The sequence below is a fragment of the Streptococcus sp. 27098_8_99 genome, assembly GCF_041431935.1.
Taxonomy (GTDB): domain Bacteria; phylum Bacillota; class Bacilli; order Lactobacillales; family Streptococcaceae; genus Streptococcus; species Streptococcus parasanguinis_D.
In genome coordinates, this window is the sequence record NZ_JAPVYQ010000001.1 from 115,343 (window position 1) to 230,685 (window position 115,343).

Sequence of the window (115,343 nt, forward strand, 5' to 3'; positions counted from 1 at the left end):
AAGCTACTGTAATTTGAGCATGCTCCAATCCAAGTGTAACGGCTGCATTACGATACATATCTGCAGTGACCTTGGTGATGTTTTGAGGCGTCACGATATTCACTTCTAGTGGCTTATTTTTACCTAATTTTTGAATTTTAACAGAGGAATAAAGTTCCAAACTATCATCGTTGGCAACGTTCATAATCGAAGAATAAACCTCTGGTGTCATCGTTTTCCACTCTTCTTTATCTTTTGAACTATCGTAGTTCAAGAGACTCAATGTTTGTTCGATTTGACTTTGGTCCAGCGAATAGCCCAAAACATAGTCTGGCTTGACATAGGTTTCATCAATGACTTTCTGCACATTGCTATCTGCGGAAACTCGCGGGATAGCGGTAAACAAGGCCAAAGTCGTCGTTACAAACAATGCAATCTTCTTTAATTTCATCTTTTTCTTCTTTCTAACTCAAATCAACTCTGGGCATCTCTTATAACCTTTCTCACCTCACTAGAGATGAAAAAAGAAGTAAATAAAGAGTTTACCCACTTCGATTTTCATTATACAGTTGATTTCTTAAAACTAGCTTACAGTTCTTTTAAGAATGCATGACATTTTTATTATCCCTCAAAATCAGAGGCAGAACTGATCAGCTAAAAAAAAGAGCCAATCGGCTCTCTGAAAAATGATTAAAACCATGAAAATAACTTCATAATCGTCATATTGGTTTCTACCAAACGGGAATAATAAATATTGCCACCATTAATGTAGAGTTCCATCCCGTTTAAAAGAGAGATAGGGTGGAGGTAAAGATAAGTTTCACCAGTTACATTGCCAAGACTTGGCGCTACCACATCCCGCGAATAAGCGCGGGCCAACTCTAAGGAATTTGTTCCACCGTGTTTTGCGACGTAATCGATGTAGTCTTTCCCAAAATTATAGGCTTGAACCGCAGTCCAGCTATCAACGCCTTTTTTCTTGGCTTCTTTTAACTCATCTGAAAGAGTTTGAATTCCTTGGCGAATACTGGCCTTATTATCACTAATAGTATTGGTCTCACCACTTGCACTCTCACTCGCCTGCATGACATCGTCTTCTCTGCCTTTGGTCTCAGTATAGATCATAGCAAGAATGAGGTTTTCATTGGCTGTGGTGTCCTCCTCAGCAAGGACTTCTCTAACCAGGGAGCGGTACTGCATGACTTGTTTGACATCATGGTGGATCTGAATTCCCTTGTAGATTCCAAATATTAGTAAGATGAATAAGAAGATCTTCACTATACGTTTAATCATTATTTACTCTGTATATCCTCAATATTTTTGATCAGAATAGAATAGGTGCCGTTCTCGTTTAGAATAAATTCAACAGATTCTGCATCTTCATAGACATTATTCGGAACGATCAGTTCAATTCCATTTGACAATGACAATTTCTGATTTTCGAACTTCTTCAACTGGCGACTTGCATCAATCTCTTCAAAGGTGACAGGCTCTGGTACAGCTTCTTTAACTTGGTCAATAAAACTGAGGCGAGCTGTCAGATTATCATCGAAGAGGTCATCCGCTAATTTCTCAGGAGAGAGTTTATTTTCTTCCTCAATATGATTAAAAATAGCTGATTTAACCTTTGATTGAAATTGAAAATCATCAGTGTTAAAGCTTTCCGCAATCTTCTGGGCTGTTTTTTCTAGTGCCTTGATCGATTTTTTAGGAGAGATCTTGGGTTGCGCCTGCAACAGATTCTCAGAAAAATAGTTCAAGAAAGTCCCGTTGTACTTGATCCGTTTTTCAATCAAGTGGTATTTGCGACTTTGAAGATTGATGACCAAGGCCTCATCAGCACCAGTCCCAAAACCAGGTAGATTATTTTGCGTCAGCTTAATCGGATTATCCACTTCACCACCAAGATGCGTCAGGGTTTCCCGTAAGGCGATCCGAAGAAAGGCAAAATGGTCCACCCCTTCTTTTGAGAATTGAATGAACACCAAATCGTTGGTCTTTTGATTCTCAGAGACGACAAATTCTTCCTTCCAGCGATTCGCTACTGCGACCGAAGTTTCAAGTAGGTCATCTGAGATCATCTCAAGAAAAGGATTGTCCTCTTCGAAAATACCGGTCCTTGCTTCATCAGAATAAACCCGTTCAATCTTCTTACGCAAGTATTCCTCGATTTTAGGCGTGATATTGAGCAATTTATCTGCCAAATAGAGATCGGTATCGTCTGGGCTAAATTGATGAATGATGGCTTTTTTTACGTAAATATCCATAAGATGGTTTAGTCCTCGTAAAGTGGAAAGGCGTCTGTCAAGGCTTTGACTTGGCTACGCACTTCGTCTAATACTTCTTGATTATCCGCATTCTTCAGCGCTTTGATCATGAGTTCAGCAACGGTGCGACTTTCTTTTTCACCAAAACCACGAGCGGTGATGGCTGCTGCACCTATCCGAATCCCACTGGTCTTAAATGGAGACAAGGTTTCATAAGGAATAGAGTTCTTGTTGAGAGTGATATTAACTTCATCCAACAAGTTTTGCGCCACTTTCCCATTTTCAACGACTTTAGTGACGTCGACAAGGAAAAGGTGGTTCTCTGTTCCGCCTGAAATAACGCGGAAATCTGGATCTTGCAAGAAGACATCAGCCATGGCCTGACTGTTCTTAATCACGTTAGCTGCATACTCTTTAAAGGCAGGATCTAGTGCTTCTTTGAATGCGACAGCTTTGGCTGCAATGACATGCTCCAACGGTCCTCCTTGAATACCAGGGAAAATAGCAGAGTTTATTTTCTTAGCTAATTCCTCATCATTGGTCAAGATCAGACCTCCACGAGGTCCACGAAGGGTCTTGTGAGTGGTCGTAGTCGTGATATGGGCATAAGGAACCGGACTTGGATGAAGACCTGCTGCCACGAGACCAGCAATATGGGCCATGTCAACCATGAGTTTGGCTCCTACTGCATCTGCAATCTCACGGAATTTTGAGAAATCAATGATATGAGAGTAGGCTGAGGCACCAGCAACGATGAGTTTTGGCTTCACTTCTTGGGCTTGTTTTAGGATGGCATCAAAATCCAAGAGCTCTGTTTCAGGATCTACACTATAGGACACAAAGTTATAGGTTTGACCAGAGAAGCTCACAGAAGCTCCGTGCGTCAAATGCCCACCGGCAGCTAGATCCATCCCCATGACGGTATCACCAGGCTCAATCAAGGCCATATAGGCAGCACAGTTTGCCTGACTTCCTGAATGCGGTTGAACGTTAGCAAATTTAGCCCCAAAGATTTCTTTAGCCCGTTCGATCGCGAGACTTTCGACCACATCAACCACATCTGTCCCGCCATAGTAACGACGACCAGGATAGCCTTCGGCATATTTATTTGTCAGAATAGACCCTTGAGCAGCCATCACTGCCTTAGAGACAACATTTTCAGAAGCAATCAACTCAATATTGTTTTGTTGACGCTCTTCCTCTTTAGCGATCGCATTCCATAGGTCTGCATCATAAGCTTTGTAATCTTCTTTATCAAAAATCATCGGTCTACTCCTTTATAAAAAATTATTTATGTACATTATCACTGAGGAAGTTCATCTTCCTCAAAAGAAAGCTCCGGCACTTGTGCAAGCAAATCAGCTTTTGTAATAGAACCTTGCCGCAAAATCCTGGCTTTGGAACTAGAGATATCCAAAATAGTTGAATCTTGGCCTGTCAGAAAGTCATCATCCTCTATACCAGGAACCACTTGATCAAATTCGCTTACAATAGCCCTATACTTTGTTCCACTTGCATGACCTGAAAGATTGGCAGAGGGACCAACCAAAGGGCCGTATTTACGAATTAAATCCAATGTTTTTGGGTGAGCCGGTATACGGAAACCAACTGTATCCAATCCTGAATGAATCCAGTTAGGTACCTTTTCATTCGCTTGAAGAATAATAGTCAGAGGCCCTGGCAAAAATGAATGAATCAGTTTTGTTAAATAGCTGGGTTGATTTTTCGAATAAATTCGAATCGTTTTTTCGTCGGCTACATTTAAATTCAGAGCCTTGTCTCTCGGTCTACGTTTTAATTCGTAAATATAATCAACTGCCTCTTGGTCCAGAGCTTTAGCGAAAATACCATAGACTGTTTCAGTTGGCAGAATAACCGCACGGCCTGCTTCTAATTCTTTCTCAATGTTATCCATTGTCTACTACTACCATTCTTTCTTGTCCAAATTGGTCTTTCAGAACTCGAACTCGTTTGTCAGGAAACGCTTCTCGAAAGAGCTCTTTTACTTTGGCTCCTTGCTTATAGCCAATTTCTAGATAGATCTTTCCGTCTGGTGTTAAAACACTTGGTGCTTGCTGGGCAATCTTTTCGTAGATGGCATATCCATCACGGTCTGCAAAGAGAGCTAAGTGGGGTTCAGAGGCTAAAACATTGGCTCCAACCTCTTCTACATCATCCCGGGAGATATAGGGAGGGTTGGACACTATCAGGTCATAAGGACCTTCTAGTTCGTCCAGTACATCTGACGACTTGAATTCAAGGACAGCTTCTAATTGCTTGGCATTTTCTTGAGCTAGGGCTAAAGCCTCTTCTGAGACATCACTAGCTTGAACCTGCCAGGTAGGTCTAGCAAGGGCTAAGCTAATCGCAATGGCCCCACTTCCTGTACCAATATCCAGAACTCGTAAGGCTTTCTCATCGTTTTCTTCGAGAATGAGAGCCACCAACTCCTCTGTCTCTGGTCGTGGAATCAGCACGCGCTCATCAACTTTAAAAACATGGCCACAGAATTCTGCACTCCCAATAATATACTGGGCAGGGACGTGATGTTTCAACTGTTCAAAAATGGAATCAAGCAAGGCCTGATCCTCTACTTCCACTTCTTTTTGCAAAGCAAGGACAAAGTCTGTAAAGGTCCAGTTTTTTAAAGCACGATATGCGAAGGAGAGGCTTTCTGCTTCCTCTCCGACGGCTATTAATTCTTCTTCATACTGGGCTAATAATGATCCCAACAACATTATTTATTCAACTCTTCTAATTTTTGAGTTTGATCATACAAGACCAAAGCATCGACCACTTCATCTAATTTACCAGATAAGATGGTGTCCAATTTTTGAAGGGTCAAGCCAATCCGGTGATCAGTCACACGGTTTTGAGGGAAGTTGTAAGTCCGGATCCGCTCTGAACGATCACCAGTCCCGATAGTAGACTTCCGCTCAGCATCTTGCTCGTCTTGGGCAATCTGAGCAAAGTGGTCAGCCACACGCGCACGGATGATCTTCATGGCTTTTTCACGGTTCTTCTGTTGCGTCCGTTCTTCCTGCATCTCTACCTTGATATTGGTTGGCAAGTGGACGATTCGAACGGCTGTAGCGACCTTATTGACGTTCTGTCCACCCGCACCAGATGCGTGGTAGATGTCAATCCGAAGGTCTTTTGGATCAATGTCATACTCGACTTCTTCGATTTCTGGCATGACCAGAACTGTTGCTGTAGAGGTATGGACACGACCTTGGCTTTCAGTCACAGGAACGCGTTGTACTCGGTGGGCACCAGATTCATACTTGAGTTTTGAATAAACCGATTGACCAGAAACCATGGCTACGACTTCTTTGATCCCACCAACGCCATTGTAGGAAGCTTCCATGACTTCAAAGCGCCAACCTTGGCTTTCCGCGTATTTTTGGTACATTTGTAAGAGGTCACCAGCAAACAATTGTGCTTCGTCTCCTCCTGCTGCTCCACGGATTTCCAAGATAATGTTCTTGTCATCGTTTGGATCTTTTGGAAGAAGTAAAATCTTCAGTTTTTCTTCGTACTCTTCTTTTTCAGCCTTAGCATCTTTTAGCTCTTGCTTGGCCATTTCTTCCAAGTCCGCATCGCCGCCTGCTTCCTTAATCATTTCCTCAGCGTCAACAATGTTTTGAAGGACTTGCTTGTACTCACGATAAGCTGTCACCGTATCACGAGTGGAAGCCTCTTCTTTTGAAAGCTCCATAAAGCGTTTGGTATCAGAGACCACATCTGGGTCACTCAACAATTCTCCTAACTCTTCGTATCGGTCTTCTACAGCTTGTAGTTGATCATAGATATTCATGTTTGCTCCTTAATTCTTGATTGTTAGATCATAGATTGCTACAATTTCGTCTTCTATGACTTCGCCAGTTTCTTTAAATCCATAATGGAGATAGCAAGATCTCGCTTGCTTATTTTCCGGTTCATAAGATAACCAAAGACTTGTTGCTTTTCCAGCTGGCTCTGTTCGAACAAAGTCAATGACTGCATCCATAGTCGGTTTAAAATAGCCTAAACCTTGAAATCGTTTATCGATCATAAAACGAAATAACAAGTAATTTCCCTTGCTGATCCCAATTTTCTGGTCATAGGCAATCATAACAAAACCAACTAATACTTCCTTATCATAAACTGCTAAGGGAGCTATAAAATCACCATTTTTATCATATACATAGGCTTCAGCTAAACTAATGGAATTGGATGCAATAAAATTCCTTTGGTTTGGATGAACTTCTAGATTTAAAACGTCAAAATAATTCTCTATTGTAATATCTTTTAAACAAATAGACATTATTATCCTCTCTAAAACGTTCTAGACTCTTTCAGTTGGTATATCTGGATTAAAATAATGTTTGCGGCAAACGGAGATATAGGTCTCGTGTCCACCGATCTGGATCTGCTCTCCATCATAGACAGGTTTACCCGCTTGGGTACGCAAGACCATGGTTGCCTTGCGGGAACAGTATTGGCAGATGGTTTTGATCTCCTCGATCTTGTCGGCTAACAAGAGGAGATGTTTGGAACCTTCAAAGAGTTCATTTCGGAAATCATTTTTGAGGCCAAAAGCCATAACCGGCACATCCAGTTCATCCACGACTCTTGCCAAGTCATAGACATGGTGACGTTTCAAAAACTGAGCTTCATCGATCAAGACACAGTAGGGTTTGATTGCTTGGTTTTTAATAAAGCCAAAGATATCGGTTTCCTCTTCGATCGCAACGGCTTCGCGTTTCATACCGATCCGGCTAGAAACCACTCCTACTCCATCTCGTGTATCGATTGCTGAGGTCATGATGACGACGCTCTTGCCTTGCTCTTCATAATTATGGGCCACCTTCAAAATCTCAATGGTTTTCCCCGAGTTCATGGTCCCATATTTATAATATAATTGTGCCATTTTCCTTTTGTTCTCTCTAAAATGTGTTTCATTATCATTTTACCATAATTTTGCTAAGCTTTGTATCCCAAAATGTGATAAAATAGTCCTATAAAAAATTTAGGAGGTGGCCATATGCCATTTGTACGAATTGACCTATTTGAAGGACGCACCTTGGAACAAAAGAAAGCCTTGGCCAAGGAAGTAACCGAAGCTGTTGTCCGCAATACTGGCGCTCCTCAGTCAGCTGTTCACGTTATCATTAATGATATGCCTGAAGGAACCTACTTCCCTCAAGGTGAAATGCGCACCAAATAATGGTTTCACTAAAAAAGCCTTTCTTGCTTGTGATATCACATAGCAGGAAAGGTTTTTTCTTATTATGTGACTTTCAGTCCGTCTCGCTCCGTTAGGTGCGAGACAAAAAACCACCCGCTATGCGGGTGCGCATCGAAGGTTATACCAAAAAAACTCCAAACGCGATACAATTAAGGTGTTCAAGCCAATTGTAAAGCGAAAGGAGAAAAATATGGCTCAAAAAGCACATAGTTTATCACACACAAAATGGATGTGTAAATATCACATTGTGTTCACCCCTAAGTATAGACGAAAAGTGATCTATAATCAATATCGAAGTAGTTTGGGAGAAATATTCCATAGATTATGTAGTTATAAAGGTGTTGAGCTTATCGAAGGCCATTTAATGCCAGATCATGTTCATATGTTGGTAAGCATTCCACCTAGAATTAGTGTTGCAAGCTTCATGGGATATTTAAAAGGTAAAAGTGCTCTAATGATGTTCGATAAACACGCAAATCTGAAATATAAGTTTGGAAATCGACATTTTTGGGCAGAGGGATATTATGTAAGTACAGTTGGCCTCAATGAAGCCACAATAAAGAAATACATTCAGGAACAAGAGCGAAAAGATATTGCTTTAGATAAGTTGAGTGTAAAAGAATATGAAGATCCCTTTAGGGATAGTGGCAAGTAGTACGTATACCTCTTTGAGAGGTCTGTGACGAGTCAAATGCAATAAGGCTTGAACAAAGTGAAAGCCAGCGTCTTTAGGCGCTGGCTAGTTATCTGGGCTTATAGCCCTGGTACAAACCACCCGTTTGACGGGTGGTCATGATTTTTCTTGGGCTTGACGTTCTGCTTTCCGTTCTTCGAATTCTTCGTCACTCATCAAGGTTCCGCCGACATTGGCTGATTTGGCAAAGGCTGTATAGCGACGCAACCAACCGCTGGAGATTTTTGATTTGAAAGGTTTCAAATGTTTGCGACGTTCTGCAAGAGTGGCATCATCGACAAGTAGATCAAGGGTACGGTTTGGTAGGTCGATCACGATTTCATCCCCGTCTTCGATTAGGGCGATATTTCCACCTTCTGCTGCTTCTGGAGAAACGTGACCAATAGCAATCCCACGAGTAGCTCCTGAGAAACGACCATCCGTAATCAGTGCCACATCCTTACCAAGACCGCGTCCGACAATCTTAGAAGTTGGTGCCAACATTTCTGGCATACCAGGTCCACCCTGAGGACCTTCGTAACGAATGACAACGACATGTCCCTTCTTAACAGTTCCATTGTCAATCAACTCAAGGGCTTGATCTTGTGAATCGCAGCAGATGGCCTTTCCACGGAAAGTGGTCACAGATGGATCGACCCCACCGACCTTGATAACAGCCCCATCTTGAGCGATATTTCCGTAAAGGATCGACAAACCACCTACAGGTGAAATAGGATGCTCAATTGGATGGATAATTTCTTCATTTTTAATTTCGGCACCAGCTACGTTTTCTTTCAAGGTTTTACCAGTAACTGTAATACGATCACCCTTAATGGCACCTTTTTTGATCAACTGATTAATAATGGCTGGAACACCACCAGCTTCATGCACATCATGCATGGTGTAAACACTTGAAGGGGCAATTTTAGAAAGATAAGGTGTCTTCTTGGCAATTTCGTTGATATCTTTGAGATCATAGTCAATCCCTGCTTCACGCGCAATAGCGAGCGTATGAAGCACCGTATTGGTAGACCCCCCCATAGCCATATCGAGCGCAAAGGCATCATCAATGGCCTCTTTGGTCACGATATCCCGTGGACGGATATCCTTTTTAATATTCTCTACCAATTGTTTGGCCGCTTGGCGAACCAATTCCCGACGTTCATCTGAAACAGCTAGGATGGTACCATTTCCTGGAAGAGCAAGACCTAATACTTCCATCAAACAGTTCATGGAGTTGGCAGTAAACATACCAGAGCAAGAACCACAAGTTGGGCAGGCATTTTTTTCCAAGAAATCCAGCTCATCCATGCTCATATCACCAGCTTGATAAGTACCTACAGCTTCAAACAAACTTGAGAGCGTCGCCTGATGCCCTGTCATGTCAACGCCACCCTTCATGGGTCCACCAGAACAAAATACGGCTGGTACATTGGTCCGCATGGCTGCCAAAATCATACCTGGTGTAATCTTATCACAGTTGGGAATATAGAAAACACCGTCAAACCAGTGGGCGTTGATGACCGTTTCAGCAGCATCTGCGATCAACTCACGAGATGGCAAACTATAACGCATCCCGATATGCCCCATAGCGATTCCGTCATCGACACCGATGGTATTAAATTCAAAAGGAATCCCACCAGCCTCGTGAATAGCTTCCTTAGCAACATCCGCTAATTCACGCAGGTGAACATGCCCTGGAACGATATCAATATAGGAGTTACAAATGGCAATAAAGGGCTTTTGCATATCCTTTGCTGATTTTACTTGCCCTGTTGCATAGAGGAGACCACGCGCTGGCGCTCGGTCGATCCCCATTTTGATCATATCACTTCTCATCTTGTTCTCCTTCTAGTACTTCGTTTCTACCTTTTAATCTTACCACTTTGATATCAATTGTCAAGAACTTTCAGAAAATTTATAATATTCACGGTACACAAAAAGCCTGGTTTCCCAGACTTCATTTTAGTTTGTTTGCTTTTTTTCAATCTGCCAAAGCCGAAGTTGGTAACAAATTCCACTCACAACAAGGCTAGAAATAAGACCGATCCAATAAGCATAGGGACCCAAGTTGGTCACATGATCAAGGAAAATCCCTAGTGGGATAGAGATGCACCAATAACTAAAGACTCCTAATAAGAATGGAACGGTTGTATCCTTATAGCCCCGCAAAATCCCCTGAAGGGGTGCTGCAAAAGTATCAGCCACTTGGAAAAAGAGGCTATAGGTCATGAAAATCGCTGTTTGTTGCACAAAGACTGGATCCTTGCCATACAGCCCTGCTAGTTGGAAGCGGAATGTATAGAGAAAGACGAGAGTGACAATGGCAAAACCAAAGGCTGTCAGTCGTCCCAAACGGCAATATTGTTTGACCACTTCTGGTCTTCCTGCTCCCAGTTCGTAAGATACGATAATAGCCATGGTGCTTGAGATACTAACCGGGAAAGCATACATCAGGGTCGAAAAATTCATGGCCGATTGGTGGCTAGCAATGGTTAGTGATGGGAATTTTGCCATTAACAGACCAACCAGCGAGAAGATGATGACTTCTGCAAAAACAATTCCACCGATTGGAAGCCCAAGCCGCAATACTTCTTTCATCCCTTTAAAATCATAAGGCTGTGGCTTCCACAATTGGAAAGGTGCTACCTTGGGATGCTTGCACAAAATCAAAACCGCAATGGCCAACAAGACCCAGTAGGCCAGAGAGGTTCCAAGACCTGCTCCTGCTCCCCCCATCTCAGGAAAACCAAAAGCCCCATAGATCAGGATATAGTTAAAACAAGCATTGAGAGGCAAAAGCAAGAGCATCAAGTACATCGATAGACGCGTCATTCCCAAGGTATCAAGGAAGGTCCGCACGATACTAAAGAGCAACAAGGGTAAGATTCCCAGAGAAAGAAAATATAAATAGCGAATGGCTATTTGGGCAACAACATTTTCTAAACCGATCTGCTTGAGAATCATGGGTGCAATGCCCCAAACAAAGCCTATTAAGAGAATAGCCATACCAAATGACATATAGAGGAATTGGTAAAAATCGCCAGCAATCCGTTCTTTATTTCCCTTGCCTAAATGATGCCCAACAATCGGCGTCAGTGCAGAGACAATCCCGGTCAGGAAAGTAAAAAATGGATTCCACAGACTGGTAGCTGTAGAAACACCAGCCAAATCAAGGGTCCGGTACTGACCGGTCATGGCTGTATCGACAAAGCTGGCTGAATAATTGGCCAATTGGTAGATCAAAATCGGCAAAAATAGACTCAAAAACAAGCGCAAGCGCTCTTTAAAGTGATAGGTTAAATACATAATTCTAACTCTCTTCTCTTCAAATAAGATTTTCTCCTCTTCCACTCTACTATATGTTTCCTTAAAAGTCAAAAAAACCGAAGATCCAAGGACCTCCGGTTCATGTGAGATTAGTTTTTGTTGCGGTTTAAAATAGCATTGAGAACGATCGCCAAGACACTGGCAACGACAATTCCGTTAGCAAAGAACATTTGGAATCCTGTTGGAAGGCCATTAAAGAGGGTGCTGTTGTTCAAACCAACCCCTGCAGCAATCGATACAGCAGCGATCAAGAAATTGTGCTCATTGTGTTCAAAATCAACACGCGCAAGAATCTGCATCCCTTGAATCGATACAAAACCAAACATCACTAGCATCGCTCCCCCAAGAACTGGACTTGGAATGATTTGTGCTAAAGCTCCAAACTTAGGAAGGAGACCAAGAAGAACAAGGAAACCAGCCGCATAGTAGATCGGAAGACGAGTCTTGATGCCAGACAATTTCACCAAGCCTACGTTTTGTGAGAATCCAGTGTAAGGGAAGGTGTTGAAGATACCACCGAGGAGAACAGCCAACCCTTCAGCGCGGTAACCATTGCGAAGGCGCGTGCTATTAATTGGATCTTTAGTAATATCAGAAAGTGCAAGATAAACACCTGTTGATTCAACCATAGAAACTGTCGCGATGATACACATCATGACGATTGAGGTGATTTCAAACTTAGGAGCTCCAAAGAAGAAAGGCGTTGGAACGTGAACGACTGGTGCTTGAGCCACAGGTGTGAAGTCTACCAAGCCCATAGAAGCCGCAATGGCAGTCCCTGCGATCAAACCAATCAAAATTGAAATGGATTTAATAAAACCAGTCGTATAGATATTAACAACCAGAATAATGAGAATAGTCACCACAGCCAAAATCAAGCTTTGAACGGTTGGTTTTGGCGCATTATTTCCCATATTTCCAATCGCTACTGGAATCAAGGTCAAACCAATGGTTGTAATAACGGATCCCGTTACAATTGATGGGAAGAGATTGGCAATCTTAGAGAAGAAACCAGAGACAAGGATGACATAAATCCCTGAGACAATCAAGGCACCAAACATGGCCCCACTACCATGGCTAGCCCCGATCATGCTGAGAGGTGCCACAGACTGGAAAGCAACCCCAAGGACTACCGGAAGACCGATCCCAAAGTATTTATTGAGCTGCACTTGAAGGAAAGTTGCAACCCCACACATGAAGATATCTGTAGAGATGAGATAGGTTAGTTGATGAGCGTTATAGCCCAAAGCTCCTGCGATCATAATCGGCACCAAAATAGATCCCGAATACATGGCCAAAAGGTGTTGCAAGCCTAGAATGGCCGCCTGTGAATGGCTTTCTTGTTTTTGCATTAGATGTCTGCCTCCTTAAATACAACCTGACCATTTTCAAAACGGTCCAAACGTGCGAGGGATACAACTGGATATCCCAATTCTTCTAACAATCCCCGTCCATCTTGGAAGGATTTTTCAATCACGATCCCAATCGCTTCGACTTGAGCACCAGCTTGTTCGATGATTTGAATCAAGCCTTTGGCTGCTTGGCCATTTGCGAGGAAATCGTCAATGATCAAAACCTTATCTGATGGATCCAAGAATTTACCCGCAATCGAAACGGTGCTGGTGACTTGCTTGGTAAAGGAATAAACCTCAGCCGTCAAAATCCCTTCATTCATGGTGATGTTTTTCGCTTTCTTCGCAAAAATCATAGGGACATCTAGTGCTTCCGCTACATAAAGGGCTGGTGCAATTCCAGACGCTTCAATGGTCACGACTTTGGTCACACCAGCATCTTTGAACCGGTCCGCAAAATTCTGACCAATTTCTTTCATCAATTTGAAATCCACTTGGTGGGTCAAAAAGGAATCCACCTTGAGGATATTCTCACCTAAAACATTGCCATCTTTTAAGATGCGCTCTTCAAGTAATTTCATACTTCCTCCTACTTTTTTAAAAAATCCTCTACTTCATTCACAAAACACAAAAAGGCCTGCTAAGCAAGCCTTGAAATCTCTCTAGAAAGAGAAATAATCCCGACTTACTTATTGTTAGGTGTTCCGGCACCTTGTAGAAACATCACGCCTATTCGTGAAATAAATAAGTAATTCAATTAGTGTGCATCGCCATTCCAGATAGAATTCTTAACGATCACATAATCAACGTGTTTCAAATCTGCTAATTTTCGGCCTCCTGCATAAGAGATCGAACTTTGCAAATCTTGTTCCATTTCTGTCAAGGTGTCTTGCAAATGACCCTTGGCAGGCAATAAAATCTTCTTACCTTCGACGTTCTTATAAGCTCCTTTTTGGTACTCGGAAGCAGATCCATAGTATTCTTTGAAAGACTCTCCATCAATCTCTACTGTTTTACCAGGGCTTTCGATATGGCCTGCAAAGAGAGAACCGATCATGACCATAGACGCCCCGAAACGAATCGATTTGGCAATATCACCATGGGTCCGAATACCACCGTCTGCAATGATTGGCTTACGCGCTGCTTTTGAGCACCAGCGAAGAGCAGCCAATTGCCAACCACCTGTACCAAATCCAGTCTTAACTTTGGTGATACAAACCTTACCAGGACCGATTCCGACCTTAGTCGCATCAGCTCCCGCATTTTCTAATTCACGAACAGCTTCAGGTGTTCCAACATTTCCGGCAATGACAAAGGTATCAGGTAATTCTTTCTTGATGTGTTGAATCATCCGAATGACACTATCCGCATGACCGTGTGCGATATCAATAGTGATATACTCAGGAGCATCTGCCTTTAATTGACTCACAAAGTCGTATTCGTATTCCTTAACACCAACCGAAATGGAAGCGATCAAACCTTGATCATGCATGCGTTTGACAAAAGGAATCCGACCCGCTTCATCAAAACGGTGCATGATGTAGAAGTAACCACCACGCGCCAACTGCTCTGCTACATTCTCATCCAAGATTGTCTGCATATTGGCAGGAACGACTGGAAGCTTGAAGGTATGCTTTCCAAATTGGACGGTTGTATCTGCTTCTGACCGGCTATTGATGATACATTTGTTGGGAATCAACTGAATATCTTCATAGTCGAAAATAGGAAATTCATTTAACATAGATTGAAAAATCTCTTTTCTAAAAACTGACCTACCTATGCGCAAGCGCATCGCTACGTCTCTTGACGTTTCCTTGATAGATTATACCAAAGATACGGACCCAATGCAACGGGAATGATTTTATAGGAAATAACGTTCGGAAATTACAAGGCAAAAACCCGTTTCAAAAAGAGAAACAGGTTTTATTTATGAACATTTTGGAGCCAATTGTTCACTTCTCTAGCTACAATTTCAGGCGTCTCTGTATACAGTTCGTGCCCCAAACCTTCTAGCAAGACTTGCTTGATCTGGGGATCTAGTTGCTTCAGAGAATCTTTTCTCCATTCAGGTTCTTCTTGGTATCGAGGGCCGATAAAGAGGACAGGCAGGTCTGCCAGTGGAATCTGGTAAGTCTTGATCTGACGCCGTAGACGCAATAAAGCCATGACCTTTTCGAGATCCAGATTTAATTCATATTGTTCACTCGCTGGATTCCAACGATAGCTAGCCTCTACCGCTTTTCGCGCTATAGGAGTAGGATCTGCTCCATCACCAAGTTCGGATAACACAGCTTCTTCTAAAGTCGCAAAAACTTGCTGCTTCATGAAAGACGCCGTTCCTTCTAGTTCTTCTTCAAGAGGCAGGATCTTTTCCATATCCAGATAGCCACCATCCAAGAGAATCAGAGCTCGAATCTGAGGAAATTCACTTGACAGATAACGAGCCAAATCTCCACCCAAGGAATGCCCCAATAAACAGATCTCTTCCGCCTGGCCGATCTGACCTTGAAACCAAGCACGAAGATCGTTTTCTGTCTGAATCATTTCCCTATAGGGATCTAGAAAGGTCACAGGAAAGCCTAGATTTTCAATAAGTGGAGCCAGATGGTAGCGATTGCTACCTAGGCCACCGATAAAATAATGCTTCATTGTTTCTTACCTTTTTTAATTTTATTATTAGTTACTTCATTGGTTAGCGCCAGTCTTTTCAATCCAATATTGTTGCTCTTTAGGGATCAACTGATCAAAACATCCTGAAAAAACTTTCCATCCGTTCGGAACATATCTTTCGTAGTTTTTCATCCCCAGATGGTTTGAATAAAACTCCTCTTTATCAAAATCGATTAAAAGATCCGGGAGTAAACCTTTTCCTTCAAAAATAATCTCTGAATGTAAGTCCTCACAATCTATTGAGCGTTTGATCATTTCGATCAATTCTTCAACCGTCACCTTCAGCCAATCATCTTTATACATTTCTAAGTAGCTCTCAAGATTGCTTTTTGTAATCACATGAAGATTCTGTTGAATCTCAGGTAAATAGGAGAAATCAACATTCAGACCTGCTTCCTGGTATGCCTGAATATATTTATCGATATCCATTGTCCACATATCGTTTGAACAAATATACCAGTTAAACTGATGATTTGCAATAACCCCAACAATATTTATTTCTGGTTTCTCTATCAATTGGTCTTTATCCACTAGTTTTTCTCCTCTTCTCCTATCTACTTGTTCCGAACTGACAATAGGGCTACTTACCAAGCATTATATATCTATGATACCGAATTATACTTTGACAAGCAAGTTAGTGACCGAGTCGCTAGCAAAAAAAGACAGCTAAAAGGGTTTAGCTGACTGATGTCATATCTAATAAAAATTTTTCTCTGCTAGATCATCTAGCAGAGAAAGCAAGTATTCCACATTCATAAATAGATCTAACTTACCTAGGCACTCTATCAATTTTTGACATTTTTCATCGATCAATTCTCTATTCACCAATTGTTGTCCCCATTTATCTGGAATACCTTCCAGTTTATAGAGAGCTCCAGCAAAGCTTCCTGTGATGCCACCAATCGTATCGGTGTCATTTCCGAGATTGACCGCTTTTAAAGCAGCTCCTTCAAAAGTCTCTGTTGTCCCTAGACACCAGAGACTAGCTTTCAGACTATCAACCACATAGCCTGTAGACATTATTTCTTCTCGTTGTTTTTGATAAAAATCCTTGTCAAATAGCTCTCTGAACTGATCTTGGTATTCTTTCCAGTATTCTGAATTAGCTCTCAAATAATCCTCTAACAGAGGTTGAAGGTCTTCTTGGCATTCTGTCAATATTTTGGACACATTTTGGGAGAAAAATTTGAAGGATAGCGCCCTCAGGTTGCTGGACCCCTTCTACGAGATTGTAAAATGAATTTTATAATCTCGTAGAAGGAGTGCTATTAACTAAGCAATTTGTTTTTCAAATTCATTCGGACTAAAAACTCTTTCTTCTTCAAGCTTATCCTCTACTACTGTTTTCTCTTGACCATTCCGGGTTACTATAATAGCGTACATAGAAATTAGGTTTGCCACCAGCTTCATCAATTTTATCTTTAATGTTAATTTCTGAATGCGTGACTTCTCCTGTTTTTGTAAAATACTCTCCGATTTTACCCGTGCTATTTTGAAGCCCCCACGCTACATCATTTCCTTGAATGGCAGCTAAGAAGCCATGGTTCTGCACGAAGTTAAAGAATTCAGCAACAGTGAGGCTTTCTGGCACCTCGAATGTCATCTCATGGTTGTAAATATCATCTCCGGCACAAACTGAATCTCGATCAACTATAATTTTCATCTGGCCACTTCCTCTAATGAAATACTTGTTACTCCATTATACCATATCCGTATTCTATTTTCTTATATTCTATAAAACAAAAAAGCACTCTGTTTCTGCAGAGTGCTAAGATCTTGTAAGTAATTCCAGTAACGAATTAACCTTTACTAAATTGTGATGCTTTACGAGCTTTTTTTAAGTCTGGTTTGGAAAGTATGAGTTTCAGTTGGACTAAAAATAGCGTAATTTCAATATTCTATAGTTTTCAACTATCTTTTTATTTGCCCTGTTGAAAAATGAAGTGCAACACAAAAGACATGTTCATCTGATATACTAGAGTTGCGAAAAATAGGATATAGGAAGATTAGCATTTTGTCGTGTATATATTAGTGAGAGGCGTTTGAAATACTAGTTAGCAACTCTTGCGAGTTTTCCCTATTTATTGATAGCAATATAAATTGAAAATAGGCATGAAAAAGACGATAGATTTTTTATTCCTAACGTCTTTATTACTTTATATTCCGTTCGACAAACTTGAAATTGTTTACTTACAGTACTCCTCTATTTTGTAGCTATATTCTTTTAGAAGTCCCCGTGAATAAATTTTTTTATTTTTTGAATCTCTAACTTCATTCCAAAGGATAGCCGCAACTTTTAACTTGTTGGAGTAATGATTGCTAAATTCATCTGCACAAAAGTCTTTTAGAAATTGATTCCATTGGCAAGCTGAATTATCATACTTGGCGTAGTCTGACTCTCCATAGTATATTTTAATCATATCTTTGATTGTAAAATTTATGTTGTTGTCCCGTTTTACTTTTCTCCAAGCAGTTGCCATATCAGCATTAAACTTAAACGGATTAACACCTGTTACAGCTGAAAAATAATCACGAAATTTCTGATTAAAGGAAAACCCACATTCAAGTAATGATGTATTTAGGGTTATTATTTCGGTTTGATTTTTGTTTCTTTTCCTCAAAAATTTTTCTACTCTATTTCCCTTAAAATATTGTTCTATAATATGATTTAATTCTTTTTTTGTACATCTGTATTCTAATCCAAGGTACTTACAAATTTGTGAAAGCTCTTCTCGATACCAGTAGTATCTGTTAAATTCTTCAAATGATTTAATATCTCTAAAATCAGGTCTATGTCCTTCCAAATGCTCACCTCTACAACTCCAAATTTATCTCATTATACCATAGATAATAAAAGTTATATCAATTTATACCCATGCCACATAAAGCTATAACAGAAAATATTACAATCTTGTAATTACTGTATTTCTATTAAGCTTAACTTTCTTATAAAATAGATAAGAAAAACAAACGATATAGTCCATCACTAGCAACAAGAAGATACTAGGAGTTGAAAGATATAAAAACATTGAAATGGAAAACATAGCAATAAACAAAACAGTCAGTAAAACGATGGTTTTGTTGTGTTGTTTCACTTGCTTTCTAAATTCCTCTTTTGACTTTATCCGCAGACGCCTTTTGTATCTTGATTTAGTCAAGGAACTTCTACGAAGTTCACTGACGACCGTACTCACTTAAGGAAAGTTTTTTAAATGACTTTATCTTCAATCTGAGACCGTTAAGACTTCTTTACTTTAATTTTTCTAACTGAATTGGATACAAAAAATCCACTCACACAGGGTGAAATGGATTGTTACTTTATTAACGGTTCAATAAGAAATTGAACAATTTTTCGACAATTTTTACGACTAACCAGCATAAGAATCCGATATAGCTGAAATAGAAAATGAGTGACAAAATCGTAATAATCATGGTTTCCTCCTTCGTCGATTGCAAGTACTTGTCTTATTATACCTTTTTATGCAATCGAACTCAATAGAATTTTGAAAATTGTCTGATTATTCTTTTTCTTCTTTAGCTTCTTTGGCGTCTTGGTCTGCTTCTTCACTGCCTTTGTTGAGAGCTGTCTTAAATTCAGCAAACATTTTGCCGATGGACTGACCCAACTCTGGCAGGCGTTTTGGTCCAAAAATCAAGAGGGCGCCCAGGATGATGATGATCAATCCTGGTGCTCCAATATCACGTAAAATTCCCATTAGTTTCTCCTTTTTCTTGAATAGATGACTTTACTGATGGCGACACTGACTTCAAATAAGAGGATCAAAGGGAGTGTCATGGCCAAGTCACTGATAAAGTCTGCAGGGGTTAGCACGACGGCTAAGACCAGCAGGACAAAGTAAGCGTAACGTCGGTAGGTTATTAAAAACTGTGGTGTCAAGATCCCAATCGAGGTCAGAAAAGCGACCAAAACTGGTAACTCGAACAAGACCCCTAAAGGCAAGGTAGTATGCCATAAGAAGGTTAAATAATTTTGTGCTGTTAATTGGGTATCAAACAGCCCTTCTCCTAAACGCATCAAGACCTCTAAAATCGCTGGGCTGACAAAGAAATAACCAAATGCGAGCCCCAGCACAAAGCAAATAAAGCTAGCTGGGATGTAGGCAAAGATTGCACGCGCCTCCTTCTCCTTCAGAGCCGGCCTTACAAATTGCCAGATCTGGTAGACAATAAAGGGCAAGGTCAGGCTAAAGGCTGTAAGATTGGCCAGCGAAACATAGATCCAGAGAATATCATTCGGTCCCAGTACCAGCAGTTTTTGATGTAGGCTAGCCGTCAAGGCTTGATAGAGTTCTCCACCAAATACAAAAGCCACCAGAAAGACGATAATATAACACAAGACCACAGCGATCAATCGTTTTCGAAATTCGACCAAATGTTCAACAATGGTCATTTCATCTGCTCTACTCTTTGCCATGTTGTCTCACCGTAACGAGTGCGATCAAGGCCACAAAGATACATTGAGGAAGAAGAACTTCCCAGCTTGGATAGATGCCCGCCCAATCGATGGTTGGAAGCCCATTGACCAAATGGCTAGGTAGGATATTGGTCAACTGAAGGGCGTGGATGCTGACACCGAGCATCTTGAAGGCCAAGGCGTATATCAACCAAGTTAGAATGAAAAAGATTCTGTGAGGTTGGATAGCTTGACTGGCCTTGGTCATGGCCACTGCAATGATGATGAGAACAGCTATAGCAAGCCCGATTCCCAGTAAGAAATTCGCAGTTGTAATCCGCGGAATGATTCCGACATAAAAGAGAATGGTCTCAGCCCCTTCACGAAAGACTGCTAAGAAACTGAGAGCAAACATCGACACAAAGCTTCCTGTAGCCGTTACGGTCTTCATTTGACGGTCCATAAAGGCATTCCACTGTTTGACAGAGGACTTGCTGTGGAGCCAAATTCCGATGAGAATCATCATGACTACAGCGAAAATCCCAACGCCACCTTCAATGATTTCCCGGTTAGACCCCGAAGTAACGGCTGGAAAAGCTACTTGCAAAACAAGAGCGATCGCTGCACTGGCAAGAACACCAGCAATAGCTCCACCGTAAACCCATTTGAGGCCTTTCCTCATCTTAGCGGCCTTAAGGGTCGTCACAAGCGCCATGACGATCAGAAGCGCTTCTACTCCTTCACGCAGAAGAATCAACATGGCATCAAAAGCGTTGTAAGAAGCTGTCGTATCGATCGCAGACAGGTCCCTGATCAAGGCTTGTAATTTCTCTTGATAGGCTTTTTCTTTCCCCTTTACCATAATGACTGGGGATTCGCTCTCTACGCGCGTGTAGAGACTGGGATTGGTCGTGCTAACATCCCCCTCGATGGTTGGCCAGATCGTGATGAACTGCTTCATAGTCGCTGCAGCAGATTTATCATCGCCGGATTGGAATTGGCTTTGCGCCTTCTCCAAAAGCTTGATCCCATCTTTCAACGTCAAATCCGTACTGGCACTGCTAATGGCTTCTCCTTTTACAAAGGCATCAATCCCGTTTTTGAGGTCATTATAAGAGGACTGGATGTTGGTGAAATCAGTAGGCTCTGTTTCAATACTACTGCGCAAGAGCGAAATGGCCGTCTCGATTTTGCCATAGTAGGCTGTGCTGTGATCTCTTACCACCGCTTCGTTTCGCGTCCAGGTGTTATTGAGATCTGCATAGGTTTGACGGGTTTTATCCAGATCCTTAGCTGCAATGGCCTCTTGTAGGTTCTTAAAGTAAGGTGCGAGGCGACTCACGAGTTTGTCTTTTTCCGCCTCTAAATCGACCGGATTTTGCTCTTTTTCAAAAGCCAGCAAGGCAGATGAGATCTTGGTGAGGTCCTCTTTCCTTACCTCCCCTTTTATAGCCAGGGCTTGGCTAACTTTTTTCCCTGCCTTGGAATCATGGTGGTCTTTGGATCCAAAATCAGCCTGAATCTCAGCAATTAATTCCTTGGCCTTATCCTGGTCCTTATTTTGTACAGCTGTTGTTGCATCTGTGATCTTGATAAAGAGATCGCTATAAGACTCCGCAGCCACTGGATGAGTCCAGAACAAGGCAAGAAGGCCGAACAAGATCAAGAGTTTATTCAAAGAGTGCTTGACCAAGATACCCTCCTTTCTCAACGCCTGCAAAGCAAGCAAAGAGTCCACTTCCGATATGGGTGATGTACTCGTTCATTTTATCCACCGCACCCAAGTTGGTTTGGATTTTGACAAAGCTGTTCGGATCCTTTTGAAAGGCGATAAAGATCAAGCCGGCATCAAATTGCCCAGTCTGTTCGTTGATACCATCTGAATAAGAATAAGACCGCCGTAAAATCGGTCGATCGACTTCTTTGGCCAAACGGACATGTGAATCTACTGGTAGTTTAGATAAATCTACTTCATCAAATTCGTTGATTTTACCAAAGGGAGCACCGGACTCCTTGTAGCGACCAAAGGTGTTTTCTTGCTCCTGCAAATTGGTTCGGTCCCAAGTTTCCAAGTGCATTTGCACTAGGCGAAGAGCCATATAGGAACCACCCTTCATCCAATCCTTGCTGTCAGTCCAGACGACCTTGTCAAAGTCCTTCTCCGTCGTGACATTTGCCGTTCCATCCTTGAAACCAAAGAGGTTGCGGGGTGTTTCTTTTCGGTCACCAATGGCCGCAAAACCTGATTTGCTCCACTTCATGGTAATGGTATTGCGACCCTTACGAATCAGATTTCGCACCGCATGAAAGGCTACTTGCTCATCGTCTGCACAGGCCTGAATGACGATATCGCCACCTGTATATTTGTCCTGCAACTGCTCCTTTGGAAATGGGGGCAAATCACGAAAGAGTTTCGGACGTTTGGACTCCAAGCCCAGTTTCTTTAGAAAGGAGGCCGAAACCCCAAAAGTCAGGCTCAAGCGATAGGGGTTGAGTCCCACTGTTTCACCTGTATCTGTTGGAGGCAAGAGGGCATTGGAACCATCTTTTTTGACCAATTCTCCTTCGACTAATTTACTACTATAATCAGTCCAGTCTTTAAAGAGTTGGATGACTTCTTTTTTGTCCGTCGTGTGAAGATCTAATACAACCAAGTAGCAAGCCTTCTGCATGGGCGTCGTAATCCCTGCTTGGTGCTTGCCATAAAAGGAGACGTCTTCATCCCCATCATAAGCTTTTTTGCTGGAACTGTCTTGATTAGCGAAAAAAGCAGATGCACCAGAGAGACCTAGCGCTAGACCAGCCCCTCCAATACCTGCTTTTTTAAGAAATTCACGACGGTCCATTTTTTTATCTAAAAATTTTTCGTCAGCCATGTTTCTTATTTCCCATCTAAAATCACACCCATTTGAGACAAAGGTTCACCAAGTTTGGTCACAGCTTCTGCCAATTCCTTGGTATCTTCCTTGGATAAGTCTGTGTAAGACTTATAGTTTGAATCATCTATCATGTGTTTGTCCAATAAAGCATTAACATTCTTGAACTCTGCTTCCAAGGTTTTAACCAATTTGGCATCTTTTTTCTCAATCAAAGGTTTAAAGAGAGAGAAGATCTTTTCAGCCCCTTCAATATTGGCACGGAAGTCGTAAAGATCTGTATGAGAGAAGACTTCTTCTTCACCTGTAATCTTTTGCGTTGCCACTTCATTAAGCAAATCGACAGCTCCGGTCAACATGATATCCGGTGTGACTTCTACTGTAGCAATTTTAGCTTTCAACTCCTTGATATCGTTCACCAGTTGGTCAGCGTATTTGTCTGTTCCATCTGTGGTATTGTTTTCCCAAAGGATACGCTCAATCCGGTGGAAACCTGACCAGCCATCTTCTGATTTATTTTCATCCACATAATCCACCAAACGGTAGTCGATCTTGACATCTGATTCTCCGAAGGTTTCAGCAATCGGTTCGGAACGTTCATAGGCCATACGGATCAAGGGATATTGCTTTTTGGCTTCTTCCAAATTCCCATCTTTTAACGTAGCTCGGAATCCTTCTGTATCCTTGAGCAATTGGTCAATTTGCATTTCAACAAAGTCTTTGTATTCAGCTGTCGCATTGTCCAAGGTCTTCTGGTCAGCCTTTGACAACTGCACCGTTGAGCTGGTTTGCGTCTTTTGACTCGACTGTTTGCTAGTAGTATTTGCACACCCTGCTAAAAGAGCAACACTCAATAAGAGTAGACTATATTTTTTCATGAAAGACTTCTCCTCATTTGTTCTTGGCCCTATTTTACCAGATATTTTCTCATTTTTCAATAATTGTCTGAAAATTTAATAATAGGAAAACATTTCTGAGAATCTGTCTTTTACAAAAGAATATCCTTGACCCGTCCGATTTCGGATTCTTTAACCACCACAAAGATGCTATCCCCTAGATACAAGCGGGTCGCACCATTGACCGTATAGCTCTTACCGCTTCGCATTTGCGTGGTAATTAAGATATCTTGAGGGAGGTGCAGTTCATGAACTTGCTTTCCTGCAATCTTTTCTGATACAGGGATCTCAATTAAAGTCAACTCTCCTTCTTCTTGCGCCTTATCCGGCAACAATTGCTCGAGCATGGCTTCATAGACTGGCGCTCCATGGAAGAGATCCATGATCATATAAGCCAGCAAGGTCACCATGCCTAGGGGCATTAAACTGCGAATATCACCGACCATCTCTGTCACCAAGATCATCGCTGTTAAAGGTGCTTTTGAAATAGCCCCAAAATACCCACTCATTCCTAAAATAATGAAGAGAGGTAGCTGATTTTGAGAGATAAAGCCAATATTTTGGAGGAAGGTTCCAACAATGGCCCCTAAAAGTGATCCTAACGCTAGAATGGGCAGGAAGATGCCACCTGGCAAGCCACTACCATAGCTCAACATACTCCAGATGAAACGGATCGCAAAATAGAGAAGGATGGTCAGCACTGGATACGGTACTCGAGCTAAATCCAAGACCAATTGGTTCCCACCACCAAGAATTTGAGGAAGGAAATAGCCGATTGGAAGAATCAAGACAAAGGCAAATAAAGAAGAATAATGAGAAGGAACATGGAAAATCTTCTCAAGTAAGCGATACAATCGACCGATATTGAGAACCACTATTTCGTAGACATACCCTGCTACCCCTAAAAAGACTCCAAGAAAAAGATAAATCCAGTACTGAGACAGATGGAGCGGTGGAATATTTTGTGGCATATGAAGCACTGGTGTTTGACCAAAGACATTGAGTGAAATAAAATTAGCAGTCAAACTAGCAGCCAAGGTCGAAATCCAAAAGAAACGTGAAAAATGATGGTAGACCTCTTCAACCACAAATAAGAGCCCCGCTATAGGTGCATTAAAGGCAGCCGCAAGACCAGCGGCAGCCCCACTTGCAATCAAAGACCGCTCCTCAACTGGGCTAACCTTCAAATGATGGGCCACTCCTTTTCCACCCATTGCCCCTAATTGAATACTAGGACCTTCACGACCAAGCATCAAGCCACTTCCGATGGCCAAGACACCTAGAATATACTTCTTCCACAAGGTATCCCACCAGCTCACCGCCAAGAGGCCCTTGAGTTCCGCTTCGACTTGCGGAATTCCTGATCCCTTGATATCCCGATTGGTGCGAATGAGGCGACCAGCAATCAGTACGATCACCCCATAGCCCAACAGCATCGCCAGCAAATAAAGTGGTTGACCAGACATCTCCTTGTAGACGCCTTGAACAAAATGAAAAACATGTTCGATCAAAAAACGAAAACTCGAGACGACGCAGCCCACAACGATCCCAACCAGAACACCTCTGACAATATGGGACACAATTGAACTAGAGGCAAATTGAAATTCATTTTTAATGGCTTCTTCTTTAGCAGACATTCCCTAACTCCTTCAAACTCTTATCCTATTCATTATACCTTATTTCACTGCCTCTGAATACATGGAAAAGCAGAAAAAAACAAAACCACCCTTGTTAGTTTTGTTTAGAATGTAGACAAACCATTTTATCAAGTAAAATAAGTTAAGAAATTCTACAAAGAAATATAAATATGTTCTATTTATTATGGAATGAATAAAGAAAAGTCAAAACTTTCCGCTGTGAGAAAAGTGCCTGAAACAATACAGTTTCAGGCACTCGGAATTATTGAGACCTTAGGCTCAATAATTAGTCATGGAACTTCTACGAAGTTCGCTGACGTCCGTACTCACCTAAGGAAAGTTTTTAATAGAACTTTAGCTATTATTCAGCAGTTAAAGCTGCCATTGTGATGTAGTTGTAAGGTTTGTTGAAGTGTGGCAAGAAGAACAAGTCCGTCAAAGCCAACTTATCAATCGTCACGTGTTCTTGAATCGCAAGTGAGAACATGTGAATAGCCATTGAGATAGCGCTATCACGTGATACCATTTGAGCTCCAAGGATTTGACGAGTGTCTTTATCGTAGACGATCTTGATACCAACCTCATAGTTATCGTGTTTGATAAATTCAGGTTTTTGAAGGTCGTTGAAGCCAGTTTCAGTGGCATTGAAGCCTGCAGCTTTTGCTTTTTCAAGAGTCAAACCAGTTGAAACCATGTGAAGGCCGTAGATAGAGATACCGTTAGAACCTTGAACACCGATTCCTTCCAATTCATGACCGGTCGCATTGTAGGCACCAACAATACCTGAACGAACCGCATTAGATGCAAGTGCGATGTAGCTCATTTCACCACGTGCATTGTCATAGATAGTCGCACAGTCACCAACTGCATAGACACCTGAAAGTGACGTTTCTTGTTTCTTATCGACAAGGAAGGCACCGTTGCGGAAGAGTTCAATCTTACCATCTGCAAGAGCTGTATTTGGACGGAAACCAACAGCCAAGATGACCATATCTACATCGAAGGTTTCTTTATCAGTTACAAGACGTTCTACCTTACCATCTCCTTCAACTGCTTGAACAGTTTGTCCAAGAGCCAAACGGATGTTGTGGTCTTCCAAGTTTTTCGCCATGATGTCTGTAAAGTCTTTGTCATAGTAGCCGTTCAAGACAGTGTCCACGATATCCACCAAGACAACGTCTTTACCAAGACGTTCGAAAGCTTCAGCAAGTTCAACACCGATGTAACCACCACCAACTACGGCGATACGGTTCAAGTGTTTGCTGTTGTCTTTCAATTTTTCGATCACTTCTTCAGCGTTTTGGTACAATTTAACGAATTGAAGATTTTCAAGAGTTGCTTTGAATTCGCGGTTACCAGGAACGATTTCAACTCCGTTAATTGGAGGAATGATTGGTGTTGATCCAGTCGCAAAGATCAATTTTTCGTAAGATTCTTTGTGTTCTTTTCCATCAACCTCTGCAGTTACCACTTTGTTGTCATAGTCAATTGAAAGAACAGGAGAGTTCATGTAGACTTTTGCACCTTTTGCTTCCAATTTTTCTTTGTCAGAGTAGAAGAGACCTTCTGGACCATCGATTTGCTCACCGATCCAAAGTGCCATCCCGCATCCAAGGAATGAAATGTTTGAGTTTTGGTCAAAAACCACAATTTCATTTTCATTTCCAAAATTATCTAACATAGTGTTGATACAAGCTGTTCCGGCATGGTTTGCCCCTACAACAACGATTTTACTCATAGAATAAATCCTACCTTTAATTAAAATTTACTTCTTGAGTATATCATAAAAATGATATCGGTTACAAGATATTTGCTCAATATTTGTGATCTTTTCTTCAAACCTTCTGAAAGCTTCCTCTCACAGCTTTCATAAAATGTCAAATAATTTGTCTGAAAGGATTGTGAAAACGGTCTCTATTTGGTATACTGTAGGTAAGTGAAAATTGGAAAGGATAGATTTTTAGTGGACCTAAGTAGTCGATCCGAACGTCTGATGGGAACCACCATCACCGTTTCGATCTGTGACCCACAAGCGGATGAACTCCTTGCGCATTGCTTTGAACTTCTTCGCTCCTACGAACATCGCTTCAGTGCTAATGATGTAAGTTCTGAACTCATGGAAGTCAATCACCAAGCTGGTATTGCTCCTGTTCAAGTTCATCCAGATCTTTTTGAACTGATCGCATTAGGTACCTTGCATAGTCAAGCTAAAAATAGCCATTTAAACATTGCTATCGGCCCTCTTGTGCAAACCTGGCGGATCGGATTTTCAGATGCCAGACGGCCTGCACCAGAAGAAATCGAACAAGCGCTTTTAAAGATCGATCCCCAGCAGATTCAACTAGACCAAGAAAACTATACAGTCTTTTTGAAACGTCCTGGAATGAAGATCGACTTGGGAGCTTTAGCAAAAGGCTATAGCGCAGATTTAATTGCTACCTATCTGAGAGGTAAGGGTATCAAGGATGCCTTGATCGATCTTGGAGGAAATATCCTAACCGTCGGTCAACACCCTGTTAAACAGCAACCTTGGCGGATTGGTATTCAAAATCCTGTCGAAAAAAGAGGAAATCACTTACTAGTCCTCTCGGTCAAGGATAAGTCTGTTGTCACCTCTGGCATCTACGAACGTCATTTAGAAGTCGACGGCCAGTCGTTTCACCATATCTTTGATAGCGCGACAGGCTATCCGGTAGAGACAGACTTAGCCAGTATCACCATTATATCTGATCGATCCGTAGACGGGGAGATATGGACTACCCGCCTGTTCGGGGACTCTTCTACTTCTATCCTCAACACTATTGAATCACTTCCTGGTATAGAGACCTTATTGGTTTCACAATCAGGCAAGATCGCCTATACAAGTGGGCTTCAATCTTATTTATAATTCTCCTATCAGAAAGGAATTTTCCATGATAAAACTTATTGCGATTGTGGGGACTAACTCCAAACGTTCTACAAACCGTCAACTGCTTCAATACATGCAAAAACATTTTGCTGATAAGGCTGAGATCGAATTGGTCGAAATTAAAGATATCCCTGTCTTTAACAAACCAGCCGACAAACAAGTTCCTGAAGCTGTCTTGGATATTGTTGCAAAAATTGAAGAAGCTGATGGGGTCATTATTGGAACTCCAGAATACGACCACTCTATTCCAGCAGTCTTGATGAGTGCACTCGCTTGGCTCTCATACGGAGTCTTCCCATTGTTGAACAAACCGGTCATGATTACTGGGGCATCATACGGTACGTTGGGATCTTCACGCGCCCAACTCCAACTTCGCCAAATCTTAAATGCTCCTGAAATTAAAGCGAATGTCTTGCCAGATGAATTCTTGCTCTCTCATTCATTGCAAGCCTTTGATCAAAATGGAGACTTGGTGGATTTAGATGTCATTCAAAAATTAGATGCGGTCTTCAATGATTTCCGTGTGTTTGTAAAAATCACAGACAAATTGCGCAACGCCCAAGAATTACTTCGCAAAGATGCTGAAGAATTTGACTGGGAAAACTTGTAAGATAGGAGACAGAAAAGAATGAAATTTGTTGGACTTGTAGGCTCAAACTACGATCAATCATATAACCGTAAACTTTTGGAATTCATTCGCCGCCAATTTAAAATCAAATTTGAATTGGAAGTTCTTGAAATCGACGAAGTTCCAATGTTTAACCAAGATGAAAAATGGGACGAAAGTTTCCAATTGCGTCTTTTATATAACAAAATCACTCGTGCAGATGGTGTTATCATTGCCACTCCAGAGCACAACCATACGATCTCTGCTGCTCTCAAGTCTGTTCTTGAATGGCTCTCTTTCGAGGTGCATCCATTTGAAAACAAACCGGTTATGATCGTCGGTGCTTCTTACTATGATCAAGGGACTTCACGTGCGCAAGTTCACCTCCGTAAGATCCTCGATGCCCCAGGTGTCAATGCTTATACCCTTCCAGGAAATGAATTCCTTCTTGGAAAAGCCAAAGAAGCTTTTGACGAAGACGGCAATATCATTAACGAGGGAACCGTCAAATTCCTTGAAACCTGCTTGGATAATTTTATGAAATACGTTGAGGTTGTATCTAAATTGAAAAAACCAAAACCAATTGAACCAGAAGACTTGGATTGTAATCATCCAATCGCTACAACTGTTACTGAAGTCGATCCTGACGATCCAGATTGGGTAGAAAAAGTAGCTGAAATCACTGGTGCCGTTTCCGGCGATACCTATGTCAAACTCGACCACGGTATCCTAACCGTTAACCAAATTGATATGTTCTTAAAGGCTATGCCATTTGAATTGACCTATGCCGATGATAACAACCAATTCCTCTACTACAACAATGCCCATCAAGATCCTGATACCATGTTTGCCAAACGCGTGCCACCTCAATCAGGAAGCCGGATGTCAACCGTTCATGGTTCCCTACCACCAGCACGTATGAAAAACGTAGAATGGGTGATTGGTACCCTTCGTAACGGTAACCAAGACTATGTTCGGACCATTGTTCCAGGTTCTCCTGAAGGCGTGATTAACACTCACAACTACCAAGCTATGTACTATGAAGATGGTTCTTACGCTGGTATCAATGAGATTGTCTTCAACTTCAAACCATGGTTGGACTGGTACCTGCAAACAACAGGTCAACGTCTAGTTGGTGGAAGCGGTCCATTTGCTCCTGCTGGTGGACACGGTAGTGCAGATGCAACTTCTGGTGCTTCTGATGCTGGAGGACATGGTGACGGAGGGCACGGAGATGCCGATGCCACTTCTGGTGCAAGCAACTAAGAAACAATAAAAAAATGAAGCTTCGTGCTTCATTTTTTTATTGTAACTCTTTGATAATCTTCTTAGCATCGTCGTTTGAAATAGCCCCTAGCTGCACATGACCAATCTTCCCTTGGCTATCAATAAAGACTTCTGTAGGAATGGAACGTACTTGATAGTTCGCAAAGGCAGAGCCATCTGGATTATACAAGACGGGCACTGATGGATAATCTTGTTGGGCAAACCATTCGACGAACTCTTCTTCTGTTTTTTCCCCTTGCATTCCCGGTGCCATAACCGTGAGAATCTCAAAATCTCTGTCCTTTTCTTCAACCAATTTATTAAGTTCAGGCATGCTTTGGCGACAAGGACCACACCAGGTTGCCCAGAATTTCAAATATACCTTCTTCCCTCTGTAGTCTGAAAGTTTAACCGTATTCCCCTTCATATCCTTTAGCTCAAAGTCACTCGCTTCTTTTCCTACCAAGGGATGTTTACTAGCGGTTGTGTTGGTCATGGTTTGATTGCTCATATTCTTCATACCACTCTCACTCGATTGCTCCATCGAACAAGCAGACAGTAAAGCGATTGACAGGATTGAAAAACACGTATATTTGATAAATTTCATAGGTATAATACCTCCATTTGGTTTATGAAAAGATTGAAGACAAGCTATTTAATTGTCCCAAGACTAAGAGAATCCCCATAATAATGATGATGGCTCCACCGATTTTCTTCAGCAACAAGAGATGGGGTTTGAGACGATTGAAATAAGGCAATACAAGGCCTGATGCCAGTGCCAAGAGCAAGAATGGGATGGCCATCCCTAATGTATAGATAAAGAGATAGAGAGCACCCACGAGGGCATCTTGTCCATTGGATGCTGCTAATGCAAGAACCGATCCTAATACAGGGCCAATGCAAGGCGTCCAACCAAAACTAAAGCCAAGACCAAGAAGAAAGGCTGAAAACAACTCATTCTTCTGTTTGTTGGCTCCAAAATCTACTGATTTTTGCTTCTCAAGGAAATGAAAATGAAAGACTTCCATCTGATGAAGACCAAGGATAATGATCAGCGCTCCCATCACGTAGCGGAACCAGTTGGTATACATAACCTGCCCCAATAAGCCAGCTCCGAAACCTATGATAAGGAAAATAACAGAAACACCTGCGATAAAACACAAGGTCTTAACGATGCCATGCCAGCGTATCTTTTTCCCAAAAATCTGAACGGATTTTTCCTGATCACTTCCTAGCAAAACGCCAATGTAGACCGGGAGCAAAGGAAAGACACAGGGAGAGAAAAAGGAGAGAATCCCTGCCAGAAAGACAGTGAAAGAGAAAACGATTTGATTCATAAAATGCTCCGTATATTGATATGTTAGAAATAGTATAACATGCCATTCCTTAAATTAAAAATTTTTGCTACGGTTTGTATTTAAAGAAACTCTTTAGGTACTAGTTTCAAAATAAAAAAACTCTAAAGCGGGGAACTTTAGAGTTTCTAGTAAATCTTATTCTTCTTCTGCACTTTGTTTATTGGGCAAGAACAGAGCAAGGACCATACCAACGACTGCTGGTAGTAACCATGGGAGGGATTGGGCAGCAAACGGCAAGTGCTTAATGATATTTGCTAGTCCTGCAAGTTTAAAGGTACTTGCCAGAACATCTCCAATCGCAACCAAGCTAACTAGGAAAATAGTCAGCTGCATTCCTGGTTTTGATAGTTGAGTAAATTTATTTACAATCACAATCAACACAATAGTAATGGTGATTGGATAGAGGATCATTAAAACAGGCAATGAATAGGCAATAATGGCACTCAAACCAAGATTGGCAATGGAGAATCCAATCAAGGTAAAGAGAGTTGCATAGATTTTGTAAGAAATTTTAGGGAAAGTATTATGGAAGAATTCCCCTGTCGATACGATCAAACCTGCTGTTGTGGTAAAGCAAGTCACCGTCACCATACCTGCAAGGAAAATTTGAGCAGCTGGGCCAAAGATAGCCTTGGTCGCTTCTGAAAGGACATAGACCCCTTTATTGGCATCAGATGCCATTACTTTTGCTGGAATTGGGAAATGATTTCCAAGATACCCCAAGCCAATGTATAAAATACTAAAGCCAATGGCTACAACGATCCCAACGATCCAGATGGTTTTAATGTACTCTTTTTTGCTGGTGAAACCAAGTTGATTAAGAGTAGTCACTGCGATGACGCTAAAGGCTACTGAAGCAAGAGCATCCAAAGTGTTATACCCTTCAAGGAAACCTTGCCCAAAGGCAGATGCTTGGTAGGCTTCTGTTGCCACTTGAGGCGCGTGTCCGCTGTACTTGACAGCACCAAGGACAACCAGTACAACGATCAAAATTGCAAAGATCGGTGTTAAAATCCGACCAATACTATCTAAGATTTTAGAAGGATAGAGGGCAATCAAATAGGCTAAACAGAAATAAACCAAGGTGAAAATGAAGAGACCAAGTCCTCCATTGGCATTTCCTAACAAGGGAGCAATCCCAACTTCGTAGGAAACGGTAGCCGTTCTTGGAATGGCAAAAAAGGGACCAATAGAGAGGTACAAGGCTACCAGATAAACGATGGCAAACCAAGGCGCGATTTTACGCGAAATCTCGTGGATATACCCTTTAGGATTGAGTGTCCCAATAATCAAGGTGATAATCGCAATTCCTACTCCTGATAAGACAAATCCAGCAATAGCTGGCCAAAAATGGCTACCCGACTGGGCACCTAGCGCAGGTGGAAAGATCAAATTCCCTGCACCGAAGAAAATACCAAATAACAGCAAACCTGTTAAGGAACCTTTTCGTAACATGTGTTCTCCTTTACATTTTTCAATCTTTTCTAGTATAACAGCTTTTATCCGCCACGGCAATTCCTTTTTTCTGAATCTATTGATTTTCTCAATTAGCAGTTAAGGCTTTTAACAACATTGAACGATTGTGGAGTTCATAAGGACATTTTAGCCAATTGTGTTACAATTAAACTACTACTACATCTAGGAGTCATCATGTTTCTATATCTATTCTGGTTGGTTCCAGCTACCATTTTATTATTTTTCTTTATGAACGACCGCAGAAGACTTATCAATGCTTACCTCTTTTCAGTAAGCTTAGGCCTTTTCCTCCTGATTTCTGCCCTTCTACTAGTTGTTCGTACGGAGCTCTGGTTTAACCAAAAGGTTGCCATCATTATCTTTTCAGTACTTGCTATTCTTGTTTTACTCAGTATTATTTTCTCAACTGTTTTTCTTCTTTTTAACGGTCGTCAAATGATATCTTTTGAAGGCAAAAGGTTGGCTAACCTCCTCTCACTCCTATATGGGATCTTTATTATAGGCGCCTTAGCACTTCACTTCCTTCCTGATTTCCCAGGGAAAGATCTCTTGATTTACCCAACAGACTTTGCCCTCTTTTACTCGACTTTTCTTTATCTTTCTTATGTTTTATATGGGACTTTTTGCAATTACTTCCCCGTTCGTAAAGAGCCGGATGCTATTATCGTCCTTGGCTCAGGTTTGATTGGGGATAAAGTCCCACCACTTCTAGCCCAGCGTCTAACTAAAGCAAAGACTATCTATGAGCAGTTTGAGGGACGACCAAAACTAATTGTTTCTGGTGGACAAGGTGCTGATGAGTTAATCTCAGAGGCGGAAGCTATGGCAAACTACCTGATGGAACAGGGTGTACCACAGGAAGATATTTTGATTGAGGATAGTTCTCGAACGACTTTTGAGAATCTGACATTTAGTAAGGCTATTCTTGAAGATCATGGACTAGGAAAGAGTGTCCTTGTGGTGACCAATTCCTTTCACGCTCTTCGGGCTGGTGTCTTTATGAGACGATTAAAAATCCCTGGACGCAGTGTCGGTTCAAAAACAGCTTTTTATTATCTCCCATCGGCTTGGATCCGAGAAACGGTTGGGCTAGTTTCTCTCTATTGGAAATGGCATGCTGCTTTCTTAGCTTTTCTATTTCTGCCTTGGTTCTTTTCACAAATCATGAGTATCGTGAACTATTTCTTTATTTACTAACCAAAAAAAGTTCTCTGCAAATTAGCTGAGAACTTTTTTATATCATGTCTAATGATCACTAAAGCGTCTGTATTCAATACGGAAATCAAAGTAATTCTCTGCCTGCAGTTTATGGAAGATATCCCGATAAGCTTCTTCATCAAATTGATCGCCTCGATAGAGAATTTCAAAGCTAAGTCCGTCGTATTCTAAAAAGGCATTAGCGGTTTTAAATCCATTTCGCTTATAGAAATCCATCCGAGACTGACGTTGCTCTATATTGTCGCATTCTTCATCTAAACGTTCCACTTCAAGAATCATGGTCCTTTGGTAAAATTCCACCAATTTTTCAATGATTTCTTGACCATATCCGTGGCTTCTTAAATGTGGCATAATGGCAAAGAAACTGACATAAAAAGCTTTCTGATTATAGATTGAAAAAGCGAATCCGACAAATTCTTCCTCGTTATAAAAAGCAAAGAAATTGGCATCGTCATTGTCCGTATAGCGTAAAAATTCTGACAAAGGAACACGCTCTTCTTCTGGAAATGCTTCGATATTCAGTCTTTCGACCTTATCCAGATCTGGAAACGTTTCAGTGATTAATTGGCTCGTTAAGCTCATATGGCCTCCTTTTCTGACACGATTATATCAAAAAATGTAAGGGGATTCAACTACCGATACTTGTCGCTGGTTACTGAAGTTGGTATAATGGCACTATGAAAAGAATTCAGCGTGTGAACCTCATAGATGGTCCTATTTTACCCACTCTTTTAAGTTTTGCCTTTCCTATCCTTTTATCCAATATCTTCCAACAACTCTACAATACCTCGGATGTCATGATTGTAGGACGATTTTTAGGTCAAAAATCATTGGCCGCCGTTGGGGCGACCTCCGCTATTTTTGATTTGATTGTTGGATTTGCCGTCGGTGTTGGAAATGGGATGAGCATCATTATCGCGAGAAATTATGGAGCTAAAAACGATGACCAATTACGAAAATCTGTCGCAGCAACTGCTGTTATTGGCGGCATCCTCAGTCTCTTCGTGATATCTATTGGTGTTGTGGGTCTTTATCCCCTTCTCCAGTTTTTAGGGACCCCGTCAGCTATTATAGCTCAGTCCTATCTCTATATCTCCACCATTGTCAATGGTGTAGTTGTGACCTTTGCCTATAATCTTTGTGCCGGACTTCTTCGAGCGGTTGGCGATAGCTTAGCGGCACTCTACTTCTTGATTATCGCCGCCATTCTCAATATTCTTCTTGATCTTTATTTTATTACCCAACTCCATCTCGGAGTCCAATCCGCTGGGATTGCGACCATTATTGCGCAAAGTTTTTCTGCACTTCTTTGTTTCTTTTATATTCGCAAAAAAGTGCCTTTCCTCCTGCCAAATCGCAACGATTTTGTTTGGGATCAAAAGCTCTATCAGGACTTAATCAGTCAGGGATTGACCATGGGGCTCATGTCTTCCATTGTCTCTATCGGAACAGTTATCTTACAATCAGCTATCAATAAGCTTGGAATGACCATCATAAGTGCTCAAATCTCAGCTCGTCGGATCATGTCCTTTGCCCTCCTGCCAATGGCCGCGATTTCCTCTAGTATGACGACCTTTACCTCGCAAAACTTTGGTGCCAAACGCTTTCGACGCATTCAAAAAGGCGTTAAACAAGCTTGTCTCCTCTCCTTCGTTTGGTCGATCATTGTTGCCATCCTCCTCTTCTTTACAAGCCCGTTCTTAACAAGCCTCATATCTGGATCTAGCGATCCTAACTTGATCGCAAATGCCAGTCTCTATCTGCAAATCAGCTCCTGCTTCTATCCGGTCTTAGGATGCCTCTTGATTTTAGGGAATTCCCTCCAAGGTATCGGCCGAAAATTGACCCCTTTGATTTCTAGCTTTATCGAGTTAACAGGAAAAATTCTCTTTGTACTTTTCATTATCCCTCATACAGGCTATATAGGAGTCATTCTTTGTGAGCCTCTCATTTGGGTTCCAATGACCCTTCAACTTTGGTTTACCTACCACAAAGCCAGTCATCAGCTTCTTGCATCATAACATTCGACGAGTACATAATAAAATAACTTCTGCTCATTTGAACAGAAGTTATTTTTTGTCATCAGGCGTTTATTAGAATAAGCCGATCGCTGTTCCATCAGCAGCCACATCCATATTTAAAGCAGCTGGACGTTTTGGTAGACCAGGCATGGTCATTACATCCCCAGTCAAAGCGACAATAAAGCCTGCTCCCAATTTTGGAACCACTTCACGAATAGTAATTTCAAAGTTTTCCGGAGCTCCCAAGGCATTTGGATTATCGGAGAAGCTATATTGTGTTTTGGCCATACAGATTGGCAACTTATCCCAACCATTTTTCACGATTTGGGCAATTTGTGTCTTAGCTTTCTTCTCAAAGTTTACCTTGCTACCACGGTAAATCTCCGTCACAATTTTTTCAATTTTTTCTTCTACAGAAAGGTTGTTATCATACAAACGTGTGTAGTTAGCTGGACTTGTTTCAATGGTCTTAACCAGCGTTTCAGCAAGGTCAACCCCACCGTCAGCACCATTCGCCCATACGCTCGCAAGCTCAACTGGTACCTCAATTTCAGCACACAATTCTTTCAAAGCAGCAATTTCTGCTTCTGTATCGGTGATAAATTCATTGATGGCAACTACCGCAGGAATGCCAAACTTACGAATATTTTCAACGTGACGTTTTAAGTTGGCAAAACCAGCGCGAACAGCCTCTACATTTTCTTCAGTCAGAGCATCCTTGGTAACTCCACCATTCATCTTAAGGGCACGAAGTGTTGCTACGATCACTACTGCATCTGGAGAAGTAGGCAAGTTTGGAGTCTTGATATCAAGGAATTTCTCAGCACCAAGGTCTGCACCAAAGCCTGCTTCTGTAATCGTATAGTCAGCTAAATGAAGAGCTGTCGTCGTTGCTAATACAGAGTTACATCCATGGGCAATATTGGCAAATGGACCACCGTGAACAAAGGCAGGAGTTCCATAGATGGTTTGAACCAAGTTTGGCTTAATCGCATCTTTAAGGATCAAGGCAAGAGCCCCTTCTACTTCCAAATCACGGACATAAACTGGACTGCGATCATAGCGATAACCGATCACAATATTAGCCAAACGGCCCTTCAAATCTTCAATATCTGTCGCCAAGCAAAGGATGGCCATAATCTCAGAAGCAACTGTAATATCAAAACCGTCTTCACGCGGAATCCCATTCAAAGGACCACCAAGACCTACACTGACATGGCGCAAAGCACGGTCGTTCAAATCCACTACCCGTTTCCAGATAATGCGACGTTGGTCAATACCGAGCTCATTTCCTTGATGCAAATGATTGTCAATCAAAGCTGAGAGAGCATTATTAGCCGTTGTAATGGCATGCATATCCCCTGTGAAATGAAGGTTGATGTCTTCCATCGGTAGAACTTGGGCATAACCACCTCCAGCAGCACCACCTTTAATCCCCATAACCGGTCCTAAAGAAGGTTCGCGAATGGCAATCATGGTTTTTTTACCGATTTTATTCAAAGCATCTGCCAGTCCAATTGTAATGGTTGATTTCCCTTCTCCAGCAGGAGTTGGGTTGATCGCAGTGACTAAAATGAGTTTTCCTACTGGATTTTTCTCAACATCACGAATCTTATCAAAGCTCAATTTTGCCTTGTATTTTCCATACAATTCAAGATCATCGTCTACCAAACCAATTTTCTTAACAACGTCCACAATCGGTTGGAGTTCAATGCTTTGAGCAATTTCGATATCTGTTTTCATAAGGGACTCCTTTATATTTGATAGATCTATTATACCTAAAATTCGCGAAAATAACATTGTTTTTCTATGTTTTGATTTCAACGTTCGCTTTTTATGTATATTTTATGGCTTGTCATAGCCTATTTGAATAGCTTCAGAACTTTACTTACGTATCTTTTTTGTGTAAAATAAGCATATGCATATTTTAATTACATCAGGCGGGACGAGTGAAGCCATTGATAGCGTTCGTTCAATCACCAATCATTCCACTGGGAGCCTAGGGAAAATCCTTACAGAAACAGCTCTTGCAAAGGGACATCAGGTGACCTTGATCACAACACCTACCGCGCTTAAACCCGATCCTCATCCACACCTTCGACTTCTATTGATCGAGAATGTAGAGGAACTACTTACAGAAATGCAGAAAGAAGTCCCTCATCATCAGGCCTTGATTCACGCTATGGCTGTTTCAGACTATACACCTGTATACATGACAGGCCTTGAGGAGGTTGAGAAAGCTCAGGAACTCCATAATTTTCTACATCGCGAAAATCACGAAACCAAAATCTCTTCGAAAGAAGAATACCAAGTGCTCTTTCTAAAGAAAAATCCGAAGATTATCTCCCTTGTCAAAGAATGGAATCCTGCCATTCAACTGATCGGCTTTAAACTATTAGTCGACGTTTCTTCTGAAGAGTTGATCCAGGTAGCGCGTGAAAGTCTCGTTAAAAATCATGCCAGCATGATCGTTGCTAACGATCTGACCAAAATTCAGAATGGTCAGCATCAAGCCTATCTAGTGACAGACAATCACGTCCTAGAAGCTTCTACGAAAACAGAAATCGCAGAGGCTATCCTAAAACATTTACAATAAAAAGGTACATATGACACAAATTACTTTAGCTGTTACCGGTAGTATTTCCGCCTATAAAGCGGCTGATATTACCAGCCAATTAAACAAATTGGGGTTTGAAGTGAAAGTCCTCATGACACCTGCAGCCCAAAAATTTATCACCCCTTTAACCTTGCAAGTTCTTTCAAAGAATCAAGTAGGCCTTGATGTAATGATCGAAGACGATCCACAGCGGATCGAGCACATCAACATTGGAAAAGAAACAGACCTCTTTCTTGTGGCACCGGCTAGTGCCAATACGATTGCTAAACTTGCCATGGGGCTAGCAGATAATATGGTGACAAGCACAGCTCTAGCCTTGCCTCAAGGAACAAAAAAATTACTAGCCCCCGCTATGAATACAAAAATGCTGGAACACCCAGCTACCCAACGAAATCTAAAACTCTTACAAGACTATGGTTACCAGATTATCCAACCTCGTGAAGCTCTACTGGCTTGTGGAGACAAAGGTTCTGGAGCTCTAGCGTCTGTAGAAACTATTGTAGAAACTGTTAAGGAGAATTGTTTATGAGAAAATCATCTTCTATTTCACGAATTGCCATCTTTTTTGCGGTTATGATCACTATTCACTTTGTGACGTCCTTCATTCTGCAATTTGTTCCATCAGGCATTCAACCAACTTTGGTTCATATTCCTGTCGTGATCGCATCTATCATATACGGTCCTCGAACAGGAGCGATTCTAGGACTGCTGATGGGACTCTTTAGCCTCACCATGAATACACTGGTTTTAACCCCAGCAAGCTATCTCTTTAGTCCCTTTGTCCCTCACGGAAATCTCTACTCCCTTCTCATCGCTTTAGTACCGCGTATTCTCATCGGGGTAACACCTTATTTTGTCTATCGATGGTTCCACAATCGTACAGGGCTTATGGTAGCTGGGATGATCGGTTCTATGACCAATACTGTATTCGTTTTAAGCGGGATTTACTTCTTCTTTGGGAACAGTTTTGGAGGCGGAATTCAAAATTTCCTTGGCTTGATTGTGTCTACTAACTCTCTTATCGAAGTCGTTGCGACAGTCCTCATTACCAGCGCAGTTGTTCCATCTCTTGAAAAATTAAAATAATCTTCCAAGTCAAGACAGATGCGTCTTGGCTTTTTTAATGGTTAAATGCTTATTATTTTTGAAAAGATTTACAATTATAGCTAGAATTTTCTGAAAAAATCTGCTATAATGAAAGCGATTAAATATAACGCAAAAAGGAGACGCTTGCATGACCTATCAAGAAAACTACCAAAAATGGCTCGACTTTGCTGAATTACCAGCTTACCTTCGTGATGAGTTGGTCGCAATGGATGAAAAAACAAAAGAAGATGCCTTCTATACTAACCTTGAATTCGGTACAGCTGGTATGCGTGGATTAATCGGTGCTGGTACCAACCGTATTAATATCTATGTTGTTCGCCAAGCAACTGAAGGATTGGCCCAATTGATCGAATCAAAAGGGGAAGAAGCTAAAAAACGTGGAGTTGCCATTGCTTATGACAGCCGTCACTTCTCTCCTGATTTCGCTTTTGAATCTGCTCAGGTTTTGGCTGCCCATGGTATCAAATCTTATGTATTTGAAAGCCTTCGACCAACACCTGAATTGTCATTTGCCGTTCGTCACCTCCACACATTTGCTGGGATCATGGTAACAGCTAGCCACAACCCTGCTCCATTTAATGGATACAAGGTATACGGTGAAGACGGTGGACAAATGCCACCTGCAGATGCGGATGCATTGACAGATTACATCCGTGCGATCGAAAATCCATTCACTGTTCAATTGGCTGATCTTGAAGAAAGCAAAGCTAACGGCTTGATTGAAGTTATCGGTGAAAACGTCGACGCTGAATATTTGAAAGAAGTGAAAGGCGTTAACATCAACCAAAACTTGATCAATGAATACGGTCGCGACATGAAGATTGTCTACACTCCTCTTCATGGTACAGGTGAAATGTTGGCTCGTCGTGCTCTTGCACAAGCTGGATTTGAAGCAGTTCAAGTTGTTGAAGCTCAAGCTGTTCCAGACGCTGACTTCTCAACTGTTAAATCTCCAAACCCTGAAAACCAAGCTGCTTTTGCTCTTGCTGAAGATCTTGGCCGCAAAGTAGACGCTGATGTATTGGTTGCAACTGACCCAGATGCAGACCGCCTTGGTGTTGAAATCCGCCAACCAGACGGTTCTTACCTCAACCTTTCTGGTAACCAAATCGGAGCGATCATTGCTAAATATATTCTTGAAGCTCACAAAACAGCTGGTACTCTTCCTGCCAATGCTGCTCTTTGTAAATCAATTGTATCCACTGAGTTGGTGACCAAGATTGCAAAAAGCTACGGCGCAACCATGTTTAACGTCTTGACTGGTTTCAAATTTATCGGTGAAAAAATTCATGAATTTGAAACACAACACAACCACACTTACATGCTTGGTTTTGAAGAAAGCTTCGGTTACCTCATCAAACCATTCGTACGTGACAAAGACGCTATCCAAGCCGTTCTTATCGTTGCTGAAATCGCAGCTTACTACCGCTCACGTGGTATGACTTTGGCAGATGGTATCGAAGAAATCTATAAACAATATGGTTACTTCGCAGAAAAGACTATCTCTGTTACCCTTTCAGGTGTGGATGGAGCTGCTGAAATCAAGAAAATCATGGATAAATTCCGTGGCAATGCTCCTAAACAATTCAATAACACAGACATTGCTAAGACAGAAGACTTCTTGGAACAAACAGCTACTACTGCCGACGGCGTTGAAAAATTAACAACTCCTCCAAGTAACGTATTGAAATACATCTTGGCTGATGATTCATGGTTTGCTGTTCGTCCTTCAGGTACCGAACCAAAAATCAAATTCTACATTGCTACAGTTGGTGAATCTGAAGCAGATGCTAAAGAAAAAATTGCGAATATCGAAGCAGAAATCAATGCTTTTGTAGGCTAAAACACGAGGCTGGGACAAAAGTCCTAGCCTCTCAATTATTTTTGGATTGTCGAGCAAGACGCAGTGGTTGAGTGGGCTCTACTACGCTGATTTTATCAGCTTTTACAGCCCTACTCAACTGTGCGGAGGTGGGACGACGAAATCGAATTCTAACGAATTACCGATTTCTCTCCCACTCTCTCTTTCTTTCGTAGCAAATACCAGCGATTTTATAGAAAATATGGCATACTAGACTTAGAAGAAAGCGAGGTAATCTCATGGAACAATTTTTAGAAGATATTAAAGATCTTGAAGTTACAACTGTTGCGCGTGCGCAAGAAGCGATCGATCAAAAAGAAACAGCAACCTTCTTTATCGGACGCAAGACTTGCCCTTACTGCCGGAAGTTTGCTAGTAAGTTAGCAACTGTCGTAGATGAAACAAAAGCTCATATCTACTTCATTAATAGTGAAGAACCAAGTCAACTTGATGCTTTACAAGCCTTCCGCTCAACTTACGGTATTCCAACTGTCCCTGGATTTTTACATGTTGAATCCGACGAAGTCACTGTTCGTTGCGACTCATCCATGTCTGAAGAAGAAATTAAAGCATTCGCTCATCTATAAAAAATTAGCTAGAGATCATACTCTAGCTAATTTTCGTTTTCCGTAAACGTCGTCCAAATCTTTTGCTGGGGTTTGGCAAAAGGATATTTCGAAAATTCTTCTGGTGTTAACCAAACAGTCGATTCACTTGATTCTTGCTCTCCTTCTTTTACCAGACCATATCGAATCTGAACCTGCCACTTGCGATGTGAAAAGATATGCTGAACGATAGGATACGATCTGTCCTGCCAATCAATGGCCAAGTCATAGTCCTGTTCAAAAGAAAGAATTTCTGGGTTGCTCTCTGCATCCCCTTTCCCATCCAATAGAGATAATTGGCCTAGGTTCTCAGATAGGCTTTCCACTTCGATCAAGGGGAAATGCCAGAAACCTGATAAAAGCCCCTCTCGCTCATTTTTCTCCAACAAATAGCGGCCTTGACTATCCTTGATAATAAAGGCTGTGAGATAGACAGGTACCGGTTTCTTCTTAGGAGCCTTAATGGGATAACGATCCATAGTCCCATGCTGATAGGCCGCGCTAAATTCCTTGACAGGACTCTCTTCTGGTCGTGGATTGACTGGCGATTCAATATCGGATCCCAAATCCATCAAAGCTTGATTGAAATCACCCGGACGGGCCGGATCGATCAAGATTTCCATCATAGCTTGAAAAATCTTGCGATTAGTCGGGACTCCGATATCGTAGTCGACCTCAAATAAGCGGGCTAAAACACGCATGACATTGCCATCCACTGCTGGCTCTGATAATCCAAAGGCAATACTAGCGATAGCACCGGCTGTATAAGGCCCAATCCCCTTCAGTTTAGATATTTCCTCATAACTTGATGGAAACACTCCTCCATGATTTTCCATGATCTGCTGGGCAGCTTTCTGCATATTGCGGACACGTGAGTAATACCCCAAGCCTTCCCAAGCTTTTAAGAGTTTTTCTTCAGGGGCTTGTGCCAAATCAGTGACCGTCGGAAACCAATCTAAAAAGCGCTCATAATAAGGAATCACCGTATCGACACGTGTCTGCTGGAGCATAATTTCTGAGATCCAAATTTTATAAGGATCCTGGGTCCGTCTCCAGGGGAGATCCCGTTTATGGGCATCATACCAGGCTAATAACTTTTCTCGGAAGGAAGTGATTTTTTCCTCCTCCCACATGGTAATCCCGTAATTTTTTAAATCTAACATATTCCTAGTATACCATAGAATGAGTTAGAGTTTAGAAATGATGAATTTATAAAGAAAAAGAGGCCGGGACAAAAGTCCTAGCCTCTCAATTATTTTTGGATTGTTGAGCAAGACGCAGTGGTTGAGTGGGCTCTACTACGCTGATTTCATCAGCTTTTACAGCCCTACTCAACTGTGCGGAGGTGGGACGACGAAATCGAATTCTAACGAATTACCGATCTCTGTCCCACTCTCTAAATGTATTTCTTATTGTTCCACGGCTTGAGCTGCTGTGATCAAGGTCAATTTGTAAACGTCATCTGCATTACATCCACGAGAAAGGTCGTTGACTGGTTTGTTCAACCCTTGCAAGACTGGACCTACCGCTGCAAAGCCACCAAGACGTTCAGCCATCTTGTATCCAATGTTACCTGCTTCAATACCAGGGAAGATAAAGACATTAGCTTGACCTGCCACCTTGCTTCCTGGAGCCTTCAAGGCTGCAGTTGCTGGGACAAAGGCTGCGTCAAATTGCAATTCACCATCAATTTCAAGGTCTGGACGAAGTTCATGGGCTAGCTTAGTCGCTTCGACAACTTTATCAACACTTTCACCGAAACCAGATCCTTTTGTTGAATAGCTCAACATAGCAATTTTTGGATCAATGCCAAACATCTTGGCTGTGATAGCTGAATTGATGGCAATTTCAGCTAAGCCTTCAGCATCTGGATTGATGTTGATGGCACAGTCCCCGAACAAGTAGCGTTCAGATCCACGAACCATAAGGAAAGCCCCTGAAGTCCGTTTTACATTTGGACGAGTTTTGATAATTTGCAAAGCCGGACGAACAGTTGCGGCTGTTGAGTGAATCGCACCAGATACCATTCCATCAACGATTCCCATATGTACCAACATGACACCAAAATAGTTAACGTCGTCTTTCAAGACTTGACGCGCTTCTTCTTCTGTCATTTTGCCCTTACGACGTTCTACTAGGGAAGCTACCATTTCTTCAAAACCTGGATAAGAATGAGGATCGATAACTTCATATCCATCCAGAACCCCTTCGATTTCAAGATAAATCCGAATTTTATCCGGATTACCAAGCAAGACAGGGGTTACTTCTGTCTCGTTCACAATGCGTTTTGTCGCTTGGAGGATACGAGGTTCTTCACCTTCTGGTAATACAATACGTGCATTCTTACCAACGAGGTTGGCTTTGAGATTTTCGAAAACTTCCATGAGTTTTACTCCTTTTAATAATTAATAACTTGTTTGAAGCTGTGTTAATACAGCTTGGAAATCTGGAGGCAGTGGACTTTCTATGACCAACTCTTCCTCTAGAAATGGATGATAATAGGATAGACGATGACAATGAAGGGCTTGGCGCTCAATGCCGTCTTCTAAACTGCCGCCATAGAGATCATCTCCCAAGAGCGGAAAACCAATATGGGAAAAATGAACTCGGATCTGATGGGTTCGACCTGTGTGTAACTGGATATCCACTAAGTGAATATCACCAAAAGATTGAACAACCTGGTAGCTAGTATGAGCATACTTGCCACCTTTAGCTACCTTTCGGGTGATAATTGACTCTTCATCACGCGCAATCGGAGCAATGATTTCTCCAACAGGATCAAGCTTCCCAGTTCCCTTGACCAAGGCATAATAGCGTTTCTTAATCGTTTTAGATTGCAATTGCTTATCTAATCGAGCATGAGCATAGCCATGCTTGGCAAAGAGCATAACGCCACTAGTATCCTTGTCCAAGCGAGTGACAATGTGAACCTGCTGGTTCTCGTAGCCCTGCTTCACATAGTAGCCTTTTACAAAATTGGCTAAGGTATTGGAATGAATCGCACTTGGAATAGAAGCAATGCCAAAGGGTTTGTTTAAGACCAAAAAATGATCATCTTCAAACAAAATATCCAAAGGCCGATCCATAGGTTTTAAGGTTTCAAAACCTTCTTCTGCCGGAATATCAATGACCAAGCGATCCCCAATATCCAACAAATAAACTGCATTCTCCGGACATCCATTGACAAGGATCTGACCACCACGAAACTTAATCTTGGCTAAGAGCCCCTTAGAAACCTCGTGCTTTTTCAAGAAAGTCTTGACCTTGACATGCTCATCGACAATGAATTCAAATCTCATTCTCTATCATCTCCGATAAAGGCATCCTTGACCCGATTCCAGAAGCTGGTGTGACTGGAGCTTGCCACAAAATTGATCTTATGGTTGTCAATCTGGTATTCTACCTTTGCAATATTGCGGTAAGAATAGGTTGAATTGTCAACAGAGATAATGTGAAAGCCAGGTCTCGTCGGTGTAATCTCGATCTTATCCTTTTTAGGGACAATGACAGAAGAACCCAAGGTACGATAAACACGGTTGTTGAGACTGGCGATTTCAGCAATCTGCAGCGCCTCAATAGTTGGGTGAAGGACTGCTCCTCCCAAGGATTTGTTGTATGCCGTACTTCCTGTCGGAGTCGAAACAGTAATGCCGTCTCCTCTGAAGCGCTCAAAATCCACTCCATTAATCGTAAGATCGGCAACCATGGTCCGGTCGCTTCTCTTAATCGTCGCTTCGTTCAAAGCTCTCATGGTACGGGTTTCCCCATTTTCGAAAGTAATCTTGACATTCAAAATAGGGTAAGAAACCTTAGCTCCTGTATCATATTTTAAATTTTCAACCAGCTTATCGATTTCACTGTCTAAGTAATCTGTATAGAATCCTAAGTGTCCGGTATGGACGCCAACAAATCGCACCCGATCCAACTGGTGTTCATACTTGTGAAAGGCCGATAGCAACATTCCATCGCCACCAATTGAAATCACAATATCCGGGTGCTTCTCCGTCAAAATAAAATTATTTTTCCGAAGCTTGTAGCGCAACTGCTGAAAAACCTCTTCACTTTGACGCTTGCGATTGCGAATAATGGATACTTTTTTACCTGTAGTCTTCATCTGTGTCATCACTATTTCCAACGCCATCATTTAACTTACGATGAAGTGGATCAAACAGGGCTTGAGCCTCCTGAATCGCATCCCGAATTGCCCCCATCTCTTCATCCAAAAGATAGGCCAGGTTTGCTGTCGTCTCTAAGCGTTTTTTGATCTCGTCTGGAAAGTCTCCTTTATATTTATAATTGAGCGAGTGTTCAATGGTTGCCCAAAAATTCATGGACAAGGTCCGAATTTGAATCTCTGCTAAGATCGTTTCATTTCCATCAATGGTATCAACCGGGTACTCGACCACGACGTGGTAACTCCGGTAGCCACTTGATTTCTTGTGGCGGATGTAGTCTCGCTCTTGGACCACGCGCATATCCTGCCGTTGTCTCAGAACCTCTAGGATCTCATCCACATCATCCACAAACTGGACCATGATGCGAAGACCAGCAATATCTTGCATATCCTGAGCCAGATTTTCTTCAGAAATATTTCTTCGGATCATCTTTTCGCGAATGCTCTCAATCGGCTTGACCCGTCCTGTGACAAACTCAATTGGAGAATGCTTTTGTTGCTTACGATATTGCTTACGAATCCCACGCAGTTTGATTTTTAATTCCCCAACTGCTTGGATATATGGATCTAAGAAGTTTTCCCAATCAATTGCCATCCTACCACCTTGTAATCTGAACCATTTTTGTATACAATAAACACATCTCTTATTATATCATGAATCGCTTTTGAAAAAAAGCAAAGGACTACAAAATGAACCATTTAGAAATTGAATACAAAACCTTGCTAGATAAGGAGGAATACCAATCCCTCCTTCCACTTTTTGCTGATACAGAATTGGTTGTCCAAACCAATCACTATATCGATACACACGACCAGCTCATCCGTAAGGAAAAAATGGCCTTGCGGGTGCGTACTTTCACAGATCAAGCTGAGTTGACTCTCAAAGTCCCTGAGGCAGTTGGCCATTTCGAGTACAATCAAAACCTCAGCCCCGAAGAATCCGAGGCGATCCTTCAACACCAACAGTTTCCTGACGGAGAAATCAAAAACCTCTTAATCTCTAAAGAAATCTCTGTTGAGCAACTCGCTGTCTGGGGAAGCCTTACAACAGAACGATTCGAAAAAGAAACAGCTGCAGGATTGGTGGCACTAGACCACAGTCTCTATCTAGACACTGAAGATTATGAATTAGAAATCGAGGTCGAAACCGCTGAGCAGGAAGAAAATTTCCATCAGTTCATCAAAGAGCATGGAATCGTCTACAAAGCTGCAAAAAATAAAATCACAAGATTGGCGGAAAGATTGTAAAATAGCTGAAATTATCGCAAATTTTTGCTAAAATAGTGCTAAGATCAAAAATCTAAATGAGGTTGGAATCACATGTCAGATAAAAAAAATATGAAGCTCTTCTCTCTCAATTCAAATCCAGAGATTGCGCAAAAAATCGCGGATCATGCTGGGGTTCCACTTGGGAAAATTTCATCCCGTCAATTCTCAGATGGTGAAATCCAAGTCAATATTGAGGAAAGTGTTCGTGGATATGATATTTATATCATTCAATCAACCAGTTTCCCTGTCAACAATCACTTGATGGAACTCTTAATTATGGTGGATGCTTGCCAACGGGCCAGCGCAAATACTGTCAATGTGGTCATGCCTTACTTCGGTTATGCTCGCCAAGACCGGACTGCTGCTCCTCGCGAACCAATTACTGCTAAGCTTGTCGCAAATATGTTGGTCAAAGCTGGGGTGGATCGTGTCGTCACTCTGGATCTCCATGCAGTGCAAGTCCAAGGTTTCTTCGATATTGCCGTGGATAACCTCTTTACCGTTCCACTTTTTGCAGAACACTACATCAACAAAGGTCTAACTGGTCCTGATGTCGTAGTCGTCAGCCCTAAAAACTCTGGTGTCAAACGAGCTCGCAGTTTAGCAGAATATCTTGATGCACCGATTGCGATCATTGATTACGAGCAAGATGATGCGAACCGTGATTATGGCTATATTATCGGGGATGTCAAAGACAAGAAAGCGATCTTGATTGACGATATCCTCAATACTGGTAAGACATTCTCAGAAGCTGCGAAAATCGTCGAACGCGAAGGTGCTACTGAAATTTATGCTGTATCAAGCCATGGTTTATTTGTAAAAGGTGCTGTCGAGTTATTAGACCAAGCTCCGATCAAAGAAATCTTAGTAACCGATTCTGTTGCTCCAAACGGACCAACTCCTAAAAATATTAACTATCTGACAGCTAGCGAACTGATCGCTGAAGCTATTGTTCGCATTCAAGAAAGAAAACCTGTTAGTCCTCTATTTGCCTACCATAAGAAATAAGGTCTTAATGTGATATATTTTGATAATGCCGCAACAACTCCCCTTCTACCTGAAGTCATTGATAAAATGTCTGAAACTATGAAGACCACTTTTGGAAATCCATCGAGCCTTCATGCTCATGGACGGATGGCTAGTAAACTCCTTCGAGAGTCTCGCGAGCAGATTGCTCAGTCTCTCCATACTCTTCCAAATCGTATTTTCTTCACTTCAGGTGGATCAGAAAGTAATAATACCGTTATAAAAGGCTACTGCTTGAAACACCAAGCAGATGGCAAACACATCATTACGACCGCTTTGGAACACCATGCGGTTCTCGAACCCATCGAATATCTTGTAGAACGTTTCGGATTTGAAGTGACGATCGTCCAACCAAGAGATGGACGCATTCAGGCTAGTGATATCAAGGCGGCTCTTAGACCGGATACCATTCTTGTCTCTACCATGTTTGCCAATAACGAGACAGGCGATCTTCTACCGATTAAAGAAATCGGAGAACTCTTAAAAGATCATCCAGCTGCCTTTCACGTTGATGCGGTCCAAGCAATCGGAAAGGTCCCTGTCTATCCCGAAGAGTTGGGAATTGATTTTCTCAGTGCTTCTGCCCACAAATTCCACGGACCAAAGGGAGTCGGCTTCCTTTATGCAGCCGTCCCAGATTTTGATAATCTCATCCATGGTGGGGATCAGGAAAGTAAGATGAGAGCCAGCACGGAAAATCTCATTTCTATTGTCGGGATGGCAACCGCGCTTCAGCAAGCTACACTTCATCAAGAAGAAAATTTCAACCAGGTTCAAAAACTCGGCCAAGAGCTAGTCAATGGTTTAGCAGCCTACGACTACTACGTAAATGCGAATGACGACCATCTTCCATTTGTTTGGAACCTTGGCTTTCCGGGTGTCCAAAATAACGTTTTACTGATGCGACTCGATCTTGCTGGAATTTCTGTCTCTACAGGTTCTGCTTGTACCGCTGGTACAGTTCAACCCAGCCATGTCCTTGAGGCGCTATATGGAAAAGATAGCTCACGCCTAAAAGAATCCCTTCGAATTAGTTTTTCAGAACTCAATACCGTAGAGGAGGTTCAAGACTTCCTCTCAAAACTTAAAGAAATTTTATCATAGGAGGACAATATGGCTTTTGAAACAAGTGTTTCATTGAAAGACTGCAAATATACCTATAGTCTACACCCAAATGTTAAAAAATATACCTTACGTGACAATACATTCGCTGTTACAAAAGTTGGAAATTACGAGTTAAATCGTTTGCTCGAAGCCGTTCCAAATAGTGGCGAAGGCTTCCTACTTAAAATCATTTTCAATAAAGATTTGACAGGTTTTAAGATCAATATTACAGACAAGTCTGGGCTTCGCCTGGTTAATATCTTTAAAAATCCAGAAAATAACATTATCCAACAAAAATTCTATTTCCTAATGGATAGTCTTGTCGAAAGAGAAATTTTCAACAAAACAGAGGCCTAATATGGTAACCCTAACTTATATCGATGCTTATCAAGTAGAACGAACGACTACTTATCCTGACCTTGCAGCCTGTATCCTAGCTTTTTCAGGCTGTGTAACCTTGCCTGACTCTTACTCAATCGTATCCATTGAATACAAGGGGGAAAAACTCCCCTATACAGGACGAGTCGATGGACTCTATGCTTTTTTGAAAAAGGTAGAACAAGCTGAAAACTAAGCTGATGCTGATGGAACTCTCCCATCGTCATCAGCTTTTTCTTTAGATAAAAATATTTTTGAAAAAACACTCTAGATAGTTGATTTTTTCACAATCTTCCTATACAATAAGTGGGAAAGGTTGTGATATTGTGAAACATGATAAAAATACTCCAATTCCACGCGCAACAGCAAAACGCTTATCGCTCTACTACCGAATTTTTAAACGCTTTAACTCTGAAAAAATAGAGCGCGCAAATTCCAAGCAAATTGCTGATGCAATTGGGATTGACTCTGCTACCGTTCGCCGAGATTTTTCTTATTTTGGTGAATTAGGAAGACGGGGATTTGGTTATGACGTAAAAAAACTGATGAACTTCTTTGCCGATCTCTTAAATGACAATGCCATTACCAATGTCGCTATTGTGGGGATCGGAAATATGGGAAGTGCGCTCCTCAACTATCGCTTCCATGAACGCAATAAGATGAAAATTGTCATGGCTTTTGATGTAGATGATCATGAACTGATTAATACCAAAAGTAAGGATGGGATCCCCATTTATGGGATTTCTACGATCAAAGAGAATCTCAAAAAAGAAGGCATTCAAACAGCAATTTTAACTGTCCCAAGTATTAAAGCGCAGGAAGTTGCTAGTCTTTTAGTAGATGCCGGTGTCAAAGGAATTCTAAGCTTTTCTCCGGTCCATCTGACAGTTCCTAAAGACGTTGTTGTCCAATATGTCGATCTCACTAGTGAATTGCAAACACTCCTTTATTTCATGCGAAAAAACGAAGAATAAAGATTTATACATTAACAAGAAAAGAGGCTGGGATAAAAATCCTAGCCTCTCAATTATTTTTGGATTGTCGAGCAAGACGCAGTGGTTGAGTGGGCTCTACCATGCTGATTTCATCAGCTTTTACAGCCCTACTCAACTGTGCGGAGGTGGGACGACGAAATCGAATTCTAACGAATTACCGATTTCTGTCCCACTCTCTATTTTATACCAAATAATCGGTTTCTTCACGGTAACTATAATAGTTTTCTTCAGATACAATCAAGTGATCTAATAGGGTTAAGCCCATCACTTCACAGGCCTCTAAAACTCGTTGCGTTACTTCATCATCATTTTTACTCGGAAATACGGCACCAGATGGATGATTGTGAGCCAAGATGATAGAGGTTGCCATGTGCTTCAGTGCATAATGCAGGATTTCACGTGGCTCCGCAATACTTCGATTCACGGTTCCAATAAAAATGGTCTGCTGATGAATAATTTCATTCTGCGTATTTAAATAGAGGGCAACCAGGTGCTCCTGTTTCTTATGGCCGATTTCCTGTTGAATTTTATGGGCCAATTTCTGGCTGCTCATGATCTGTTCAGAACTCATCAATTCGTCTTTATGAATCCTTCGTCCAAACTCAATCACAGCCTGAAGTTCGATGGCCTTCACCCGGCCAATGCCAGAGATTTCCTGTAGCTCCTCTAGGGTTAATTGACTTAACTCCTTTAAACTATTAACTGAGCTCAAAAGACCTTGTGCAATCTCATAAACGCTTTTTTGCTTATTGCCTGTCCGTAAGAGAATGGATAACAATTCTTGGTGACTCAGCTTATCCACTCCTTCAGAGACCAAACGTTCTCTAGGAAGTAAAGATGGTTCAATAAATGATATGTCGTACATAATTTCCTCCTCACTTATTAATTCGTAATAAATGAAAAAAACGACAACCTTTCATTATTTACAGGCGATTTCTTGTTTCAAGTCATCTAACACTAAGACTTCATCTTTATTAAAGCGGATCTGGTAACCTGTTTGAACTTGTTCAAGCTCTTTTAAAAACTGTTGAATTTCACAGCGAATCAAGTACTCCTGGCTCTGAGGAATGGCCTCTAAAGCTTGGTAGACCTGCTCTACTTCGTAGATTCCTTTCGTAATTAAACCATTTCGTGGAAAATCGTTTACTAAGAGATTATAGAAATGATGCAAGAGATGATAAATTCGCTCTTTCGTCACTATTCTACCTCCTTATCATACCCTTTCTCCTCTATTATATACTGATTTTCCCTCGATATTATGACAAATTCCTTACATAATATTACCAATCTCTTACAATTTTACAAGAATTTCTCCTAGCTTCCCACATAGAAAAAAGCCCTGGCATCTCTGCCATGGGCTTTATTTTCTTAAAGTTGCATTTGATTATAAGACTTGCTGAATGAATCCAGGATGTCTTTTGGAGCCTTGTCATAGTCAACAGAGGTTTCCAAATTTCCTTTTACAATCGTACGGTAAGTCGCTGCAGCATCCTCACAGGTCACTAAAGTGATCTCATTGACACCTTCACGATCTTGAATAACATCTACACGGTCCGGAGTCACTGTCTCAACAGACGAGATGACATAAGTATAGATTTTTTCTTTGTCCGTGATGTAGATCTTCATTCCTGCCTTGGCTTTCTCTAACGGTGAGAATAACATGGCATTTGCTCCAGTTAGGCCAAATACATGGTGACTAGCTAGAGAATAATTGCCTTGCCCCATGACTTGGTTTTCCTTCATGGTCCCTGCTCCGTAGTAGAGGGCTACATTTTCAAGCCCCTTAAAGATCGGAAGGTTCATGTTTAATTCAGGAATCGAAATCCCCCCAATTACTGGTAGCTTTTGAGCTTGCCATTGGGCATTGATGACGGCTTCCGTCGAGAGTGACTGGACATGTTGGAAATCAAAGCTCGTCTTCACTTCTTTATTCTTATCAATGGTTTTTTTATCGACCTTACTAACCTGGTATTGGTTGGTATGCCAAACCATAATCATGTTTCGGATCGGAGCATTGAAAATCAAGAGAAGCGAGAGAATAATCAAAAGTGTTGCAAAGATGTTGATAAGAGTATTGCGTAAACTCTTTTTCTTTTTTCTTTTGCGTGACATGCTGTCCCCTTATCTATTCGTTTTCTTCCACTACTTCTTCATCTTTTTCTTCGGGTTGGACTGTTGTAAAGGTCACAATTTTCGCATCCTGATCCAGTCTCATGACTTTCACACCCTGTGTTGAACGACCCGTTTGAGAGATATTACCAACACTTGTACGGATCATGACTCCGGTATCGGTAATGATCATCAGATCTTCATCTCCTTTAACGGTTAAAAGACCAGCTAAGGGACCATTTTTCTCTGTGATATTGGCTGTCTTGATTCCTTTACCGCCACGGCCTTTGGTTGGGTATTCGCTAGCCATTGTACGCTTACCATACCCTTTTTCACTGATAATCAATACTTCATCTTGATCCGTAACGACACTAGCACCTACAACCTTGTCTCCTTCACGGAGATTCACACCACGTACACCTGTGGCAGAACGTCCCATATTCCGGACTACAGCCTCATTAAAGCGGACAGAATAACCATACTTGGTACCGATAATGACATCAGTATTACCGTCTGTAAGGAAGACATTGATCAATTCATCCTCATCACGCAGATTCAGAGCTTTGAGACCGTTCTGACGAATATTCGAAAATTCAGCTACATTAGTCCGCTTGACCAAACCTTGTCGCGTCGTAAAGAAGAGATAAGCTTCGTCACTGCGGTCTTGCTCCACATTGATAATGGTTTGAATCGATTCACCTTCGTCCAATTTTAGGAGGTTGACAATTGGCAATCCTTTAGCTGTCCGGCCATATTCGGGAATCTCATAACCTTTCAAACGATAAACCCGCCCCTTATTCGTAAAGAAGAGCAAATGATCATGGGTGCTCGTAGATACGAGTTCGCGAACAAAGTCATCGTCTTTCACACCGGTTCCTTGGACACCACGTCCACCACGTTTTTGTGCAGTAAATTCAGCTTGGTCCAAGCGTTTGATGTATCCTTTATTAGAAAGGGTGATTAAGACATCTGTTTCTTCAATCAAGTCCTCATCTTCAAGAGAAAGAACTTCCCCTACCATCAACTCAGTTCGACGAGCATCGCCAAACTTGCGTTTGACTTCTTCTAATTCTTCCTTGATAATAGTCGCCACACGCTCTGGTTTAGCCAAAATATCAGCCAAATCAGCAATCAAGGCAACCAAGTCGTCATATTCACTCTGGATCTTGTCTCGTTCCAAACCTGTCAAACGACGAAGACGCATGTCCAAAATGGCTTGACTTTGACGTTCAGAGAGCTTGAACTTCGACATCAACTCAGCTTGTGCTTCAGCGTCTGTCTGGCTATTGCGGATGATTCGGATTACTTCATCAATGTGATCCAAAGCAATAAGCAAGCCTTCTAAAATATGGGCACGAGCTTCAGCTTTTTCTTTATCAAAGATGGTCCGGCGAGTCACCACTTCTGTTTGGTGCTCGATATACGCACCTAAAATTTGACGAAGAGAAAGGATCTTTGGAACACCGTTTTGAATCGCCAACATATTGAAGCCAAAGTTAGTTTGCATTTGCGTCATCTTAAAGAGGTTGTTCAAAATGACATTAGCCGAAGCATCCCTACGGACCTCGATCACAAATCGAACCCCTTCACGGTTAGACTCATCACGTACAGCTGTAATCCCTTCGATCCGTTTTTCTTGCACCAAGCGAACGATATGTTCGTGAACCTTGGTTTTGTTGACCATATAAGGGAACTCGGTAACGACAATCCGCTCACGACCACTCTTGGTCACTTCAATCTCTGTACGAGAGCGAAGGACGATCGACCCTTTTCCTGTTTCATAGGCTTTATGGATACCTGATTTCCCCATAAAGAGAGCACCTGTCGGAAAATCTGGACCTGGAAGAACTTCCATAAGTTCACGGGTCGTTACATCAGGATTATCCATCATCAATTTTACTGCATCAATGGTTTCTCCCAAATTGTGAGGAGGAATATTTGTGGCCATCCCAACAGCAATCCCAGTAGCACCATTGACCAAAAGGTTAGGGAAACGTGCAGGTAAGACCAAAGGTTCGCGCTCGCTGGCATCATAGTTATCAGTGAAATCAACTGTATTTTTGTTGATATCCCGTAACATTTCAAGAGCGATCTTACTCATACGGGCTTCGGTATACCGTTGTGCAGCGGCACCATCACCGTCCATGGAACCAAAGTTTCCATGACCGTCCACTAACATGTAGCGATAACTCCACCATTGCGCCATCCGAACCATGGCTTCATAAATAGAGGAATCCCCGTGTGGGTGGTATTTACCCATAACATCCCCTGTAATACGGGCTGACTTCTTATGTGGTTTATCTGGTGTAACACCTAATTCATTCATTCCGTACAAAATACGACGGTGAACAGGTTTCAAACCATCCCGAACATCAGGGAGGGCACGAGCAACGATAACACTCATGGCATAATCGATAAAACTCGTCTTCATTTCTGATGTTAAATTCACATCAATTAGATTCTTATCCTGCATTCAAAAAATGCCTCTCTTTACTTAATTCACCATACTATTATAACACATTTTAGCCTATTTTTCTTCTTAGGAACACAAACGTAAAAACGTTTACATCAAGGATTCATACTGTTTCAGATGACAAAGACTTTCAAAAGTGGTAGAATGAAATCGTATGAGAATCTATCTCAAAAAAAAATGAAGGAGACGTTTAGACTCATGGATTTGACTAAACAACACAAAAAAGTTATCCTTGTCGGTGACGGTGCCGTAGGTTCATCTTATGCATTTGCACTTGTCAACCAAGGAATTGCACAAGAGCTTGGAATTATCGAAATTCCTCAATTGCACGAAAAAGCTGTCGGAGATGCGCTTGACCTTAGCCACGCCCTTGCCTTCACTTCACCTAAGAAGATCTATGCGGCTGAGTACGCTGACTGTGCGGATGCTGACCTTGTTGTAATTACTGCAGGTGCTCCTCAAAAACCAGGTGAAACTCGCCTTGATCTTGTTGGTAAAAACCTTGCCATTAACAAGTCAATCGTAACACAAGTTATTGAATCAGGATTTAACGGTATCTTCCTTGTAGCTGCTAACCCAGTTGACGTTTTGACATACTCTACATGGAAATTCTCAGGATTCCCTAAAGAACGCGTTATCGGTTCTGGTACTTCTCTTGACTCAGCTCGTTTCCGTCAAGCTTTGGCTGAAAAATTGGATGTGGATGCTCGTTCAGTACACGCCTACATCATGGGTGAACACGGTGACTCAGAATTCGCTGTATGGTCACACGCTAATATCGCTGGTGTAAACCTTGAAGAATTCCTTAAAGACACTCAAAACGTTCAAGAAACTGAATTGATCGAATTGTTCGAAGGTGTTCGTGACGCTGCATACACTATCATCAACAAAAAAGGTGCTACATACTACGGTATCGCTGTTGCCCTTGCTCGTATCACTAAAGCAATCCTTGATGATGAAAATGCAGTACTTCCACTTTCTGTATTCCAAGAAGGTCAATATGGTGTTAGCAACGTTTTTATAGGTCAACCTGCCATCGTAGGTGCACACGGTATTGTTCGTCCAGTGAACATCCCATTGAACGATGCGGAACAACAAAAAATGAAAGCTTCTGCTGATGAATTGCAAGCAATCATCGATGAAGCATGGAAAAACCCTGAATTCCAAGAAGCATCTATCAACTAATTCAATTAGAAAAGACTCTCAAATTTGAGAGTCTTTTTTGAGCTATGAACATAAGATAAAAAGGCTGAGAGACTTCTCAACCTATTCTTCTCTCCACCCTGAGGGAATCGAACCCCCATCTCAAGAACCGGAATCTTACGTGATATCCATTACACTAAGGGTGGCAACTGTTATAGTATATCAAATTTTCAAAAATTTTACAAGTAAAAAAGAGAGTGGGACAGAAATCAGTAATTCGTTAGAATTCGATTTCGTCGTCCCACCTCCGCACAGTTGAGTAGGGCTGTAAAAGCTGATGAAATAAGGGTAGTAGAGGCCACTCAACCACTGCGTCTTGCTCGACAATCCAAAAATAATTGAGAGGCTAGGACTTTTGTCCCAGCCTCTTTTGAATATTACAATTCGATATCGCCAAACAAGTCAGCCATTGAGAATCCAGTTTGAGTTTCTGGAAGATCAAAGTCGCGTTTTTCTTGTTTTGGACGACGTGGGCGAGATTGACGTTTTTCTTGTTTTTCGCCTTCTTCCTGAGCTGGACGTTCTTCAAGAGCTTTGATAGAAAGTGATACACGTTCATCTGCAGCATTTACTTCAAGAACTTTAACAGTTACTTCTTGTCCAACTTTAAGAACATCTTTTGGATTTTCAACACGTTTGTGTGAAATTTGTGAGATGTGTACAAGTCCGTCGATACCTGGCAATACTTCAACGAATGCACCGAAGTCAGTCAAACGTTTAACAGTTCCTTCGATAACATCACCAGCAGCCAATTTTTGTTCAACGCCATCCCAAGGTCCAGGTGTTGTAGCTTTCAATGAAAGTGATACACGACCTTCTTCTTCGTTCAAGTCAAGAACTTTCACTTGGATTTCTTCACCAACAGTTACAACTGATTTAGGTGATACGTTGCGTTCGTGTGACAATTCTGTCAAGTGAACCAATCCATCAACACCACCAAGGTCGATGAAAGCACCGAAGCTTGTGATACGTGCAACTTTACCAGTTACGACATCACCAACGTTCAATTTACCAAATACTTCTGCGCGTGCTGCAGCTGATTCAGCTTCAACAACTTCACGACGTGAAAGGATAAAGCGGTTTTCTTTTGGATCTACTTCTTTGATTTTAGCATCAAATTCTTGACCTACGAAACGTTCAGTGTTACGTACAAAACGAGTATCAAGCATTGAAGCTGGAATAAATCCACGAAGTCCTTCAAATTCTACTGAAAGTCCGCCTTTAACAGCGCGAGTTCCTTTAACAGTAACAACTTCTTCTTCACGTCCGACCAATTTGTCCCATGCTTTGCGAGCTTCCAAACGTTTTTTAGATACAAGGTAAGTTACTGTATCAGTATCTTTACCAACTACTTGACGAAGAACAAGCAATTCAAGTGTTTCACCTGGTTTTACCAAGTCGTTGATGTCAGCATCACGATCGTTTGTCAATTCGCGAAGAGTCAAGACACCTTCGACACCAGTTCCAGAGATTGCAACGTTAGCTTGGTTCGCGTCAACTGTCAATACTTCAGCAGTAACAACGTCACCTGGTTCAACTTGGCTAACACTGTTTAGCAAATCTTCAAATTCATTCATCTAAAAAATCCTCCAACAATCAAGTTTTCTAAAACTTGACATACTTATAATTATTTTTCCTAAGCAAGCACTCGCAATGAGATCAACTACAATCTTTAACGACTCATCCTATAAAGAAATAAAATACCTGGATAGATATTTTATCACTTATCTGATATTACCTAAGAACTGGGGTAGCTGGATTCGAACCAACGCATGAGGGAGTCAAAGTCCCTTGCCTTACCGCTTGGCTATACCCCAAAAAGAGCGCTGACATTAGTCACTTTATCATCGTCACAATGAACGCTAATGGAGAGAGAGGGATTCGAACCCCCGAACCCGAAGGAGCGGATTTACAGTCCGCCGCGTTTAGCCTCTTCGCTATCTCTCCATATAAATCAACAGGATCTATTATACCATTGATTTACTATGATTGCAAGCCCTTATTTATTCAAATTATAATTTTCTATTAAAATTTCAACGGCTTTTTCAAGTTTTTTGTAAAGAGAATCCACATTTCCATTTTTGATGATGGCAAATTGACCAGCCATGTCTGCAATTTCACCAATCGTTTTCTTTCCAATGGACAAAGTGAAACCATCAAAAGTGTCTTTTCCGACGGTTACTTTACTATCAACGATTTGAATCTCAATTTTCTTATCTTTTTTACTCATTTCAACCCTCTTTTCACTTTTTCTATTTTACAAAAATTCTCTTGATGACGCAAGAGAAAAGGGAGTGGGCAGAAAGAATTTAGTTAGAAATTCCTTCTTTTTCCCACCCCCGAAAAGGTCATTCGGCACTCTTTTGAGCCTAAAAGCGAATGAAGAGAAACTTTAGCTACTACGTCCTTCGTTAAGACTTGTTCTCATTGAAGCCTGGACACTTTTGTCTCAGATGTTTTCGGTTTAATCGACTTTGACAATCCATCCTTCTGGCGCTTCGACATCACCAAATTGGATACCAGTCAACTCGTCATAGAGTTTCCGTGTGACAGGACCTACTTCTGTTTCGGAATAGAAGACATGGAAGTCATCACCGTGTTGAACGCCTCCGATTGGAGAGATGACAGCTGCGGTACCACAAGCTCCTGCTTCTACAAAGCGATCCAAGTCATTGATAAAGACATCCCCTTCAATTGGTGTCATACCAAGACGGTGTTCTGCCAAGTAAAGTAAAGAATACTTGGTGATAGATGGCAAGATAGAAGGACTCAATGGCGTCACAAATTCGTTATTAGCAGTGATTCCAAAGAAGTTTGCAGAACCAACTTCTTCAATTTTGGTGTGCGTCGCTGGATCGAGGTAAATCACGTCAGAGAAGTTACGATCATGCGCAATCTTACCTGGCAACATACTAGCTGCGTAGTTCCCTCCAACTTTTGCAGCCCCTGTACCATGTGGTGCAGCACGGTCATACTCGTCTTGAATCAAGAAGTTCGTTGGAACCAAACCACCTTTAAAGTAGTTACCGACAGGCATGGCAAAGATGGTAAAGATATACTCATCTGCTGGATGCACACCAATAATATCACCGACCCCAATCAAAAGTGGACGAAGGTAAAGGGTAGCTCCAGTACCATATGGTGGAACATACTCTTCATTAGCTTTCACCACTGCCTTACAAGCATCCACAAACATGTCAACAGGTACTTGAGGCATCAGCAAACGATCTGCTGTGCGTTGCAAACGTTTGGCGTTTTGATCTGGACGGAACAATTGGATACTTCCGTCTTTTGTACGGTAGGCTTTTAACCCTTCAAAGGCTTGCTGACCGTAATGCAAACTTGGAGAGGATTCGGACAAATGCAAGGTCGCATCTTCTGTCAATTCCCCTTTTTCCCAAGCTCCATTGCGATAATGTGCCAAATAGCGATAAGGTAATTTCATATATGAAAAGCCAAGGTTTTCCCAATCAAGTGATACTGTCATGATAGTGCTCCTTTTAATTTTTTCTATTCCTTGTCGATCTGATGCAGGTCGATTCAGTTTCTCAATCTATGTACACTATTGTACACCATTTCATGAGAATTTCAAGCGAAATTTTCAATTTTCAGAAAATTTATTTTCAAAGAAAGTCAGTCCTAGAATGGACCGACGCTTTCTTTTATTTGATAGTAGCTGAAAAAACTTCTTGATCTGAAATGGTATCGTTGACAAAGGATCCATTGCTTGTTTTTTCAGAAATGCTTAATTGTGTCAAATCAACTTCTGTCACCTGACCTGTTGTGGAAGTGATCTGAAGAATTTGATCTTGTACTGCCACTTCTTCTTGGCTCGTAAAGAGATCAAAATCTCCCTGGTCAGTGAAGACTGGACCTGCCTTGAAGACGCGGTGTGGTTTATTTTTCAACTCACGCAAGACCTGTAGTCCCCGTTTAGCCCGACTGGTCACAGGAATATCGTCTTGTAACATCCGTTTGAGACTGCCTCGCTGGGTCAGAATGTACATGCTTGGAGTCGTCGACTTAAAGGCTGCAGCAACTTGATCTCCGTCTTTGAGGTTAATGGCTTTGACCCCTGCTGCTTTGGCTCCTACGACAGGGACCTCCTCAATATTGAAGCGCAACCCATACCCATTTTTAGTAATAATCATGATGTCTTCAAGGACAACTGGCGCAACTGCTACGATACGGTCGTCTTGGTCTTTTAGCTTAGCATACTTAGTCGATTTAGAACGATAAGTCCGCCATGGGCTCAATTCCTTGCGTTCAAAGCGCTTGATTTGTCCTTGTTGAGTTGCCGCAAAGTAGGTCACGCCCTCAAACTGATCCACAATCTCCGCAAAGAGAATTTCTTCCTCTTGCTCGAAATTGGTCAAGGTCTGACTGAGGTGCTCGCCGATATCCTTCCACTTGGTATCTGTCAATTCATGAATTGGTCGATAAATGGCATTCCCCAAGTTGGTAAAGAGTAAGAGATGCTGAGTGGTCTTAGCAGGCTCTACAAAAATCAACTCGTCATCGTCTCGCTTACCGACTTCTTCCAGTGTCGACGCATTGAAAGAACGAGGCGAGGTCCGTTTGATATATCCAGCACGGGTTACGCTGACGAAGGTTTCCTCTTCAACAATGAGACTGGCTGTATCAATCTCGATCGTTTTAGCCGTGTCTTGCAATTCACTGCGACGAGGATTACCAAAAAGCTTCTTGACTTCACGCAACTCCTTCTTCATGAGATTGAACATGGTCCGTTCATCCCCAATGATGGCTGCCAAGGTCACGATTTGCTCCTTGAGACTGGCATGCTCTTCTTCCAAGGTCACGATATCCGTATTGGTCAAGCGGTACAATTGCAAGGTAACAATAGCTTCTGCTTGTTCTTCCGTGAAATCGTAGCTGACCTTGAGGTTTTCCTTGGCATCTGCCTTGTTATCAGAAGCGCGGATCAAGGCGATGACCTCATCGAGAATGGAAATGACGCGGATCAAGCCCTCTACGATGTGGAGCCGTCGTTCTGCCTTTTCCTTATCAAAGCGCGAGCGAGCGACAATGATATCCCGACGGTGTGCAATGTAGCTAGAGAGAATCGGTACAATCCCCACTTGACGAGGGGTATAATTGTCAATCGCCACCATATTGAAGTTGTAGTTGACCTGCAAGTCTGTGTACTTGAACAAGTAGTTCAAAATCAAATCTGCATTGGCATCTTTTTTGAGCTCAATGGCAATACGAAGACCATCTCGGTCAGACTCATCCCGAACCTCAGCGATACCTGCCACCTTGTTGTTGACACGAACATCATCGATCTTCTTGACCAAAACAGCCTTGTTGATCTCATAAGGGATCTCGGTAACCACAATTTGCTGCTTACCGCCCTTGAGCTGCTCGATCTCTGTTTTAGATCGGACAACTACTCGGCCCTTACCAGTTTCATAGGCTTTCTTAATCTCATCCCGGCCTTGGATAATGGCGCCAGTTGGGAAATCAGGTCCAGGTAAAAACTCCATGAGCTTGTCTACCTTGGCAGATGGATGGTCAATCATGTAGACCACGGCATCAATGACTTCAGCAAGATTATGTGGTGGAATATCTGTCGCATAACCAGCTGAAATCCCTGTTGCCCCATTGACTAAGAGATTTGGAAAGGCTGCCGGCAAAACAGTTGGCTCTTTTTCTGTATCGTCAAAGTTCCAGGCAAAAGGCACTGTATTCTTTTCGATATCTTGCAAAAGATAACCCGCAATTTCAGACAAGCGCGCCTCGGTATAACGCATAGCCGCTGGTGGATCACCGTCCATGGAACCATTGTTTCCGTGCATTTCAACAAGGATCTCGCGGTTCTTCCAGTCTTGAGACATGCGGACCATGGCATCATAGATAGAACTGTCCCCGTGAGGGTGGAAATTCCCCATGATATTTCCGACAGACTTGGCAGACTTGCGGTAGCCCTTGTCATGGGTATTGCCGTCCTTATTCATCGAATAAAGAATCCGCCGTTGAACAGGTTTCAAGCCATCCCGAATATCAGGAAGAGCCCGTTCTTGAATAATGTATTTGGAGTAGCGACCAAAGCGCTCCCCCATGATGTCCTCCAAGGACATGTTTTGGATATTACTCATATAGGGTACAAAGCCCGTAAAATACAAAGTGAAAATAGGAAATTCTTGCAGTGAGCCATGCTCACAAGAGAATTTATCTTTTTCACACAGTATTTAGGGCGTGTTCAACTCCTTTCAAAGAATGTTGAATATTTTTTTACGAAAAAGAAATTCAGTTACACCAAGTAACCAAACGTTCCTTTCTGATGTTTAAAATAGATTCATTAATGATTAGAAAGTTTCTCTTTAGCATAAGCTATCAACTTCTCAGCCACTTCCTTATCGTAAGCAAACCCCATCTTTTGAGCTAGAACTGACGCTTCTCTATGAAAGAAATTCATGGTAGCAAATAAGGATTGACTGTTCTTCTCTAAACTAGATAGATCTAGCAAAGCTGAGAACTCCTTCTCTTGCTCATCTGATAGATACTTGAAAAGGTACTTGTAGTTCTTTCCGATATCAACTGATCCCCTTTCGCTTGTCACCTGCCAAGATAAGACCTTGAGGAGTTCTTGCTGGCAAATGCCATAGAGGTGGTCGGTCGCATAAATAAGCTGATTTCTTCTAATGGCCTTGACAACATAAGCCGATACCCACCAAAATTCATTGCAGGATGCTGCAAATTCCTCTTCAGTAGGCGGAGCGGTCCAATAGCGCTTCGGACTAGGAATGTAAGAGTCAAACAAACCTTTGTCATCTTTTAAGACTTTGAAACCAGCCTCGCTATCCACCCACTCTTGGATAGACTCCTTGGGACAGAGGGTTAAATCAATACGATTCCCATCTTCAAAAAGCATGAGATATAGACGACGGTGTCCAAGAGTAACTTCTTGCTCAATGATACGTTTACCAAACTGATCCAACCAGGATAAATCTGAAATCAGGTCTTCTAGATCATCAACGATATAGACCACATCGTAGTCCTGAAATTCATCTTTTGGTGCCCGAGGATTCGTTCGTGATCCGGATAAAGCAATTGCTTCTACTTCTAGAGTATCAGCTATTTGCAAAATCAGATTCATCATTTCTGTATCAGTTCTCATGTCGATTCCTTACCATTTCTACATCCCAGCTTATTTACTTTATAGTAGAAAGTGATTAAAATACTGTATTTTCTTCTAAGGTAAACCTAACGTTATCTTCAATCCATTGACGACGTGGTGCAGCCTTATCTCCCATAAGGACAGAGACGCGGCGTTCTGCACGCGCTAGATCATCAATGGTGACACGGATCAGGGTACGAGTTTCTGGATTCATGGTCGTTTCCCAAAGCTGATCCGCATTCATCTCACCCAACCCTTTGTATCGTTGGAGGGTTGCCCCACGGCCAAAGGTCCGACGCAACTCTTCTAATTCGCTATCTGTCCAAGCATAGGCTACTTCTTCTTTCTTGCCTTTGCCTTTCGACATCTTATAAAGAGGAGGAAGTGCAATGTAGACATGCCCTGCTTCTACCAAAGGGCGCATATAGCGATAGAAGAAAGTTAAGAGGAGGGTTTGAATGTGGGCACCATCCGTATCCGCGTCGGTCATGATAATGATCTTATCGTAGTTGGCGTCTTCCACAGAAAAATCTGCCCCAACTCCAGCACCGATGGTGTAGATCATGGTGTTGATTTCCTCGTTCTTGAGGATATCACTCATATTGGCCTTCTCAGTATTAAGAACCTTCCCACGAAGTGGAAGAATCGCTTGGAACTTCCGATCCCGTCCTTGTTTGGCAGAACCGCCGGCTGAGTCTCCTTCGACTAGATAAAGTTCGTTTTTCTTAGGATTTTTAGACTGGGCTGGTGTCAATTTACCAGACAAAAGTCCCTTGTCCTTTTTGCTCTTCTTGCCATTTCGGCTTTCATCCCGCGCTTTACGAGCGGCTTCACGCGCATCCCGGGCTTTAATAGCCTTACGAATGAGATTGGAAGCCAATTCTCCATTTTCCATGAGGAAGAAGGTCAATTTATCAGAAACAATGCTATCGACGACTGGACGAGCCAAGGGACTTCCTAATTTGTCTTTGGTTTGTCCTTCAAACTGCAAATGGGCCTCTGGAACCAGGATCGAGAGAACAGCAGACAAACCTTCACGGTAGTCTGATCCTTCCAGATTCTTGTCTTTTTCTTTGAGGAGTCCTATCTTTCTTGCATAGTCGTTCATAGCCTTGGTAATGGCTGTCTTCAGACCTGTCTCGTGGGTTCCCCCATCTTTGGTGCGGACATTATTAACGAAGGACAAGATATTATCTGAGTAGCCATCATTGTATTGCATGGCCACTTCTACCTGAAAACCATCTGATTCGCCACTAAAGTAGAGAACAGGTGTCAAAGTTTCCTTGTCTTCGTTCAAGTACTCTACGAAATCTTGGACACCATTTTCATAATGAAAGGCCACATGGTTGTCTTCTTCCTTACGGAGATCGGTCAGCGTCAGCGTCACGTCCTTCAGCAAGAAGGCTGATTCTTTGATCCGCTCAGCAATGGTATTAAATTTGAAATCTGTCGTTGAAAAGATGGTTGGATCTGGCATGAAGGTGACCTTGGTCCCTGTCTTAGACTTGGGAGCAGAGCCGATCTTTTCAAGGGTTGTAACTGGTTTTCCCCCATCTTCAAAACGTTGCTTATAGACAGCTCCATCACGAGTAATTTCTACCTCTAGCCAGCTAGAAAGGGCATTGACGACAGAAGATCCCACTCCGTGAAGACCTCCGGATGTCTTATAGCCTCCTTGACCAAACTTCCCTCCAGCATGGAGGACGGTAAAGATGACCTCAACGGTTGGTTTGCCCATAGCATGCATCCCGGTCGGCATCCCACGTCCCTGGTCTTCTACCGATAGCGAACCATCTTTATTAATCGTTACATCGATTTGTGATCCAAAGCCAGACAAGGCTTCATCGACCGCATTATCCACGATCTCCCAGACCATGTGATGCAAGCCATTTCCATCGGTCGATCCGATATACATCCCTGGACGTTTACGGACTGCATCCAACCCTTCTAGTACCTGAATGGCATCGTCATTATAATTATTAATATTGATTTCCTTTTTTGCCACAAGGAACCTCCTATTTGTTCATCTTTTCTATATTACAGTTTTTTAGGAAATTTTGCAAAATTTTTTCTCTTTATATGGAGATTTCCATATCCTAGTAAAAAATGTTAGCTGGGCACTTTCTTCAGATGTCACACTTTAACTCCAAAAATTTCTTTTTCTATTGATGCCTTTTTGATATAATGAAAGTATGATAAAAGAAATAAGTGTTTTAATTTTAGCCTATCTGTTAGGCTCCATTCCTTCGGGATTATGGATTGGGAAAATCTTTTTCCATATTAATTTACGGGAACATGGCTCGGGCAATACTGGAACGACCAATACCTTTCGGATTTTAGGGAAGAAAGCTGGAATCATTGTCTTTGCGATTGATTTCTTGAAAGGAACTTTGGCCGTTCTCCTTCCGACTTTCTTTGGAATTCAGGGGATCTCGCCGATGGTCTTTGGTCTCTTAGCCGTTTTGGGACACACTTTCCCAATTTTTGCTGGATTCAAGGGTGGAAAAGCAGTGGCGACGAGTGCTGGTGTCTTACTTGGTTTCTCGCCTATCCTGCTTCTCATTTTAGCTGTTTATTTTGTAGCTAGCCTTTATTTAACCAGTATGATTTCGTTTTCGAGTGTTACCGTTGCGCTACTCGCCATTCTTTCGGTCCTCCTTCTTCCTTTGACTGGATGGATCTTGCACAGCTATGATCCGCTTTTTACAGTCATTGTCTTGGCCTTAGCTACCTTGATCATTCTTCGACACAAGGACAATATCCAACGGATCAAAGAGAAAAAAGAAAATCTCATCCCTTGGGGAAAAAACATCACCCATCAACAACCAAAAAACTAGAGCGCATGCTCTAGTCTTTTTGGTTGGATCCCCCTTATACTTTTGAACAGATCCTCATTATAAAGCATCGACTAAGTCCATCAGTATTTCCATAGGAGTTTTTTTCTTACGACCATTAACAGTTTCGATCATGTGATAAACTTTTAAACGATTGTCATTGCTAAAGACAAACTCAAAGCGGAATTCGCGTCCGTTGGGTGCCACTGTATCAAATTTCGTTTTATATTTATCATGAACTGGGCTAACTGGAAACTTATTGAAGAGCAAGCGTCGTTTCTCCCCTGCTTCTTTCAAACAGTTTTCTAGTTCTTGACAATAGTTATAAAACAGCTGATAGAGGTCTTCTTCTGAAATTCTTCTTCTCCGAACTAATGATGTAAAATCCGAAAAATTTCTGCGCGGGATTTCAATGCTAAATGAGAATCCCTCTTGGTTGATTCTTTCTAAAAATGCATCTCTTGAAATCATAGAACTACTCTTTCTTTTATCAATCTGTAGTGAACCCTTATTGTTTCTATACACAGTCAATCCATTATGTAATCAAGCAGGTCCATCAGGGTGAGTTTCTTGCGACCATTGACGGTCTCAAATAGATTATAAACTCTTAGTTCTTGGTTCTTTTTAAAAGCAAACTCAAAGCGAAATTCGCGACCATTGCATACAGCTACATAAAATCCGGTCTGATACTTTCTCTTATCCGCTACCGCTTGCATTTGCCGGTCTTCTACCTCTCTACAAAGTAAAAGAAAGATCTGATAGAGTTGCTCCTCAGAGAGCCTTTTTCTCCAAACTAATGACTTGAAGTTATTGTACGTCCACCATGGGATTTGGATGTTGAAGGAAAAACCTTCCTGATTGGCTTTATCGATAAACGCTTTTCTGGAGATCATACTAACTCCTCTTCTAATGGAACATTGTTTGCCTCCATTATATCATCTTTTATCCTTCCACAAAAAAAGCATCCCAAATGGAATGCTTTAAAATTTTGACAATCTGATTTTTACATAAGACAGGTTAAGGAATGCTGAAAAAAATTAAAATGATAAATATCATCAAGTTCATACAATATACACTGAAACTTTCCGCCGTGAGAAAAGTGCTAGAAACAAAATTGTTTCTAGCACACGGGAGTTTTGGAACCTTAGGTCCAAAACTAAGTCATGGAACTTCGTAGAAGTTCGCTGACGTCCGTACTCACCTAAGGAAAGTTTCTAAGATAACTTTGTCTTCAATCCGAGCATCCCAAATAGAATGCTTTTTTCTGTTTCTTAATAGTATTCCCCTTGGCGGTAGTTCCAAGAGTTGAAATGATCAGATAAGTGCATCATGATCTTATCGATATCCAATCCTTTACGGATCACAACTGGACAAGTATTGACAGAACGGCTACCAGCTCCTTGTTCTGGTATGAGTTTTCCTTCGGCATCAACCATAGAGACCATTACGCCTTGTTCATAGCGAGTTTCAATGGTCTTGTCTGGTTGGATAGAAGCTACATAATCATCGGCTTCAATGACCAAGTCCACAGCACCTTCGATGCGTTCACCGATTCCTTCGACCTTCCCGCGGTTTCCTTTACCGGAAGGGTTGGCTGAAGAAGCGTAAACCATCTTACCTTCTTTTTCCCACATTTCTTTGGCGATTTGCTCACCAGCTTTACCAAATTTGATGACAAAGCATGAAGTTCCCCGAACGTCTGTCATGAGTTCTTCACGTCCATCTCCGAAAGCTTGCAATTTTGCATAAGCATCTTCGCGCCAAGGAAGGATACAACCAAGCAAGATATCTTCATCCCAATGTTTTTGGTAGAAGGCTTCGATTTCAGGATTCAATTGAGCAAGAGCGCGGAGTTCATCCATGCTTCCACAAAGAACAACACCTGGTTTGTTGCGGTTGCGTTCTTTGGCTTCGAACTTCCGTACCAATCCAGCCTTGTCGCTGGTCATGATGATGTAGCCAACTTTTGTAGGGCAGACGATACAGCCACCCTCTCCTTTCAAAATATCAAATCCTTCTTGTGAAAGTTGTCCGTCCCATTGAATGTGTTTTGTCATAAGTCTCTTTCCTTTTCTATTCTTTTTAGTATTGTATCAAAAACTAGTCTCAATTTCAATATATTTTCAGAAAATTCGTAATTAAGTATACAATTTTATGATTGCCAGTAAGCTGGTCGATTCTTCTCATATGCTGCGATCAAGTCTTCGTACTGAAGCGTAATTCCGATATCATCCAGCCCATTGAGCAATTTGTGCTTCCAATCTTGATCGATCTCAAAGCAAAACTCTCCAACAGGTGAGATGATCTTCTGCTCTTCCAAATCCACTGTTACCTCATCTGTCGGCTTCAAACTTGCCAATTTCTGACGAACCTCTAGTGGTTGGACAATAGGCAGCATGCCATTATTGAGCTCATTATTGTAATGAATATCTCCGAAGGATCCAGCGATAACGACCTTAAAGCCATAATCTGCCAAAGCCCAAGCTGCGTGCTCCCGAGAGGAGCCAGCCCCAAAATTGTCACCAGTAATCAAAATAGTTGCCTGGCGGTATTCTGTCTTATTAAAGATAAAATCTGGATCCTCGGTATACTGATCATCCAAGTAGCGCCAAGCATACATGAGGTATTTACCAAAACCTTTTTTATCAATCAACTTCAAGAATTGCTTGGGGAGGATTTGGTCGGTATCGATATTATCGTTCATCAAGGGAACCGTTGTCCCTGTATAAATGGTAAACTTCTCCATGATTCCTCCTTTTACTCGACTTCTGGCAATTGGCGCACATCGACAAAGCGACCAGCAATTGCTGCTGCAGCGGCCATAGCAGGGCTACAGAGATGGGTCTTGGCCCCAAACCCTTGGCGATCTTCAAAGTTTCGATTGCTAGTAGAGGCACAGTGGACGCCATCTGGCACCTTGTCTGGGTTCATCCCGAGACACATCGAGCAACCTGGATCACGCCATTCAAAGCCTGCATCCATAAAGATTTGATCCAATCCCAACTTTTCAGCGGCTTGCTTGACTGGACGAGAGCCAGGTACGACAATGGCTGTTAAGTTGGGCGCGATTTTTTTACCTTTCACAAACTTGGCTGCCAGCTCTAAATCACTGAGACGCGCATTGGTACAGGAACCGATAAAGATATAGCCCAATTCAATGTCTGCTGGTTTTTGACCAGGTTCTAAATCCATATAATGATAAGCCCGTTCATCATTCATGTCCCGAATCTCTGGGAAGGGTGTTTCAAAGTCCACTCCCATAGAAGGATTGGTCCCCCAAGTCACCATCGGAGCTAGTTCAGATACATCCATACGGATGACCTTGTCATAAACGGCATCGTCATCACTGACCAGAGTCTTCCAGTCAGCTACTGCGGCCTCAAAATCACTTGGCACACATTCGCGTCCCCGAAGGTAGTCAAAGGTCGTCTCATCTGGATTCATGATCCCCATTTTGGATCCAAACTCAATCGACATATTGCAGATGGTCATCCGTTCTTCCATGGTCAAGCGATCAATTGCTTCTCCCCGATACTCTACGACATAACCAACTCCACACGCAACACCATAACGCGCTATCAAAGCTAAGATGTAATCTTTTGAATAGATCCCTTTTTGTGGGGTACCTGTGAATTCGACCAACATCTTCTTTGGTTTGACTTGCCAGATGGTTTGGGTGGCAAAGACATGTTCTACTTCACTGGTTCCAATCCCAAAGGCAATGGCACCGAAGGCTCCGTGGGTTGCGGTGTGACTGTCTCCACAGACAATAAATTTTCCTGGCTGGGTCCGACCAGTTTCTGGGCCTATCATATGCACGATTCCTTGCTTAGCAGAACCGTGACCTGCATGATCAATCCCAAATTCCACCACATTCTCAGCTAATTTATCAATCTGGGCTTTTGAAATGACATCTCGGATATCAAAAATATTGACCGTTGGAACATTATGATCAAAGGTTCCAAAGGTTAAATCGGGTCGTCGAACCTTGCGTCCTGTATCCCGTAATCCTTGAAAGGCTTGGGGACTCGTCACTTCGTGGATATAGTGTTGGTCTACATACATGAGTTGGGGTTGCCCTTCCACTCCTGTAATCACGTGGCGGTCCCAAAGTTTATCAAAGATAGATTTTCCACTCATCGTCTTTCTCCATTTATCTTCTTGTTAGGAAATCCATTGAAGGATTAGAAAGAGGACACCTGCTAAGAGAAGGCTACTCATCCACCAGGTGGCTTGGAAATACCATTTCCGTACCTTGTGGTGAAAGAGATGCCCACCTAGAAGAGCTCCAAATCCACCAAGTAGCCAGCTCTCGAGTAACAGGACCTTTTCAGGAATCCGCCATCTGTTTTGGATGGCTTTTCGCTTATCTAATCCATAGGTCAGAAAGACCATACCATTCCAAAGAGCAATGACCATTAAACAGCGATCTCTCCAAGTCATCTTAGAGATTCCTTATGATAGCTGCTGTCATCTCTGCAGTCGAAGCCTGACCACCTAGATCTCGGGTTAAAATCCCCTGATTCAAGGTTTGATTGACCGCTTCTTCAATCATTTCTGCACCTGCTGTTTCTCCAAAACTGTCTCGGAGCATCATGGAAACAGAGAGGATCATAGAAATCGGATTGGCAATACCCTGACCAGCAATATCTGGTGCTGAACCATGAATCGGTTCATACATACTTGGTCCTTTGTCAGAATGACTGGCAGACGGCATCACGCCTAGTGTTCCAGGAAGGACACTCGATTCGTCCGATAAGATATCTCCAAATAAATTCTCTGTTACGACGACATCAAAGCGTGCTGGATTGGTAATCATGATCATAGCCGCACTATCGACAAGCTGGTGCTCTAAGGTCACATCTGGAAATTCTTTGGCAACTTCTTCTGCTACTTGGCGCCATAATTTAGACGTTGCAAGGACATTTTGCTTATCGATACTGGTCACTTTCTTGCCACGTCCTTGCGCAATCTTGAAGGCTTGGCGCATAATCCGACGGATTTCTTCTGCGCTGTAATCATTGATATCGCGCGCTGTATCTTCTTTCAAAATATGCTCTCCAAAGTAAATCCCACCTGTCAATTCACGTACAACCACGAAGTCGACACCCTCGATACGCTCTGGTTTCAAAGGAGACAGGTGTTTCAAGGCATCAAAAATCCGTACAGGGCGAATATTTGCAAAAAGATTTAATTCCTTGCGAATAGCGAGCAACCCTTGTTCTGGACGAACAGGAGCATGGTCATACTCAGGACTCCCGATGGCTGCGAGAAGAATAGCATCCGCTCCTTTAGCTGCTTTTAGGGTATCTTGGGGAAGTGGGTGACCAGCAGCATCAATCCCAGCACCCCCAAAAGGTTTGTCTTCTAGGCTATAATCAAAGCCAATTTTTGGAGCAACGGCTGCGAGAACCTCTAGTCCAGCTGCCATGATCTCAGGGCCAATCCCATCTCCTGCAAGTGTTACAATTTTCTTTGTCATGTTCATTTCCTCTTAGGCTTGTGGAAGATCACGGTAGGAGACAGCTCGTCCCATCTCACCCGCATTCTCTTTTTGAACCAGCGTATTGGCATTGATATAAGCAATAGCAGATGCCTTCAATACGTCAAAATCCAAACCAGAGGCATTGAAGATCGTATCTGTATCGACATTTTCCACCGATACCAAGACACGGGCTTGGGCGTCGATCCCATCTGTCACTGCATCGATATTGTAAGAGGTCAAGCGAACGGTTTGGTTGAAGAATTTATCAATCGCATTAAAGATGGCTTCAACCGACCCTTGACCATTGGCAAGGAATTCAAGCACTTCCCCTTCTTCATTGCTGAGGCTAACTGCTGCTGTAATCGTTTCGTCTGCGTTGGTTGTCAAGCGGAGGTCATTAAATTGGAATCCTTCTGGATTTTCCACTGCAGTACCGGCAACAAGGGCGCGGATATCGGCATCTGTGATTTCGTGTTTCTTGTCTGCCAAAGATTTGAATTTAGCAAATAATTGCTTGATGTCTTCTTCTGTGAATTCAAGTCCCAACTCATGCAATTTTTCGACAAAGGCATGGCGACCGGACAATTTTCCAAGAGGGAGGCTATTGCTCTTGACACCCACCAACTCAGGCGTGATGATTTCATAGGTAAGCGGGTTTTTAAGGACCCCATCTTGGTGAATCCCAGACTCGTGTGAGAAGGCATTGCCACCAACAACCGCCTTGTTTTTAGGAATTGGAATCCCAGAGTAACGAGAAACCAACTCAGAAGTATTGATGGTTTCATTGAGCACAATCGGACTCTCCACCTGGTAATAGTCTTCGCGAATATTAAGAGCGACCGCTACTTCTTCAAGCGCTGCATTTCCAGCCCGTTCACCAATCCCATTGATGGTCCCTTCCACACGGCGGGCCCCATTTTTGACAGCAGCGAGGCTATTCGCTACTGCCATTCCTAGATCATCATGGCAATGAGGTGAATAGATAATCTTGCGGTCCGTCTTGACATGGTCGATCAAGTATTTGAAAATCGCGCCATACTCTGCTGGTGTTGTGAAACCGACTGTATCAGGAATATTGATGTAGCTAGCCCCCGCATCGACCGCAGTCTGAACGACTTGCAAGAGGAAATCCAATTCGGTTCGTGTCGCATCTTCTGGAGAGAATTCCACAATCTCAAATTTTGAGCGAGCGTAAGAAACGTGCTCTTTGATCGCTTCAAGAATTTCTTCCTTGGTCTTGTTGAGTTTAAACTCACGGTGAATCGGACTGGTTGCGATAAAGACGTGAACTTGCGGATACTTGGCATCCTTTAAGGCTTCATAACAAGCATCAATATCTGATTTGACAGAACGAGCTAGGCCAGTTACAGCTGTCTTGGTTAAGACCTTTGCAATTTCCTGTACAGCTGTGAAGGAATCCGGACTTGCTGCAGGAAAACCTGCTTCAATAGCAGAAATACCCCATTTTTCCAATTGTTTTGCAATGGCAATCTTTTCTTTGATAGAGAAATTAACTCCCGGAGTCTGTTCGCCATCCCGAAGGCTGGTATCTAAAAATTCAACTTTACGCATAGGGTCTCCTCATTTCTATGTAGTGGATATAAAGAAAAACATCTCACTCGGTCAACCAAGCGAGATGTTTTTGCCCGCTTGGTAAGCCAAACAGGACTAATGCTTCTGCACTAGCCCTTATACCTCAACAACAAAGCAAATTGAATAAACTTAGCTGTTTTCATGTTTGACTTTCTCCTTTGTTCAATGTCTTGTTTAGTATTTTAGCATAGGGAAAAAACAATGTCAAGAATTTTCTATAATATTCTGAATTTTTTGAATAGAAACAAACTATCCCCTTTTGCCCTACTTTTTCTGATACAAATCAAAAACGATCTTGTCATTATAGAGATCAATGGTATTGGCCTTGACATAGATTCCAAAGTCATTATCAATTTCAGGTAATACAATGGTGATGGTAGACTCTTTTGGCGAAATCTGGATAAAATCTGGGATATTTTTATTTTTGCTTAAAAGCCGCAAAACCATTTTTTGTGGAATTTGAAAAGTTCCGACTGAAAAATCCTTTACTGTTAAGAGAATATTCCCGTTTTCCAACTTGGATGGTTGAAAGTAAATATATAAGGGATAGTCCTTTCCTAAGAGACTCAACTGTCCCTCTAAGAGGATTTGCTGATTATCTGCATAGACCTTGTAGTCGGACAGCTTATATTTTTTCAGAAGCGATTTGATGGTATCATTGAGTTGATCACGAGTCGTTGTCATAGTTCCAACTTTGACATCTTTGGTGCCAACTGCTTGATGGAGCTGGCTAACATCTTCTCTTGGCGTTGCTAAGCGTCCTTGCACGACTAAAGCGAAGGCTAAGAGAAGGCTGACTAAGCCTAAAAACAACCATTTCCAAATATTATTTTTTTGAAGGAAGGGAATCTTCTCTTTGATGGGATTATTTTTGAGTCCAAGTTTTCTTCGTGGCATTGATTTTCTCCAATATTGCTTGTTTTATCTTTTCATAGCCCGTATTGTTGGGGTGAAAACTATCCTCCTCATACAGGGCATCATTGATAACGGTTGTCTTTCCGTCACTAATTTCTGACACGCCCATTTTGCCATCAATTCCTTTATATAGCAGATCATTGATAGGAACGAAATAGACCTGATCAAATTGCGCGATGGTTTCTTCTGTCGTCTCATTCCAACGATCTACAGCCGTCTGAATACTGGTTAATTCAGGAAAATTCAGGTAAAGAGGATTGTAGATCCCCACTACATAAATAGGAAGATGGGGATTGTCCTTTCTTGCTTTTGTGATAATTTCTTTGAGGTTTACTGTATAATTCTTGAGCGGTTTTTGGATATCTGATAGAGAAAAATCACTCAGATGATCGACAACGACTTTGCGTAGATCATTTCCGCCAACCGTTAAGGTCATGACATGCGCCTTCTTGAGATCCTTCTGAAGGTCTGTTTGCTCCTTGAGTCGATCTAAAATCTGAGCACTTGTATTTCCAGCTACACCATAGTTGACAGGCTGGTACTGGCCGTCATTTTCATTGGACAGACTTTGGGCAAGAATAGGCACGAAGCCCCCTTGTTTGGTGCTATCTCCAACACCTTTGGTCAGTGAATCTCCTAGAGCTACATAAGTATAGGTGATTTCTTTCGCAGCCGTTTTGGGCTTGGTCATACGAGGAGACGCAGTTGGTAGCAAAGCACGAAATAGAAAGACAAAGACAAGAAGGCTGGTTAAAAAGAAAACCAAGCCTTGCATCATTTTTTTAAGATTCATATGAATACGATCGCTTATCCTTGAAAAATCACTTGTCCATCACAGATAGTATAAGCAACTTTCCCTTTTAATGTTTCACCCACAAATGGTGAATTTCCAGCTTTTGAAGCGAAATGATCCGATACCAGACGATCTGCTTCCGGATCAAAGAGGGTCAAATCTGCTGGTCCATCCACAGCAATATATCCGGCATCAAAATCATAGAGACGTGCTGGATTATAGGACATCTTTTCAAGCAATTGCATGAGGCTCAAATGTCCTGCATGGACCAAGTAGGTCAAACCAAGAGAAAGCGAGGTTTCAAGACCGGTCATTCCAGATGGTGCCTTGGTAATATCAGGAACATTCTTCTCATCCGCATGGTGAGGCGCGTGGTCCGTCGCAATCACGGAGATGACGCCTGACTTCAAGCCTTCAATCACTGCTAGACGATCTGATTCCAAGCGAAGAGGTGGGTTCATCTTGGCATTGCTTCCTTTAGTCAAGAGCAGACTTTCTGTTTTCGAAAAGTGTTGAGGTGCCACTTCTGCCGTCACATGAGCTCCTAATCCTTGGGCAAATTCCACAACCTTGACACTTTCTTCCTTAGAAAGGTGTTGGATATGGAGGTGAGCACCTGTCGCATGGGCAATCATGGCATCCCGCGCTGCCATTGAATATTCAGCTACACCCGTCGCCCCACAAACATGAAAATGTTCCTTGGCAATGTTTTCATTCAACCCAAGGATGCCATTCAACTCAGGGTCTTCTTCATGCAGACTAATAAAGGTTCCTAGACGCTTAGCTTCTTCCAAGGCTTGGCGGACAACCTTGGTGCTTTGAAGGGGAATCCCATCATCTGAAAAACCAGCCGCACCAGCCTTAAGCAGGCCTTCAAAATCTGTCAGGTGTTGACCGTCAAAATTCTTGGTCACCGTCGCAACTGTATGAATGTGGAGATTTTCCTTGGCTGCAGAAGCTAAGACCTCCTCTAAGGTAGCAATATCTGAAATGGTCGGATTGGTATTGGCCATCATAACCACTCGGGTAAACCCACCCGCAGCTGCTGCTAAAGCACCCGTATGGATATCTTCTTTATGGGTTTGGCCAGGTTCACGAAAATGCACGTGCACATCGATCAAACCAGGAGCTACCACTAGACCTGAGGCATCAAGGACCTCTTGTCCATCCGTTCGGAGGTTCTCAGCGATCTCTACAATTTTCTTTCCTTCAATGCGAAGATCACAGACTTGATCCAAGCCAGTCTTGGGATCCATTACGCGACCATTTTTAATGACAACCATTGCATTCTCCTTTATTCATAAAAATCAACATGCGACTCTAACAAGCGGTCGCCGTCATAGCGAAACATTGCTGAAAAGAAGGGTTTATCCTCCAACAACCACTCAACAAAGGTGTGGTCCCCTTCCCAGGTTGGTTTTGAGAGGACTTGATCATAAGGTACCCACTCCAAGGTCCCTTCGTTACACTCGATCAGTTCTCCCTCAAAATCTGTTACCTTGAAGACATAGGTGTACCAGTCCAAATCTGGAGTAAACTCCGGAAAGGTAATAATCCCTTTCAAAACTGGCTTGGCTCTAAGGCCGGTCTCCTCAAAAATTTCACGCGCCGCACACTCCTGTGGGGTTTCCCCGCGTTCTAATTTTCCACCAACTCCGATCCATTTACCTTCATGGACATCATTGGGCTTTTTATTGCGATGCAACATGAGAAATTCTTTCCCATTGTCAATGTAACAAATCGTTGCTAATTGTGGCATTTCTTTCTCCTATCTTAACCAATCAATCGGCTCGCGTCCCGCCTCTTTCAAAAATTGATTGGTTTTTGAAAAGGGTTGGGAACCAAAGAATCCTCGGTAGGCCGATAAGGGACTTGGGTGAGCTGATTCAAGGACCAAATGTCGATCTTGTGTAATCAGCGGCTTTTTCTTACGGGCATAAGATCCCCAGAGGATAAAGACAACAGGCTCCTCCAACTCATTAACCACCTTGATCACAGCATCTGTGAAAGGCTCCCAAATTTGTCCTGCATGGCCATTGGCCTGACCAGCTGGCACTGTCAAGCAGGCATTGAGCAAGAGCACTCCTTGCTCTGCCCAAGAGGTCAGATCATGGGAACGCTTCTCTCCAATATCTGAGCGCAATTCTTTGAGAATATTTTGCAAAGAAGGTGGCGCTGGTACATGATCCGGAACAGAAAAACTTAAGCCCTGCGCTTGATCCGGTCCATGGTAGGGATCTTGGCCTAAGATCAAAACCTTGACTTGATCCATCTCTGTCGTCTGCAAGGCCTTAAAGACCTTGTCACGCGGTGGATAAACCACTCCTTTGCTATAGACTTCATTCATAAAGTCATTGATCTGGTGAAAATACCCTTCTGGAAGATGGGACTTGATGGCTTCATGCCAGGGTGAATGCTGCATGGAAACTCTCCGCTATCCAATAAATTCTTACCTTCCATTATACCACATTTGGCGCAGATCCACTGGATAAAAAAGAGGCTGGACAATTTTGTCCAACCTCTTTTTCTGCCTGTCAAACAAGCTAGAGCTTTTATGTATTTTCTTTCTTGGTAAATCCTGCTAGACCGATCGAAGCGACTAGTAAAATTTGCGGTAAGAATTGGATGAGGTAGCGGGTTTTCCCACCTTCAAAGATGGTTAAGAAGAGCAAACCACCAAAGACCGCTAAGGAAAGGAAGTTAAAATCATCTGTATCTCGACGTTTGAGATAAGCTCCAACCAAACCAGCCGATAGGACGATCCAGATCAGCTGCTTGACAAATTCATAATACTTGTACTGCGGTCGATCAATGCTGAGGAAATAGGTCCGCACCCATTTTGCCAAACCATTATTTTTAGTCAGAGGTGCATAGAGAGGATTGATAAAAGGCGTCTTCTCATACTCTACATCTCGGTAAAGCCAACCGAGGGTCCCTTCTGCTACCGTCAAGGATTGCTTGTAGTAGATATGCCCGATCAAACCGAACGGTCCGTATTCCTTGAGACGGCGTTTGATTTCTTTGATCACATTTTCTTTTTTAAAGAGGCCATTGTTGTAATCCGAGCGCTTATCCTCATCAATATAGGCTAGCAAGCCTTCTTTCATATCTTCTTGGTTATGCCCCATATCCGTCAAGCCCAGATTGATAAACAAGAGTGGTCCTTTGGCAAGTCCTTCTTCTTTCAGAATCGGCACAACTGTTTGATGATTGACCGCTGTATTCAATCCAGCAAAGACAAAGCCCGTCATCATCACTGTCACCGTAGCAATCTTGCCAAAGGCCTTCCAGTTTCCTCTAAAGAAGAGGATAGCCCAAAAGGCAATCATGACAATAATGGTCGTTGGACGGATCAACATGGTCACGCCAGATAAGATCCCCAAGCCAACAATCTTCTTCCAGGAGATGCTTTCTTGGTTTTCCTTTAAGAGATCCAAGGCCCACCATAACTGAAGAGCGATCAAAGGAAGCGGCGGAATATCTGTATACATGGAATAGAAATACGGCGAGTAACAGATCAAGCTCACATAGAGGAGATAGACCAGATCAGCCGTTTTTTGATTGAAATGCTTCTGGGACAGCTTGTACAAGAGGACTGCACCCAGATTGACATAGAGGATATTGAGAGCCTGCATAACCCACAGACCGCTAGAGCCAAATAAGACATAGAAAAACTTCTCGTAAAGAAAGAGCGGAATGTTATTGGGATTGCGACTGAGGTAGTTGGTGATAGAGGATTGCTTAAGAAGATCAAAAGCCCCTTTGAAAACAACCGCGGCATCCCGACGGATAAAGAGCTCCGCACAGACCATGACAATCAACTGAAAGACAACCGCTCCAAGCAAGAAGCCTTTTTTATGCCGGGTCAACCAAGCAAAGGCACTCTTTAGCCCATCGCGTTTCAGCCAGGCTAGCAGAAATAGCAATCCAGCACCTAAAATGGCTAGCCATGAAATCTCTCTCAGATAGGTCACACTGATCAAGAACCAGTGGACCATCACTAGCAACATGACAACATGAAGCATCCCAAATAGAATACGTTTACTTTTCGATAACATAGGTTCATTATATCAAAAAAACAGCATTTCTGCTGTTTTGGACTGACTATCAACAGTAAAGTGCAAAGAAAAGTTGTTCTGAAATGTAATTTATAAACATACTCATTTTATCGAAGCAATTTTTTACTCTTAACCTTAACTAACAGACCTAAAATACTAGAATTAAAATACATAATAATACAAGATAAATCCCAACCGTTAGAATCATTCCGATTTTATAGAAACCGACTAAGCCGGCATATCGTTCGACAAAACCGATCTGTGGGTCGACTGGATTATAAAAGACTGTCATGGGAGACCCGATTGGGAATATCATCTGCAAATCCAGATTTTTGCCGGCTCCAAGAACATAGGTTCTATCGAAAACATTGGCCTGCCTAGATTTGGAAGAAGTCTCCCTAAAATAAGTATAGGTGAATGTCTTTTGGTATCTTTCACCCTCGACTTGATACTCCACCACAGGCAGAGAAATAAGCAGTTGATTTTTGGAATCAAAAGCAACTACTTCTCCCAGAACTTTTGCGGTTGATTCTGTTTTCACTTTTATTTCACGGCGATACAAGGTGTAAAAGATAAGCAGCATGATCAAGAAAACAAGGGTCAAGATTCCCAAACTAAGCCAGAATGTTGTTACTGTCATTTGTTTTTTACCCTTTCACATAAACTAGTTGATTTCAAACCACTTGAAAAGTCATCTTATTCTCCTCTTTTCAACCATTTTTGTTGCTGTGCCTTTTCAGCAAGGTCTTTTGCTTTGTTGATATCCAGTGAGTTTGAATCTGATGGGACATTAGATTCGATTTCTTCTTTCAATTCTTGTAAGGTTTGAACATCTTTCGGAGTTAAATTAGAGACTGTGCTAGATCCTTTTTCTGTTGAATTTTCTGGCACAGACTGGATCTCGCGATAGGTTTTGATCACTTCAGTTCCTGCGTCTGTTGTCGGAAGAGGACGATAGAACATGAAGAAGCCAATAATGACAATCAGAAGAGCCGTAGCTGATACCAAAAAACCTTTCTGCAGATTCTCCGTAGTTATTTTAGTATCTTTAGTAGACAAGACTTTCCAGTCTGGATGTTCTTCCTCAGCTTCTTTTTTGGCGTTGAAAGCAGGGGTAACCAAGACTTGGTTCATCAAAGTCAGTGCCCCCAAGGCCATCAATAAAAATGGGATATGACGTGATTTACTAATGACCACTAAAATTCCTCCCGCAATAGCCATCAAACTGATGACGATATTAACGGTAAACCAGACCCGAGCCTGTTTCTTCATTTGCAAATAATCTTCTTTTGACATCTTATTCTCCCTTAAAAATAGTTTTTCCTTCATCCATAAAAATAATTACTACTATCATACCGGATTTTACTTTGAGATTCAAGTTAACCACCAACTAGTGAAAAGAGTATAAAAAAGAAGCGTTAGAAACGCTTCAGTTATATTATTTATTTTGCCAAGTTTCTTGGTTTTCCTTGAAACGGTGTAACAACTCTAAACCTTCAGAAGTGATGTAACCTTGTTCTTCTGCCAAATGAATCAATTCTGTATAGTTAGACAAGGTTTCAAGTTGAACGCCAGCTTCCGCAAATTTCTTATCTGCTTTCTCCAATTGGTAGGTGAAGATAGCTACGACACCAAGAACGTCCGCCCCTTCACGCTTGGCAGCTGCGACAGCATCCAAGACAGATCCACCAGTAGAAATCAAATCTTCCACTACGACCATCTTTTGACCTTGTGGTACACGGCCTTCAATTTGATTACCAGCACCGTGGTCTTTTGGTTTGCTACGGATGTAGGCAAATGGCAAATTCATCTTATCCGCAATAATGGCTCCGTGAGGAATCCCTGCAGTTGCAGTTCCTGCAATCACTTCTACTTCAGGGAAAGCTTCCTTGATTTTATCTACAAATCCATTTTCGATCAAGGTACGAGTTTCAGGATAAGCGAGGGTTACACGGTTATCTGTATAAATAGGGGACTTGATCCCAGATGCCCAAGTGAAAGGTTCTTCTGGTTTCAAATAAACCGCTTCGATTTTCAAAAGATGGCTAGCAATATCTTTAGCTAATGACATGACGACTCCTTTTTACGATTTTAATCATATACGAATTAAATCATTTTTTTGATTTAAACAACAACATTACAGGTTAGTGAATAGTTCGGGAAGATCCCATCGGACTCCGATTATTCCGACGATCACAGAAGAGAAACGATCATTTTCTCTTCTGTGATCTAGGGAATGCGTTAGGGTAGGTCCCATAGGACTTCCCGTAGAGGTACAAAAGTTTCACTTTTAGTAGCGATTAGTGTTCCGACGATTTAGAGGATAAAACGATTATTTTTATCCTCTAAATCTAGTGAATAGTTTAGGGAAGGCCCTATCGGGCTCCGATTATTCCGACGATCACAGAAGAGAAACGATCATTTTCTATTCTGTAATCTAGTGAATGCGTTAGGGAAGGTCCCATAGGACTTTTTAAATTCCGACACTTAGTTGAAAGAAACGATCATTTTTTTTCAACTAAGTTAGTGAATAGTTTAGGAAAGATCCCATCGGACTTTCCGTAGAACGTCTTGAAGCATAGCTTCTTAGACGTTCTTAACTATTCCACTGTCTCTTAATTTCATGGTAAGCGTCCCATGGGTTTTCTGCTTGGATGATTGGACGTCCAACGACAATATAGTCCGATCCGATTTTATGGGCTTCTTGTGGGGTCATAACCCGTTTTTGGTCGCCGATTTCAGCTCCAGCAGGACGAATCCCTGGTGTGACACAGACAAAGTCTGATGAAGTGGCATCTTTGATCAAGGCTACTTCATGGGCTGAACAGACAACGCCATCCAAGCCTGCTTCTTGTGCCTTGCGAGCATAATTAACTACAGATTCTTGGACCGTTGTTTGGATGTTTTGGCAATCACGCATGTCTTCTTCACTGGTAGAAGTCAACTGGGTCACAGCTACCAATTTAGCTCCTTCACCAAGAGCTGCCTTGGCTTCGCGCATCATCTCTACACCACCGGCTGCGTGGACCGTCACCATATCTACTCCGAAAGTCCCCAGTACGGACATGGCTGATTTGACTGTATTTGGGATATCATGTAATTTTAAATCAAGGAAAATACTGTGTCCAAGCCCTTTGAGGTAATGTACAATTTCAGGACCAACTGCATAGAAAAATTCCATTCCAATTTTTACAAATAACTTTTCGTCTTCTGGAAAATGCTCTAAAAAGTTTTTGACATCCTCGAAAGCTGGGAAGTCAAGGGCGATAATAGGACGTTCTTCACGCATGGATTACTCCTTTTTTGATTGATCATTTTGTCTACAAAAAAACCTTGCCCGAGGCAAGGTTACACGAAAATTAGGTAGGAACAACTACCATGATTCACCGTCTAGACCTTAGGAGCCTCTCTGGACTGCTTTAAAGGTTTTTATTTATTGTAGTACGATATTTGGGAAAAGTCAAGGATTTACAGTAGATTTTCCCGTACATGTTTTCGGAAGTTCTCAAGGGTGTCAATACCATAGCGATCCATGACCTGTGGTAGATCTTCGATGATGCTTGGACAAGCATAAGGATCGGTGAAATTAGCGGTTCCAACTCCAATCGCAGAGGCTCCTGCAATCATCATTTCAATGGCTGCTTCTGCTGAATCCACACCTCCCATTCCGATAATCGGAAGTTTAGTGGACTGGGCCACCTGACGGATGAGTTTCAAAGCAACTGGGAAAACGGCTGGACCAGACATGCCTCCTGTTCCATTGGCAATGATGGGCTTACCAGTCTTGAGGTCAAAGCGCATGCCGACCAAGGTATTGATCATGGTCAAACCAGTCGCCCCTGCATCCTCTGCTGCTTTTGCGACCTGCGTGATGTCTGCCACACTAGGCGTTAACTTGACATAGACAGGGACGGAGGACGCTTCTACAGCTGCTTTCACAGCCGCATAGGCCAATTCAGGAACTTGGCCAATTAAAAGGCCGTTGTTCCCATGGTCTACGTTTGGACAAGAGATATTGAGCTCAATCGCTTTGACATTTGGCGCTTTCGAGATCTCGCCTGATACCGTTGCATACTCTTCATTGGAGAAGCCAGCTACATTGGCAATAATCGGTAGATCTGGATAATGCTGAGCCAACCAAGGGAGTTTCTCTGCTAGGACCACGTCTATCCCTGGATTTTGGAGACCAATGGCATTGAGCATACCTGCAGGTGTCTCAGCGACACGGGGCGTTGGATTACCAAAACGAGCCTCAGCAGTTGTCGCCTTGATCATGATGGATCCAAGCAGGTCTAAGTCATAGTATTTAGCATATTCCTGACCAAAACCAAAACAGCCAGATGCCGGAATAATCGGGTTTTTCAAGTCTAAACCAGGTAAGGATACGGCTAGTCGATTTGCTGTCATAAGGTCCTCCTACATCACAATCGTACCGGTTTCAAAGACCGGTCCGTCTTCACACACGCGCTTATTAGCTGCTTGGCTTTCATTTTCTAAATGCACCACACAGGCATAGCAAGCACCCATCCCACAGGCCATACGCGATTCCATGGAAATATAGGCGCGAGGATGGTCATGGAATTTGGTATTGACATATTTGAGCATACCAGGGGCTCCACAAGAATAGATAGCGTCAAACTCCTGGTCCATCTGATCAATGACCGTAGAGACATAGCCCTTAGTGCCATAAGTCCCATCATCTGTCGTTACAGTGACATGAGCAACCTTAGAAAGCTCTTCTTCCAAAATAACGGCTTCTTTGGTCGCAAAGCCGACAACCACTTCAACTTCCACCCCTTGCTCATGGAGTTGTTTGGCCACTTGGACCAAAGGAGGAACACCGATACCGCCACCGATGATCAAGGCTTTCTGACCTTGACCGAGATTAGTGAGATCAAAACCATTTCCCTGAGGACCCATGACACTGAGTTTGCTACCGATTGGCAATTGGGAAAAGATAGCTGTCCCCCCACCTTCGATGCGGTAGATCAAGCGGCAAGTCTGTGTCTTACGGTCAATCTCAGAAATTGAAATCGGACGGCGAAGGAGCCTAGACCCATCAGGGACGCGGATATGAAGGAATTGACCTGGCAGCATCTGCGCCACCATTTCCCCCTTCAAGACCATAGAATAGATGCGGGGAGCGATTTCTTCTTGGGCGACGAGCTCCATCTCCTCCATCATGATTTTGCCAAAGCGTTTTTTACAACTGTCACTGACCATTGATATCCTCTTCTTTCTTTCAGCAAAAAAGACCTCGCAAAAGCAAGGCCTACAAATGATCAGCTAGACTCCGTCTGCTGATCTTTTTTCTGTCTTTCCTTGCAGGCCTCTCTGGACCTCTTAAAGGTTAAATTTGTCTCATTATATCGCGCTCCTTCTCGCTTGTCAAGTAAAATCAGTAACTCAAGAAACTTTACGGGGTTCAAAATCTTCTGGGATCGGTTTAATGTATTGCATGGCGATTCGGTTTTCAGGCTTGCGATCGACTAGATAAAGAACCAGTAAAAAGAGCCATTCCAAAGGTTTCATCAGGTAATAGATCAGGTCCATAGCCCATTTCTTCTTGATATGTTTGGCAAAGGGATAGCCATAGCGGTCGTAATTGCGACGCAAGAAGCGATGGAATCGTGGCGTCTTTTCTTCTAACACCTGCTCAAAGGCATTGGCAATACAAAGCTGGCGATTGACAACGACTGGATGACCGTGGCGGATGCCCATCCGCTGGGGCTTGACAACATTTTCATGGCCACCAGCCGCAACCGTACAGAGATAATGCTCATCAATGATGAGATTCTGAGGAGGAATCTTTTGTGAGAAGGCCCAGTCAGCTGTATTTGTCCAGGCCTTGATCATGGAATCCGGCTGCTGCCCAAAGAGCATGAGAACGAGGACAACAAGGGCAAGAGTCGGAAGAGCGATGAGGACCGCTAGCCATGGCCAGTTACGTGATTTATTTAAGAGCTGATGGAGCCATTGAAGCAGACGATTCTCATAGCTTATCTCTGTTCGATCTTCCTGCCACTCCTTGATGCGAACCCATAAGAGATGGATGGAATAGATCAGTAAGAAAAAGGTGTGAAAACTTGCTACCTGCAGTTGATTATCAAAAACTAAGAGGAGAACCACTCCTCCTAGAATGCCACTGATGCAGAAGACATTTGCTAGTGGTGAGAGTGAATTCGCATCCCGGTAGGAATAGATAATCAAGGCAAGTAAAGTAAGAGCTGCCAGTGTGAAGAAGGTCGGATAGGCTCCAGACCATATCAGCGCATGTTTCTGAGAATTGATCAAGGGCTCATTCCATTCGTAAAAGGTCATATCCTTGACAATGAAAATAAAAATCGCTTCTAGAAAGCAGCCAAAGAGTCCAAACCAAAGAACAATTGTAGGCTGTTGTTTTTTCTTTTTGATAGGCTTAGGACTCGGTGATTCAATTGTGAATGCGTCATCTTCTCTTGCCTCTTCTCCTTCCTTTGGCCCTCTCTCTTCAAACAGATCCGGATCTTTGGGAGCTTCTTCCTCTGCTTCTTTGAACTGGATGCTGGACCACCGCCCAATCCCATAGATAATGACAAAAATATTGGGGACAAAGAGGGCTACGGTTAGACCGTAGGGCAAGAGCTTCATCGTAAAGGAAACAATCTCCCAAACACTAAATTGGATGAATGGATCCGATAGAGCATAGATCGACTGACTAATGACCAAATAGATGTAAAAGACCAATAGAATCAGTGCATTGGTCACAAAATTGATCTGCAACAGACCTGCTGTGAAATGGGTTTCCAATTCCTTATCCTTTTTCTTATACCAGGAAACTAGTTTTTTCATAAGATCCCCTCAATCAATTTTTTACCATTCTATCAATCAGATCTTATCTTAAGCAAGGCAAAACTGTATTTTCCCATCAAAATCAGTCCCCAGATGGAGATTTTGTTCCCAATTTTCTATTTTTTAAATATTTGATCTAGCCTACTTCCTATTACCTCCCTCAGCCTGCATTATACTCTGATACAGTCCTTGAAAGACCACATTTTACGGGAAAAACGCGCTTTTTTATGTTAAAATAAAAGCATGAGAATACAACAATTACAATACATTATCAAAATCGTCGAAACCGGCTCTATGAATGAGGCCGCTAAACAACTCTTCATCACGCAACCTAGCCTTTCCAATGCCGTCAAGGACTTGGAAAATGAGATGGGGATTGAAATCTTTATTCGGAATCCTAAAGGGATCACTTTGACCCGCGATGGGATGGAGTTCCTCTCTTATGCCCGCCAGGTGGTGGAGCAGATTGACCTCTTGTCCGAGCGTTATAAAAATCCTGTGGGTTCTCGTGAGCTTTTCAGCGTCTCTTCACAGCACTACGCCTTCGTGGTTGAGGCCTTCGTTTCACTATTGAAGAAAAGCGACATGGAAAAATACGAGCTCTTCCTACGGGAGACGCGGACTTGGGAGATCATCGATGACGTCAAGAATTTCCGAAGCGAAGTTGGAGTTCTCTTTTTGAATAGCTACAACCGGGATGTCCTCTCTAAGATGCTGGATGATAATCACCTGATTGCCACCCACCTCTTTACAGCGCAACCTCATATCTTTGTCAGCAAGACCAATCCTCTTGCCAAGAAAGAGATCGTCCACTTGTCTGATCTGGAAGATTTCCCATACCTTAGCTATGACCAAGGGACCCACAATTCCTTCTACTTCTCAGAAGAGATCCTCTCTCAAGAGCATCATAAGAAATCCATCGTCGTCAGTGACCGGGCGACCCTCTTTAATCTCTTGATTGGTCTGGATGGCTACACCATTGCGACCGGGATCCTCAACAGCAATCTCAACGGAAACAACATCGTCTCCATCCCCCTTGATATCGAAGACCCGATCGAGCTGGTCTACATTAAACATGAAAAAACAGCCCTCTCAAAAATGGGAGAGAAATTCATCGAGTACTTGCTTGAGGAAGTGAAGTTTGATAAATAAAAAATATCTGAGTGATCCATGTTCACTCAGATATTTTTTATTGTCTTAATTGTGAAAATACTTGGCCAATTTTCCCTTCAATAACCAGGTCTGCTTGCTTGTCTTGCGGGATACTGGTTTTATTGATGACAACCAGCTTCTTCCCTTGAAAATACTGAATCAAACTGGCTGCTGGGTAGACCACAAGGGAAGTTCCACCGATAATCAGGAGATCAGCCTCTTGGATGGCTTGGGCTGCTTGGCTAAAGACGTCCATATCGAGAGGTTCCTCGTAAAGAGTCACATCAGGTTTGACCACCTTGCCACAGTCCAGACAGTGTGGAACCGGGCCTTCTAAAGCTAGAAAGGACTCCAAATCATAAAATCGCTGGCAACCCGTACAGTAATTGCGGTCGGCACTGCCATGAAGCTTCAAAACTTTTTTAGAACCAGCCATTTCATGGAGACTATCAATATTTTGTGTCACCACCGCCTTGAGTTTACCGGTCTCTTCAAGCCACGCGAGATAGCGATGGGCAGCATTGGGCTTGGCATCTGGGTAGAGCAAGTACTTCTTGTAAAAGTCGAAAAAGTCCTCTGGATAGCGCTCAAACATGGTATGGGAGACCAATTGCTCAGCTGTCAAATGCCGACCCACCTGAACACTATAGACACCGTCTGAGCTTCGAAAATCTGGAATATTTGACTCCGTAGAAACTCCTGCCCCACCGAAAAACACGATCCGATGACTCTGATCAATCATCTCCTGTAGTTGAGCAATCTTATCCATCTACTTCTCCTTTAGTAGCTCTTCCATCACAGCATTGGCCTGATCAAAATAAAAATTAGTTTGATCATAATGGATGCCTGTGTAGCTTGCAAGGTCAATCAAATTCTTCATAAAATCCTGAGAAGAGAAACCCGTCGTCCAATGGAGCTCTTCCTCATCAAAGGGCTTGATCAAGTGGGCCAGGGGGTTGCGAACTGATTTTTCTAACTCCCGCAATTGCTGGGCCGCAACTTTGACGGTATCTGGCAAATCCAACTGCACAATCAACTCCGTCAAACTGGACGAATTGACCACACTTTCACTGTGAAATTGCTGCAGGATAGGGTTTTCTGACGCATGCAGGCTCTCAAACTTCCAACGGTCATAACTGGATTCTTTGGAGTTATGAATATAGTTGGTAATATCAGGAATTTTCAACTGAATCAATCGCATAAAGATCCGATAGATGGCTGGGCTGACGGCACGAACAAAGTCAATAATCTGCTCATTTCGCAACTTCGCCTCTAAGTCATAGAGGTAGTTAGCCAACTGCTCATCTTCTGGATCTTCATGCCAAAAAAGCTGAAAACCAGTCGCCTCTAGCAACTCGGTTCTCAACTTTTGATTCATGACGGGTTGGATATTAAGCTCACGACGCTCCGCCATTAACTGCAGTAAGCTCACCAACAAATCCGGTACTTCTTCCTGCTGCTTGATAGAGCGCAGAGCCCGGCTGTAGTGATAATTTTGGAGATCGTAGAGCCATTCATCATGAAAGAATTTTGCCATTAGTCTGCAATCAAAGTCTCAAGACCAACTTTCATCATGTCTGTGAAAGTATTTTGACGTTCTTCAGCAGTTGTGTCCTCATCAGGATTAACCAAACTGTCTGAAATAGTCATGATAGCAAGCGCATCCACATGGTGTTGAGCAGCAAGATAGTAAAGAGCTGCTGCTTCCATTTCTACAGCTTTCACACCCCATTTACCAAGCTCGATGTTCTTTTCACCATAGTTTGAATAGAAGACATCTGATGACAAGACATTGCCAACGTGAGTGGTCATACCAAGATCTTTGGCAATATGGTAAGCCTTGTCTAAAAGATCAAAGCTAGCAATTTGAGGGAAATCGTATTGAGGCCAGTCGTTGCGGATGATGTTTGAGTTGGTTGCAGCAGCTTGTGCCAAGACCAATTCACGAACATGGACATCCTCGTTCAAAGAACCAGCCGTTCCCACACGGATCAATTTCTTCACGCCGTAGTCGACAATCAACTCACGCGCATAGATAGAGATTGATGGCATCCCCATTCCAGTTCCCATGACAGATACACGGTGACCTTTATAAGTTCCTGTGTAACCAAACATGTTACGAACTTCGTTGAAGCAAACAGCGTCTTCAAGGAAATTCTCAGCAATAAATTTCGCACGAAGAGGATCCCCAGGAAGAAGAATTTTATCAGCAATTTCACCTTGCTTAGCAGCAATATGGATAGACATAGTTTATGATACAAAGAGCGACCAGAAAGCGACTGAAAATTAGGAATCTGACGAGAAATCCTGATTTCTCAGTCAGATTATCTATTTTCCGAGCTTTCCGCTCGTGTTCAAATTAGAACACATGCTCTACCTTTCTTTTTTATTTTTTAGAATAGGTGTTAAAGAGGCAAAGTGAAAATAGGAAACTGACGACGTATCGCAGATGCTAGACAGTTTATCTTTTTTACACAGTTCTCCGCCCGTATTCAGTTCAGCGAATACGGTTAACCCATCCTTTCTTTTTTATTTAATTTGTTAATGAGTCCAAAAACGCAAAGAGTTTGGCATTCATTTCTCGATAATCGTAAGCACGAATGGCTTCAGGTTTTTGAACAAAGGTCAATTTTTGACTTTGTTCTTCTATAACCTCTTCACCGTCAGCAGCAATCAAGAGATCGACTGCTTCTGGATCAAATTCCAAGTGGGCTTGGAAGGCATAGTGTTTAGGACTGAAGCGAATCATCTGACGTGGACACCCTTGACTAGTAGCAAGAACAACAGCATCTTTTGTCAATCCTGGCATATCACCATGCCAGTGGCCAGTTTCAAGAGTTTTTCCAAACTCACCGACATGTGGATCTGTGAGTCCTTCAGGCGTCAAGGTCACTGGATAAACCCCAATCTCACGTTCCGGACTGTGCTCATACTTCGCTCCATAGGCAACAGACAGGAGCTGGGCACCCAGACAGACCCCAACAATATAACGATCTGCCTTCATGGCTTTTTGAATCAGTTCAATCTCTGCCTGAGGATCGTAGTATGGAAAAGCTTCTCGATCTTCATCTGGCGATTGAGGTCCTCCCATGACGATCAAAAAGTCAATCTCATCCACTGACTCTGGTAAGGTTTCATTCTCATAGACTTTAGTCGTGGTCACTTGATGGCCACGCTCCTGTGCCCATTTTAGATAAGCGCCCGGCACTTCAAAGGTTTCATGCAGTACAAAATGTACCTTCATCATTTCTTCTCCCATCTCTTTCGAATCACGTATGACAGACCAGCCGCAAGTACAAGCGGAATAGTCAAATTCCAAGTTTGGCCTGTAAATCCAAGGCTCAGGGCAATGGCTGTCAGAGGAGCTTCTAGGGTCGTCCCTAAAAAGACTGTCGCTCCTAGTAACATCCCTAGAGCAGGATCCAGATGAATCCCAAGGACTGTCAAAAGCAAGGTCACTAGGTAGCCAGAACCAATCCCAAGGGCAAATGATGGTGTCAAGGTACCCCCATAAGCACCATTGCGCAAGAGGAGGTAAACCATAAGCCCCTTCACTGCAAGAGTCAGTGGAAGATAAGGAATCGGCTGACTAGACAAGAGGGCTTGCGCTAGTACCTGGCCATTTCCCATAAAGATAGGGAAAAAGGCTACTAGGCTCCCCAGCGCTAGAAAGGCTAGAGGAAGAGCCCAAAGAATCGTCCCATCCTTCCGCCTTTTGTGACTAGCCCGCTTGGCGAGGAAAGCAAAGACCAGAGCCAAGGGAGTGACCAAGAAAGCAATCACAATAGCCTGTAAGAAGCTGCTAGCCGACCATGAGACTGCGGACAGGTGATAAACAGCCTCCTGACCAACGATGGACTGAGCAACCCAGGTGGCCAGATAAGTACTGGTCAAAACCAGTAGAAAATTCTGCCAACTGTAGGCGAGTCCTAAGGTCTCAAAGACGAACAAGCTACTGGCAAAGGGGACCTGATAGACCGCAGCTAAACCAGCTCCAGCACCACAGGCAATCAAGACTTTTCGCTCTTTGAGAGCTAGTGAGAATCCCTTCGCCAAGCGACCAGCTAGAAGAGCCCCGACCTCACGTGGGGCTCCTTCTTTTCCGACCGATGCGCCTGCTCCAACAATTGCCACCTGCATACCTGAATGAAGGAGGTGGGCTAAGGGCGCTGGTTCCCTGTCTCCAGCTAAGTCAATTTGCTGACGAATAGACAGGATCTGATAACGCCTTTGCAGGACATACCAGAAGCCAGCTGCCAAGCACCCAGTCACACACAAAACCAGAAATCTACGGAGACCTCCAACTTCTTGAAATTGCTGGAGCAAATCCGAACTAGCTTGGCCAAAGGCCAGCTCTTGCACCCCTTCTAGTAGATAATGACAGGCAATTCCGACCAGACCCGTCCCAATCCCTAATGATAAGGTGGCTAGAAGTAACCTCAGTCCGTAGGGTAGACTTTGGAGTCGTACTTTCATTGGATTAGAGTTCAGCAAGGATCGCTTTTAGCAATCCTTTGAAGTCACCTTTGACGCGCTCAGTCACTTCTACTACTTCTTCGTGGTTGAGCTCTTCTTGGAAACCAGCCGCAAAGTTGGTAATACATGAAATACCAAGAACCTTCAAGCCAGAATGCGCTGCAATGATGACTTCAGGAACAGTTGACATTCCGACAGCATCTGCACCAAGAGTCTTAAACGCACGGATTTCAGCTGGAGTTTCGTAGGTAGGACCAGTCACACCGATATAAACCCCATCATCCAATTTGATACCCAATTTGTCAGCTACTTTATGAGCTGTCTCACGGTATTCAGGTGTGTAAGCTTTGGACATATCAGGGAAACGTGGACCAAAATCATCCAAGTTTTCACCGATCAATGGGTTTTGACCAGTCATGTTGATATGGTCTGTGATAGCCATCAAAGTACCTGGTCCATATCCGATACCACCGGCAGCGTTGGTAACAAGAACTCCTTCACATCCCAAAACTTTCATGACACGAACTGGGAAAGTCACTACTTCTAGTGGGTTTCCTTCGTAGAAGTGGAAACGTCCTTGAAGGGCCAAAACCTTGCGTCCAGCAAGCTCACCGTAGACCAATTTACCCGCATGGCCGACAACCGTTGAACGACCCCAGTTTGGAATTTCAGAGTAGTCTACTACGACTGGATTTTCGATTTCTTCAGCCAGTTCTCCAAGACCTGATCCAAGGATCAAGCCAAACTCAGGTGCTTCCATTCCTTTGCCATTCAAAAAAGCAGCTGTTTCATTGATTTTTGCTAATAATGTCATTGCATATCTCCTTTATGATTTCCTTAAAAATTGGCCAATTTTGTCAAATGTATTGGCATTGCGAATGGTCAACAGGCGGTAATCCGGCATCTTGAGGACTTGTCTGTGGTAAGCGGTCTTTGTGTAGGTCTCTTCTGAGTATTTGCCCCAGTAAATCCCTAGATTCCCACGATGGATGATTTCATCACCGAGCGAAAAAGAGGAAACCAGCTCCCAGACAGCATCCTGATCGAGGCCTTCTGTGTAAAAGAGAACATCCTTGCGGGCCAGATTCTCCTGCCACCAGGCTGGTAGAGCAGCGAGATCTTGCGCATAGTCCTCAGCTGAAAAGAGAGAAAAAGACTGGATAAAGGGATAGCGATCACGAAAGAAATGTCCCAGCAAATCTACCAATTCTGCTTTAGAACTAGCTGATTCAAAGAAGATATTGCCACTATTGATGTAGGTCTCTACCTCATCCAGCCCGATTGTTTGGAGCTCCTCTCGAAGCTCTGCCATCACGACCTTGTTTTTCCCGCCAACATTGATCCCTCTAACGAGGAGAGCGAAGCGTGTCATCTTAGTTCAATTTGTCTAAGAAACTTTCACCGATCATGGCTTTTTCAACACCAAAGTTCTCTGCAATTGTCGCAGAGATATCAGAGAAATGTCCAACTGGAATCACACCATTGCCCTTGAAGGATGGGCTATAAGCCAAGAATGGGATGTATTCACGCGTATGGTCTGTACCAGCGTAAGTTGGGTCATTCCCGTGGTCTGCAGTGATCATCAAGAGGTCATCTTCACGCATAGCTGCAATGATTTCTGGCAAGCGTTCGTCAAATTCATGCAAGCAATCGCGGTAGCCGTGAGCATTGCGACGGTGACCGTAAAGAGCATCAAAGTCTACCAAGTTGGTAAATGAGAACCCTTCTTGGAACTCAGGAAGTCCCATGGTCTTAATCAAGGTATCCATACCGTGGCTATTTGATTTGTTGTGGCCCATATCGTGGTTGATACCAGCTCCGTTGAAGATATCGTTGATCTTACCAACTGCATAGGTATCAATACCCGCTTCGTTCAACTTATCCAAAACAGTTGGCGCAAATGGTGAAACAGCTAAGTCACGACGGTTGGCTGTACGTGTGAAGTTTCCAGGTTCCCCAACATAAGGGCGGGCAATGATCCGTCCTAGAAGAGCTGGACGTTCCAAAGTGATAGAACGAGCATATTCACAGATACGGTAGAGTTCATCCAAAGGAATAATGTCTTCGTGAGCTGCAATTTGAAGCACAGGGTCTGCTGATGTATAAATGATCAACTCACCAGTTTCCATTTGACGTGGTCCAAAGTCATCGATGACCGCCGTACCAGAATAAGGTTTGTTGGCTTCACGGATAACCTTACGTCCTGAGAATTCTTCAATCTTTGTAATAATTTCTTCTGGGAATCCATTCCAGAAAGTATCAAAGGGTTCTGTAATGTTGAGCCCCATGATTTCCCAGTGACCAGTCATGGTGTCTTTCCCAAGAGAAACTTCTTGCAATTTTGTCGCATAGCCAGTTGGGTTGCTTTCAGCTGGCACAGTCTTCAATGGTACTTCACGAGGAATATTTCCAAGACCGATTTTCGCCATGTTTGGCACATTCAAACCGACGGTTTTAGAGATGTGACCCAATGTATCAGATGCTCCATCTGGAACACCTGCATTGACAAAGTTATTGGCATCCGGTGCAGCACCGATCCCAACAGAATCTAGCACAACTAAGTGCATGCGTTTAAATTTTGACATATACTGCCTCTTTCCTTTATTAAACTAGCTATATTATACCATATCCCTATAAGAAGAGAGCCGTTGTTTGATTCGAGGCTGGGACAAAAGTCCTAGCCTCTCAATTATTTTTGGATTGTCGAGCAAGACGCAGTGGTTGAGTGGGCTCTACTACGCTGATTTCATCAGCTTTTACAGCCCTACTCAACTGTGCGGAGGTGGGACGACGAAATCGAATTCTAACGAATTACCGATTTCTGTCCCACTCTCTATTTTTCAATGATGACAGGACCATCTGGTGTCCCTACAATCACTTTTGAAATCATGTTCAAGAATAAACCGTGCTCTACGACGCCTACGGTGTGATCCAGTTCATTGGCCAGAGCTTCTGCATCCTCGATCACCTTGAGATCCAAGTCAATGATAAAGTTGCCTTGGTCGGTGACAAAACGTTGGTCATCCGCGATACGGAAAGCAGGATGGTAACCTTTTTGCTCAAAGTGACGGAAGAGATTTTCAGCTCCGTATTGCACTACTTCCACTGGAAGTTTGAAAGCCCCAAGAGTTGCGACTTGTTTGGATTCATCCACGATCCAAATGCAATCTTTTGAATTGGTTGCGACGATCTTTTCCATGAGGAGAGCCCCACCGCCCCCTTTAATCCCGTTTAATTGAGGATCCACTTCATCTGCGCCATCCACTGTCACATCGACCACTTCGACATCGTCGATAGCCTTGAGCGGGATGCCTAAACTTTCAGCCTGATCATAGGTCACACTCGACGTTGTGACAGCTGTGATCTGCAAGCCTTCTTCTTTGATGCGACGACCCAATTCAGCCACAAAATAATAAGCAGTTGACCCTGTACCGAGACCGACAATCATGCCGTCTTTGACAAACTCAGCCGCTTTAATTCCTACCTGTTCTTTTAGGTTTACCATCATAGACCTCCTTTTATATTCTATTACAGTATAGCATATTCTGAAAGAGATTTCACTAATTATTTGAACACCTTTCCATCTTTTAGTTCTAAAAGCAAAACCTTGCCCGTCCGCTGACTTTACGATAGAATAGAGATGAATCTACAGGAAAAGAGAAATGACATGATTACTAAAGAATTTGATACCATTGCTGCCATCTCGACTCCTCTCGGTGAGGGGGCGATCGGGATCGTCCGCTTGAGCGGGACAGACAGCTTTGCCATTGCACAAAAGATCTTCAAGGGGAAAGATTTAAGCAAGGTAGCGAGCCACACGCTCAACTACGGTCATATCGTGGATCCAGATAAGGACGAGATTCTCGACGAAGTCATGGTGGGGGCCATGCGCTCGCCGAAAACCTTCACCCGTGAGGACATCATCGAGATCAATACCCACGGCGGGATTGCCGTAACCAATGAAATACTACAATTGGTCATCCGCGAAGGAGCTCGATTAGCTGAACCTGGTGAGTTTACCAAGCGGGCCTTTCTGAACGGTCGGGTCGATTTAACCCAGGCTGAGGCCGTCATGGATATTATTCGCGCCAAGACCGACAAGGCTATGAACATTGCAGTCAAACAGTTGGACGGTTCCCTGTCTGACCTCATCAACAACACGCGCCAAGAGATCCTCAATACCCTGGCCCAGGTCGAAGTCAATATCGACTATCCTGAGTACGATGATGTCGAAGAAGCAACCACTGAGATCATCCGTGAAAAGACCCGTGAATTTGAAGCCCTCTTGACCAACCTCCTCAAGACTGCCCGTCGCGGTAAGATCTTGCGTGAAGGGATCTCTACTGCTATCATCGGTCGACCAAACGTCGGCAAGTCCAGCCTCCTCAATAATCTTCTTCGCGAAGAAAAAGCTATCGTGACCGATATCGAAGGAACAACCCGTGACGTTATCGAAGAATACGTCAACATCAACGGTGTTCCCCTCAAACTAGTCGATACGGCCGGAATCCGTGAGACCGAAGACATCGTTGAGCAAATTGGTGTCGAACGGTCGAAAAAAGCCCTCAAAGAAGCTGATTTGGTCCTCCTCGTCCTCAATGCTAGCGAACCCTTGACCGACCAAGATCGCCAACTCCTTGAAATCTCTCAAGATAGCAACCGCATCATTCTCCTCAATAAGGTCGATCTCCCAGAGAAGATCGAAATCGACCAACTGCCGGAAGATCATATCAAGATTTCCGTTCTGAAAAACCAAAACATCAATCAAATTGAAGACCGGATCAACGCCCTCTTCTTCGAAAATGCTGGGCTGGTTGAGCAAGATGCGACGTATCTTTCTAATGCTCGTCACATCTCTCTGATCGAGAAAGCTGTTGAAAGCCTGCAAGCGGTCAACGAAGGCTTGGCCCTCGGTATGCCGGTAGACCTGCTTCAAGTCGATCTCACCCGCACCTGGGAAATCCTCGGAGAAATCACAGGGGATGCTGCTCCAGATGAGCTCATCACCCAACTCTTCAGCCAGTTCTGTCTTGGAAAATAACAAAAAATGCGTATGTGTGCAAACATACGCATCTTTTTTTGGTTTATTTTCCTTGTTCTAATCGCTCGACGGTTTGATAAGCTTGGTAGATCAGGAAGAGCCCAGTAGCATTCAAGACTGGAATCGCAATCGGTAACTCGGTCACGATTTGTGAGAAGGGTGAATTTCCAACAAAATGAAGTCCAAACCCAGCTACTAAGTATCCCCAGCCTGCTAGAGCTAGATCCTTGCGTCCTCTGCTTGCTTGGACAATTAGGAAGAGCCCTAGCATAACAAGACCTGTGTAGACCCAATGAGACATGGGCGCATTGGCCACACGGCCGAGAATCCCTGACACCGTGTAAGAGAAACCTCCCGGCAGGTCCTGACGAATATAGGCAAAGTCCTCGACGATCTGGAAACCAAGACCAGAGGCAATCGCCAAGAGGAAGATCGACTTGATGCGACGGACGCTGAACAAATAGAGGACAAAGAAGATGGGAATCAACTTAAAGGGTTCCTCAAAGAGTGGCGCAGCGATGGCACTCTCGTACTGGTTCCAAAATTCGCTATTGGGAGCGATCGCTTGAATCATGTCATGGAAATAGGTATTGGCAAAGCTAGACAACCAACCGGCAACAAAGCCCCCACCTAATAGAGAAAAGAGAACTGGTACCCAAGACAACTTCCACTTCTTAGCAAAATGAAAGAGAGCCCAAATAGCAGGAAGTGCATAGACCAAAAGGATCAAGGTCGAAAGTCCCACAATCCCGTACTGACTACCAGACATCCAACCTTCCGTCAGCGACTGGGTCTCATAGGCTAGGCCAATCGCTAGCAAGAGTAAATACAAAAACAAAATCGATTTGCGTTTCATAAAAGACCTTTCTAAAGTGAAATGAAAAAGGCTGGAAGCCCAGTCTTTTCCGAGTACTATCATTGTAACAGGATCAGCTTAAAAAAACAATAAACTGAGCTCTCAAATCCAACTCCTACTTCAATACTGCAAGAATCTGGCGAATCATGTCTGGATCCCCGTCTGGCAAAGTCACTGTCTCCGCATGGTCCAAGATCCCTTGGGTAAATTGCGTCATAAACTCCTCACTATTGAGTTCATCCGCAGACTGTTGCCAGTGGCTCGGTACAGGATAGATCGTCACCGTCCCATCACCATTGGATGCGTAAGTCACATGACCTTCTGCGGAAATCGGTGTAAACAACTGACGAACATCTTTAGGATAGTCAACTCCTAGCCCACCAAAGTAAATTTTTGTACCAGCACTCTTTTCATTAATACTTAATTCTGTCGGTACAGACTTGATCACATAAGCCCAGACACGCGCAGCTTCGACCTGAGCTTCGGTGTAGCCTGGATAATCATTCTGATCCGACTTCTTCGAAGATTTAACCTCGCTATCCGATCGAGTATTCCACTTCTTGGCCTTACTCGTCTTTGTCGTACTACTGCTATCGTCTGTATCAGCTTGCTCCCGATCTTTCGGTTGCTCTTTCTTACGATAGTAGAAATTGTCATCATCGCCATAAGCCGGTGACTGACCAGCCCAGATCCGATCCTTGGACTTATCCGAAGCATCGTCTTTGCCCGCTTTCTGACCTTTTGGAAGGAGCAAAAGACCATAACCTCCAACACCCGACTTAGCACTAACCGTCATCTCAGCGATCTGGTCCTTCTGCTTAAAGCTCGATGCATCAAGCTCAACATCCTCGCTGACCAAGCCCTTATCATCAAAGACCAGTTCATTGCCACGACCATCGATCCAAGTCCCCTTGATACTCGAGTAGTCCTTAGCCTTGATGGCTTTCAAATCCATACCAGACTGTTTCTTTTCTGAAGTGCTGGTCTGCTTGGAATCCGAACTCTTAGGCGTCACCGTCCTCTGAGGACGACCACACGAAGCCAAGACCAAAGCAGAAAGCACAATCACAAAACCTTTTTTCATATCAATCTCCCTTCACATACCTACTATTTTAGAAAAATAAGAAAGGTGAGTCAAAGAAAAAGCGGAAATCTATAGAGCTGATCTGTAATATCAAATTTTTTTTACTAATGAATTTCACTACACGTTCCAGTGAAGGAAGCGACGACTTATTACGGAATATCCCTTATAATAGTCTAATTTCAATCCACGCTCCCGCGAGGGGAGCGACCACAGCGTTCTTTGCACTTGTTAAGCTAGGATTATTTCAATCCACGCTCCCGCGAAGGGAGCGACACAACGAGCATAAGGTTGGCGATATCTGGTTTGAATTTCAATCCACGCTCCCGCGAAGGGAGCGACGTGATGGCCTTGTTTCCTCCTTGCCTGCTCTTATTTCAATCCACGCTCCCGCGAAGGGAGCGACTTGTGGTCCTTCCACGATACGATTAGGCCAGCGATATTTCAATCCACGCTCCCGCGAAGGGAGCGACGCACCCACGCTGTGTACTCGTCGTCATTCTCCGCATTTCAATCCACGCTCCCGCGAGGGGAGCGACTGGACTATTTCATTGAGAATTCCCCACGAGTTTACATTTCAATCCACGCTCCCGCGAGGGGAGCGACTTTAAAACCGGAACCAGAGCGCCCAGCTAAATCAATTTCAATCCACGCTCCCGCGAGGGGAGCGACTTACCGGGAGAAAAACCAAACAACGGATTTATTTATTTCAATCCACGCTCCCGCGAGGGGAGCGACCGCTCCATTTATGCGTATCTATCCAACCTACGAATTTCAATCCACGCTCCCGCGAGGGGAGCGACGTCAGCTTCTTTAGTGGTTTTCGTACTCTTAAATATTTCAATCCACGCTCCCGCGAGGGGAGCGACCAACAGCTACACCATCTACAACAGCAACTACAAATATTTCAATCCACGCCCCCGTGAAGGGAGCGACTAACAAAATTGTCAGACCTTCTTTGAAGACAAAATTTCAATCCACGCCCCCGTGAAGGGAGCGACACCAACTTTTGACAATCCTTACTATAAACGATTGATTTCAATCCACGCCCCCGTGAAGGGAGCGACCCAAACCGAGAACAACCTCAAGTATTTTATCGAGATTTCAATCCACGCCCCCGTGAAGGGAGCGACAAAGACTTTGAATGTCTGAAACGTGCTAACAGTATTTCAATCCACGCCCCCGTGAAGGGAGCGACCTTAGACAATCTTTCTAAATTAGCGCCGTTATGTATTTCAATCCACGCCCCCGTGAAGGGAGCGACTGTAAGCCCTGAATTTATCTTTTTTGACCGTAAAATTTCAATCCACGCCCCCGTGAAGGGAGCGACACGTCGGTTGGGTATTGATCCGACTGACAACCTAATTTCAATCCACGCCCCCGTGAAGGGAGCGACGTTAAGTTGTGAATGAATATCTTCAAGAACTAATATTTCAATCCACGCCCCCGTGAAGGGAGCGACAGATCTTTCGAGCTATGTTCCTAATTTCGGCTATATTTCAATCCACGCCCCCGTGAAGGGAGCGACCAGTTTGGGAAGTACCGAATGACGCTCCGAAATACATTTCAATCCACGCCCCCGTGAAGGGAGCGACTTTACGCCCTTGCGCCTTTTCCGCTCAACACTTATTTCAATCCACGCCCCCGTGAAGGGAGCGACAGGCTAACGGTATTCTTAGACTGTCTGTAGTAAAATTTCAATCCACGCCCCCGTGAAGGGAGCGACTTAACATTCTTGTACGGGCAAAAACATTCGAATATTTCAATCCACGCCCCCGTGAAGGGAGCGACTCTTCATTTTGGAAATGAACTATGTCTTAAGATTATTTCAATCCACGCCCCCGTGAAGGGAGCGACACTAGTTCCATTACTGAAATCAATGCTAGCAAGATTTCAATCCACGCCCCCGTGAAGGGAGCGACCTTGGTACCGAGTACCCTGGGTCTCAAGTCCAAATTTATTTCAATCCACGCCCCCGTGAAGGGAGCGACGCTCCTTTAGGCCGAACGTAAACAAGGAATTAAGATTTCAATCCACGCCCCCGTGAAGGGAGCGACGGTTGAATGTTAGTTCTGGTTCATTACCCATCATATTTCAATCCACGCCCCCGTGAAGGGAGCGACTCGTAGCCGTGTTCATGATTGCGTATACTAAGTCTATTTCAATCCACGCCCCCGTGAAGGGAGCGACGGAACATTCCCATAGTTTCGAACATGGTCCATAATATTTCAATCCACGCCCCCGTGAAGGGAGCGACTACAAGATTAATCAACGTCCTACAGATTCTAATATTTCAATCCACGCCCCCGTGAAGGGAGCGACCATGGAACTAACATTCGGGTACGAAGAAGTATTTATTTCAATCCACGCCCCCGTGAAGGGAGCGACAATCTTAACGAAGTTATACTTATGGTGATATTTAATATTTCAATCCACGCCCCCGTGAAGGGAGCGACAAGGTTGATGGATTCTGCCTTGTCCGATATACCTATTTCAATCCACGCCCCCGTGAAGGGAGCGACACATTTTCTTCGCCTGGATAAACTTCTTGGTCTGTATTTCAATCCACGCCCCCGTGAAGGGAGCGACACCATCGTCGTTGACAGTAATTTTAGATAAGTCCATATTTCAATCCACGCCCCCGTGAAGGGAGCGACACTTCAACAGGGTTACCTAAATTATCTGTAATTTATTTCAATCCACGCCCCCGTGAAGGGAGCGACGATAGTACTTCTCAACCTCCTGAAGTTCCTTTTTATTTCAATCCACGCCCCCGTGAAGGGAGCGACATTGATAGTACTTCTCAACCTCCTGAAGTTCCTTTTTATTTCAATCCACGCCCCCGTGAAGGGAGCGACAGTAATTAAAGTTCGACCTAATTTGATTAATAGTATTTCAATCCACGCCCCCGTGAAGGGAGCGACTACAGCAAGGTAGCCGAGTTCATTAAGCCTTTAGTATTTCAATCCACGCCCCCGTGAAGGGAGCGACATAGTTGTAAGTGTAAAGTTACTACTAATATTCAATATTTCAATCCACGCCCCCGTGAAGGGAGCGACCTTTACAAGTTCCAAGAGAAGTACCTTACTCCAGATTTCAATCCACGCCCCCGTGAAGGGAGCGACATTGCCCAATTCCGAATCCAACCTAAGCAACCTATTTCAATCCACGCCCCCGTGAAGGGAGCGACCGAGTCCATAGGAACTTACCTTTAACTAAACTAGATTTCAATCCACGCCCCCGTGAAGGGAGCGACCTCATTCTAGTTCCTTACCATTTTCGAATATTAGTATTTCAATCCACGCCCCCGTGAAGGGAGCGACCATTAGCCCTTACTCAACCCTAGCGGCTTGCAGTATTTCAATCCACGCCCCCGTGAAGGGAGCGACATGGGATTAGGTGGACTAGTAGGTGTCCACGGTAATATTTCAATCCACGCCCCCGTGAAGGGAGCGACGAGTTTATTTCTAAATCACTTACCTATCTAAATTCTATTTCAATCCACGCCCCCGTGAAGGGAGCGACAATGTGCGTCCGGAAGAAATTGCTGTAAATATCTATTTCAATCCACGCCCCCGTGAAGGGAGCGACTCGGAAATTGTAAATAAAGCTTCTCGAACTTTCATTTCAATCCACGCCCCCGTGAAGGGAGCGACGTGTAATATCGCGGTCTGGTACATTCATAGTATTATTTCAATCCACGCCCCCGTGAAGGGAGCGACTATCGGACGTTCAATCCATGACTACCGAAGATTTATTTCAATCCACGCCCCCGTGAAGGGAGCGACCTACAGAATAAACCTGTTACTACTGCTACTGGATATTTCAATCCACGCCCCCGTGAAGGGAGCGACTGACCATCTTTTTACGTTTAAAGGCTTCCATACTATTTCAATCCACGCCCCCGTGAAGGGAGCGACAGCGCAAAGTTGCACCGTTTACGGTTAAAATTGATTAATACAAAGGAATTAATATTCCCTAAAATCCAATTTTGCCATTAATTTTTCTAATTTTTTGCGCGAAACTCCTGCTTTTTTATGAGCAACTTCGATTCGCGCTCCTTAATTTAAAGTATTAATACTCCTATATCAGGATCATAACTTGTATCTCGTCCAATAGTCTCCACTCGATTCTGCCAATTTTTTCCAAGAAAATAAAATCGAATACTGTCGGAATCAGGGTCAATAATATCTAGTAACTTAGACTTTATTTCTACAAATTCTGCGGGAGCAACTGAACATTCAAATACTGAATTTTGAACACGTTGGCCATAATCAACGCACAGTTTTGCAACATGGCGCAGACGCTTCCTTCCTTTTGCTGTTTCAGTATTGACATCATATGTCACCAGTACCATCATATATAAACTCCTATATCATAAATGGCGGATATGACTCTAATTCCCCACGAATAGCTTTTGCTAATAGTTGAGCTTGAACATAAGGTAAGAGCATCATTTTCACCTTTTCTTTAGTATATGGATGTTCAACTTCCATATGTTTTCTTTTCTGCCAGAGTTCAAGAAATGTTGCACGTCCTTTTTCTGATAGAAAAACACTACCGTTTTCCTTAAATTCAAAGTCTTTTTTTGATATTTGACCTTTATTTATCAGAGAAAATACGAATCTATCTACAATAAAGGCACGAAACTCCTCTACTAAATCTAAAGCTAAACTAGCACGCCCCGGCCTATCAGTATGAAAGAATCCAACATAACTATCTAGCCCAACTGCTTCCAACGCAGACTGACACTCGTAAGTTAATAAACTGTATCCAAAGGATAACAAAGCATTTACACAATCTAACGGTGGCCGTCTAGTACGACCGTTAAACTGGAACGTCTCTTTATCATTTAGGACAAAATCATTAAAAATTCGAAAATATTGGTTAGCAGCTTGACCTTCAATTCCCAAGAGGGAGTTCTTATCTTCAACTGACTGAACATGTTCCAACGCCCAAGTCAGCTCTGTGTTTACTTCTTCGAAGAGATGAGTATCGATTCGATCTCTATGATCTCGCTTAAAACGGAGAAGATATTTCCTGGAATTAGAGATTTTTGCAAGAATGAATCTTTGCGCATATTCTAATGACAGTTCTGCATCTGCCAAACGATACTGTTGCCTTCTAAGTAGAACATTCCCATTTGTTGCTCCAACAAATCGACCGCAAAAACGCCCCTGAGGAGTATGAAAAGATAAATTAATCTGATTTTCAGCACACAACTCAATTAATGATGGAGATGCCCCCAAATAAGAAAAACATACAATACCATCAATAATTCTATACGGAAAACGACTGATGACTTTTCCTTCTTGTTTTATGACGATATTATCTCTTTCTCGAGTCAAGTAATAGTTATCTTGCGTTAAATATAATGTATTAAGAAGCTTTTTCATAAGCTATCCTCACTTTTTAGAGCATGGAAAATATAATTATCAATATTGCGATTCTTTTTGCTTAAGCGTGGCATGCAAATATCAACCAAAGAACACAATTGACAATTTTTAAAATACTCAGCTTTCGGAACCACCTTTTGCTCATAATATTCGTGCATTTGAGAAGTTAAAGAAACTACTTCTTTTCGTAATTCAGGAGTAATTTCTATTCGTTTCTTTTGATTAACACGATGATAATATAGATAGCTATACTCGATTGTACACTCAAGAGTCTCTTCCAGACAAATAGCTTGAGCAACTAATTGAACAATATCATAAATATCTTTTTTGTCTTTTCCTCGCTTATATTCCACGATAACTGGTAGCCACTTACCGCTTCTACCCTTAAGCTCAATTCCTCTTTCATTTTTATGAAACTCAACAATATCTAATATCCCATAGAGCCCTAGCTCTTTTGATGATACATGCATTGCCCGTGAGATAATAACATCATTACGTTTCTCTTTTATATAAGGATCGTCTGCTTTTTTGTGTAAAATTTGACCATGAGCTGTCGCTTCATTATCCGACCACTGTTGTTCAATATGTATTAAACTCCATTGGCGTTTACAAAATTGGAAATGCTGGATACCAGACAACATTAAATAGTCATTTTCCGCGTAGACCATATTATAGTCCTTCTAGAATATCAACTTTCAATCCTTTATTTTCATATTCTGCCAACTTCTCTTGATTAAGATGAATACCGTAATCTTCATAAGTATTCTTTTCCTGGTTTTCTTTGTCAAATTCAAACAAGTCAAAAACACGCGCACTAGAAATATTTCCTAGTTTATTTGAATGAGTGAACCAGAAGACTTCCCTAACACGCATTGAACCTTCAGGACGTGCAGAAGAGGCATCATTTTCGAAAAGACTTACTAGCGCTTGCTTGATCACCTCTACATCTTCCGTAGAAAATCCAGTTTTTTCAGCAAAATTTGGATTAATAGATCCCTTCAACAAATAAACTCCGTAATCAACAAAGTATTTCATTCCCATGGTATCAGATGACCGTCCACTTTCATTTTTAGCTTCCATTCCGTTTGTACTTCTTGTAATCTGTAAACTAGAGATTACGATTGGTTCCAACGATTTAGCCATATTTATAGAAACTGGTCCACGAACACCAATTGATTTTTTCAAATAAGTAAAAACTTGACCGAATGAACGGACATCTAACCACAATTTATTAGCTTGTTCTTCGATATATTCATCAGAGTTTTTAGCATTAAATTGATTAGAAAAACGTTTTTCAAGTGAGCGAAACTCGTCTTCAATACGGTCACCAGCTTGAACAAAGGTTGGATGACCAAAATCTTGCATGCGATTTCTAATTTTGCGCTTGATCGCCACATCAGAAATTAAGCCATGTCCTTTCGCATCTGTTCTTGGCATATTACCTGATAAGGGATCACCATTAGCATTTGCTTCGCGTACTTCAATTGTTACCATAAAGTCAATTTTATTTTCTAACATAAGCTAGTTCTCACTTTCGTTTTTTTCTTTTTTAGTATAAAAATAATGTTTTTCGCTATAATAACCAAAAATAAATTGATAATCTAGAGGATCATTTATATCTTTATTCGTCATTAAAGGACTTAATAGAGAAATGATTTCTTCACGCTCTTTTTCCAATTTATTATAGATTCCTCTAGAGTTTAATTTGACTGTTTCTTCATAAGGTTTAATTTTATTTACGAGGTTCATCATCAGCTTAGCTGGTTGGCTCGTATAGGCATTCCAATACCTTTCAGCATTTGTTATCCTTTCTTGATTACCACCTTCTATTCGATATCTCTGAGCTTCCATTAACTCAAAAATAGCTAGTAATCGTCCAAATAAATAAGAACGATTAGTATTTTCATGGTCTACCATTGGATTAAACTCCCTTCCATATTGTTTATGTAGAATTGCTAAACTAACTTGTTGCAATGAATGCCAACATTTAGGATAATTTTGCCGATGTTTAATATTAGCTTCTAGTTTTTTAACGATCGTATTTGGAATGGCTTTTCCATCAATTAAGGCTGTCACTAATTGCTGATATTGATCACTCCGAAAACTATCATTGTCTAATTCTAGATAGCGTCCTCTATCCACACCATAAGCCGCATTAATAATCTCGTTGAAATTCGGTGTCTTTTGTTTATAAATTCCTGATTTTGTTTTTGCTTCCCAAGAATAAGTATCTTGCCAATTTTCCAGATTTTTTAATAACTGAGACACTTGAAGTTGACGGAAATATTTTAATGCGATACGACCATTACTTGTTTTATTGAGGATAGCAATATAATATGTAGCGTCATTGCTAAAAAATTTTCGCCCCTTAATAAATGAAGATCCAATCTCTTGATTTACAGCATTTGGTCTAATCAATTGATGACGTTCTTCCATATCATCTTCTTCATCCTCAAATAAACTATCAAACTCAGGTTTAACAATATCTAATTGACTTTTATTTGCCAAATCATCACTAAACCAGTTAATAAGATACTGTGACGATCCCAACCAAGTACTACTGTTATTATTTTCAAGCAAATACTTAATCATCAGATGGATTTTTTCAGAGGTTTCATAACCTACACTAAAAACATCTTCACGTTCCTTAAAACGCCCTTTATAAGCCTCTCCTTTATTACTAACAGAAATGATTTTAGCATTTCCCATCAGTCCTCTATGCTTATTTGTGATTTCCTCATTGCGTCCACTTATATTACAAACTCCCATATTATCTTGAAATGCTCTTACAAATGATATAAAGGATCGATGTAATTCTCTGTACGTCGTTACGGATTGATCTTTGAAACCATGGTATTGTACAATCGAAAATTCAATGAAACAAGCAGATAAATCTATCGTCTTACTTTTTCCATTTAAATCTTGATAAGTCACCTTCAAATTTTCTCTTTGATAGGATTCACCAAACAGAGAATTTAATACGATTTTTAAAAAATCTGCTCTAAGTATAAACCTCTGAATCTTTGTTAAATAATCTTTAACCTCATCTTCCTTACAAAAACTGACCCAATTAGCAAGTTGATTATGAAATTCATCATATTGAGATTGACTAATTTCTTGAACATAATAAGATAGCTTATCTACTAATGGATGTGGCGCCGGGTTGCTACCAGATCTTGCAACAGAATCACTAGTTACAGGAAAAATAATCGATTGATTATCTGGCATGAATTCTGCTTTATAAAAGGTACCATCTTTATTCAATTTGATGAGAATTATATTACTACCATTTGATTTCAGACTAGTATGGTATAGTGGAAGCAATACAGGATCATTCTCACCTGTTCGTTGATCCACCAAACCGATCACCTCTGCTTGTTCATATGCATTTAATAGAGAAGTAAAAAAATCCATTAGCTTTCTCCTCTCTCCATCTCTTCATATTCGTTATACTCATCATCAACTGATTTAATTTGACTAGGTATCTTAAAAGCATAGCTGGATAATGTATTAACTATTTCACATTCCTTCTGTGACTTAAACTTAATAATACCATCCTCCATAACTGTTTTTGCGAAATAAGATTTTAATGGTGTTTTTTTATCTGTTGGGTAGGCAAAGGAATGAAACATAATTCCTAAATCGATGGAGACTCCATCATAATAGGATGCGCAGTTCTCATATTCTTCTTGACTAATGTCATCTACCAAGGCAAAGCACTCTCTTGTTCCAAGAAAAACATCCCGTCTTCCACCTTTTCGAATAGACCTCTCCATAATCGCTTCATGTTTATTTGCCTGTCTATCCTGTATCAAATCTTCACGATTCTCATTCCAAACAAAATGAAACTTTACAAGATACTCTACATCACTCAAATAAGAAACATAGCTCAAGTCAGCACTGTAATCGTGTAACAAAGCACGAACACCTTGCAACTCCGTTTGTATTTGATTAACAACCTTAACTTCAGTTATAACATTTGTAAAAGTAGGTTTATGATATATACCGTCAACTATTCCTTGCAAAGCCTGTCGAGTCGGGACCGAGTACGACGATCTTTCACTCCCACCTTTAGTTGCTGGATTCGTAAACAATGCCCTATCGCCACGAACTCTAGCATAGAAATTTCTTGATCTATACAAGGTAAAATCCTCCTTCTGTTCTTTTATATTGCTATTTTTATTCTTGCTATAGAAAAAATACCTAACTCGTTTACATAATAAAGTTCCCCATCTCTATGGTAATTCCTTTCTTTTCATGATAATACCCATCTGATAACACTAGTACATTTCCATTTAGATACGATTTTGTTGCTTCTAAAATAGGATCATGCTCACGCACATTTACAGTATAAGATTGCAATTCCTTTAAGAGGCTTTTTATAATCTGAAATTCTCCTTCTGAAGGATAATCAGACTCACACAGCTCTTCTAACCGAGATAATTTTTCTATTGCATCACCGTATGGAACCAAAACTCCTATTGTATCGTTATTGATCAAGTTCATCTTAAGCCCAGCTGTTTTAAATGCTTGCTTCATTCTTCCTTTAAAGTTAGGTCTTAATTGGAACTTATTCTTACTTAAATAATCAAAAATTGACTCCCCATGCGATAAAGGATAGTCCATTGAAGATTGATTATTTGCATAGTAATATTCAAAGAAATCTTTATTTAAAAGTGAAGTATCAATTGGAGATGAAATTTTATGTAGTATGAACTCTGTTGCCTCTTTCTTATTTTTTATTTCTTTAAGTCGTGAGATATTCTCCTCCTCATTCATAAGGTTCACTAATGTAACTCGTCCTTTTTGACGCTTTCCTTCACGGTTACAACGTCCACTAGCCTGCACAATTGAATCGATTCCAGCATAAGAACGAATAACTTGATTAAAATCAACGTCTATCCCTGCTTCGATTAATTGCGTACTAATACAAATAATTGGTACTCCATTTTTTAAATGCTGCTTTATTTCTGATATCATATCAAATCTATGTTGAGCACACATATTTGTTGATAATTGATAGATAGGACGATCTGTCAGTTCTTCAAGCATTGTATAGAACTTATCAACTGTTTTTTTGGTGTTGAAAATTACAAGTAAGGACTCATTATTATCTAAAACAAAGTCAACTAATTCTGATAGGTTTGTATATTGATTCTCTTCTTTAAACTTTCTAAGCTCTGTTCTTGAAAATACTTCTGACTCATCATGACTTAACTCAACTATATCAGGACATTCACCATTTTTCCCACCGTAATCTAGACGATGAGTTATTGCATTTGAATCATAGGCTGGCTGAGTTGCAGTACATAAGATAATAGTCGTATTCATGACTTTATTTAAAAAGTTCATTGTTAAATTAAACAAAGTTGTGACTTCAATAGGTAAAGATTGCACTTCATCTAGGATCAAAACACTATTTGCTAAATTTGAAAAACGTCTTATATTAGAAGATTTTGTCTTAAATAATGTTTGAAAAAATTGGACCATAGACGTTAGAATAATTTGACTATCCCAACTATCAATTAAATAATCTAACATTAATGTCTTCTTATCATCATTATCATCATCTTGATGAATTACATTTGAATGATGTTCTAATACTCCAGCATTACCTGTTATTTTTTTGATTTCAGAAGCATTTTGCTCTAAGACAGATAAAAACGGAGTAATGTAAAAGAATCTTGATTTTTTCTGCTTAACAAGCTGATGGAAAGCATATCTCATACTAAGGTTTGTTTTACCTGCTCCAGTTGGTAAATCTAATCGATAAATTCCAGCTGAATCGTTTTCTCCTCTTTCCTTTACTCTCTCACTAATTTGTAAACGAATTTCATTTAGTCTCGTAGTTGGCTTGCCAAAACCTCTATACTTATCTTCGATAGCACTTAAATAGGACTGATTTAATTCTTCCCTTTCATCAGATTTTAAAGGTTGGACAATTATACCGTAAGCATTTATAGTGTCCAATATATCTGCATTTTTTAGTAACGATAAATAAAGCCTAATAAAACAGCTTGAATAAAAATCTTTTTCACTTTCATTAATCCACTCTAAAATAGACCAAGCTTGTTGATAATTCTCAAATGCTTTTTTGATTAAATCATCTAAGGAGCTATATCCATAATAAGATAAGTGACTTTCTAATTCTTGAGCAAAAGGTTCAATGTCTTCTTTATAATGACTGATTTCAGTCCCCTCCATTATGCGATACCGTAGCCTGTTGTATGTATATTTAGATGCATTTATTGTTTCATCTTGGAGTAAAATATCATACATTCCATGATGGGATGATATAACATAAGCGCATATTTCTTGAAATAACTCTCTATCTGTTTTTTCTACATTAAAACTCTTCAAACAGACTTGTATCTTTTGGAAAAGATACCTTGCTCCAGCCGAGGAATGATCAACATGTTTATGAGGATGCAGTAAGAGTTTATCTTGAAATTCTCGATTAGCTTTCCCTAAATCGTGGTACAAGCCCAATAAAAATAAAATGTCCCCTTGTTCAATAACATTGGCATCTTCTCGTGCCTTAGTCGCAACATTAAAAGAATGATCTTGAAGTGATTGAACATTCCCATTATTATCCTTATGAGCTAAAATCATAACAAGCCCCGCTAAATTCTAAATGTTATAATATTAACTACATTTTACTCCTTCCTTCCTCAAAAATCAATTCATTACATGGAGATATTCCTTCTTTTCTTGACTTTACATTTACACACAAAAAGGAACTCGCATGTACGAGTTCCCTTTTTCCTTATGCCCCCTGCCGGAATCGAACCAGCAACTACTCCTTAGGAGGGAGTTGTTATATCCATTGAACTAAGGGGACCGATAAAAAAAGAAGCGAGATCACTCCCGCCTCCTTGTTCGTCTTAACGACGGATTTCTTTAATACGAGCTGCTTTACCTTGCAATGCACGAAGGTAGTACAATTTCGCACGACGTACTTTACCGTAACGTACAACTTCAATCTTTTCTACACGTGGAGTGTGTACTGGGAATGTACGTTCAACACCGACACCGTTAGAGATTTTACGAACAGTGTACATTTCAGTGTGTCCTTGACCTTTACGAGCGATAACAACACCTTCAAAGATCTGGATACGTTCACGAGATCCTTCGACAACTTTCGCGTGTACACGAACAGTGTCACCAGGACGGAATGCAGGGATATCAGTACGAAGTTGACCTTCAGTCAAGCTTTGGATTAATGGATTCATTTTATTCTCCTATCTTCGTCAATCTTGAGGGACCTCCCTCAGCGGATAAACTGTATTTTTGTGCTTCCATTACGCACAGAAACTATCATATCAGATAATTTCAGGTTTGTAAACTCTTTTCTCTACTTTTTCGCAACTTTTTGACCGGAATAAATGCTCCACTCTTTTGGTAGGCAATAGGCGATGGCACAAGCGATGACAAAGAAAGGAAGATTGGCATAGCCAAATACTTCTCCTCCGATCAAGATCGGTGCGAGCAAGGTCGTGGTCGCACTGCCAAAGACACTGGCATAACCGATAGCGGCCACGACTAAGACTGGTAACCCTAGCATAGGAGCGAGAAAGACTCCAAGTGTAGCTCCGATCGCAAAGAGCGGGGTCACTTCTCCTCCTTGGTATCCAGCAGAGATGGTCACCACGGTAAAGAGGAGCTTCAAAATCCAGTCATAACTCTGCGCACTTCCCTGATGAAAAGCCACATCAATCAGATTGGTTCCAAGTCCACTGTATGTTCCGACCTTGGTCAGCTGGAGGGTCAAGAGGACCAAGCTGAGACTAGCCCCTATAAGGGCAATCCGGATATAAGGATTAGGCAAGACTTGAGCGACGGTTTTCTTCAACCAGGAAAGGCTAACAGCAAAGAGTTTCCCAGCGAGGCCAAAAGCCAGGCCAAGAAGGGCAACTTTGATCAAGGTCTCTGGTGTCCAGTTCAGCGTTTCTCTTAGTGGCACAGCAAATTTCTCTAAACCAAGAGCATGAGAGGTGAAGCTAGCCACGATTGAGGCGATGAGCGCAGGATAGAGAGCCATCAACTGCAACTCCCCAACTGTCAAGACTTCGAGAGCAAAGAAGGTTGCTGCGAGTGGCGTCTGAAAGAGCCCCGCAAAACCAGCTGCCATCCCGGTCATGAGAAAAATACGCGAAGCATCTGGAATCTTAATATGACGCGCAAAACGATGCGAAAGGGTCGCTCCGATCTGGACCGCTACACCTTCCCGACCGACCGAACCACCAAAGAGATGGCTCATCCAGGTTGTCAGCATGATCAAAGGCACCAAGACCAAGGGGATTTTCTCCTCACGCGCGTGTCCGACATCAAAGATGAGGCCCATCCCTTTTGAAGCCTTGCCACCAAAACGTTTATAAAGATAAACGATGACAAGCCCCGCTAAGGCTAGAAAAAGAATCAAGGGCCAATGCTGGCTTCGAAAATCTCCAATCAGGAGAAGACCTTGACCAAAAATCATATCAATAGCACCGACCAAGAGACCGATGAAGAGGGCCATCCCTGTTAGGATCACATACTGCTGTGCTTTTTGCTTGATAGATAGACTAGTCACGCGCCCTCACCTCCTCTTGGAAGTCTCTCGAGCGCTTCATCATATCTTGAAACTGAGCTTGAATAGTCGCACGATACTGTTCATCCGTCACGAGAGAGCCGACTTTCTCAAGTACCTCTCTTTCCCTTCCTTGATCGAGCACAGGTAAGCCCTGCTGCTCCTTATATTTTACAATCTGACCGACACAGACCATCCGTCTTTCCAGCAAGGCTACAAGCTCTTGATCGATCTGGTCAATGTCCTTACGAATCTGATCTAAATCCATGTGTCTCCTCTTTTTTTGGATATAAATCGAGGCTGTAATCCATCGATCCGGCCTCTTAGTCATTAATTTGCTTTGGCTACAAGTTCTTCTGCAAAGGCTTCTAATTTTTCGATGTCTTCGTCTTCTGCAGACAAATCAACTTTGACACACTCAGAACCTTTTTCAGCACCAGTCGCAGCGAAGCAACGGTCGAAATCATCAACTGCTTTACAGAATTCATCGTAGAAGGTATCACCTGATCCTACCACACCGTAAAGTTTGCCTTTGAGATCAAGGCCAGCCAAATCTTCGTAGAAATCTTGAATCTCATCTGGAAGCTCTCCATCACCGTAAGTATAAGTCGCTACCACTGCGATATCCGCATCAAGGAAGTCTTCCGCATCCACAGTTGTACACTCATCCACATCTACTTCGACACCAAGATCACGGAATTTGTCCGCTACGATATCAGCAATTTCTTCAGTATTTCCAGTCATACTAGCAAAAACAATCTTCGCTACAGTCATAATTTCCTCCCAAAAGCTATTTCCCGTATTATACCACTTTTTCAAACATTTTGCACGAAACCTTTCCCGATAAGCTGAAAGAAGGGACACGTTTCAAGAATTTGGACCGATTCAACCTAATCGCCCTCGTTTTCTTCTTGAATTGCTTTAATAGTTTTAATTTCTTCATCTAATTTCTTATCAAAATTAGCCTTATTTTTGAAGGGATACGAATAGGTGCGCCAAGTGTACCATTTGAGGCCTTCTTCACCCTTATAGTACCATTCGATTTTAGTGGGTAAGAATTCTTTGTTGTAGGTGATACGAACTTTGGAAAACTGACTATCCTTGATAGAATATCTACCTTCAAATTCTGGCGGATATTCCTCTTTCAATAATTCTTTATTTACTAAAGAATCTGGTGAGCGTGTAATTTGATAATTGGATTTCTTAATTTCATCAGTAGTAATTTTCTTACTTAATAGAACTGATGATAATTCGTTATTTACTGCAGATTTGTAATACTGTTTACGATCCCAGTCCGCTTTATAACCACCATAAACTGTATCGTCTTTCACTGCCGTTTCATCATTATAGTAATATTCTTTTTTCTCAAGGTCCACCCCAACCTCAAAATGCTCATCGGTAGAATCTCCCATTTTAATCATAATAAATTGCTTTTTCTTTAAAACATTCAATGCCGGTTGATTGTTACTACAACTACTTAGGAATACTGCAATAAGCATTACGATCAACACTACTACAATTGTTTTTGGAAATTCTAACCATCGTTTTCTTTTAGCTGATTGTTTGATTTCTTTCATCATATCCATCCATTCTACCAAAATAATGAACTTCTGTAAAACCGCTTCCATAGCTCCTAATTAGTGATAAATGCTTGCTGGATGGGCCTTTCTTATGTTAAAATTGACAGAGAAAATGAGGTAATGTATGAACGTAATGAATGAAATTCTTGAAAAGATTCAAGCTTATGACACGATTATTATCCACCGTCATCAGAATCCGGATCCGGATGCGATTGGTAGCCAGGTGGGCTTGCGGGATCTCCTGCGTGCGCACTTCCCTCAAAAGCGGGTCTTGGCAACTGGCTATGATGAACCGACCTTGACTTGGCTTGCTGAAATGGATGAAGTCAAAGATGAGGACTATGCTGGAGCTTTGGTGATTGTCTGTGATACGGCTAATACTCCCCGCATCGATGACAAGCGCTATACGAACGGTGATTTCCTGATCAAGATCGACCACCACCCAA

Annotated in this window: 113 protein-coding genes, 4 tRNA genes, 1 CRISPR repeat array and 1 riboswitch (2 of these 119 running past the window's edge); of the genes, 23 read left to right on the top strand and 94 right to left on the bottom strand. The window is 42.3% G+C overall.

Going from position 1 to position 115,343, the window contains the following annotated elements; genetic code table 11:
- From O3605_RS00495 to O3605_RS00535, 9 genes are all read right to left on the bottom strand, one after another.
- A protein-coding gene (locus O3605_RS00495; RefSeq protein ID WP_003016663.1) for a DUF1002 domain-containing protein crosses the window boundary here: on the bottom strand, window positions 1-430 show its 5' end (the start). Its footprint begins 581 nt before the window's first position; only the first 430 of its 1,011 coding nucleotides appear in the window; it begins with the start codon at window positions 428-430; the stop codon falls past the left edge of the window.
- Window positions 431-669: 239 nt separating this feature from the next.
- Entirely contained in the window at window positions 670-1,272 is a 603-nt protein-coding gene (locus O3605_RS00500) for a lysozyme family protein (protein WP_003007284.1), read from the bottom strand.
- Entirely contained in the window at window positions 1,272-2,246 is a 975-nt protein-coding gene (locus O3605_RS00505; protein WP_129299266.1) for a nucleoid-associated protein, read from the bottom strand. The genes O3605_RS00500 and O3605_RS00505 overlap by 1 nt, the downstream gene beginning before the upstream one ends.
- Before the next feature lie 8 nt (window positions 2,247-2,254).
- Window positions 2,255-3,511, bottom strand: a complete 1,257-nt coding sequence (gene glyA / locus O3605_RS00510) for a serine hydroxymethyltransferase (RefSeq protein ID WP_021153188.1) — start codon at window positions 3,509-3,511, stop codon at window positions 2,255-2,257.
- 38 nt (window positions 3,512-3,549) lie between these two features.
- Complete coding sequence (locus tag O3605_RS00515) at window positions 3,550-4,161, bottom strand: L-threonylcarbamoyladenylate synthase (protein ID WP_014713308.1); 612 nt, start codon at window positions 4,159-4,161, stop codon at window positions 3,550-3,552.
- Window positions 4,154-4,984, bottom strand: coding sequence for a peptide chain release factor N(5)-glutamine methyltransferase (gene prmC / locus O3605_RS00520; protein WP_003016621.1), 831 nt, complete (start codon window positions 4,982-4,984; stop codon window positions 4,154-4,156). The genes O3605_RS00515 and prmC overlap by 8 nt, the downstream gene beginning before the upstream one ends.
- The gene (gene prfA, locus O3605_RS00525; protein WP_003007273.1) at window positions 4,984-6,063 is read right to left on the bottom strand and encodes a peptide chain release factor 1; all 1,080 of its coding nucleotides are present in this window, start codon (window positions 6,061-6,063) and stop codon (window positions 4,984-4,986) included. Before prfA ends, prmC begins: the two co-directional genes overlap by 1 nt.
- 9 nt (window positions 6,064-6,072) lie before the next feature.
- Complete coding sequence (locus O3605_RS00530) at window positions 6,073-6,552, bottom strand: GNAT family N-acetyltransferase (RefSeq protein WP_156672289.1); 480 nt, start codon at window positions 6,550-6,552, stop codon at window positions 6,073-6,075.
- 21 nt (window positions 6,553-6,573) lie between these two features.
- Window positions 6,574-7,158 (bottom strand): thymidine kinase, encoded by a 585-nt coding sequence (locus O3605_RS00535; RefSeq protein ID WP_003016637.1) that lies wholly within the window; start codon window positions 7,156-7,158, stop codon window positions 6,574-6,576.
- Window positions 7,159-7,272: 114 nt separating this feature from the next.
- On the opposite strand from O3605_RS00535, the gene O3605_RS00540 reads away from it, so the two are divergent.
- Window positions 7,273-7,455, top strand: coding sequence for a 4-oxalocrotonate tautomerase (locus O3605_RS00540; RefSeq protein ID WP_001117401.1), 183 nt, complete (start codon window positions 7,273-7,275; stop codon window positions 7,453-7,455).
- 211 nt (window positions 7,456-7,666) lie between these two features.
- On the top strand, window positions 7,667-8,131 hold the full coding sequence (tnpA, locus tag O3605_RS00545) for an IS200/IS605 family transposase (protein ID WP_049518079.1): 465 nt from the start codon (window positions 7,667-7,669) through the stop codon (window positions 8,129-8,131).
- 135 nt (window positions 8,132-8,266) lie between these two features.
- On the opposite strand, the gene ilvD is transcribed toward tnpA, so the two are convergent.
- The 17 genes from ilvD to nox form a co-directional block, all read right to left on the bottom strand.
- Window positions 8,267-9,988 (bottom strand): dihydroxy-acid dehydratase, encoded by a 1,722-nt coding sequence (gene ilvD / locus O3605_RS00550; RefSeq protein WP_371585045.1) that lies wholly within the window; start codon window positions 9,986-9,988, stop codon window positions 8,267-8,269.
- Between the two features lie 126 nt (window positions 9,989-10,114).
- Entirely contained in the window at window positions 10,115-11,458 is a 1,344-nt protein-coding gene (locus O3605_RS00555) for an MATE family efflux transporter (protein WP_061604233.1), read from the bottom strand.
- Between the two features lie 110 nt (window positions 11,459-11,568).
- The gene (locus O3605_RS00560) at window positions 11,569-12,831 is read right to left on the bottom strand and encodes a nucleobase:cation symporter-2 family protein (protein WP_014713303.1); all 1,263 of its coding nucleotides are present in this window, start codon (window positions 12,829-12,831) and stop codon (window positions 11,569-11,571) included.
- Window positions 12,831-13,412: a xanthine phosphoribosyltransferase gene (locus O3605_RS00565; protein WP_049517888.1), complete on the bottom strand. Its 582-nt coding sequence runs from the start codon at window positions 13,410-13,412 to the stop codon at window positions 12,831-12,833. Before O3605_RS00565 ends, O3605_RS00560 begins: the two co-directional genes overlap by 1 nt.
- A 91-nt stretch (window positions 13,413-13,503) precedes the next feature.
- Window positions 13,504-13,599: riboswitch (purine riboswitch) on the bottom strand.
- Complete coding sequence (guaC, locus tag O3605_RS00570; RefSeq protein ID WP_021153179.1) at window positions 13,589-14,572, bottom strand: GMP reductase; 984 nt, start codon at window positions 14,570-14,572, stop codon at window positions 13,589-13,591. (Overlaps the previous riboswitch by 11 nt.)
- Before the next feature lie 182 nt (window positions 14,573-14,754).
- Window positions 14,755-15,480 (bottom strand): alpha/beta fold hydrolase, encoded by a 726-nt coding sequence (locus O3605_RS00575; protein ID WP_371585046.1) that lies wholly within the window; start codon window positions 15,478-15,480, stop codon window positions 14,755-14,757.
- Window positions 15,481-15,516: 36 nt separating this feature from the next.
- Entirely contained in the window at window positions 15,517-16,032 is a 516-nt protein-coding gene (locus tag O3605_RS00580) for a hypothetical protein (protein ID WP_070505575.1), read from the bottom strand.
- 165 nt (window positions 16,033-16,197) lie between these two features.
- Window positions 16,198-16,614, bottom strand: a complete 417-nt coding sequence (locus tag O3605_RS00585) for an ADP-ribosylglycohydrolase family protein (protein WP_371585047.1) — start codon at window positions 16,612-16,614, stop codon at window positions 16,198-16,200.
- 214 nt (window positions 16,615-16,828) lie between these two features.
- Window positions 16,829-17,164 carry a hypothetical protein gene (locus O3605_RS00590; RefSeq protein WP_021153175.1) on the bottom strand — a complete coding sequence of 112 codons (336 nt, stop codon included), beginning with the start codon at window positions 17,162-17,164 and terminating at the stop codon, window positions 16,829-16,831.
- Between the two features lie 523 nt (window positions 17,165-17,687).
- Window positions 17,688-18,305 carry an SAP domain-containing protein gene (locus O3605_RS00595; RefSeq protein ID WP_024055493.1) on the bottom strand — a complete coding sequence of 206 codons (618 nt, stop codon included), beginning with the start codon at window positions 18,303-18,305 and terminating at the stop codon, window positions 17,688-17,690.
- 714 nt (window positions 18,306-19,019) lie between these two features.
- Complete coding sequence (locus O3605_RS00600) at window positions 19,020-19,217, bottom strand: Sec-independent protein translocase subunit TatA/TatB (RefSeq protein WP_021153173.1); 198 nt, start codon at window positions 19,215-19,217, stop codon at window positions 19,020-19,022.
- A complete protein-coding gene (gene tatC / locus O3605_RS00605) occupies window positions 19,217-19,936 on the bottom strand; it encodes a twin-arginine translocase subunit TatC (RefSeq protein WP_223324726.1) in 720 nt (239 codons plus the stop codon). Before tatC ends, O3605_RS00600 begins: the two co-directional genes overlap by 1 nt.
- The gene (locus tag O3605_RS00610) at window positions 19,923-21,608 is read right to left on the bottom strand and encodes an FTR1 family iron permease (RefSeq protein WP_223324727.1); all 1,686 of its coding nucleotides are present in this window, start codon (window positions 21,606-21,608) and stop codon (window positions 19,923-19,925) included. Before O3605_RS00610 ends, tatC begins: the two co-directional genes overlap by 14 nt.
- Window positions 21,586-22,791, bottom strand: coding sequence for an iron uptake transporter deferrochelatase/peroxidase subunit (gene efeB / locus O3605_RS00615; protein ID WP_371585048.1), 1,206 nt, complete (start codon window positions 22,789-22,791; stop codon window positions 21,586-21,588). The genes O3605_RS00610 and efeB overlap by 23 nt, the downstream gene beginning before the upstream one ends.
- Before the next feature lie 5 nt (window positions 22,792-22,796).
- Window positions 22,797-23,669, bottom strand: coding sequence for an iron uptake system protein EfeO (gene efeO / locus O3605_RS00620; protein ID WP_371585049.1), 873 nt, complete (start codon window positions 23,667-23,669; stop codon window positions 22,797-22,799).
- 110 nt (window positions 23,670-23,779) lie between these two features.
- Window positions 23,780-25,324 carry a chloride channel protein gene (locus O3605_RS00625; RefSeq protein WP_371585050.1) on the bottom strand — a complete coding sequence of 515 codons (1,545 nt, stop codon included), beginning with the start codon at window positions 25,322-25,324 and terminating at the stop codon, window positions 23,780-23,782.
- A gap of 361 nt (window positions 25,325-25,685) precedes the next feature.
- The gene (gene nox / locus O3605_RS00630) at window positions 25,686-27,062 is read right to left on the bottom strand and encodes a H2O-forming NADH oxidase (RefSeq protein ID WP_371585051.1); all 1,377 of its coding nucleotides are present in this window, start codon (window positions 27,060-27,062) and stop codon (window positions 25,686-25,688) included.
- A 225-nt stretch (window positions 27,063-27,287) separates the two neighbouring features.
- Here nox and O3605_RS00635 point away from each other — a divergent pair, with 225 nt between their 5' ends.
- From O3605_RS00635 to O3605_RS00645, 3 genes are read left to right on the top strand one after another with little or no spacing between them, the layout of a single operon-like run.
- The gene (locus O3605_RS00635) at window positions 27,288-28,211 is read left to right on the top strand and encodes an FAD:protein FMN transferase (protein ID WP_371585052.1); all 924 of its coding nucleotides are present in this window, start codon (window positions 27,288-27,290) and stop codon (window positions 28,209-28,211) included.
- 25 nt (window positions 28,212-28,236) lie between these two features.
- A complete protein-coding gene (locus O3605_RS00640) occupies window positions 28,237-28,842 on the top strand; it encodes an NADPH-dependent FMN reductase (protein WP_023918073.1) in 606 nt (201 codons plus the stop codon).
- A gap of 18 nt (window positions 28,843-28,860) precedes the next feature.
- On the top strand, window positions 28,861-30,105 hold the full coding sequence (locus tag O3605_RS00645) for an NAD(P)H-dependent oxidoreductase (RefSeq protein WP_023918071.1): 1,245 nt from the start codon (window positions 28,861-28,863) through the stop codon (window positions 30,103-30,105).
- A gap of 37 nt (window positions 30,106-30,142) precedes the next feature.
- Here O3605_RS00645 and O3605_RS00650 read toward each other — a convergent pair whose 3' ends face one another.
- From O3605_RS00650 to brnQ, 3 genes are all read right to left on the bottom strand, one after another.
- A complete protein-coding gene (locus O3605_RS00650; protein WP_371585053.1) occupies window positions 30,143-30,712 on the bottom strand; it encodes a TlpA family protein disulfide reductase in 570 nt (189 codons plus the stop codon).
- Between the two features lie 22 nt (window positions 30,713-30,734).
- On the bottom strand, window positions 30,735-31,442 hold the full coding sequence (ccdA2, locus tag O3605_RS00655; RefSeq protein ID WP_070505586.1) for a thiol-disulfide oxidoreductase-associated membrane protein CcdA2: 708 nt from the start codon (window positions 31,440-31,442) through the stop codon (window positions 30,735-30,737).
- Window positions 31,443-31,598: 156 nt separating this feature from the next.
- Window positions 31,599-32,918: a branched-chain amino acid transport system II carrier protein gene (gene brnQ, locus O3605_RS00660; protein WP_070505588.1), complete on the bottom strand. Its 1,320-nt coding sequence runs from the start codon at window positions 32,916-32,918 to the stop codon at window positions 31,599-31,601.
- A gap of 195 nt (window positions 32,919-33,113) precedes the next feature.
- On the opposite strand from brnQ, the gene O3605_RS00665 reads away from it, so the two are divergent.
- A complete protein-coding gene (locus O3605_RS00665) occupies window positions 33,114-34,136 on the top strand; it encodes a YdcF family protein (RefSeq protein ID WP_371585054.1) in 1,023 nt (340 codons plus the stop codon).
- A gap of 48 nt (window positions 34,137-34,184) precedes the next feature.
- Here O3605_RS00665 and O3605_RS00670 read toward each other — a convergent pair whose 3' ends face one another.
- The gene (locus O3605_RS00670; protein WP_049497917.1) at window positions 34,185-34,739 is read right to left on the bottom strand and encodes a GNAT family N-acetyltransferase; all 555 of its coding nucleotides are present in this window, start codon (window positions 34,737-34,739) and stop codon (window positions 34,185-34,187) included.
- A 95-nt stretch (window positions 34,740-34,834) separates the two neighbouring features.
- On the opposite strand from O3605_RS00670, the gene O3605_RS00675 reads away from it, so the two are divergent.
- The gene (locus O3605_RS00675) at window positions 34,835-36,178 is read left to right on the top strand and encodes an MATE family efflux transporter (RefSeq protein ID WP_371585055.1); all 1,344 of its coding nucleotides are present in this window, start codon (window positions 34,835-34,837) and stop codon (window positions 36,176-36,178) included.
- Window positions 36,179-36,250: 72 nt separating this feature from the next.
- Here O3605_RS00675 and O3605_RS00680 read toward each other — a convergent pair whose 3' ends face one another.
- A complete protein-coding gene (locus O3605_RS00680) occupies window positions 36,251-37,921 on the bottom strand; it encodes a formate--tetrahydrofolate ligase (protein WP_371585056.1) in 1,671 nt (556 codons plus the stop codon).
- Window positions 37,922-38,096: 175 nt separating this feature from the next.
- On the opposite strand from O3605_RS00680, the gene O3605_RS00685 reads away from it, so the two are divergent.
- From O3605_RS00685 to O3605_RS00705, 5 genes are all read left to right on the top strand, one after another.
- Window positions 38,097-38,774, top strand: a complete 678-nt coding sequence (locus tag O3605_RS00685) for a phosphopantothenate--cysteine ligase (protein ID WP_371585057.1) — start codon at window positions 38,097-38,099, stop codon at window positions 38,772-38,774.
- 10 nt (window positions 38,775-38,784) lie between these two features.
- Window positions 38,785-39,324: a phosphopantothenoylcysteine decarboxylase gene (gene coaC / locus O3605_RS00690; protein ID WP_371585058.1), complete on the top strand. Its 540-nt coding sequence runs from the start codon at window positions 38,785-38,787 to the stop codon at window positions 39,322-39,324.
- Window positions 39,321-39,881 carry an ECF transporter S component gene (locus tag O3605_RS00695; RefSeq protein WP_049515667.1) on the top strand — a complete coding sequence of 187 codons (561 nt, stop codon included), beginning with the start codon at window positions 39,321-39,323 and terminating at the stop codon, window positions 39,879-39,881. Before coaC ends, O3605_RS00695 begins: the two co-directional genes overlap by 4 nt.
- Window positions 39,882-40,029: 148 nt before the next feature.
- A complete protein-coding gene (locus O3605_RS00700; protein WP_049515669.1) occupies window positions 40,030-41,745 on the top strand; it encodes a phospho-sugar mutase in 1,716 nt (571 codons plus the stop codon).
- Window positions 41,746-42,002: 257 nt separating this feature from the next.
- Window positions 42,003-42,350 (top strand): DUF6568 family protein, encoded by a 348-nt coding sequence (locus O3605_RS00705; protein ID WP_371585059.1) that lies wholly within the window; start codon window positions 42,003-42,005, stop codon window positions 42,348-42,350.
- A gap of 26 nt (window positions 42,351-42,376) precedes the next feature.
- On the opposite strand, the gene mutY is transcribed toward O3605_RS00705, so the two are convergent.
- The 5 genes from mutY to yjbM all read right to left on the bottom strand — a co-directional run bounded on the left by mutY (window position 42,377) and on the right by yjbM (window position 47,137).
- Window positions 42,377-43,531, bottom strand: coding sequence for an A/G-specific adenine glycosylase (mutY, locus tag O3605_RS00710; protein WP_371585060.1), 1,155 nt, complete (start codon window positions 43,529-43,531; stop codon window positions 42,377-42,379).
- A 246-nt stretch (window positions 43,532-43,777) separates the two neighbouring features.
- Window positions 43,778-44,752 (bottom strand): phosphate acetyltransferase, encoded by a 975-nt coding sequence (gene pta / locus O3605_RS00715; RefSeq protein ID WP_021153149.1) that lies wholly within the window; start codon window positions 44,750-44,752, stop codon window positions 43,778-43,780.
- A 21-nt stretch (window positions 44,753-44,773) separates the two neighbouring features.
- The gene (locus O3605_RS00720; RefSeq protein WP_371585061.1) at window positions 44,774-45,667 is read right to left on the bottom strand and encodes an RluA family pseudouridine synthase; all 894 of its coding nucleotides are present in this window, start codon (window positions 45,665-45,667) and stop codon (window positions 44,774-44,776) included.
- Window positions 45,664-46,482, bottom strand: a complete 819-nt coding sequence (locus O3605_RS00725) for an NAD kinase (RefSeq protein ID WP_282188909.1) — start codon at window positions 46,480-46,482, stop codon at window positions 45,664-45,666. Before O3605_RS00725 ends, O3605_RS00720 begins: the two co-directional genes overlap by 4 nt.
- Window positions 46,466-47,137 (bottom strand): GTP diphosphokinase, encoded by a 672-nt coding sequence (gene yjbM / locus O3605_RS00730; RefSeq protein ID WP_003003504.1) that lies wholly within the window; start codon window positions 47,135-47,137, stop codon window positions 46,466-46,468. The genes O3605_RS00725 and yjbM overlap by 17 nt, the downstream gene beginning before the upstream one ends.
- A gap of 95 nt (window positions 47,138-47,232) precedes the next feature.
- Between yjbM and O3605_RS00735 the strand changes: the two genes are divergently transcribed.
- From O3605_RS00735 to O3605_RS00760, 6 genes are all read left to right on the top strand, one after another.
- On the top strand, window positions 47,233-47,790 hold the full coding sequence (locus O3605_RS00735) for a CYTH domain-containing protein (protein WP_371585062.1): 558 nt from the start codon (window positions 47,233-47,235) through the stop codon (window positions 47,788-47,790).
- A 72-nt stretch (window positions 47,791-47,862) separates the two neighbouring features.
- Window positions 47,863-48,819, top strand: a complete 957-nt coding sequence (locus O3605_RS00740) for a ribose-phosphate diphosphokinase (RefSeq protein WP_049490894.1) — start codon at window positions 47,863-47,865, stop codon at window positions 48,817-48,819.
- Between the two features lie 9 nt (window positions 48,820-48,828).
- Entirely contained in the window at window positions 48,829-49,941 is a 1,113-nt protein-coding gene (locus O3605_RS00745) for a cysteine desulfurase family protein (protein ID WP_371585063.1), read from the top strand.
- A gap of 9 nt (window positions 49,942-49,950) precedes the next feature.
- Window positions 49,951-50,298, top strand: a complete 348-nt coding sequence (locus tag O3605_RS00750; protein WP_049490892.1) for a DUF1831 domain-containing protein — start codon at window positions 49,951-49,953, stop codon at window positions 50,296-50,298.
- Between the two features lies 1 nt (window position 50,299).
- Window positions 50,300-50,515, top strand: coding sequence for a DUF4649 family protein (locus O3605_RS00755; RefSeq protein WP_049490891.1), 216 nt, complete (start codon window positions 50,300-50,302; stop codon window positions 50,513-50,515).
- Window positions 50,516-50,645: 130 nt separating this feature from the next.
- On the top strand, window positions 50,646-51,293 hold the full coding sequence (locus tag O3605_RS00760; RefSeq protein ID WP_049474902.1) for a redox-sensing transcriptional repressor Rex: 648 nt from the start codon (window positions 50,646-50,648) through the stop codon (window positions 51,291-51,293).
- Window positions 51,294-51,495: 202 nt separating this feature from the next.
- Here O3605_RS00760 and radC read toward each other — a convergent pair whose 3' ends face one another.
- The 4 genes from radC to gyrA form a co-directional block, all read right to left on the bottom strand.
- Window positions 51,496-52,179, bottom strand: a complete 684-nt coding sequence (gene radC / locus O3605_RS00765; RefSeq protein WP_070846282.1) for a RadC family protein — start codon at window positions 52,177-52,179, stop codon at window positions 51,496-51,498.
- Between the two features lie 54 nt (window positions 52,180-52,233).
- On the bottom strand, window positions 52,234-52,512 hold the full coding sequence (locus O3605_RS00770; RefSeq protein ID WP_003003299.1) for a hypothetical protein: 279 nt from the start codon (window positions 52,510-52,512) through the stop codon (window positions 52,234-52,236).
- 170 nt (window positions 52,513-52,682) lie between these two features.
- A complete protein-coding gene (locus O3605_RS00775) occupies window positions 52,683-53,426 on the bottom strand; it encodes a class A sortase (protein WP_371585064.1) in 744 nt (247 codons plus the stop codon).
- A 13-nt stretch (window positions 53,427-53,439) separates the two neighbouring features.
- Window positions 53,440-55,896: a DNA gyrase subunit A gene (gene gyrA / locus O3605_RS00780; RefSeq protein WP_371585065.1), complete on the bottom strand. Its 2,457-nt coding sequence runs from the start codon at window positions 55,894-55,896 to the stop codon at window positions 53,440-53,442.
- 198 nt (window positions 55,897-56,094) lie between these two features.
- Here gyrA and O3605_RS00785 point away from each other — a divergent pair, with 198 nt between their 5' ends.
- Window positions 56,095-57,081, top strand: coding sequence for an L-lactate dehydrogenase (locus O3605_RS00785; RefSeq protein ID WP_023918022.1), 987 nt, complete (start codon window positions 56,095-56,097; stop codon window positions 57,079-57,081).
- A 92-nt stretch (window positions 57,082-57,173) separates the two neighbouring features.
- Here O3605_RS00785 and O3605_RS00790 read toward each other — a convergent pair.
- The 9 genes from O3605_RS00790 to parE form a co-directional block, all read right to left on the bottom strand.
- A tRNA-Arg gene (locus tag O3605_RS00790) sits at window positions 57,174-57,245 on the bottom strand.
- A 231-nt stretch (window positions 57,246-57,476) separates the two neighbouring features.
- Complete coding sequence (gene rpsA / locus O3605_RS00795; protein WP_003011990.1) at window positions 57,477-58,676, bottom strand: 30S ribosomal protein S1; 1,200 nt, start codon at window positions 58,674-58,676, stop codon at window positions 57,477-57,479.
- A gap of 168 nt (window positions 58,677-58,844) precedes the next feature.
- Window positions 58,845-58,916 (bottom strand) — tRNA-Gln (locus O3605_RS00800).
- A gap of 49 nt (window positions 58,917-58,965) precedes the next feature.
- A tRNA-Tyr gene (locus O3605_RS00805) sits at window positions 58,966-59,046 on the bottom strand.
- Window positions 59,047-59,098: 52 nt separating this feature from the next.
- Window positions 59,099-59,329: a DUF2969 domain-containing protein gene (locus O3605_RS00810; protein ID WP_003003589.1), complete on the bottom strand. Its 231-nt coding sequence runs from the start codon at window positions 59,327-59,329 to the stop codon at window positions 59,099-59,101.
- Window positions 59,330-59,563: 234 nt separating this feature from the next.
- Entirely contained in the window at window positions 59,564-60,586 is a 1,023-nt protein-coding gene (locus O3605_RS00815; protein WP_049497883.1) for a branched-chain amino acid aminotransferase, read from the bottom strand.
- Window positions 60,587-60,761: 175 nt separating this feature from the next.
- Window positions 60,762-63,215, bottom strand: a complete 2,454-nt coding sequence (gene parC / locus O3605_RS00820; protein ID WP_371585066.1) for a DNA topoisomerase IV subunit A — start codon at window positions 63,213-63,215, stop codon at window positions 60,762-60,764.
- Window positions 63,216-63,418: 203 nt separating this feature from the next.
- Window positions 63,419-64,237, bottom strand: coding sequence for an aminoglycoside 6-adenylyltransferase (locus O3605_RS00825; protein ID WP_371585067.1), 819 nt, complete (start codon window positions 64,235-64,237; stop codon window positions 63,419-63,421).
- A gap of 55 nt (window positions 64,238-64,292) precedes the next feature.
- Window positions 64,293-66,242, bottom strand: coding sequence for a DNA topoisomerase IV subunit B (parE, locus tag O3605_RS00830; RefSeq protein ID WP_371585068.1), 1,950 nt, complete (start codon window positions 66,240-66,242; stop codon window positions 64,293-64,295).
- Window positions 66,243-66,429: 187 nt separating this feature from the next.
- Between parE and plsY the strand changes: the two genes are divergently transcribed.
- Window positions 66,430-67,074 carry a glycerol-3-phosphate 1-O-acyltransferase PlsY gene (plsY, locus tag O3605_RS00835; RefSeq protein ID WP_049473029.1) on the top strand — a complete coding sequence of 215 codons (645 nt, stop codon included), beginning with the start codon at window positions 66,430-66,432 and terminating at the stop codon, window positions 67,072-67,074.
- 57 nt (window positions 67,075-67,131) lie between these two features.
- Here the strand turns inward: plsY and O3605_RS00840 are convergent, their stop codons facing one another.
- The 21 genes from O3605_RS00840 to O3605_RS00940 all read right to left on the bottom strand — a co-directional run bounded on the left by O3605_RS00840 (window position 67,132) and on the right by O3605_RS00940 (window position 86,746).
- Window positions 67,132-67,542: a hypothetical protein gene (locus O3605_RS00840; RefSeq protein ID WP_049497886.1), complete on the bottom strand. Its 411-nt coding sequence runs from the start codon at window positions 67,540-67,542 to the stop codon at window positions 67,132-67,134.
- A 56-nt stretch (window positions 67,543-67,598) separates the two neighbouring features.
- Window positions 67,599-67,964 (bottom strand): hypothetical protein, encoded by a 366-nt coding sequence (locus O3605_RS00845; RefSeq protein WP_049497887.1) that lies wholly within the window; start codon window positions 67,962-67,964, stop codon window positions 67,599-67,601.
- Window positions 67,965-68,342: 378 nt separating this feature from the next.
- Window positions 68,343-69,128: an L-threonylcarbamoyladenylate synthase gene (locus O3605_RS00850; protein ID WP_049497888.1), complete on the bottom strand. Its 786-nt coding sequence runs from the start codon at window positions 69,126-69,128 to the stop codon at window positions 68,343-68,345.
- 95 nt (window positions 69,129-69,223) lie between these two features.
- The gene (gene leuD, locus O3605_RS00855) at window positions 69,224-69,817 is read right to left on the bottom strand and encodes a 3-isopropylmalate dehydratase small subunit (protein ID WP_049497889.1); all 594 of its coding nucleotides are present in this window, start codon (window positions 69,815-69,817) and stop codon (window positions 69,224-69,226) included.
- An 11-nt stretch (window positions 69,818-69,828) separates the two neighbouring features.
- Window positions 69,829-71,211, bottom strand: a complete 1,383-nt coding sequence (gene leuC, locus O3605_RS00860) for a 3-isopropylmalate dehydratase large subunit (protein ID WP_070505612.1) — start codon at window positions 71,209-71,211, stop codon at window positions 69,829-69,831.
- A gap of 24 nt (window positions 71,212-71,235) precedes the next feature.
- A complete protein-coding gene (locus tag O3605_RS00865; protein WP_070505613.1) occupies window positions 71,236-71,514 on the bottom strand; it encodes a DUF1294 domain-containing protein in 279 nt (92 codons plus the stop codon).
- Window position 71,515: 1 nt separating this feature from the next.
- Window positions 71,516-72,553, bottom strand: a complete 1,038-nt coding sequence (leuB, locus tag O3605_RS00870) for a 3-isopropylmalate dehydrogenase (protein WP_049497892.1) — start codon at window positions 72,551-72,553, stop codon at window positions 71,516-71,518.
- Window positions 72,554-72,565: 12 nt separating this feature from the next.
- On the bottom strand, window positions 72,566-74,128 hold the full coding sequence (locus O3605_RS00875) for a 2-isopropylmalate synthase (protein ID WP_070505615.1): 1,563 nt from the start codon (window positions 74,126-74,128) through the stop codon (window positions 72,566-72,568).
- Between the two features lie 285 nt (window positions 74,129-74,413).
- Entirely contained in the window at window positions 74,414-75,046 is a 633-nt protein-coding gene (locus O3605_RS00880) for a YpmS family protein (protein WP_371585069.1), read from the bottom strand.
- Window positions 75,015-75,857, bottom strand: coding sequence for an SGNH/GDSL hydrolase family protein (locus tag O3605_RS00885; protein WP_049497895.1), 843 nt, complete (start codon window positions 75,855-75,857; stop codon window positions 75,015-75,017). Before O3605_RS00885 ends, O3605_RS00880 begins: the two co-directional genes overlap by 32 nt.
- 14 nt (window positions 75,858-75,871) lie before the next feature.
- Complete coding sequence (locus O3605_RS00890; RefSeq protein WP_049497896.1) at window positions 75,872-77,140, bottom strand: dihydroorotase; 1,269 nt, start codon at window positions 77,138-77,140, stop codon at window positions 75,872-75,874.
- Window positions 77,141-77,151: 11 nt separating this feature from the next.
- Window positions 77,152-77,616: an NUDIX hydrolase gene (locus O3605_RS00895; protein ID WP_003003493.1), complete on the bottom strand. Its 465-nt coding sequence runs from the start codon at window positions 77,614-77,616 to the stop codon at window positions 77,152-77,154.
- Window positions 77,617-77,625: 9 nt separating this feature from the next.
- Complete coding sequence (locus tag O3605_RS00900; RefSeq protein ID WP_021153111.1) at window positions 77,626-78,279, bottom strand: uracil-DNA glycosylase; 654 nt, start codon at window positions 78,277-78,279, stop codon at window positions 77,626-77,628.
- A 130-nt stretch (window positions 78,280-78,409) separates the two neighbouring features.
- Window positions 78,410-79,915: a glycosyltransferase-like membrane protein gene (locus tag O3605_RS00905; protein WP_049497897.1), complete on the bottom strand. Its 1,506-nt coding sequence runs from the start codon at window positions 79,913-79,915 to the stop codon at window positions 78,410-78,412.
- A 148-nt stretch (window positions 79,916-80,063) separates the two neighbouring features.
- Window positions 80,064-80,555, bottom strand: coding sequence for a DUF3592 domain-containing protein (locus tag O3605_RS00910; protein ID WP_049497898.1), 492 nt, complete (start codon window positions 80,553-80,555; stop codon window positions 80,064-80,066).
- A gap of 56 nt (window positions 80,556-80,611) precedes the next feature.
- On the bottom strand, window positions 80,612-81,211 hold the full coding sequence (locus O3605_RS00915; protein WP_049497899.1) for a hypothetical protein: 600 nt from the start codon (window positions 81,209-81,211) through the stop codon (window positions 80,612-80,614).
- A 142-nt stretch (window positions 81,212-81,353) separates the two neighbouring features.
- Window positions 81,354-81,986: an orotate phosphoribosyltransferase gene (pyrE, locus tag O3605_RS00920; protein WP_003003338.1), complete on the bottom strand. Its 633-nt coding sequence runs from the start codon at window positions 81,984-81,986 to the stop codon at window positions 81,354-81,356.
- Window positions 81,987-82,511: 525 nt separating this feature from the next.
- Complete coding sequence (gene pyrF / locus O3605_RS00925; RefSeq protein ID WP_013903499.1) at window positions 82,512-83,204, bottom strand: orotidine-5'-phosphate decarboxylase; 693 nt, start codon at window positions 83,202-83,204, stop codon at window positions 82,512-82,514.
- A 179-nt stretch (window positions 83,205-83,383) separates the two neighbouring features.
- Complete coding sequence (locus O3605_RS00930; protein ID WP_049497900.1) at window positions 83,384-84,322, bottom strand: dihydroorotate dehydrogenase; 939 nt, start codon at window positions 84,320-84,322, stop codon at window positions 83,384-83,386.
- A 9-nt stretch (window positions 84,323-84,331) separates the two neighbouring features.
- Window positions 84,332-85,138 carry a dihydroorotate dehydrogenase electron transfer subunit gene (locus tag O3605_RS00935; protein ID WP_371585070.1) on the bottom strand — a complete coding sequence of 269 codons (807 nt, stop codon included), beginning with the start codon at window positions 85,136-85,138 and terminating at the stop codon, window positions 84,332-84,334.
- 183 nt (window positions 85,139-85,321) lie between these two features.
- A complete protein-coding gene (locus O3605_RS00940) occupies window positions 85,322-86,746 on the bottom strand; it encodes a DUF6688 domain-containing protein (RefSeq protein ID WP_049497357.1) in 1,425 nt (474 codons plus the stop codon).
- A gap of 243 nt (window positions 86,747-86,989) precedes the next feature.
- Here O3605_RS00940 and O3605_RS00945 point away from each other — a divergent pair, with 243 nt between their 5' ends.
- Window positions 86,990-87,898 carry a LysR family transcriptional regulator gene (locus O3605_RS00945; protein ID WP_003003594.1) on the top strand — a complete coding sequence of 303 codons (909 nt, stop codon included), beginning with the start codon at window positions 86,990-86,992 and terminating at the stop codon, window positions 87,896-87,898.
- A gap of 37 nt (window positions 87,899-87,935) precedes the next feature.
- Here the strand turns inward: O3605_RS00945 and O3605_RS00950 are convergent, their stop codons facing one another.
- From O3605_RS00950 to rpiA, 9 genes are all read right to left on the bottom strand, one after another.
- Window positions 87,936-88,667, bottom strand: a complete 732-nt coding sequence (locus O3605_RS00950) for an NAD-dependent protein deacylase (protein WP_049497354.1) — start codon at window positions 88,665-88,667, stop codon at window positions 87,936-87,938.
- Window positions 88,668-89,435 carry a Gbs1250 family HEPN protein gene (locus O3605_RS00955; protein ID WP_049497350.1) on the bottom strand — a complete coding sequence of 256 codons (768 nt, stop codon included), beginning with the start codon at window positions 89,433-89,435 and terminating at the stop codon, window positions 88,668-88,670.
- On the bottom strand, window positions 89,435-90,145 hold the full coding sequence (gene deoD, locus O3605_RS00960) for a purine-nucleoside phosphorylase (RefSeq protein WP_003007097.1): 711 nt from the start codon (window positions 90,143-90,145) through the stop codon (window positions 89,435-89,437). The genes O3605_RS00955 and deoD overlap by 1 nt, the downstream gene beginning before the upstream one ends.
- 286 nt (window positions 90,146-90,431) lie before the next feature.
- A complete protein-coding gene (locus tag O3605_RS00965; RefSeq protein WP_049497359.1) occupies window positions 90,432-91,145 on the bottom strand; it encodes a type 1 glutamine amidotransferase in 714 nt (237 codons plus the stop codon).
- Window positions 91,142-92,374 (bottom strand): chloride channel protein, encoded by a 1,233-nt coding sequence (locus O3605_RS00970; RefSeq protein ID WP_350007804.1) that lies wholly within the window; start codon window positions 92,372-92,374, stop codon window positions 91,142-91,144. Before O3605_RS00970 ends, O3605_RS00965 begins: the two co-directional genes overlap by 4 nt.
- 4 nt (window positions 92,375-92,378) lie before the next feature.
- The gene (locus tag O3605_RS00975; RefSeq protein WP_049497346.1) at window positions 92,379-93,188 is read right to left on the bottom strand and encodes a purine-nucleoside phosphorylase; all 810 of its coding nucleotides are present in this window, start codon (window positions 93,186-93,188) and stop codon (window positions 92,379-92,381) included.
- Between the two features lie 12 nt (window positions 93,189-93,200).
- Window positions 93,201-93,746 (bottom strand): DUF1697 domain-containing protein, encoded by a 546-nt coding sequence (locus O3605_RS00980; RefSeq protein ID WP_049497344.1) that lies wholly within the window; start codon window positions 93,744-93,746, stop codon window positions 93,201-93,203.
- A gap of 1 nt (window position 93,747) precedes the next feature.
- Window positions 93,748-94,959 (bottom strand): phosphopentomutase, encoded by a 1,212-nt coding sequence (locus tag O3605_RS00985; protein ID WP_003011617.1) that lies wholly within the window; start codon window positions 94,957-94,959, stop codon window positions 93,748-93,750.
- Between the two features lie 248 nt (window positions 94,960-95,207).
- The gene (gene rpiA, locus O3605_RS00990) at window positions 95,208-95,879 is read right to left on the bottom strand and encodes a ribose-5-phosphate isomerase RpiA (protein WP_049497341.1); all 672 of its coding nucleotides are present in this window, start codon (window positions 95,877-95,879) and stop codon (window positions 95,208-95,210) included.
- 162 nt (window positions 95,880-96,041) lie between these two features.
- Between rpiA and mnmE the strand changes: the two genes are divergently transcribed.
- The gene (gene mnmE / locus O3605_RS00995) at window positions 96,042-97,415 is read left to right on the top strand and encodes a tRNA uridine-5-carboxymethylaminomethyl(34) synthesis GTPase MnmE (protein ID WP_303468704.1); all 1,374 of its coding nucleotides are present in this window, start codon (window positions 96,042-96,044) and stop codon (window positions 97,413-97,415) included.
- A gap of 43 nt (window positions 97,416-97,458) precedes the next feature.
- Here the strand turns inward: mnmE and O3605_RS01000 are convergent, their stop codons facing one another.
- From O3605_RS01000 to O3605_RS01070, 15 genes are all read right to left on the bottom strand, one after another.
- Complete coding sequence (locus O3605_RS01000) at window positions 97,459-98,271, bottom strand: PrsW family glutamic-type intramembrane protease (protein ID WP_371585071.1); 813 nt, start codon at window positions 98,269-98,271, stop codon at window positions 97,459-97,461.
- 115 nt (window positions 98,272-98,386) lie between these two features.
- Entirely contained in the window at window positions 98,387-99,355 is a 969-nt protein-coding gene (locus tag O3605_RS01005; protein ID WP_371585072.1) for a YdeJ family lipoprotein, read from the bottom strand.
- A 111-nt stretch (window positions 99,356-99,466) separates the two neighbouring features.
- Window positions 99,467-103,272: direct repeats of the CRISPR family, unit length 32 nt; unit sequence ATTTCAATCCACGCCCCCGTGAAGGGAGCGAC.
- 146 nt (window positions 103,273-103,418) lie between these two features.
- Window positions 103,419-103,712 (bottom strand): CRISPR-associated endonuclease Cas2, encoded by a 294-nt coding sequence (gene cas2, locus O3605_RS01010; RefSeq protein WP_013903483.1) that lies wholly within the window; start codon window positions 103,710-103,712, stop codon window positions 103,419-103,421.
- 10 nt (window positions 103,713-103,722) lie between these two features.
- Window positions 103,723-104,748, bottom strand: coding sequence for a type I-C CRISPR-associated endonuclease Cas1c (gene cas1c, locus O3605_RS01015; RefSeq protein WP_371585073.1), 1,026 nt, complete (start codon window positions 104,746-104,748; stop codon window positions 103,723-103,725).
- On the bottom strand, window positions 104,745-105,416 hold the full coding sequence (gene cas4 / locus O3605_RS01020; RefSeq protein WP_371585074.1) for a CRISPR-associated protein Cas4: 672 nt from the start codon (window positions 105,414-105,416) through the stop codon (window positions 104,745-104,747). The genes cas1c and cas4 overlap by 4 nt, the downstream gene beginning before the upstream one ends.
- 1 nt (window position 105,417) lies before the next feature.
- A complete protein-coding gene (gene cas7c, locus O3605_RS01025) occupies window positions 105,418-106,266 on the bottom strand; it encodes a type I-C CRISPR-associated protein Cas7/Csd2 (RefSeq protein ID WP_371585075.1) in 849 nt (282 codons plus the stop codon).
- 3 nt (window positions 106,267-106,269) lie between these two features.
- Entirely contained in the window at window positions 106,270-108,162 is a 1,893-nt protein-coding gene (gene cas8c, locus O3605_RS01030) for a type I-C CRISPR-associated protein Cas8c/Csd1 (RefSeq protein ID WP_371585076.1), read from the bottom strand.
- Window positions 108,162-108,890 carry a type I-C CRISPR-associated protein Cas5c gene (cas5c, locus tag O3605_RS01035; RefSeq protein WP_371585077.1) on the bottom strand — a complete coding sequence of 243 codons (729 nt, stop codon included), beginning with the start codon at window positions 108,888-108,890 and terminating at the stop codon, window positions 108,162-108,164. Before cas5c ends, cas8c begins: the two co-directional genes overlap by 1 nt.
- A 70-nt stretch (window positions 108,891-108,960) precedes the next feature.
- A complete protein-coding gene (gene cas3 / locus O3605_RS01040; RefSeq protein WP_371585078.1) occupies window positions 108,961-111,360 on the bottom strand; it encodes a CRISPR-associated helicase Cas3' in 2,400 nt (799 codons plus the stop codon).
- A 157-nt stretch (window positions 111,361-111,517) separates the two neighbouring features.
- Window positions 111,518-111,589: transfer RNA gene (locus O3605_RS01045), tRNA-Arg, on the bottom strand.
- 43 nt (window positions 111,590-111,632) lie between these two features.
- Window positions 111,633-111,980, bottom strand: a complete 348-nt coding sequence (gene rplS / locus O3605_RS01050) for a 50S ribosomal protein L19 (RefSeq protein ID WP_003003254.1) — start codon at window positions 111,978-111,980, stop codon at window positions 111,633-111,635.
- Window positions 111,981-112,102: 122 nt separating this feature from the next.
- The gene (locus O3605_RS01055; RefSeq protein WP_371585112.1) at window positions 112,103-113,266 is read right to left on the bottom strand and encodes a chloride channel protein; all 1,164 of its coding nucleotides are present in this window, start codon (window positions 113,264-113,266) and stop codon (window positions 112,103-112,105) included.
- Between the two features lie 46 nt (window positions 113,267-113,312).
- A complete protein-coding gene (locus O3605_RS01060) occupies window positions 113,313-113,585 on the bottom strand; it encodes a chorismate mutase (protein ID WP_049487625.1) in 273 nt (90 codons plus the stop codon).
- A gap of 62 nt (window positions 113,586-113,647) precedes the next feature.
- Window positions 113,648-114,091 carry a flavodoxin gene (locus tag O3605_RS01065; RefSeq protein ID WP_003007049.1) on the bottom strand — a complete coding sequence of 148 codons (444 nt, stop codon included), beginning with the start codon at window positions 114,089-114,091 and terminating at the stop codon, window positions 113,648-113,650.
- A 116-nt stretch (window positions 114,092-114,207) separates the two neighbouring features.
- On the bottom strand, window positions 114,208-114,945 hold the full coding sequence (locus O3605_RS01070; RefSeq protein ID WP_371585079.1) for a hypothetical protein: 738 nt from the start codon (window positions 114,943-114,945) through the stop codon (window positions 114,208-114,210).
- A 76-nt stretch (window positions 114,946-115,021) separates the two neighbouring features.
- Between O3605_RS01070 and O3605_RS01075 the strand changes: the two genes are divergently transcribed.
- Window positions 115,022-115,343, top strand: the 5' end (the start) of a protein-coding gene (locus O3605_RS01075) for a DHH family phosphoesterase (RefSeq protein ID WP_049485846.1). The gene runs 623 nt beyond the window's last position; 322 of the gene's 945 nt are visible here — the first part of the coding sequence; it begins with the start codon at window positions 115,022-115,024; its stop codon lies beyond the right edge, outside the window.

What these genes read in the sequence shown, in the direction of transcription:
- O3605_RS00500 (WP_003007284.1), bottom strand. Translation starts at nt 1,272, where the DNA reads ATGATTAAACGTATAGTGAAGATCTTCTTATTCATCTTACTAATATTT.
- O3605_RS00505 (WP_129299266.1), bottom strand. Translation starts at nt 2,246, where the DNA reads ATGGATATTTACGTAAAAAAAGCCATCATTCATCAATTTAGCCCAGAC.
- glyA (WP_021153188.1), bottom strand. Translation starts at nt 3,511, where the DNA reads ATGATTTTTGATAAAGAAGATTACAAAGCTTATGATGCAGACCTATGG.
- O3605_RS00515 (WP_014713308.1), bottom strand. Translation starts at nt 4,161, where the DNA reads ATGGATAACATTGAGAAAGAATTAGAAGCAGGCCGTGCGGTTATTCTG.
- prmC (WP_003016621.1), bottom strand. Translation starts at nt 4,984, where the DNA reads ATGTTGTTGGGATCATTATTAGCCCAGTATGAAGAAGAATTAATAGCC.
- prfA (WP_003007273.1), bottom strand. Translation starts at nt 6,063, where the DNA reads ATGAATATCTATGATCAACTACAAGCTGTAGAAGACCGATACGAAGAG.
- O3605_RS00530 (WP_156672289.1), bottom strand. Translation starts at nt 6,552, where the DNA reads ATGTCTATTTGTTTAAAAGATATTACAATAGAGAATTATTTTGACGTT.
- O3605_RS00535 (WP_003016637.1), bottom strand. Translation starts at nt 7,158, where the DNA reads ATGGCACAATTATATTATAAATATGGGACCATGAACTCGGGGAAAACC.
- O3605_RS00540 (WP_001117401.1), top strand. Translation starts at nt 7,273, where the DNA reads ATGCCATTTGTACGAATTGACCTATTTGAAGGACGCACCTTGGAACAA.
- tnpA (WP_049518079.1), top strand. Translation starts at nt 7,667, where the DNA reads ATGGCTCAAAAAGCACATAGTTTATCACACACAAAATGGATGTGTAAA.
- ilvD (WP_371585045.1), bottom strand. Translation starts at nt 9,988, where the DNA reads ATGAGAAGTGATATGATCAAAATGGGGATCGACCGAGCGCCAGCGCGT.
- O3605_RS00555 (WP_061604233.1), bottom strand. Translation starts at nt 11,458, where the DNA reads ATGTATTTAACCTATCACTTTAAAGAGCGCTTGCGCTTGTTTTTGAGT.
- O3605_RS00560 (WP_014713303.1), bottom strand. Translation starts at nt 12,831, where the DNA reads ATGCAAAAACAAGAAAGCCATTCACAGGCGGCCATTCTAGGCTTGCAA.
- O3605_RS00565 (WP_049517888.1), bottom strand. Translation starts at nt 13,412, where the DNA reads ATGAAATTACTTGAAGAGCGCATCTTAAAAGATGGCAATGTTTTAGGT.
- guaC (WP_021153179.1), bottom strand. Translation starts at nt 14,572, where the DNA reads ATGTTAAATGAATTTCCTATTTTCGACTATGAAGATATTCAGTTGATT.
- O3605_RS00575 (WP_371585046.1), bottom strand. Translation starts at nt 15,480, where the DNA reads ATGAAGCATTATTTTATCGGTGGCCTAGGTAGCAATCGCTACCATCTG.
- O3605_RS00590 (WP_021153175.1), bottom strand. Translation starts at nt 17,164, where the DNA reads ATGAAAATTATAGTTGATCGAGATTCAGTTTGTGCCGGAGATGATATT.
- O3605_RS00600 (WP_021153173.1), bottom strand. Translation starts at nt 19,217, where the DNA reads ATGGGAATTTTACGTGATATTGGAGCACCAGGATTGATCATCATCATC.
- tatC (WP_223324726.1), bottom strand. Translation starts at nt 19,936, where the DNA reads ATGGCAAAGAGTAGAGCAGATGAAATGACCATTGTTGAACATTTGGTC.
- efeB (WP_371585048.1), bottom strand. Translation starts at nt 22,791, where the DNA reads ATGGCTGACGAAAAATTTTTAGATAAAAAAATGGACCGTCGTGAATTT.
- efeO (WP_371585049.1), bottom strand. Translation starts at nt 23,669, where the DNA reads ATGAAAAAATATAGTCTACTCTTATTGAGTGTTGCTCTTTTAGCAGGG.
- O3605_RS00625 (WP_371585050.1), bottom strand. Translation starts at nt 25,324, where the DNA reads ATGTCTGCTAAAGAAGAAGCCATTAAAAATGAATTTCAATTTGCCTCT.
- nox (WP_371585051.1), bottom strand. Translation starts at nt 27,062, where the DNA reads ATGAGTAAAATCGTTGTTGTAGGGGCAAACCATGCCGGAACAGCTTGT.
- O3605_RS00640 (WP_023918073.1), top strand. Translation starts at nt 28,237, where the DNA reads ATGATAAAACTTATTGCGATTGTGGGGACTAACTCCAAACGTTCTACA.
- O3605_RS00645 (WP_023918071.1), top strand. Translation starts at nt 28,861, where the DNA reads ATGAAATTTGTTGGACTTGTAGGCTCAAACTACGATCAATCATATAAC.
- O3605_RS00650 (WP_371585053.1), bottom strand. Translation starts at nt 30,712, where the DNA reads ATGAAATTTATCAAATATACGTGTTTTTCAATCCTGTCAATCGCTTTA.
- ccdA2 (WP_070505586.1), bottom strand. Translation starts at nt 31,442, where the DNA reads ATGAATCAAATCGTTTTCTCTTTCACTGTCTTTCTGGCAGGGATTCTC.
- brnQ (WP_070505588.1), bottom strand. Translation starts at nt 32,918, where the DNA reads ATGTTACGAAAAGGTTCCTTAACAGGTTTGCTGTTATTTGGTATTTTC.
- O3605_RS00665 (WP_371585054.1), top strand. Translation starts at nt 33,114, where the DNA reads ATGTTTCTATATCTATTCTGGTTGGTTCCAGCTACCATTTTATTATTT.
- O3605_RS00670 (WP_049497917.1), bottom strand. Translation starts at nt 34,739, where the DNA reads ATGAGCTTAACGAGCCAATTAATCACTGAAACGTTTCCAGATCTGGAT.
- O3605_RS00675 (WP_371585055.1), top strand. Translation starts at nt 34,835, where the DNA reads ATGAAAAGAATTCAGCGTGTGAACCTCATAGATGGTCCTATTTTACCC.
- O3605_RS00680 (WP_371585056.1), bottom strand. Translation starts at nt 37,921, where the DNA reads ATGAAAACAGATATCGAAATTGCTCAAAGCATTGAACTCCAACCGATT.
- O3605_RS00685 (WP_371585057.1), top strand. Translation starts at nt 38,097, where the DNA reads ATGCATATTTTAATTACATCAGGCGGGACGAGTGAAGCCATTGATAGC.
- coaC (WP_371585058.1), top strand. Translation starts at nt 38,785, where the DNA reads ATGACACAAATTACTTTAGCTGTTACCGGTAGTATTTCCGCCTATAAA.
- O3605_RS00695 (WP_049515667.1), top strand. Translation starts at nt 39,321, where the DNA reads ATGAGAAAATCATCTTCTATTTCACGAATTGCCATCTTTTTTGCGGTT.
- O3605_RS00700 (WP_049515669.1), top strand. Translation starts at nt 40,030, where the DNA reads ATGACCTATCAAGAAAACTACCAAAAATGGCTCGACTTTGCTGAATTA.
- O3605_RS00705 (WP_371585059.1), top strand. Translation starts at nt 42,003, where the DNA reads ATGGAACAATTTTTAGAAGATATTAAAGATCTTGAAGTTACAACTGTT.
- mutY (WP_371585060.1), bottom strand. Translation starts at nt 43,531, where the DNA reads ATGTTAGATTTAAAAAATTACGGGATTACCATGTGGGAGGAGGAAAAA.
- pta (WP_021153149.1), bottom strand. Translation starts at nt 44,752, where the DNA reads ATGGAAGTTTTCGAAAATCTCAAAGCCAACCTCGTTGGTAAGAATGCA.
- O3605_RS00720 (WP_371585061.1), bottom strand. Translation starts at nt 45,667, where the DNA reads ATGAGATTTGAATTCATTGTCGATGAGCATGTCAAGGTCAAGACTTTC.
- O3605_RS00725 (WP_282188909.1), bottom strand. Translation starts at nt 46,482, where the DNA reads ATGAAGACTACAGGTAAAAAAGTATCCATTATTCGCAATCGCAAGCGT.
- yjbM (WP_003003504.1), bottom strand. Translation starts at nt 47,137, where the DNA reads ATGGCAATTGATTGGGAAAACTTCTTAGATCCATATATCCAAGCAGTT.
- O3605_RS00735 (WP_371585062.1), top strand. Translation starts at nt 47,233, where the DNA reads ATGAACCATTTAGAAATTGAATACAAAACCTTGCTAGATAAGGAGGAA.
- O3605_RS00740 (WP_049490894.1), top strand. Translation starts at nt 47,863, where the DNA reads ATGTCAGATAAAAAAAATATGAAGCTCTTCTCTCTCAATTCAAATCCA.
- O3605_RS00750 (WP_049490892.1), top strand. Translation starts at nt 49,951, where the DNA reads ATGGCTTTTGAAACAAGTGTTTCATTGAAAGACTGCAAATATACCTAT.
- O3605_RS00755 (WP_049490891.1), top strand. Translation starts at nt 50,300, where the DNA reads ATGGTAACCCTAACTTATATCGATGCTTATCAAGTAGAACGAACGACT.
- radC (WP_070846282.1), bottom strand. Translation starts at nt 52,179, where the DNA reads ATGTACGACATATCATTTATTGAACCATCTTTACTTCCTAGAGAACGT.
- O3605_RS00775 (WP_371585064.1), bottom strand. Translation starts at nt 53,426, where the DNA reads ATGTCACGCAAAAGAAAAAAGAAAAAGAGTTTACGCAATACTCTTATC.
- gyrA (WP_371585065.1), bottom strand. Translation starts at nt 55,896, where the DNA reads ATGCAGGATAAGAATCTAATTGATGTGAATTTAACATCAGAAATGAAG.
- O3605_RS00785 (WP_023918022.1), top strand. Translation starts at nt 56,095, where the DNA reads ATGGATTTGACTAAACAACACAAAAAAGTTATCCTTGTCGGTGACGGT.
- rpsA (WP_003011990.1), bottom strand. Translation starts at nt 58,676, where the DNA reads ATGAATGAATTTGAAGATTTGCTAAACAGTGTTAGCCAAGTTGAACCA.
- O3605_RS00810 (WP_003003589.1), bottom strand. Translation starts at nt 59,329, where the DNA reads ATGAGTAAAAAAGATAAGAAAATTGAGATTCAAATCGTTGATAGTAAA.
- O3605_RS00815 (WP_049497883.1), bottom strand. Translation starts at nt 60,586, where the DNA reads ATGACAGTATCACTTGATTGGGAAAACCTTGGCTTTTCATATATGAAA.
- parC (WP_371585066.1), bottom strand. Translation starts at nt 63,215, where the DNA reads ATGAGTAATATCCAAAACATGTCCTTGGAGGACATCATGGGGGAGCGC.
- O3605_RS00825 (WP_371585067.1), bottom strand. Translation starts at nt 64,237, where the DNA reads ATGAGAACTGATACAGAAATGATGAATCTGATTTTGCAAATAGCTGAT.
- plsY (WP_049473029.1), top strand. Translation starts at nt 66,430, where the DNA reads ATGATAAAAGAAATAAGTGTTTTAATTTTAGCCTATCTGTTAGGCTCC.
- O3605_RS00840 (WP_049497886.1), bottom strand. Translation starts at nt 67,542, where the DNA reads ATGATTTCAAGAGATGCATTTTTAGAAAGAATCAACCAAGAGGGATTC.
- O3605_RS00845 (WP_049497887.1), bottom strand. Translation starts at nt 67,964, where the DNA reads ATGATCTCCAGAAAAGCGTTTATCGATAAAGCCAATCAGGAAGGTTTT.
- O3605_RS00850 (WP_049497888.1), bottom strand. Translation starts at nt 69,128, where the DNA reads ATGACAAAACACATTCAATGGGACGGACAACTTTCACAAGAAGGATTT.
- leuD (WP_049497889.1), bottom strand. Translation starts at nt 69,817, where the DNA reads ATGGAGAAGTTTACCATTTATACAGGGACAACGGTTCCCTTGATGAAC.
- leuC (WP_070505612.1), bottom strand. Translation starts at nt 71,211, where the DNA reads ATGAGTGGAAAATCTATCTTTGATAAACTTTGGGACCGCCACGTGATT.
- O3605_RS00865 (WP_070505613.1), bottom strand. Translation starts at nt 71,514, where the DNA reads ATGACTTGGAGAGATCGCTGTTTAATGGTCATTGCTCTTTGGAATGGT.
- leuB (WP_049497892.1), bottom strand. Translation starts at nt 72,553, where the DNA reads ATGACAAAGAAAATTGTAACACTTGCAGGAGATGGGATTGGCCCTGAG.
- O3605_RS00875 (WP_070505615.1), bottom strand. Translation starts at nt 74,128, where the DNA reads ATGCGTAAAGTTGAATTTTTAGATACCAGCCTTCGGGATGGCGAACAG.
- O3605_RS00880 (WP_371585069.1), bottom strand. Translation starts at nt 75,046, where the DNA reads ATGCCACGAAGAAAACTTGGACTCAAAAATAATCCCATCAAAGAGAAG.
- O3605_RS00885 (WP_049497895.1), bottom strand. Translation starts at nt 75,857, where the DNA reads ATGAATCTTAAAAAAATGATGCAAGGCTTGGTTTTCTTTTTAACCAGC.
- O3605_RS00890 (WP_049497896.1), bottom strand. Translation starts at nt 77,140, where the DNA reads ATGGTTGTCATTAAAAATGGTCGCGTAATGGATCCCAAGACTGGCTTG.
- O3605_RS00895 (WP_003003493.1), bottom strand. Translation starts at nt 77,616, where the DNA reads ATGCCACAATTAGCAACGATTTGTTACATTGACAATGGGAAAGAATTT.
- O3605_RS00900 (WP_021153111.1), bottom strand. Translation starts at nt 78,279, where the DNA reads ATGCAGCATTCACCCTGGCATGAAGCCATCAAGTCCCATCTTCCAGAA.
- O3605_RS00905 (WP_049497897.1), bottom strand. Translation starts at nt 79,915, where the DNA reads ATGTTATCGAAAAGTAAACGTATTCTATTTGGGATGCTTCATGTTGTC.
- O3605_RS00910 (WP_049497898.1), bottom strand. Translation starts at nt 80,555, where the DNA reads ATGACAGTAACAACATTCTGGCTTAGTTTGGGAATCTTGACCCTTGTT.
- O3605_RS00915 (WP_049497899.1), bottom strand. Translation starts at nt 81,211, where the DNA reads ATGTCAAAAGAAGATTATTTGCAAATGAAGAAACAGGCTCGGGTCTGG.
- pyrE (WP_003003338.1), bottom strand. Translation starts at nt 81,986, where the DNA reads ATGTCATTAGCTAAAGATATTGCTAGCCATCTTTTGAAAATCGAAGCG.
- pyrF (WP_013903499.1), bottom strand. Translation starts at nt 83,204, where the DNA reads ATGCGTGAAGAACGTCCTATTATCGCCCTTGACTTCCCAGCTTTCGAG.
- O3605_RS00930 (WP_049497900.1), bottom strand. Translation starts at nt 84,322, where the DNA reads ATGACAGCAAATCGACTAGCCGTATCCTTACCTGGTTTAGACTTGAAA.
- O3605_RS00935 (WP_371585070.1), bottom strand. Translation starts at nt 85,138, where the DNA reads ATGGTCAGTGACAGTTGTAAAAAACGCTTTGGCAAAATCATGATGGAG.
- O3605_RS00940 (WP_049497357.1), bottom strand. Translation starts at nt 86,746, where the DNA reads ATGAAAAAACTAGTTTCCTGGTATAAGAAAAAGGATAAGGAATTGGAA.
- O3605_RS00945 (WP_003003594.1), top strand. Translation starts at nt 86,990, where the DNA reads ATGAGAATACAACAATTACAATACATTATCAAAATCGTCGAAACCGGC.
- O3605_RS00950 (WP_049497354.1), bottom strand. Translation starts at nt 88,667, where the DNA reads ATGGATAAGATTGCTCAACTACAGGAGATGATTGATCAGAGTCATCGG.
- O3605_RS00955 (WP_049497350.1), bottom strand. Translation starts at nt 89,435, where the DNA reads ATGGCAAAATTCTTTCATGATGAATGGCTCTACGATCTCCAAAATTAT.
- deoD (WP_003007097.1), bottom strand. Translation starts at nt 90,145, where the DNA reads ATGTCTATCCATATTGCTGCTAAGCAAGGTGAAATTGCTGATAAAATT.
- O3605_RS00965 (WP_049497359.1), bottom strand. Translation starts at nt 91,145, where the DNA reads ATGATGAAGGTACATTTTGTACTGCATGAAACCTTTGAAGTGCCGGGC.
- O3605_RS00970 (WP_350007804.1), bottom strand. Translation starts at nt 92,374, where the DNA reads ATGAAAGTACGACTCCAAAGTCTACCCTACGGACTGAGGTTACTTCTA.
- O3605_RS00975 (WP_049497346.1), bottom strand. Translation starts at nt 93,188, where the DNA reads ATGACATTATTAGCAAAAATCAATGAAACAGCTGCTTTTTTGAATGGC.
- O3605_RS00980 (WP_049497344.1), bottom strand. Translation starts at nt 93,746, where the DNA reads ATGACACGCTTCGCTCTCCTCGTTAGAGGGATCAATGTTGGCGGGAAA.
- O3605_RS00985 (WP_003011617.1), bottom strand. Translation starts at nt 94,959, where the DNA reads ATGTCAAAATTTAAACGCATGCACTTAGTTGTGCTAGATTCTGTTGGG.
- rpiA (WP_049497341.1), bottom strand. Translation starts at nt 95,879, where the DNA reads ATGGTAAACCTAAAAGAACAGGTAGGAATTAAAGCGGCTGAGTTTGTC.
- mnmE (WP_303468704.1), top strand. Translation starts at nt 96,042, where the DNA reads ATGATTACTAAAGAATTTGATACCATTGCTGCCATCTCGACTCCTCTC.
- O3605_RS01000 (WP_371585071.1), bottom strand. Translation starts at nt 98,271, where the DNA reads ATGAAACGCAAATCGATTTTGTTTTTGTATTTACTCTTGCTAGCGATT.
- O3605_RS01005 (WP_371585072.1), bottom strand. Translation starts at nt 99,355, where the DNA reads ATGAAAAAAGGTTTTGTGATTGTGCTTTCTGCTTTGGTCTTGGCTTCG.
- cas2 (WP_013903483.1), bottom strand. Translation starts at nt 103,712, where the DNA reads ATGATGGTACTGGTGACATATGATGTCAATACTGAAACAGCAAAAGGA.
- cas1c (WP_371585073.1), bottom strand. Translation starts at nt 104,748, where the DNA reads ATGAAAAAGCTTCTTAATACATTATATTTAACGCAAGATAACTATTAC.
- cas4 (WP_371585074.1), bottom strand. Translation starts at nt 105,416, where the DNA reads ATGGTCTACGCGGAAAATGACTATTTAATGTTGTCTGGTATCCAGCAT.
- cas7c (WP_371585075.1), bottom strand. Translation starts at nt 106,266, where the DNA reads ATGTTAGAAAATAAAATTGACTTTATGGTAACAATTGAAGTACGCGAA.
- cas8c (WP_371585076.1), bottom strand. Translation starts at nt 108,162, where the DNA reads ATGGATTTTTTTACTTCTCTATTAAATGCATATGAACAAGCAGAGGTG.
- cas3 (WP_371585078.1), bottom strand. Translation starts at nt 111,360, where the DNA reads ATGATTTTAGCTCATAAGGATAATAATGGGAATGTTCAATCACTTCAA.
- rplS (WP_003003254.1), bottom strand. Translation starts at nt 111,980, where the DNA reads ATGAATCCATTAATCCAAAGCTTGACTGAAGGTCAACTTCGTACTGAT.
- O3605_RS01055 (WP_371585112.1), bottom strand. Translation starts at nt 113,266, where the DNA reads ATGGCCCTCTTCATCGGTCTCTTGGTCGGTGCTATTGATATGATTTTT.
- O3605_RS01060 (WP_049487625.1), bottom strand. Translation starts at nt 113,585, where the DNA reads ATGGATTTAGATCAGATTCGTAAGGACATTGACCAGATCGATCAAGAG.
- O3605_RS01065 (WP_003007049.1), bottom strand. Translation starts at nt 114,091, where the DNA reads ATGACTGTAGCGAAGATTGTTTTTGCTAGTATGACTGGAAATACTGAA.
- O3605_RS01070 (WP_371585079.1), bottom strand. Translation starts at nt 114,945, where the DNA reads ATGGAAGCGGTTTTACAGAAGTTCATTATTTTGGTAGAATGGATGGAT.